At 54.9% G+C, this 89,674-nt stretch carries 82 protein-coding genes, 1 tRNA gene and 2 pseudogenes; 44 read left to right on the top strand and 41 right to left on the bottom strand.

Annotated elements, in window-relative coordinates; translation table 11 throughout:
• Positions 1–92: 92 nt before the first annotated feature.
• On the top strand, positions 93–290 hold the full coding sequence (locus tag AC2FEE_RS18285) for a HupE/UreJ family protein (RefSeq protein WP_496866771.1): 198 nt from the start codon (positions 93–95) through the stop codon (positions 288–290).
• 369 nt (positions 291–659) lie between these two features.
• On the opposite strand, the gene AC2FEE_RS18280 is transcribed toward AC2FEE_RS18285, so the two are convergent.
• Positions 660–1,355, bottom strand: a complete 696-nt coding sequence (locus AC2FEE_RS18280; protein WP_496866770.1) for a GntR family transcriptional regulator — start codon at positions 1,353–1,355, stop codon at positions 660–662.
• Between the two features lie 326 nt (positions 1,356–1,681).
• Here AC2FEE_RS18280 and AC2FEE_RS18275 point away from each other — a divergent pair, with 326 nt between their 5' ends.
• From AC2FEE_RS18275 to uxuA, 7 genes are all read left to right on the top strand, one after another.
• Positions 1,682–2,665: a TRAP transporter substrate-binding protein gene (locus tag AC2FEE_RS18275; protein ID WP_496866769.1), complete on the top strand. Its 984-nt coding sequence runs from the start codon at positions 1,682–1,684 to the stop codon at positions 2,663–2,665.
• Between the two features lie 93 nt (positions 2,666–2,758).
• Positions 2,759–3,253, top strand: a complete 495-nt coding sequence (locus tag AC2FEE_RS18270; protein ID WP_496866768.1) for a TRAP transporter small permease — start codon at positions 2,759–2,761, stop codon at positions 3,251–3,253.
• A complete protein-coding gene (locus AC2FEE_RS18265) occupies positions 3,250–4,560 on the top strand; it encodes a TRAP transporter large permease (protein ID WP_496866767.1) in 1,311 nt (436 codons plus the stop codon). The genes AC2FEE_RS18270 and AC2FEE_RS18265 overlap by 4 nt, the downstream gene beginning before the upstream one ends.
• A gap of 96 nt (positions 4,561–4,656) precedes the next feature.
• Positions 4,657–5,400 carry an SDR family oxidoreductase gene (locus tag AC2FEE_RS18260; RefSeq protein WP_496866766.1) on the top strand — a complete coding sequence of 248 codons (744 nt, stop codon included), beginning with the start codon at positions 4,657–4,659 and terminating at the stop codon, positions 5,398–5,400.
• An 18-nt stretch (positions 5,401–5,418) separates the two neighbouring features.
• A complete protein-coding gene (locus tag AC2FEE_RS18255; protein ID WP_496866765.1) occupies positions 5,419–5,730 on the top strand; it encodes a cupin domain-containing protein in 312 nt (103 codons plus the stop codon).
• A 5-nt stretch (positions 5,731–5,735) separates the two neighbouring features.
• Positions 5,736–6,659, top strand: a complete 924-nt coding sequence (locus AC2FEE_RS18250) for a sugar kinase (RefSeq protein ID WP_496866764.1) — start codon at positions 5,736–5,738, stop codon at positions 6,657–6,659.
• A gap of 28 nt (positions 6,660–6,687) precedes the next feature.
• Positions 6,688–7,884, top strand: coding sequence for a mannonate dehydratase (uxuA, locus tag AC2FEE_RS18245; RefSeq protein ID WP_496866763.1), 1,197 nt, complete (start codon positions 6,688–6,690; stop codon positions 7,882–7,884).
• A 314-nt stretch (positions 7,885–8,198) separates the two neighbouring features.
• On the opposite strand, the gene yghX is transcribed toward uxuA, so the two are convergent.
• Together yghX and AC2FEE_RS18235 are read right to left on the bottom strand one after the other, a co-directional pair.
• Positions 8,199–9,086 carry a YghX family hydrolase gene (yghX, locus tag AC2FEE_RS18240; protein WP_496866762.1) on the bottom strand — a complete coding sequence of 296 codons (888 nt, stop codon included), beginning with the start codon at positions 9,084–9,086 and terminating at the stop codon, positions 8,199–8,201.
• 95 nt (positions 9,087–9,181) lie between these two features.
• Positions 9,182–10,345: a pyridoxal-phosphate-dependent aminotransferase family protein gene (locus tag AC2FEE_RS18235; RefSeq protein ID WP_496866761.1), complete on the bottom strand. Its 1,164-nt coding sequence runs from the start codon at positions 10,343–10,345 to the stop codon at positions 9,182–9,184.
• A 135-nt stretch (positions 10,346–10,480) separates the two neighbouring features.
• On the opposite strand from AC2FEE_RS18235, the gene AC2FEE_RS18230 reads away from it, so the two are divergent.
• Both AC2FEE_RS18230 and AC2FEE_RS18225 read left to right on the top strand, forming a co-directional pair.
• A complete protein-coding gene (locus AC2FEE_RS18230) occupies positions 10,481–13,357 on the top strand; it encodes an FAD-binding and (Fe-S)-binding domain-containing protein (protein WP_496866760.1) in 2,877 nt (958 codons plus the stop codon).
• A gap of 9 nt (positions 13,358–13,366) precedes the next feature.
• Positions 13,367–14,044 (top strand): GntR family transcriptional regulator, encoded by a 678-nt coding sequence (locus AC2FEE_RS18225; protein ID WP_496866759.1) that lies wholly within the window; start codon positions 13,367–13,369, stop codon positions 14,042–14,044.
• A gap of 42 nt (positions 14,045–14,086) precedes the next feature.
• On the opposite strand, the gene AC2FEE_RS18220 is transcribed toward AC2FEE_RS18225, so the two are convergent.
• From AC2FEE_RS18220 to AC2FEE_RS18200, 5 genes are all read right to left on the bottom strand, one after another.
• Positions 14,087–15,163, bottom strand: coding sequence for an Ldh family oxidoreductase (locus tag AC2FEE_RS18220; protein ID WP_496866758.1), 1,077 nt, complete (start codon positions 15,161–15,163; stop codon positions 14,087–14,089).
• Positions 15,153–16,025, bottom strand: a complete 873-nt coding sequence (locus tag AC2FEE_RS18215; RefSeq protein WP_496866757.1) for an ABC transporter permease — start codon at positions 16,023–16,025, stop codon at positions 15,153–15,155. The genes AC2FEE_RS18220 and AC2FEE_RS18215 overlap by 11 nt, the downstream gene beginning before the upstream one ends.
• Positions 16,022–16,831: an ABC transporter ATP-binding protein gene (locus tag AC2FEE_RS18210; RefSeq protein WP_496866756.1), complete on the bottom strand. Its 810-nt coding sequence runs from the start codon at positions 16,829–16,831 to the stop codon at positions 16,022–16,024. Before AC2FEE_RS18210 ends, AC2FEE_RS18215 begins: the two co-directional genes overlap by 4 nt.
• Positions 16,828–17,769 (bottom strand): ABC transporter substrate-binding protein, encoded by a 942-nt coding sequence (locus AC2FEE_RS18205; RefSeq protein WP_496866755.1) that lies wholly within the window; start codon positions 17,767–17,769, stop codon positions 16,828–16,830. The genes AC2FEE_RS18210 and AC2FEE_RS18205 overlap by 4 nt, the downstream gene beginning before the upstream one ends.
• A 145-nt stretch (positions 17,770–17,914) precedes the next feature.
• Positions 17,915–18,706, bottom strand: a complete 792-nt coding sequence (locus AC2FEE_RS18200; RefSeq protein ID WP_496866754.1) for a fumarylacetoacetate hydrolase family protein — start codon at positions 18,704–18,706, stop codon at positions 17,915–17,917.
• Between the two features lie 204 nt (positions 18,707–18,910).
• Here AC2FEE_RS18200 and AC2FEE_RS18195 point away from each other — a divergent pair, with 204 nt between their 5' ends.
• From AC2FEE_RS18195 to AC2FEE_RS18180, 4 genes are all read left to right on the top strand, one after another.
• Complete coding sequence (locus AC2FEE_RS18195) at positions 18,911–19,651, top strand: FadR/GntR family transcriptional regulator (protein ID WP_496866753.1); 741 nt, start codon at positions 18,911–18,913, stop codon at positions 19,649–19,651.
• A 194-nt stretch (positions 19,652–19,845) separates the two neighbouring features.
• Entirely contained in the window at positions 19,846–20,529 is a 684-nt protein-coding gene (locus AC2FEE_RS18190; protein WP_496866752.1) for a fumarylacetoacetate hydrolase family protein, read from the top strand.
• 60 nt (positions 20,530–20,589) lie between these two features.
• Complete coding sequence (locus AC2FEE_RS18185) at positions 20,590–22,125, top strand: acyl--CoA ligase (protein WP_496866751.1); 1,536 nt, start codon at positions 20,590–20,592, stop codon at positions 22,123–22,125.
• Between the two features lie 4 nt (positions 22,126–22,129).
• Positions 22,130–23,107 carry a 2-dehydropantoate 2-reductase gene (locus AC2FEE_RS18180; protein ID WP_496866750.1) on the top strand — a complete coding sequence of 326 codons (978 nt, stop codon included), beginning with the start codon at positions 22,130–22,132 and terminating at the stop codon, positions 23,105–23,107.
• Between the two features lie 474 nt (positions 23,108–23,581).
• Here the strand turns inward: AC2FEE_RS18180 and AC2FEE_RS18175 are convergent, their stop codons facing one another.
• The 5 genes from AC2FEE_RS18175 to AC2FEE_RS18155 all read right to left on the bottom strand — a co-directional run bounded on the left by AC2FEE_RS18175 (position 23,582) and on the right by AC2FEE_RS18155 (position 29,359).
• Entirely contained in the window at positions 23,582–24,292 is a 711-nt protein-coding gene (locus AC2FEE_RS18175) for a M48 family metalloprotease (RefSeq protein ID WP_496866749.1), read from the bottom strand.
• A gap of 809 nt (positions 24,293–25,101) precedes the next feature.
• Positions 25,102–25,884 (bottom strand): arginine deiminase family protein, encoded by a 783-nt coding sequence (locus AC2FEE_RS18170; RefSeq protein WP_496866748.1) that lies wholly within the window; start codon positions 25,882–25,884, stop codon positions 25,102–25,104.
• Between the two features lie 3 nt (positions 25,885–25,887).
• The gene (locus AC2FEE_RS18165) at positions 25,888–27,492 is read right to left on the bottom strand and encodes a 5-guanidino-2-oxopentanoate decarboxylase (RefSeq protein ID WP_496866747.1); all 1,605 of its coding nucleotides are present in this window, start codon (positions 27,490–27,492) and stop codon (positions 25,888–25,890) included.
• Positions 27,489–28,673 (bottom strand): pyridoxal phosphate-dependent aminotransferase, encoded by a 1,185-nt coding sequence (locus AC2FEE_RS18160; RefSeq protein ID WP_496866746.1) that lies wholly within the window; start codon positions 28,671–28,673, stop codon positions 27,489–27,491. The genes AC2FEE_RS18165 and AC2FEE_RS18160 overlap by 4 nt, the downstream gene beginning before the upstream one ends.
• Positions 28,670–29,359: a TetR/AcrR family transcriptional regulator gene (locus AC2FEE_RS18155; protein WP_496866745.1), complete on the bottom strand. Its 690-nt coding sequence runs from the start codon at positions 29,357–29,359 to the stop codon at positions 28,670–28,672. Before AC2FEE_RS18155 ends, AC2FEE_RS18160 begins: the two co-directional genes overlap by 4 nt.
• A 51-nt stretch (positions 29,360–29,410) precedes the next feature.
• Here AC2FEE_RS18155 and AC2FEE_RS18150 point away from each other — a divergent pair, with 51 nt between their 5' ends.
• From AC2FEE_RS18150 to AC2FEE_RS18135, 4 genes are read left to right on the top strand one after another with little or no spacing between them, the layout of a single operon-like run.
• Positions 29,411–30,208, top strand: a complete 798-nt coding sequence (locus tag AC2FEE_RS18150) for an ABC transporter ATP-binding protein (protein WP_496866744.1) — start codon at positions 29,411–29,413, stop codon at positions 30,206–30,208.
• A gap of 39 nt (positions 30,209–30,247) precedes the next feature.
• Positions 30,248–31,012, top strand: coding sequence for a transporter substrate-binding domain-containing protein (locus AC2FEE_RS18145; RefSeq protein ID WP_496866743.1), 765 nt, complete (start codon positions 30,248–30,250; stop codon positions 31,010–31,012).
• A 9-nt stretch (positions 31,013–31,021) separates the two neighbouring features.
• Positions 31,022–31,768, top strand: a complete 747-nt coding sequence (locus AC2FEE_RS18140; protein WP_496866742.1) for an ABC transporter permease — start codon at positions 31,022–31,024, stop codon at positions 31,766–31,768.
• Positions 31,765–32,526, top strand: a complete 762-nt coding sequence (locus tag AC2FEE_RS18135; protein ID WP_496866741.1) for an ABC transporter permease — start codon at positions 31,765–31,767, stop codon at positions 32,524–32,526. The genes AC2FEE_RS18140 and AC2FEE_RS18135 overlap by 4 nt, the downstream gene beginning before the upstream one ends.
• Before the next feature lie 555 nt (positions 32,527–33,081).
• Here AC2FEE_RS18135 and AC2FEE_RS18130 read toward each other — a convergent pair.
• Both AC2FEE_RS18130 and AC2FEE_RS18125 read right to left on the bottom strand, forming a co-directional pair.
• Positions 33,082–34,449, bottom strand: coding sequence for a sensor histidine kinase (locus tag AC2FEE_RS18130; RefSeq protein WP_496866740.1), 1,368 nt, complete (start codon positions 34,447–34,449; stop codon positions 33,082–33,084).
• Positions 34,446–35,114, bottom strand: a complete 669-nt coding sequence (locus AC2FEE_RS18125; RefSeq protein ID WP_496866739.1) for a response regulator transcription factor — start codon at positions 35,112–35,114, stop codon at positions 34,446–34,448. The genes AC2FEE_RS18130 and AC2FEE_RS18125 overlap by 4 nt, the downstream gene beginning before the upstream one ends.
• Before the next feature lie 139 nt (positions 35,115–35,253).
• Between AC2FEE_RS18125 and AC2FEE_RS18120 the strand changes: the two genes are divergently transcribed.
• The 5 genes from AC2FEE_RS18120 (at position 35,254) to AC2FEE_RS18100 (ending at position 40,883) form a co-directional block, all read left to right on the top strand.
• Positions 35,254–36,342 (top strand): tricarboxylate transporter, encoded by a 1,089-nt coding sequence (locus AC2FEE_RS18120; RefSeq protein ID WP_496866738.1) that lies wholly within the window; start codon positions 35,254–35,256, stop codon positions 36,340–36,342.
• A 78-nt stretch (positions 36,343–36,420) separates the two neighbouring features.
• A complete protein-coding gene (locus tag AC2FEE_RS18115; RefSeq protein ID WP_496866737.1) occupies positions 36,421–38,451 on the top strand; it encodes a tripartite tricarboxylate transporter permease in 2,031 nt (676 codons plus the stop codon).
• 79 nt (positions 38,452–38,530) lie between these two features.
• Positions 38,531–39,619, top strand: coding sequence for a 4-oxalomesaconate tautomerase (locus tag AC2FEE_RS18110; protein WP_496866736.1), 1,089 nt, complete (start codon positions 38,531–38,533; stop codon positions 39,617–39,619).
• A 50-nt stretch (positions 39,620–39,669) separates the two neighbouring features.
• Positions 39,670–39,906 carry a hypothetical protein gene (locus AC2FEE_RS18105; protein WP_496866735.1) on the top strand — a complete coding sequence of 79 codons (237 nt, stop codon included), beginning with the start codon at positions 39,670–39,672 and terminating at the stop codon, positions 39,904–39,906.
• On the top strand, positions 39,903–40,883 hold the full coding sequence (locus tag AC2FEE_RS18100) for a D-2-hydroxyacid dehydrogenase family protein (RefSeq protein WP_496866734.1): 981 nt from the start codon (positions 39,903–39,905) through the stop codon (positions 40,881–40,883). Before AC2FEE_RS18105 ends, AC2FEE_RS18100 begins: the two co-directional genes overlap by 4 nt.
• Here the strand turns inward: AC2FEE_RS18100 and AC2FEE_RS18095 are convergent.
• On the bottom strand, positions 40,852–41,871 hold the full coding sequence (locus AC2FEE_RS18095) for an AbrB family transcriptional regulator (protein WP_496866733.1): 1,020 nt from the start codon (positions 41,869–41,871) through the stop codon (positions 40,852–40,854). The two genes, AC2FEE_RS18100 and AC2FEE_RS18095, sit on opposite strands and share 32 nt — an antisense overlap.
• Before the next feature lie 123 nt (positions 41,872–41,994).
• Here AC2FEE_RS18095 and AC2FEE_RS18090 point away from each other — a divergent pair, with 123 nt between their 5' ends.
• The 4 genes from AC2FEE_RS18090 (at position 41,995) to AC2FEE_RS18075 (ending at position 47,518) form a co-directional block, all read left to right on the top strand.
• Positions 41,995–42,675, top strand: coding sequence for a GntR family transcriptional regulator (locus tag AC2FEE_RS18090; protein ID WP_496866732.1), 681 nt, complete (start codon positions 41,995–41,997; stop codon positions 42,673–42,675).
• A gap of 11 nt (positions 42,676–42,686) precedes the next feature.
• Positions 42,687–44,081, top strand: a complete 1,395-nt coding sequence (tcuA, locus tag AC2FEE_RS18085) for an FAD-dependent tricarballylate dehydrogenase TcuA (protein WP_496866731.1) — start codon at positions 42,687–42,689, stop codon at positions 44,079–44,081.
• A complete protein-coding gene (gene tcuB / locus AC2FEE_RS18080) occupies positions 44,071–45,150 on the top strand; it encodes a tricarballylate utilization 4Fe-4S protein TcuB (protein WP_496866730.1) in 1,080 nt (359 codons plus the stop codon). The genes tcuA and tcuB overlap by 11 nt, the downstream gene beginning before the upstream one ends.
• A 700-nt stretch (positions 45,151–45,850) precedes the next feature.
• Complete coding sequence (locus AC2FEE_RS18075; protein ID WP_496866729.1) at positions 45,851–47,518, top strand: FAD-dependent oxidoreductase; 1,668 nt, start codon at positions 45,851–45,853, stop codon at positions 47,516–47,518.
• Positions 47,519–47,835: 317 nt separating this feature from the next.
• Here AC2FEE_RS18075 and AC2FEE_RS18070 read toward each other — a convergent pair whose 3' ends face one another.
• The 8 genes and pseudogenes from AC2FEE_RS18070 to AC2FEE_RS18035 all read right to left on the bottom strand — a co-directional run.
• Positions 47,836–48,606 (bottom strand): polyphosphate polymerase domain-containing protein, encoded by a 771-nt coding sequence (locus AC2FEE_RS18070; RefSeq protein ID WP_496866728.1) that lies wholly within the window; start codon positions 48,604–48,606, stop codon positions 47,836–47,838.
• A gap of 19 nt (positions 48,607–48,625) precedes the next feature.
• Positions 48,626–49,201, bottom strand: a complete 576-nt coding sequence (locus AC2FEE_RS18065) for a DUF4956 domain-containing protein (RefSeq protein ID WP_496866727.1) — start codon at positions 49,199–49,201, stop codon at positions 48,626–48,628.
• A gap of 332 nt (positions 49,202–49,533) precedes the next feature.
• Positions 49,534–50,205, bottom strand: a complete 672-nt coding sequence (locus AC2FEE_RS18060) for a response regulator transcription factor (RefSeq protein ID WP_496866726.1) — start codon at positions 50,203–50,205, stop codon at positions 49,534–49,536.
• 100 nt (positions 50,206–50,305) lie between these two features.
• Positions 50,306–51,889, bottom strand: a complete 1,584-nt coding sequence (locus tag AC2FEE_RS18055) for a sensor histidine kinase (protein ID WP_496866725.1) — start codon at positions 51,887–51,889, stop codon at positions 50,306–50,308.
• A gap of 1 nt (position 51,890) precedes the next feature.
• Complete coding sequence (locus tag AC2FEE_RS18050) at positions 51,891–53,420, bottom strand: ABC transporter transmembrane domain-containing protein (RefSeq protein WP_496866724.1); 1,530 nt, start codon at positions 53,418–53,420, stop codon at positions 51,891–51,893.
• Entirely contained in the window at positions 53,417–54,481 is a 1,065-nt protein-coding gene (locus tag AC2FEE_RS18045) for a hypothetical protein (RefSeq protein ID WP_496866723.1), read from the bottom strand. Before AC2FEE_RS18045 ends, AC2FEE_RS18050 begins: the two co-directional genes overlap by 4 nt.
• A gap of 90 nt (positions 54,482–54,571) precedes the next feature.
• Complete coding sequence (locus AC2FEE_RS18040; protein WP_496866772.1) at positions 54,572–54,865, bottom strand: hypothetical protein; 294 nt, start codon at positions 54,863–54,865, stop codon at positions 54,572–54,574.
• A gap of 118 nt (positions 54,866–54,983) precedes the next feature.
• Positions 54,984–55,172 (bottom strand): annotated as a pseudogene (locus tag AC2FEE_RS18035) (hypothetical protein); the annotation flags it as partial.
• Positions 55,173–55,629: 457 nt separating this feature from the next.
• Between AC2FEE_RS18035 and AC2FEE_RS18030 the strand changes: the two are divergent.
• The 5 genes from AC2FEE_RS18030 to AC2FEE_RS18010 all read left to right on the top strand — a co-directional run bounded on the left by AC2FEE_RS18030 (position 55,630) and on the right by AC2FEE_RS18010 (position 58,936).
• Complete coding sequence (locus AC2FEE_RS18030; protein ID WP_496866722.1) at positions 55,630–55,827, top strand: hypothetical protein; 198 nt, start codon at positions 55,630–55,632, stop codon at positions 55,825–55,827.
• Positions 55,828–56,408: 581 nt separating this feature from the next.
• The gene (locus AC2FEE_RS18025) at positions 56,409–56,660 is read left to right on the top strand and encodes a hypothetical protein (protein ID WP_496866721.1); all 252 of its coding nucleotides are present in this window, start codon (positions 56,409–56,411) and stop codon (positions 56,658–56,660) included.
• A 258-nt stretch (positions 56,661–56,918) separates the two neighbouring features.
• Positions 56,919–57,389 carry a hypothetical protein gene (locus tag AC2FEE_RS18020; protein ID WP_496866720.1) on the top strand — a complete coding sequence of 157 codons (471 nt, stop codon included), beginning with the start codon at positions 56,919–56,921 and terminating at the stop codon, positions 57,387–57,389.
• Complete coding sequence (locus tag AC2FEE_RS18015; RefSeq protein ID WP_496866719.1) at positions 57,368–57,607, top strand: VPLPA-CTERM sorting domain-containing protein; 240 nt, start codon at positions 57,368–57,370, stop codon at positions 57,605–57,607. Before AC2FEE_RS18020 ends, AC2FEE_RS18015 begins: the two co-directional genes overlap by 22 nt.
• A 360-nt stretch (positions 57,608–57,967) precedes the next feature.
• A complete protein-coding gene (locus tag AC2FEE_RS18010) occupies positions 57,968–58,936 on the top strand; it encodes a VPLPA-CTERM sorting domain-containing protein (RefSeq protein WP_496866718.1) in 969 nt (322 codons plus the stop codon).
• A gap of 187 nt (positions 58,937–59,123) precedes the next feature.
• Here the strand turns inward: AC2FEE_RS18010 and AC2FEE_RS18005 are convergent, their stop codons facing one another.
• The 4 genes from AC2FEE_RS18005 to AC2FEE_RS17990 form a co-directional block, all read right to left on the bottom strand.
• Positions 59,124–59,525 carry a hypothetical protein gene (locus AC2FEE_RS18005; RefSeq protein ID WP_496866717.1) on the bottom strand — a complete coding sequence of 134 codons (402 nt, stop codon included), beginning with the start codon at positions 59,523–59,525 and terminating at the stop codon, positions 59,124–59,126.
• A 308-nt stretch (positions 59,526–59,833) separates the two neighbouring features.
• The gene (locus tag AC2FEE_RS18000; RefSeq protein ID WP_496866716.1) at positions 59,834–60,001 is read right to left on the bottom strand and encodes a hypothetical protein; all 168 of its coding nucleotides are present in this window, start codon (positions 59,999–60,001) and stop codon (positions 59,834–59,836) included.
• Positions 60,002–60,012: 11 nt separating this feature from the next.
• Entirely contained in the window at positions 60,013–60,444 is a 432-nt protein-coding gene (locus tag AC2FEE_RS17995; RefSeq protein ID WP_496866715.1) for a c-type cytochrome, read from the bottom strand.
• A 744-nt stretch (positions 60,445–61,188) separates the two neighbouring features.
• A complete protein-coding gene (locus AC2FEE_RS17990; RefSeq protein WP_496866714.1) occupies positions 61,189–62,076 on the bottom strand; it encodes a LysR family transcriptional regulator in 888 nt (295 codons plus the stop codon).
• Positions 62,077–62,375: 299 nt separating this feature from the next.
• Between AC2FEE_RS17990 and AC2FEE_RS17985 the strand changes: the two are divergent.
• A pseudogene (locus AC2FEE_RS17985) lies at positions 62,376–62,480 on the top strand (hypothetical protein); the annotation flags it as partial.
• A 42-nt stretch (positions 62,481–62,522) separates the two neighbouring features.
• On the top strand, positions 62,523–63,368 hold the full coding sequence (locus tag AC2FEE_RS17980) for a nuclear transport factor 2 family protein (RefSeq protein WP_496866713.1): 846 nt from the start codon (positions 62,523–62,525) through the stop codon (positions 63,366–63,368).
• 460 nt (positions 63,369–63,828) lie between these two features.
• Here the strand turns inward: AC2FEE_RS17980 and AC2FEE_RS17975 are convergent, their stop codons facing one another.
• Complete coding sequence (locus AC2FEE_RS17975) at positions 63,829–66,327, bottom strand: tetratricopeptide repeat protein (RefSeq protein WP_496866712.1); 2,499 nt, start codon at positions 66,325–66,327, stop codon at positions 63,829–63,831.
• Positions 66,328–66,754: 427 nt separating this feature from the next.
• Between AC2FEE_RS17975 and AC2FEE_RS17970 the strand changes: the two genes are divergently transcribed.
• On the top strand, positions 66,755–66,928 hold the full coding sequence (locus AC2FEE_RS17970) for a hypothetical protein (protein ID WP_496866711.1): 174 nt from the start codon (positions 66,755–66,757) through the stop codon (positions 66,926–66,928).
• A gap of 503 nt (positions 66,929–67,431) precedes the next feature.
• Here the strand turns inward: AC2FEE_RS17970 and glyA are convergent.
• Entirely contained in the window at positions 67,432–68,739 is a 1,308-nt protein-coding gene (gene glyA, locus AC2FEE_RS17965) for a serine hydroxymethyltransferase (RefSeq protein WP_496866710.1), read from the bottom strand.
• 96 nt (positions 68,740–68,835) lie between these two features.
• Here glyA and AC2FEE_RS17960 point away from each other — a divergent pair, with 96 nt between their 5' ends.
• The gene (locus AC2FEE_RS17960; RefSeq protein WP_496866709.1) at positions 68,836–69,714 is read left to right on the top strand and encodes a LysR family transcriptional regulator; all 879 of its coding nucleotides are present in this window, start codon (positions 68,836–68,838) and stop codon (positions 69,712–69,714) included.
• 115 nt (positions 69,715–69,829) lie between these two features.
• On the opposite strand, the gene AC2FEE_RS17955 is transcribed toward AC2FEE_RS17960, so the two are convergent.
• The 3 genes from AC2FEE_RS17955 to AC2FEE_RS17945 form a co-directional block, all read right to left on the bottom strand.
• Positions 69,830–70,012, bottom strand: a complete 183-nt coding sequence (locus tag AC2FEE_RS17955; protein ID WP_496866708.1) for a hypothetical protein — start codon at positions 70,010–70,012, stop codon at positions 69,830–69,832.
• A 328-nt stretch (positions 70,013–70,340) separates the two neighbouring features.
• Positions 70,341–71,417, bottom strand: coding sequence for a CDGSH iron-sulfur domain-containing protein (locus AC2FEE_RS17950; RefSeq protein ID WP_496866707.1), 1,077 nt, complete (start codon positions 71,415–71,417; stop codon positions 70,341–70,343).
• A 38-nt stretch (positions 71,418–71,455) separates the two neighbouring features.
• Positions 71,456–71,824: an antibiotic biosynthesis monooxygenase family protein gene (locus AC2FEE_RS17945; protein WP_496866706.1), complete on the bottom strand. Its 369-nt coding sequence runs from the start codon at positions 71,822–71,824 to the stop codon at positions 71,456–71,458.
• A 20-nt stretch (positions 71,825–71,844) separates the two neighbouring features.
• Between AC2FEE_RS17945 and AC2FEE_RS17940 the strand changes: the two genes are divergently transcribed.
• The 3 genes from AC2FEE_RS17940 (at position 71,845) to AC2FEE_RS17930 (ending at position 74,433) form a co-directional block, all read left to right on the top strand.
• Complete coding sequence (locus AC2FEE_RS17940) at positions 71,845–72,396, top strand: MarR family winged helix-turn-helix transcriptional regulator (RefSeq protein WP_496866705.1); 552 nt, start codon at positions 71,845–71,847, stop codon at positions 72,394–72,396.
• A gap of 372 nt (positions 72,397–72,768) precedes the next feature.
• The gene (locus AC2FEE_RS17935; protein ID WP_496866704.1) at positions 72,769–73,068 is read left to right on the top strand and encodes an ArsR/SmtB family transcription factor; all 300 of its coding nucleotides are present in this window, start codon (positions 72,769–72,771) and stop codon (positions 73,066–73,068) included.
• Between the two features lie 138 nt (positions 73,069–73,206).
• Entirely contained in the window at positions 73,207–74,433 is a 1,227-nt protein-coding gene (locus tag AC2FEE_RS17930) for an NADH:flavin oxidoreductase/NADH oxidase family protein (RefSeq protein WP_496866703.1), read from the top strand.
• Between the two features lie 695 nt (positions 74,434–75,128).
• Here AC2FEE_RS17930 and pdxR read toward each other — a convergent pair.
• Positions 75,129–76,565, bottom strand: a complete 1,437-nt coding sequence (gene pdxR, locus AC2FEE_RS17925) for a MocR-like pyridoxine biosynthesis transcription factor PdxR (protein WP_496866702.1) — start codon at positions 76,563–76,565, stop codon at positions 75,129–75,131.
• Between the two features lie 60 nt (positions 76,566–76,625).
• Between pdxR and AC2FEE_RS17920 the strand changes: the two genes are divergently transcribed.
• On the top strand, positions 76,626–77,276 hold the full coding sequence (locus AC2FEE_RS17920; protein WP_496866701.1) for a pyridoxamine 5'-phosphate oxidase family protein: 651 nt from the start codon (positions 76,626–76,628) through the stop codon (positions 77,274–77,276).
• 9 nt (positions 77,277–77,285) lie between these two features.
• Entirely contained in the window at positions 77,286–78,032 is a 747-nt protein-coding gene (locus tag AC2FEE_RS17915; RefSeq protein ID WP_496866700.1) for a pyridoxine 5'-phosphate synthase, read from the top strand.
• Between the two features lie 120 nt (positions 78,033–78,152).
• Here the strand turns inward: AC2FEE_RS17915 and AC2FEE_RS17910 are convergent, their stop codons facing one another.
• From AC2FEE_RS17910 to AC2FEE_RS17890, 5 genes are all read right to left on the bottom strand, one after another.
• Positions 78,153–80,273, bottom strand: a complete 2,121-nt coding sequence (locus AC2FEE_RS17910) for a CHASE2 domain-containing protein (protein WP_496866699.1) — start codon at positions 80,271–80,273, stop codon at positions 78,153–78,155.
• 206 nt (positions 80,274–80,479) lie between these two features.
• A complete protein-coding gene (locus AC2FEE_RS17905) occupies positions 80,480–81,361 on the bottom strand; it encodes a FecR family protein (RefSeq protein WP_496866698.1) in 882 nt (293 codons plus the stop codon).
• A 504-nt stretch (positions 81,362–81,865) separates the two neighbouring features.
• Complete coding sequence (locus AC2FEE_RS17900) at positions 81,866–83,527, bottom strand: GMC family oxidoreductase (RefSeq protein ID WP_496866697.1); 1,662 nt, start codon at positions 83,525–83,527, stop codon at positions 81,866–81,868.
• 330 nt (positions 83,528–83,857) lie between these two features.
• Positions 83,858–85,480: an AMP-binding protein gene (locus tag AC2FEE_RS17895; protein ID WP_496866696.1), complete on the bottom strand. Its 1,623-nt coding sequence runs from the start codon at positions 85,478–85,480 to the stop codon at positions 83,858–83,860.
• 35 nt (positions 85,481–85,515) lie between these two features.
• Positions 85,516–86,691, bottom strand: coding sequence for an acyl-CoA dehydrogenase family protein (locus AC2FEE_RS17890; RefSeq protein ID WP_496866695.1), 1,176 nt, complete (start codon positions 86,689–86,691; stop codon positions 85,516–85,518).
• A 103-nt stretch (positions 86,692–86,794) separates the two neighbouring features.
• Between AC2FEE_RS17890 and AC2FEE_RS17885 the strand changes: the two genes are divergently transcribed.
• Together AC2FEE_RS17885 and AC2FEE_RS17880 are read left to right on the top strand one after the other, a co-directional pair.
• Entirely contained in the window at positions 86,795–87,676 is an 882-nt protein-coding gene (locus AC2FEE_RS17885; protein ID WP_496866694.1) for a LysR family transcriptional regulator, read from the top strand.
• A 258-nt stretch (positions 87,677–87,934) separates the two neighbouring features.
• Positions 87,935–88,024 (top strand) — tRNA-Ser (locus tag AC2FEE_RS17880).
• 434 nt (positions 88,025–88,458) lie between these two features.
• Here AC2FEE_RS17880 and AC2FEE_RS17875 read toward each other — a convergent pair.
• Together AC2FEE_RS17875 and AC2FEE_RS17870 are read right to left on the bottom strand one after the other, a co-directional pair.
• The gene (locus tag AC2FEE_RS17875) at positions 88,459–88,677 is read right to left on the bottom strand and encodes a GDCCVxC domain-containing (seleno)protein (RefSeq protein ID WP_496866693.1); all 219 of its coding nucleotides are present in this window, start codon (positions 88,675–88,677) and stop codon (positions 88,459–88,461) included.
• A 4-nt stretch (positions 88,678–88,681) separates the two neighbouring features.
• On the bottom strand, positions 88,682–89,005 hold the full coding sequence (locus AC2FEE_RS17870; protein WP_496866692.1) for a hypothetical protein: 324 nt from the start codon (positions 89,003–89,005) through the stop codon (positions 88,682–88,684).
• A gap of 99 nt (positions 89,006–89,104) precedes the next feature.
• On the opposite strand from AC2FEE_RS17870, the gene AC2FEE_RS17865 reads away from it, so the two are divergent.
• Positions 89,105–89,503 carry a MerR family transcriptional regulator gene (locus AC2FEE_RS17865; protein ID WP_496866691.1) on the top strand — a complete coding sequence of 133 codons (399 nt, stop codon included), beginning with the start codon at positions 89,105–89,107 and terminating at the stop codon, positions 89,501–89,503.
• Positions 89,504–89,674: the final 171 nt, after the last annotated feature.

The raw sequence follows: 89,674 nt of genomic DNA, 5'->3' as shown, positions 1-89,674 counted from the left end.
TAATCAAACCAACCAGATGCGCCAGATCCTCTCTTAGCTCAGGCAGCCATCTGTCCCAAAATCCCTGACAACGGACAATCTGGCAGAGCCTTTTGGCTTTTAATGTTGGGGTAGAAGTTGGCCAATTGGCAATCGTATTGGTGACATGGCCGCTACTGAAAGCCATTGCAAACGTTGGTCCCACACCTGAGCTAACGCTTAGAATTTCAATAGCAATCGGGTGCGGAGTTATTGCGAGTTGGTGGACATTCGAACGTGGGAAGGACTTTTTGGAAATGCTTAACATCTAGTATGAAAACTGAAATTTTTAGTGTTGTTTTCCAGTCTAAGTCGTTTCTGGTTTGCACCTACATTGGTTTTTAACCGACACGAGGGATGCTGTTGGTTATGTTTGTTTCGTGCCGGGAGCGTTCGCGTGACGGCTGCTACCTGCCGACTTCAAGGGCAGCAAGCCTCTAACTTTGCGTGGTAGGTCTGGGCTCATCTCTCACGTTGTCTGCATACAGGATCAATGGCTGCGATCGAGCATATTTAGTAATAGTGCGTTGAGTCCGCAAGTAAGCTGAATACTCAACTAGTGATCGCTTCACATAACAATTCGTTGCACGTTGAACAGCGGAATAGTAAGGCACAAAAAGAGCTGCACGAAAGAAGACTACCTATTCATCAAAGTAGGCGTTGTGAGTCGTGTAAATTGCCTGAATTGTTGGCGTTAAACGGTCAAGATGTGTGCGAAGTACTTGGTCGGCTGCCCGAGCGTCCCCATTGAAGAGGGCCTGTAAAAGAGATTGATGATCCTGATACAGAACCTCCATTGCTTCCTTGCTGGTTAGTGCCAGCATACAAAGGCGATCAACCTGCGCCTTGTTATCGGCAATAATTTCAAACGCAAACTCTTGTTTGGCCGAGGCGCAAAGTAATTTGTGAAACTGGTAGTCCAGATCATGAAAACCGCTGACATCTTTTGCTGAAATTGCTTCCGCCTGTTTGCGAAGGTTGGCTTTCAATGCCGCGTCTACCGATTTGTCCCGATCTAACGCGGCAGCGCGGATAACTTCCAATTCGACCGCAGTACGTACGAAGCGGGCGTTCGCGATAAGCTGTCGTGAGAACGGCCGAACCACTGTTGCACGCTGGGGCCGCACCAAAAGCAGATTGAGATTGGCTAACCGTGTGAAAGCCTCCCGCACAGGTTGACGTGAGAGCCCGAATGACTTCGCTACGTCCGTTTCGGATATCTTGGTCCCAGGGAGCAATTCCAACCGGGTGATTTGTCCAAACAGTTCGTCAAAGACGACATCGCTACTCGTCGTGCGCTCAAGGGTTCCCAATGCTGCCATTTTTTTGATTTCCAAACTCTGTTTGATGACATTGTGGCAGATCGAAAAGCAAAGTGATAGATCGTATTTGGATACTAGACGACAGATTTTCGATGTTTTTATATGAAAAGTATGGAGCAATTGGAAGTATTTCTAGAAAATATGTTGACTAGTATCCCAGTTTTCGAGTTGTATATGCCATGAACGAGGGCGGAGCAATCGTGCTTGCTGGGAGGAAATCAGATCATCCTGACTTGGGTAGGTGCTGATTTGGCGTAGCCACTTGCTAGGTTTCGAACGCGATCACCAGTCATAGACGACTGGGCCAAAAACAAGATTTGAACCTGATCTGGGAGGATAGAATGTTCAATTTCTCAATGAAGACGATGGCTGTAGCAGCTGTCTTGCTTAGCGGAGCTTCGGTCGCGCAGGCTGATGTCACGCTTCGTGGCGCAAGCATGTTTGATGAGGAGCATGCATTCACCAAAACACTGCGTGAATTCGAACGGCTGGTCGCTGAGAAATACGATGGCGAAGTTGATTTCGATCTGCGTCTGAACGGCGAGCTTGGCGTCGAATCCGACTACGTGACCTACCTTAACCAGGGTGTCGCGGTGGACTACACCATTCTGGCCCCTTCCAACATGGCCGTATTTTCAGAATCCATTCCTCTGATGGATATGCCTTTTCTTTTCCGTGATTTAGAGCATTGGGATGCGGTGCTTTCCTCGGATGCGCTGAAACCTCTTGAGGATGATCTGCGCGAAGCCGCTGGCATCGTGATTGTCGGGTATCATGGAGGCGGTGTGCGGAATCTGGCCTCTGCCGAGCCCATCACAAACATGGAAGAGCTTGCAGGACACCGTATGCGCGTCATGGGAGCCCCAATTCAGGCGCAAACTTTCTCTGCTGTTGGTGCGGCACCATCTGCCATCGCCTACAACGAAGTCTATAACGCAATTCAAACAGGCGTTATCGCCGGATTCGAAAATGAAGCCGCCTCAATCCAGAACCTGAAGTTCTACGAAGTCGCGCCACATGTTTCATTGACTCAGCACACGATCACCGTGCGCCCAATTGTGATGTCAGCAAAAATCTTCGATGAACTGCCTGAGAACCTGCAAGCCGCCATCATGGAAGCTGGCGCTGAGGCCGGTGCATTTGGTCGCGCGCTAGAGAGCGGTCAGGACGGTGAAAAACTTCAAGCAATGATCGACGCAGGTCAGATCGAAGTGCATGAGTTCGAGGGCCGCGAGAAAATGCTGGAATTGGTTCAGCCGGTCCAAGACGCCTATGCTGAAGAGCTGGGCGCGACAGAGCTGCTCAATAACGTTCGCGGAATGTAATCTCCCGGCTGACGGGCGGGTGAGACATCAAGCTCGCCTGTCGGCACAATTTCCGATGCGCCAGGCGCATCACATCGCGGAGTAGGGCGGAACATGCTTGGAAAATATCTGGATAAGTTCTGCACCTGGCTTCGCATTTTGCTTGGCGTGCTGATGGGGGTGCTGTCGATACCGGTCGCGATGCAGGTCATTTCTCGCTACACCGGATTAATCCCAACTTACCTTTGGACTGAAGAAGTTGCGACGTTCCTGTTCGTCTGGATCGTTATGATCGGATCTATTGTCGCCGTTTGGGATGGAACGCATTTTGACGTTCGTATCACGCGGGATGCGACTGGCCCGTTATCTCGCTTGCTTCAAGAAGGCGTAGTGCATGTTGCCATCATGATATTTGGGGTGTTCTTCCTGTTTTACGGCATCGAATACACCGAATTCGGCAGCAACCAACGGTCTGTAATGATGCGTGCCAACCTTGCAATCACGCACATATCGGTCCCGATTGCCGGAGGGTTTTGGTTTCTCTTATCGGGGTTCCGGCTATTCGAAGCTGTGACGCGATACTTTAGCCGCGAAAGCAGTCAGACATGATCCTCGATACCGCTACGGCCGCCACAATGCTCATTGTCGGTTTCCTGGTGCTGATTTTCATCCGCATCCCAGTGGCTTTCGCATTGGGTTTGGCAACTCTTCCCGTAGTATTGCTAGAACTGCGTCTGACACCATTCATTGTGCTCGACCGGATGTTTCAATCCTACAACTCGTTCATTCTGCTGGCCGTGCCGTTCTTTTTATTGGCGGCGAACTTGATGAATTCCGGCAAGGTGACTGATCGTTTGATTGAATTGGCTCGGGTGTTGACCGGCTGGATGCCGGGCGGCTTGGGTCATGTAAATGTCGCGGTTTCGATGCTTTTTGCAGGTATCTCGGGGTCTTCGACAGCGGATGCGGCCGGCATCGGAAAAATCCTGATCCCTGCCATGCAGAAAGAGGGATACGACACGCGATTTGCCGTTGCCATCACCGCCTGTTCTTCGGTGATGGGGGTCATCATTCCGCCGTCGATTTTGATGATCGTCTGGGGCGGCGTCATGCAGGTCTCTGTTGGTGCGCTGTTTCTGGGCGGTGCGATCCCGGGTATGATGATCGGCTTGACCTTGATGGCTACGGTGTATGGATTTGCAAAGGCCCGCAATTACCCAGTTACAGCGTCGCCAAATTGGGGTGAGTTCTGGGCCGCTTGGAAAGGCGCCGCACTGGCCCTTTTGACACCGGTCTTTGTGATTGGTGGTATTGTAGGCGGCCTAGTTACTCCAACTGAAAGTGCGATCATAGCCGCTGGTTACGCGCTGATCTTGGGCATGTTTGTTTACAAGACGGTTACGCCCAAAGACTTGGGTACGATACTCTATGACACTGCACGCTTCGCGGCCATTTCGTTGTTTGCGATCGGTACAGCTTCGGCATTCGGCTGGCTCCTGTCATTTTACAATGCGCCGCGCCTTATTGTCAGCGCCCTGACGGCTTGGGAGTTTGGTGCGTTTGGAACGGCGCTGTTGATTGCTCTGCTGTTTTTGCTCTTTGGCCTGTTCATTGATGCGATCCCAACAATCATCATTCTTGGAACAGTTCTGATGCCGGTTGCTCAGGCAGGTGGTGTCGATCCAATCGCATTTGCCATCATTGGTATCGTATCTCTGGCCTTCGGGCTGGTGACGCCGCCCTATGGCTTGTGCTTGCTGATTTCCGCAGCGATTGGCGGTCTAAACGTTGTGCAAGTCCTGCGCGAAGTTGTGCTGATTCTTGCACCGATGCTGGTCATCCTCATTCTGCTGGCAGCATTCCCCGAAATCATTCTGTGGCTCCCAAAGGCTGTCATGCCCGGAGCATTCCGATAGCGGCGTCTCAATTTGTGCTGGGCGCGCATTGAGAGAAAAGCCAACTCAAACCCACAACGAAAGCGAAGCTGGCGCTTTGTATTGGGAAGGATCGACATGAAACTTGCAGGTAAAACCGCCATAGTAACGGGAGGTGGCCGCGACATTGGCCGTGCGGTTGCGATCAAACTCGCCTCTGAAGGCGCAAATGTCGCGATCAATTATTTTTCCAGCTCGAATGGCGCGGAGGAAACCGTTTCTGCAATCGAAGGCAAAGGCGGTAAAGCGATTGCCCTACAGGGCGATCTGAACAAGAAGACGGATGTTGACGCGTTGGTGTTTCGCACTGTCGAAGCTTTTGGTGGTATCGATATTCTGGTCAACAACGCTGGTGGCTTGATTGCTCGCAAAACTATCGCGGAAATGTCTGTTGAGCATTGGGACGCCGTCATGACACTGAATTTGACCAGTACATTCCTGATGACCCAGGCTTGCCTGTCCCGGATGACGTCGGGGGCTATTGCCAACCTCGCAAGTCAAGCCGGGCGTGATGGCGGTGGGTCAGGTGCTGTGGCTTATGCTACGGCCAAGGGCGCGGTTATGACCATGACACGGGGCTTGGCAAAGGAAGTCGGCCCCGACATTCGAGTGAATGCGCTTTGTCCTGGTATGATCGACACCGATTTTTACAACGTTCACACTCCTGATGCAGGTCGTCGCGGCTCTGAAGCCAACGCGCCGCTTAAGCGTCAAGGTCATGTGGATGATGCAGCGAATCTCGTGCTTTTCCTGGCCTGCGAGGACAGTGCTTTCATCACGGGCGCAAATATCGATCTCAACGGTGGCATGCTGTTTTCCTAATAGAAAAGGAGAGAACCTGTGTCCCATTTCCCGATCGTCTCGACCGGTGAATATGTCACGCGGCAGGTCCTGTCTGAACATTCAGACCTCATGGTTGTTGCCTTCCGGTTCCAGGCGGCCGGGGCGATTGGTGCTCTGCACAGCCATCCGCATGTTCAGGCAACCTATGTCGAAAGCGGGCGATTTCGTTTCAAACTTGGTGAACGCGAACAAGAGTTTGGTCCCGGCGACAGCTTTGTCATCCCATCAGGCCAAACTCATGGCTGCATATGTCTGGAGCCCGGTACATTGGTCGACAGTTTCACACCCCGTCGCGACGATTTTCTGTAACTGACATGCGTTTCTTGGCAATCGGGGAGTGCATGGCAGAACTTGCTCCATCAGATCTGATGGGAGAGTTTAGACTTGGCTTTGTGGGTGATACCTTCAATACAGCGTGGTATATTGCACAGGTCGCATCAGATATCGACGTCAGCTATTTCACCGCTGTCGGAGACGATGCAATTTCGCAGGAAATGCGGGCGTTCATGAAAGACAGTCGGATTTGCGATACGCACGTCCAGGTCATTTCAGGCAAATCAGTTGGGCTATATCTCATCCATCTCAACAACGGTGAGCGCAGTTTTTCATATTGGCGCAACGACTCCGCAGCCAGACAACTCGCTGTCGACGAGATTGCACTTGGACGAGCAGTTGGAGACGCAGATTTGATCTACTTCTCTGGAATCACTCTCGCCATTCTCGATCCACAATCCCGCGTAAAGCTGCTTGATGCAGTGCGTCATGCACGTGCGTACGGAATAACTGTTGCCTTCGACACAAACCTGAGACCGCGGCTTTGGTCTAAGCCGCAGGAAATGACCGACATGACTATGATGGCTGAGGAACAATCTGATATCGTTCTGCCATCTTACGATGATGAAGCAGAGTGGTTCGGGGATCGCGATTCAATTGCAACGCTGAACCGTTATGTTGAGATTGGTGTGGATCAGATTGTCGTCAAGAACAGCGCTCAGCCAGTGGTCTTTCGGAATGGAGGTCAACGCGGTGAGGTAGACGTTGATCCAGTGACAGGCGTTGTTGATACCACCGCGGCAGGGGACAGTTTCAATGCAGGTGTATTGGCAAGCACTTTAAGGCACGATGATTTAACTTCCGGAATACGGCAAGGATGTCGCCTTGCAAGCCACGTCGTCCGTCACAAAGGCGCGCTTATTCCTGTCGATGTTGATCTCAGGAGAGATGAGGCGGGATGGTGACCCCCTGCAATCAAGGAGCAACAAGACCATGAAACAGACCTGGCGATGGTTTGGCCCTTCCGACCCCATTTCGATTGGTGAAATCAGGCAAACCGGCGCATCCGGCATCGTTTCGGCCTTGCACTATGTTCCAACAGGAGAGGCTTGGTCCGTAGAGCTGATCAAGGAACGACAGCAACAGATTGAACAGCCCGAAGGCGTTCCGTCTGGGTTGACTTGGGATGTCGTTGAAAGCGTGCCGGTGTCTGAAGCAATCAAATCTCAAAATGGCCCGATAAGGCAACACATTGAGGCCTACAAGTTCAGTCTGCGTAACTTGGCAGAATGCGGTATTCACACGGTCTGCTACAACTTCATGCCAGTGCTTGATTGGACGCGAACAGACCTGAGCTATCCGTTGCCGCATGGCGGGAATGCGATGCGGTTTGACCTTATTGATTTTGTCGTATTCGATTGTTTTATCCTATGCAGGAAGAGCGCAGAGCAAGACTATTCAGGCGAGATCATAGAAGCGGCACAGGCTCGGCTTGCAGACCTCGGCGAAGGAGATCGCCGGAACCTGTCGAACAATATTGTCGCTGGCCTGCCGGGCGCTAACGACAAATGGTCTCTTGAGGACGTAAAACGAAACTTGGGCGCATATGTTGGCATGACAACGGAAATGCTCCGGTCCAATCTGGTTGATTTCCTGTCCGAGGTCGTTCCAACGGCTGAAGAACTTGGCATCCGGTTATGCTGCCACCCCGATGATCCACCTTTTCCCTTGCTTGGGCTGCCAAGAGTCATGTCGTCGCAAAGCGATTACGCCGCCGTTCTGGATGCTGTCGACAGCCCGGCCAATGGGGCGACGCTTTGCACCGGATCATTGGGCGTTGCTATAGATTTCGACCCCGTGTCTTTCATTGCTCAGCTTGGTCATCGAATCCACTTTGTACATCTTCGCAATACAGTGCGTGAGGGTCCAAGCGACAGCAATCGCCACAGTTTTTCCGAGTCCGAACATCTGGCAGGAGACACCGATATGGTTGCAACGATCCGCGCCTTGTTAGCCGAGGAACAACGGCGCCGAAATCAGGGTCGATCTGATTATGAAATTCCCATGCGCCCGGACCACGGGCATGCCTTGCTGAGCGACCTCACACGTCCGTCACAGCCTGGCTACCCCTTAATAGGCAGGATGAGAGGTCTCGCTGAACTGCGCGGTGTTATGCATGGCTGCAATTAGATGCTTATCTGGGTTCAACGCCGTTATTCGCTGTTTACTTGTTGTCATCTTACCACGCGGACAGAAAAGACCGTTTGCCTGACTTGATGGAAAGCCTTTGAGTCGCAAATGACAAGACCTGTGCGCTTCATGAGGGATCCAATGGATCAAAATCAAATTCTGAGCTGTCGTTGAACGGCAAAACTATTCGCCGCCCGACAGTCTCTCTGATCATGAAATCCATAAAGCCCGGACTTCAAGGGACTTGTTCTCGGTGAACTGTGGGTGCCGGTAAAGCTATACCAACGCAAGGTTGGCTTCGTAGCACACCTCAATTACTCCAGATAGGTTTTGAACCAATCAATTGTGCGGTCCCAGGCCAAGTTTGCCATCTCCTCGTCAAAGCGTGGCGTGCTGTCATTATGGAAGCCGTGGTTGGCATTTTCATAGATATAGGCCTCGTAGACCTTATCGTTTGCCTGCAGGGCGGTCTCGAAATCCGGCCAGCCTGCGTTAATCCGCTCGTCCAGCTCGCCCATCTGAATCAGCAACGGCGCCTGAATTTTGGCGACATCCTCGGCTGCTGGCTGGCGTCCGTAGAACGGAACACCAGCGGCAAGTTCGGGGTAGGCCACGGCAATTGCGCTGACCACACCGCCGCCATAGCAGAAACCCACAGCGCCGACCTTTCCAGTGCAGTCATCTCGATTCAACAGGTATTCAAATCCATTGAAGAAATCATTCATCAACTCGACCCGGTCTACAGTCTTTTGCAGTTCGCGCCCATCGGCGTCGTTGCCCGGGTAACCGCCAACTGACGTCAGGCCGTCGGGGGCCAGTGCCATAAAACCTGCCTTCGCCAATCTGCGCGCCACGTCCTCGATGTAGGGGTTCAGGCCGCGGTTTTCATGGATCACCAGCACTGCGGGCAATGGCTCTTCAACGCCGGCGGGCCGAACAAGGTACCCCCTGACATCGCCTGTTCCATTTGGTGAGGGATAGGTGATGTAGTCTGCATGGATATCGGGATCGTTGAATGACACCTGCTGCGCCAGCGCGTAATTTGGGCTGAGCATGTTCAGCAATGCAACCGCTGATAAACCACCAACCGCGAACTTACCGGCGCGGTCAAGAAACTGGCGCTTGGTGATTTTGCCGTGCGCGTAAAAGTCGTACAGGTCCAGAAGTTCCTGGTCGAAGTCTTTTGCCGTCATGCGAGTCATAGTGAATCTCCTGATGAGTTGGCAGTAAAAAAGGTTCGTTATTGTCCGATCTATGAGTCTTGGTTTGGTTGCACTATTAGAAACTCTGTCCAATGTTACGCAGCCTTGAGATGCTCCAAGGCAGCCTGCGTGCCGCCACTGTTATGAGGCATGCCGCTCTTGGCTAGCCCCATTTCTACGCCAGAAAGGGTGGCCATCAACATTAGGTCGTTGAAGTCGCCCAAATGGCCTACGCGGAACACCTTGTCGGCTACTTTGGACAGGCCATTTCCTAACGAGATATTATAGTACTCCAACGCCGTTGCTCGAAACGCGTCCGCCGAATGACCTTCGGGTACCTTAACGGCTGTCAAAACGCCCGATTCCTGGCCTTGATGGGTGCACAAAACCTCAAGGCCCCAAACGCGCACGGCAGCCCGTGTCGCGGCTCCGTGTCGGGCATGGCGGGCAAAAACATTGTCCAACCCTTCCTCATGCAACATGTCGATGGCCTCATTCAGTCCATAGAGAAGATTGGTGCCCGGGGTGTAAGGAAAGAACCCTTTCTGGTTCGGTCCAACCATATCCTGCCAATCCCAGTAACTTCGCGGCATGGTCACGGACTTTGAATGTTCCAGCGCCCGATCGCTTACCGCGTTGAAACTCAGACCAGGTGGAAGCATCAGTCCTTTTTGCGAACCTGCGATACAGACATCGACCCCCCAGTCATCGAACCGAAAATCGATCGACGCAAGGCCGGAGATGGAGTCCACGATAAGAAGAGCAGGGTGTTTCGCCGCGTCTATGGCGCTGCGCACTTCCTCAATTGGCGAGACTGACCCGGTCGACGTTTCATTGTGGACAACGCAGACCGCCCTGATGTCGTGCTGACTGTCCATACGCAGACGGTCTTCAATCTGATTGGGGTCCGCACCGCCACGCCAATCCCCTTCGATGAGTTCTGGCTGCAACCCAATTTTCTTAGCAAGGTTGTTCCACATGAATGCGAAATGCCCTGTTTCAAACATGAGCACTTTGTCGTCCGGTGACAATGTGTTCACAAGTGCGGCCTCCCATGCTCCGGTCCCGGACGATGGGTAGATAATGACGTTCTGTTTTGTCTTGAAAATCGTTTTCATCCCCTTGAGAGCCTTGTTGCCCACTTCTGCAAAATCGGGCCCTCGATGATCGATGGTCTGCGCGCTTATGGCTTTCAGGATGCGCTCTGGCACAGCACTTGGCCCTGGAATCTGCAAAAAGTGTCTACCCGCCTGACGCATTTGAACTGATCCTTACGCTGGTGCCAAAAAGAGTGGCGCGATTACCTATTGCAAAAGTTAATTATGAATTCATTATTCAGTCAACGGTGAAGTGAAGCGTGGAATTGGGCTTACAGGGAAGGGAAGGCGAACCTGATGGTAGAGAATGGATCGTTGTACCGCCGACTGTTGTCTGATGTACGGGGAGAGGTGATGTCAGATCCGGCATCGCTTGCTCGATACTCGACCGATGCCTCAATCTATCAGATGAAACCGGACGCTGTGGTGAGCCCCCGATCCACAGAAGACGTCCAAGCCGTGATGTCCATTGCGCGGGACGAAGGATGCTCGGTTCTTCCTCGCGGCGGCGGCACGTCGCAATGCGGCCAAACGGTCAATCGCGGGGTGGTGTTGGACAACACTCAACACTTGAATCGTGTTCTCGATGTGGACGTCGAGAAACGTATCGCGCGCGTTCAGCCTGGTGTTGTCCTGGATCAATTGAATAGCGCGTTGAAGCAGCATGGCCTGTGGTTTCCGGTCGATCCCTCAACCGCGTCGCGCTGTACACTTGGGGGGATGGCGGCCAACAATTCCTCGGGTGGTAAGTCTTTGCGTTATGGGATCATGCGAGACAACGTCAATGCAATACGGGCAATCATGGTTGACGGCATCGAAGCGCGGTTCAGCGCGGACTCTGAAGGTTCTGGTGACTATGGGAACCTTGTCGCCGACATGCGGGCTCTTGGACGTCGCGAGGCTGGGGAAATTGACGCGCGTTTTCCTAAAGTCCAGCGCCGTGTGGGAGGCTACAATATCGACGCGCTCACCGGCAATGACGTTAACATGGCCCATTTACTCGTGGGGTCCGAAGGCACGCTGGCCTATTTTACAGAATTGGAATTGAATCTGGCGCGGTTGCCGGGCGAGAAAGTTACCGGCGTGTGCCATTTTCCGACATTTCGTGCTGCAATGGAGGCCACCCAGCACATCGTGACGCTCAACCCGCAGGCGGTAGAGTTGATCGACGACACCATGATTGCGTTGGGGCGTGAAATCCCATTGTTCCGCAAAACGATTGAGGCATTTATAGAAGGCAACCCTGAGGCCCTGCTGCTGGTGGAATTTGCCGAGGGCAGCGCCGAGGCCAATGCTGCAAAACTGGTCGAGCTTTCGCAATTGATGGGAGATCTCGGGTTTGCTTTTAGTGGCGCGGAAAACCGGTGGGGCGGCGTTGTCTCTGTTACGGACAACTCTCTGCAGAGCGCTATCGCCGAGTACCGAAAATCCGGGTTGAACGTCATGATGTCGATGAAGGAGGCAGGCAAACCGATCTCTTTTGTCGAAGACTGCGCTGTTCCGTTGTCCGATCTCGCCGATTACACCGCTGGCCTAACCGAAATATTTGCCCGGCATGGCACAAAGGGAACATGGTACGCGCATGCCTCGGTGGGATGCCTGCATGTCCGTCCTGTGTTGAACATGCGCCAGGACAAGGACGTTCGAACAATGAGGGCAATTGCCGAAGAGACCTTTGATTTGGTCAAGAGATACAAAGGCTCTCATTCCGGCGAACACGGTGATGGGATCGTGCGATCGGAGTTTCATAAAAAAATGTTCGGCCAGCGTATCGTGACCGCGTTTGAAGAGGTCAAGGCTCGATTTGATCCCGGCGGAATGATGAATCCCGGCAAGATCGTGAACGCACCGGCCTTGGATGACCGTCGACTATTCCGCTATGGCTCGGACTATTCGGTTCCAGAGTTCGAAACGACGCTGGACTGGTCCGCTTGGCCGGGTTCAGGAGGAGGGTTTCAGGGCGCCGTCGAGATGTGTAACAACAATGGTGCATGTCGCAAGCTAAAGGGCGGCGTTATGTGCCCATCTTTCCGAGCGACGCGAAACGAGCGTGATGTTACGCGTGGGCGGGCAAACACGCTGCGGTTTGCCATCAGCGGACAGATGCCGGGCGGTTTAACATCCGATGCCATGTTGGACACAATGAAGTACTGCGTGTCCTGTAAAGCTTGCGCTCGGGAGTGTCCGACCGGCGTCGACATGGCGCGAATGAAAATCGAAGTATTGTCAGCGAAACGTAAAAAAGACGGGCTGACGTTGGCAGATAAATTGATAGCGAATCTTCCCCGATACGCGCCAAAAGCTGCAAAAGTCGCTTGGCTTATGAATCTTCGGAACAAAATTGGACCCCTGCGTGAGCTATTGGAAAGACCGACGGGTATTTCGGCGCGACGTGATCTTCCAGAGTGGTCTTCTGCTCCGTTCCGTGATGCCGAGGCCCAGGACAATGATCCGCAGGTTTTGCTGTTTGCCGATGTGTTCAACCGTTATTTTGAACCAGATAATCTGCGCGCTGCAGTTCGGGTATTGCGGGCAACAGGACTTCGAGTGTCCGTGGCGCGAGACGACCAATCTGACAGGGCCTTAGATTGCGGACGTACTCTTTTAGCCATGGGTTGCGTTGAAGAAGCACGTCACGAAGCGCAGCGCGTGATTGAGGCGACGCGAGAGGCGGTCGCAAAGGGTGTGCCTGTAGTGGGTCTCGAACCGTCTTCTATCCTTACTTTCCGGGATGAATTTATGGCCCTTTGCCCGGGACCAAAAACGGAGATGTTGTCGAACGCCACGCACACCTTTGAGGAATTTCTGGCCAACCAGCCGGATTTGCCCCTGAAGCCGTTGGATCGCCCAATCTATGTGCATGGACATTGCCACCAGAAAGCACACGATGCCGTTACACCGATGCTCAACCTACTGAAGCGAATTCCGGGGGTACAGGTTCACATGATTGAAAGCAGCTGTTGTGGTATGGCCGGGGCGTTTGGATATGCGCCTGACACTACCGATGTTTCGTTAAAGATGGCACAACTCGACTTGTTCCCGGCGTTGGAAGCAGCGCCAGTAGATGCAGTTATCGTGGCAGATGGGACATCTTGCCGCCACCAAATCGCCGAAGGTACGCAGCGCCAGGCAATGCACGTCGCGCGCCTGCTGGATATGGTTCTTGATGTTTAGGAAATGGAAATGAACCTGACGGATAGCATTAATCGCCCGACCCTTCACGAAGAACTGGTCGAAAGGCTGCGTAACCTGGTTGTCGAAGATGTTTTGAAGCCAGGAGAAAAAGTGCCCGAGAAACAACTTTGCGACTCGTTGGGGGTCTCACGAACACCACTGCGAGAAGCCCTAAAGGTGCTTGCATCAGAAGGCTTTGTGGTACTTCAAGCCAACCGGGGTGCCCGCGTCGCAAGTGTCACGCGAGTGGAATTGGAGAACACGTTTCCAGTACTTGCAGCGCTTGAGCAACTGGCAGGAGAGTTGGCGTGTCAGCGCATGAACTCTGCGGAAATTAAACAGATCGAACGTCGCCACGTCGATATGCTGAAAGCTTATAAGTCACGTGATCGCCAGGCATATTTTAAGGCCAATCAGGACATTCATCAGGCACTGATACGTGGCGCGCGAAACGACATTCTTGAAAGCCACCACAAGCTGTTGGCCGCGCGGGTCCGCCGCGCACGTTTTATGGCTAACTTGTCGGACAAGCGCTGGGCGCAGGCCATTGGCGAACATGAAGCCATGATGGAGTTGCTCAGGACCCGCGATTCAGATGGGCTTGGAAAGTCCATGAAGCTTCACATGATGAACAAACTTTCGGCCCTTGTGAAAGCGCTGGAGGCTGAGGACGAGTCGTTTAGTTAACTTCTGGTCGAATGCGCCTATCAGCTTCCCTCGGATACGCCGCTAGTCAGTCTTTAGACCAAGAAACGGGGGCGTCAGCCCACAGTCCAAGGCAAGTTTGTTGAGGTCCCGACATAGGGCCGGGTTAAGCCTAACACCGTCTTTGCGGCGAGCCTCAGCAGCGGCCGTTTTGCCGTCGCCCGGCAGGCGCACGGGATCATGACCGGGCAGGGGGGGTGATGCGCGCATTTCGGAAAAGACACGGGCTGCATTCGAAGCAAAGTCTTTTTCCATCCCAAAGGCTGCCGGATCGAGCGCCATTACAAATTGCCCCGTGTTTGTAGATGATGTCGTGTCGGAGGTGAAATTAACCACATCAGAGCCGAAGGCAGCACCGTTCAAGACGCCGGCCATCAATCCGATAGCTACGGAAAGACCGAAACCTTTCGGACCACCGATTGGCAAAAGAAACCCTTCTGATTTTCGGGCAGGGTCAGTCAATGGATTACCATCACGCCCAACCATCCAACCTTCGGGCATAGGCTCGCCTTGTTGCAACAGGGTTTTGATCTTACCCATTGCGGCAACAGTCGTCGCCATATCAAACACAAACGGGTCGGGGCTATCTGCAGGGGCGGAAAAAGCAATGGGATTGGTGCCAAGAAGCAAATCGCTTCCACCGTAGGGCGGGACATGGTTCGCGCTGCCCACTGCCGCGGCCATGCCAAGCAGCCCAGCCTCGGCTTGCGGACGTACATACAGTGCCAATGGTCCTGCATGGTTGCCGCGTCGAACACCGACCCATCCGATGCCGGCCTCTCTGGCCTTTTCTATTGCAAGATCCCGCGCCGCCGACATCGCCAAATGGCCAAGGCCGTCATCGCCATCAATCAACGCTGTTGCGACTGTCTCGTGTTCTGTGGTGACGTTTGGCGTCGGATTGCATCCGCCCCCTGCCAGTCTGGCAAGATACTGGCGTAGGCGAAAGACGCCATGCGTGCCGTATCCGTATATATCTGCCTCGACCATCAGCGAGGCCACCTTGTCCGCGTCTGCTTTTGGCACGTCTCGAGTTTCAAGTGCGTTCGCCACGAATGCATGCAGGGTGTGGCAATCTATATTCACAGGCTCAGAAGTCATCTCTTCCCACCTGTTCTTTGTGCCAGAACACCAATTTACGCTGCGTCCATACCACCGATGCAAATACCACCAGACCGACAAGGCTGAGATAAAGGATCAATGAGAAGACGCGAGGCGTGTTGAGCTGCGAGGCAGCAACTCGGATAAGTTCGCCAAATCCCTTGCCGCCACCCAGGAATTCTCCTGTGATCGCACCAGCCATTACGCCGACTGCTCCGATCTTAAGACCCGTAAATATCTGCGGCAGGCCAGTCGGCAGTTTCATCTTGATCAGTGTTTGCATTCGACTTGCGCCCATCGTCTTGAACAACATACGCGCATTTTCATCAGCGGCGTGAAGCCCAGCCGCAGTACCAACCACGATTGGAAATGTCGCGATAAAGGCGGCAAGCGCGACCTTTGATTCAATACCAAAACCTAACCACGCTACAAAGAGTGGGGCAAATGCCACCTTTGGCATGGTATCTATGGCCACCAGGTAAGGCATCACTGCCTTTTCACCAAATGCCGTTTCCCCCACCAATACGCCCAGCGAAAAACCGATCGCGATTGCCAGCGCAAAACCATAGATAACTTCTTTGATTGTGATCCAAAGCGCTCCAAGCATGTAGCCGCCAGTCAATAGATTCTGTCCCACGAAGATCATATCTTTAAGGGTTTCTAACGGCGTAGGCAGAATGATTGGGGAAACCAGCCCAAGGCTCGTTACGATTTGCCAAGTACCGACGAAAACCACGAAGACAAAGGTCATTGCCAGCCAGCGTGGGACCGAGTCGATAAAGTGAACTTTTTGCTCCCATACCGTGTCTTCTGCGGTTTCAGCGTCTTTTAGGGAAGGTGAGTAGTTATGAACGTCGCTCACATTTCTTCTCCCTTATCCAGGAGGCCGCGAATGTAGTCTACAATAGCGCCAAACTTGGGCGTGGTCATCATATCCAACGTGCGTGGGCGTGGCAGGTCGACCTTCACAATTTCGGCAATCCTGCCCGGGCGTGGTTTCAACACGACGATTTCGTCGGACAAAATCACGGCTTCCTGAATAGAGTGCGTTACAAGAAAAGCAGTTGCATCCTGTTCATGGCAAATCCGCTGCAGTTCCATATTCATCATGTCGCGTGACAGCTCGTCCAGCGCGCTGAATGGTTCGTCTAACAAAAGCACGGCTGGTTCTGTGATCAGCATACGGCAGATTGAGGCGCGCTGAGCCATGCCGCCCGACAATTCGTTCGGGTATACGTTTTCGAAGCCCTTTAATCCCACGATGTCCAAAAGTTCGTGAGCCTTGCCCATCGCCTGCTTGGCGGCTGCCTTGCCGTCGCGGATTTCGATTGGCAACACGATGTTTTCCACTGCTGTTTTCCAGGGAAATAGTGTCGCCTGCTGAAACATCATACCAATGTCTCGACGAGGTCCGGTCACTGGCAGGCCCTGTAGGATAACACGCCCTTTGGTGGGAGGGATCAGACCCGCCATGATCTTGAGCAGAGTTGACTTGCCGCACCCGCTGGACCCGATGACAGAAGTGAAGCTTCCTTTCCGTAGTGTCAGGTTTATGTCCTCAAGCGCGACAACAAGATTGCGTGCATAGGTCTTGCTCAAATGGGTCAACTCATAAACCGGCGTGCCCAAGGGCGCGCCGGAAAATTCTTTTGCTTCTGCAGCATTCATTTGCTGGCGGCCTCGTTGCCAATGGCGGCAAATTCATTGGTCCAGGCGGCGCTCAAATCATCCAGCGGCCCCGAAATTTCACCCCCTGCAACAAGTGCGTCTTGCCATTCTTGCCAAACCTCGGCGGGGTACCATCCCAAACCATTGCTTGGATCTGCTGCTATGGTTTTCGATCGTACGGCATCGAACAACGCTGACTGGAACTCCTTGTCTTCGCCTTCCTGTGGATTGCCGTCCGCCAGATGCTTCAATACAGCTTCGCGGTTGGCATCATCGAGTGCGAAGGCGTGACCACGTGCGAAAGCGCGGCTCCAGGCCTCAACCAATTCGCGGTCGTTGGCGATTGTGTCAGCCATTGTAGCGATACCGTTACCGAAGAAACGCCCGAATTCCGCTGGTGTGATGTCACGCACGGCCATTCCGCGCTGGTTCAGAATTGCGGTGTCAGCCGTCGACGCGGAATACGCGTCTATTTCGCCGTTCAGGAAAGCTGCCGTCGCCGGGCCGCCATCGCCGACAGTCAGGAAGGTGTAGTCTTCGCCTTCTTTCATTCCTGCGCCGGTCATCACATTACGCGCAAAGCCCACTTCTGCGCCGTCAGCTGTACCCGTTCCGATGACTTTGCCCCGCAGCTCTTCAACGTTTTGGATGTCTGAGTCTTCCGGCACCGCGATGCCGAAGTTGCTGCGCGCCGCCACGTTGTAGATATGTACGGCATCTACATCCCTCGACCGCGCCGCAATCAGAGGACCAGGGCCTGGGCGACCGAAATGCGCTTGTCCGGCGGACAAAGCCTGAAGCACGGCTCCCGAGCCGTTGATCGCCTCTACGGTCACTTCCAAACCTTCATCTGCGAAGTACCCTTCGCCAATGGCAACAAAAACCGGAAATGAATTGATTGCCGAAGGGCTCGGCTGAACGAAAGTTATTTTACGCAAGTCCTGCGCAAAACCCTTTGTTCCTAGTGCTCCTGCTACCGGAACCGCAGAAAGCAAGGACGCTGTGAAAATCCTTCTGTTCATCATTGTAGTCTTCCTCCCTTGCATGTTTGGCAACCCGCAGATTCAGCTATGCAGGAGCCATTTATACGGCGCGCACGGTATTCCTGAGCGCGCCGATTTCTGAAATTTGACAAACAACCGTGTCCCCGTCTTTCAGAAATTGTGGTGGGTCCATTGCGTATCCGACGCCAGACGGTGTGCCGGTCGCGATTATGTCGCCCGGTTCCAGCGTCAGGCCTTCTGATAGGGATGCGATCAGCGTTGGGATGTCGAAAATCATATCCGACGTGTTTCCGTTTTGACGCTGTTCGCCGTTGACCGTTAATCCAATTGATAAAGAGTGCGGATCGTCGATTGCATCAGCGGTCACTATGCACGGTCCCAACGGGCAAGACCCATCCAATCCCTTGCCTTTGAAGTATTGACCGCCATGTCGGCGTTGGATGTCCCGGGCGGTGACATCGTTGAGAATCGTATAGCCGTATACATGGTCGTATGCGTCAGCCTTAGATATATTGCGCCCTGGTTTGCCGATAACAATTGCCAGTTCGACTTCATAGTCGATGGCCTGTGAGACTGCCGGAAATATCAAGATGTTAGCCTCTGGCGCGACAACGGCAGTCGGCGGTTTTGTAAAAAACACCGGATACTCTGTCACGCCAACTTTTTGCTTTTGCGCCCGATCGCCCTCGGCAATGTGTTCTGCGTAGTTGCGCCCAACACAAAACACGTTCTTACGCAGAGCAGGAATCGGAGCCAAAAATGGCGCATCAGCCGGGACCAGCGCTTCTTTCAATTCTTCTGCTTCTGCCGATGCAACGAGGGTATTTAAGACCTCAAGCGTAGCTTCACCGCCTGCGATCAGCTGCTGCATCGAACTGGCGTCCAGCGTCCGACCGGACAATTGCGCTGCGCGTAAAATGTCCAACCTGCTGCTATCGTTAAGTATTACCACGCAAACGGCGTTACCCTTTACAGAAACAGTTGCTAACCGCACTCGGCACTCCTCCCTCGCGCTGATGTCAAGCTCTGGTCGCGAATCTTGTCTGGCGACTCGTTTTTGACTTGCCTCTTTCCCTTGAGTTTTTTCCGACTTGGCGTTTCAATCAATCAACCAATCACCGAATTGGGTGGAGATGTGAACGAACGAATAGAACTCGCACAACGCGTACGCGACCTGATTAACAATGCTGGATACCGGCATAACGACAGGCTCCCACCTGAACGCGAACTTTGTTCAAAGCTTGGTACAACCCGCAATCAATTGCGAAGAGCGTTGGCAGAGCTTGAGGCGCAGGGGCTTATCTGGCGCCATGTGGGGCGGGGAACTTTCGTCGGTTCCAGGCCGGTTCTTAATCTCACAGACGTTACTTATTTGGGCAACCAAATCAAACCTGAACAAGTTGTATCGGTGCGATTTACCATTGAGCCGCAGCTCAGCCGCCTGGCAGCGCTCCATTCCACTCGTTCGGATCGTGAGCAAATGAGGCTGTGCGCGGACAAATGTCGAACCGCGGAGGATTGGCGCACTTACGAAGCTTGGGACAACAATTTACATTACGCTATAGCCCGTTCTACTCGTAACCAGCTCTTTTTATACTTTTTTGAGACTTTGAACTCTGTTCGAAGATCTATTGTTTGGGGGCAGCCACGCGAAACATTGAAGCCCGCAGAGGATTACTCCAGTTTTAGTGAACATGATGTGATCGTGTCTGCCATAGCAAAGGGTGACTGTGAGCTTGCGGCAAATGCCATGGTGGATCACCTGAAATCTGTTTATTCGCGTGTGCTGCCATCGAGCATCCACTCCGACGAATGAAGCAGGGCTAATACCCAACCAATTCGGGAAATGGTCGGGGCAAATCAAAGCCGTGGGTCTTGCAAAACAGCGTGAGTTTTGGCGATGACTTGGTAAGCGGCCACGTCCGTTTGAATGTGGCGTGGCATCGATCGGAAGGTGTCTGACCGTTTGGAAATCCGATCTTTGGCAATCAGACGTTCAGGAGGAAAGCGATGTCCGATCATGTCATTCCCGCGCCGCAGGTGCATGTAATACCCGTAGCGGGGGGCGGCACGTTTCCGGTCCGTCGTGTCTATTGCATCGGGCGAAACTACGCAGCGCATGCAATTGAAATGGGCCATGACCCGAACCGGGAACCTCCGTTTTTCTTTCAAAAGAACCCAAATAACCTCGATCCTTCAGGGGAATTTCCTTATCCCCCCCACAGTTCCGATGTGCATCACGAAGCTGAAATGTATGTCGCACTCAAGTCCGGTGGTACGAATATCTCGGTAGACAATGCATTGGATCATGTCTTTGGGTACGGCCTCTCACTTGATATGACCCGCCGTGACCTGCAAGGGCAGATGAAAAAAATGGGCCGCCCATGGGAAATTGGCAAGGCTTTTGAACGTTCAGCGCCATGCGGACCAATTCACAAGGCATCAGATGTTGGGTACCTCGACACGGGCTCAATTACACTGACGGTGAATGGTGAGATTCGGCAAGAAGGCGACTTGAACCAGATGATCTGGAAGGTGCCTGAGATGATCTCCTACCTGAGCGATTATTTTGAGCTTGCTGCCGGAGACATTATCCTTTCGGGAACACCTTCCGGCGTTGGCCCGGTCAACCGAGGCGATGTGATGGTTCTGGCAGTCGACAAACTTGGCAGCTTAACCGTCAACGTGACTTAGCAAGCACTAAGCGAAACCCACTTCGAGAATTAGGCCAATGCTTTTGTAAACGGATCCCGGATGCCCCACTTAATCGCTGAATTGATTGCACCTCATTCTGGCACTGCAAATGCTATCGGTGCACCTGGTCGATCCTGGCTGAACTACCTTGGGCTCCGCGAGCTTTGTGCAACAGTCAAAAAGGATCTCCATCAGATCGGAGTAGGTCGCAGCGACCGGGTGGCAATTGTGTTGCCCAACGGCCCAGAGATGGCGACGGCCTTCATATCCGTCGCCCAAGTGGCGACTACGGCACCTTTGAACCCAGCGTACACTTACGAAGAGTTTGTATTTTACCTCAAAGACCTGAAGGCCAAGGCCCTTCTTGTAAACGAAAACGAAAATGGGCCTGTCGTAAATGCCGCAAGGGACCTTGGCATTGTTATCTTGAGGGCTTGTCACGATAGTTTTCATACGGCCGGACAGTTTTCCATTTTGCCCTGTGACTCAATTGGAAAGGCTGATACATCCGCGCCGGCTGAAGATGATGTCGCCCTGATACTCCACACATCAGGAACAACATCGCGCCCCAAGATCGTTCCTTTGACACAGGCCAATATCTATTCGTCGGCACGAAACGTGGCGTCATCTTTGAAACTGACAATTGATGATCGTTGTCTGAGCATCATGCCGCTGTTTCATATCCACGGGTTGATCGCGTCTGTCGCCGCTTCTTTAGGCGCTGGATCACAAATCAGTTGCGCCTCAGGGTTCAACGCTCTTAGTTTTTTCTCACAGGTCGCTGAAGTCGATCCGACCTGGTACACGGCAGTTCCGACAATGCATCAAGCTATTCTCGCCCGAGCTGCACGAAACCAATCAATCATTGATCAATCGCGGTTGCGCTTTCTTCGGTCTTCTTCCGCTTCGTTGCCGGGCCCGGTAATGGAAGAGTTGGTGGCAACTTTTAATGCGCCCGTCATCGAAGCCTACGGCATGACTGAGGCGACACATCAAATGTGTTGCAACCCACTTCCTCCCCAAAAGCAAAAGCCCGGATCTGTTGGAATATCAGCAGGCCCCGATGTCCGAATTGCTGACGAAATTGAGAATGTTCTGATCGCTTCGCGCGACATCGGAGAAATCGTCATAAGTGGTCCGAACGTGACCCGGGGATACGAGAGCAACCCGCAGGCAAATGCAGACAATTTCTTTGAAGCGGATGGAAAATTCTGGTTTCGCACTGGGGACCAAGGTTCGTTCGACGAAGAAAACTACCTGCGACTTACAGGACGCCTTAAGGAGCTCATCAATCGAGGTGGCGAGAAAATCAGCCCGCTTGAAGTTGACGCCGTGCTTTTGAGCCACCCGAACGTTGCTCAGGCCGTTTGTTTTGCTGTACCCCACGAAAAACTGGGCGAAGATATCGCTGCGGCAGTAGTACTCTCAGAGGGTGTCTCTATCGCGGCTCAGGAAATTAGGGAATTTGTCGGTTCTCGGCTCGCTAAATTCAAAGTGCCAAGTTCAGTCGTTATCCTCGAAGAGATTCCGAAGGGTGCTACAGGCAAAATACAAAGAATAGGGCTGGCCGCAAAACTGGGGCTAGCGGAGGCATAGACATATGAAAACTTGTATCTTTGGTGCCGGAGCTATCGGAGGTTACGTTGCTGCGAAACTCGCGCAAACTGACGTGGACGTCAGCGTCGTCGCGCGCGGGCCCCATCTGACCGCAATACAAGAAAAAGGGCTGACTCTTCTTGAGGATGGGGAAAGTCCAATAAATGTCCCAATACGCGCCTCAGACAATGCTTCAGATCTCGGACCACAAGATTACGTCTTCATCACACTGAAAGCGCATTCCGTTCCAGCAGTTGTAGACTCAATGCAGTCGTTGATTGGTGACGAGACAACAATAGTAAGTGGAGTGAACGGGGTACCCTGGTGGTACTTCCACAAACTGGGCGGCCCCTATGAGGGGACGAGGCTGGCGTCAGTCGACCCGGGTAACTTGCAGTGGCACGGTTTTGGCCCGGATCGAGTCCTCGGATGTGTTGTTTATCCTGCCGCCGAGGTCATTGCTCCGGGATCAATCAAGCATGTCGAAGGCAATCGTTTTTCGTTGGGCGAGCCCGATGGTTCAAAATCAGGCCGTGCTGCCAAGCTTTCGGCTGCGCTGTCCGCCGCCGGCCTGCGTGCGCCCGTAAGACCAAGAATTCGGGACGAAATTTGGCTGAAGCTATGGGGTAATCTGTCGTTCAACCCGATTTCAGTTCTTACGCACTCAACACTTGATGTCTTGTGTACCGACCAAGGCTCACGCTCCGTGGCACGCGGGATGATGCTTGAGGCTCAGGAAATCGGCGAGAAACTTGGTGTAAAATTCCCGATAGATGTCGAAAAACGGCTCGACGGCGGAGCGGCTGTCGGTGCGCACAAGACCTCTATGTGGCAGGACTTAGAGTTGGGCCGACCGATGGAAATTGATGCTTTGGTAACTTCGGTGCAAGAACTGGGGCAACTTACAGGGATCTCAACGCCCACAATCGACACGGTGGCGTCGCTGGTCAAACTGAGGGCAAAGGTCGCAGGTCTTTACTAATGTCTTTGTGAGTCTTCTAACAAGAGCTTGGCTTGCGGCGGATAACGGAGACTGGTTCGAACGTGTCATACAGCACCTTCGAGATTTTTTCCGCAGCTTCGACGACAAACAGCCGCTCGTTTTGGGTCAAAATGCTTGACGTTTGAGTCAGAATTGAATGACGTGATTCACTCATTTGTTGAGATTTTGACTGTCGATTGGGTCAGAGATCTGTGACGTTCGACACATAGTTCTGCCACCAGCGACAGAACCTTCCCATATTCGCCTTTCTTCCTTCGTCCAGCACTCAAACCGATTTCATTGATCCTGACTTCCTTTTGGGAAAATCGGGGCTGATTTGCAGATCAGACGCCGAGCCGGTAATCGCGGTGCTGCTGCGCACTCCGTCGTGCTGGTCATTCGCTGCAACTGCGGAATCAATGCTTGCTCGAACTTTAGCTTTGCGGCTCTGCGAATACCTAGTGTTCTAGTGAATCAGCCACCGATCTGGCTCATTGTAGCTTGAACCGCATGATATCTTTGAGCGTTGGGCGGATGCGTCCCTAGAAAGCGATCACCAGGATCGGGAACTCGCGCGAAGTACAGCGCACCTTTGAGTGGATCATAACCCGCTTTATGGGCTATTACCGTGCCTAGTTGATCAGCTTCCAATTCAAAGTTCTTTGAATAGCTGCGCCCGCCAACAAACGCTCCAAGATCTTGCGCCGCGGCAATGTCATTCGGTCCAGTCCCGGCTATTGTTGCCAGACCCGCCAAAATAACCGCACCAGCGGCCGCGTTTTGAGCACGTCGCGCTAAATGACCTTGAATGTGGTGAGCGGCTTCATGCGCCATTACAAATGCAAGTTCATCGGTATTGTTCACATTTCTTGTCAACGATTGGGTCATTGTGATCACCGGGCGTCCCGACTTGCTCAAACTCTGATAGGCGTTTGAGGGTGCTTTTTTGTTTGGATCAATGCGGATCAAAAAATCGCAATTCACGCCTGCAGTGCGGCGGCGGCATTCTCGCTCTGCAACGGGTTCTATTCGTGCGGCGACCTGATGGAATCTAATTTGTGCCTGCTGTGAACTGACGGGGGCACTTGCGCGACCGGGGTTTGGGATCGGCGCCGATGGAGGAGGGTTGGTTGATACGCATCCCGCCAGCATCAAAATAGCTAATACCAATACAGTTCGCTTCATAAACATACCTTTCCAACAATTTAGAGCACCGAAATAGTGTCCGCAGTCCTCGAAAAACCAACATCCAAATTCGAGACTAGGGCCTGAATGAGTTGTTATTCAATAACAGAGGAGATTGTCCGTAGTCGCAGCCCGATTCAGCTGCCGCCAAAATGGTAAGCACCGCAAATGGCGTTGAAACGAACGGCCAGTTGGTCCGCGACCCCGTCACTAACGATCTGACCCGCGTTCAACGCGGCGTCAACATTCGCTATTGCCGCTGCTCCACGGCTTTCAACCAATCTGCTTCGCGGTGAAGGGAATGCTGCGTGTGCACGCACAATTCTGCGGGCGCTTCAGGTGTGGGCTCTTCCCGGACTTCCTCTGCACCTGAGACTAATGGCAGCTATCAGGCTGCCCTGATGCGATGGAAAACCATTAAGTCGCAAAAATAAAACTAGTGCGCCGAGGAAAATTCAGTTGACTTAAAATCAATGATTTAGCCGCACGGTAATAGCAAAACTATGTGTCGTCCCACAAAACTGTAAGACGTGAGACGCAATTGACCTTTGCGTCACAAACTGACCCAACACCCCCATTTCGTGCTCCCGTAGACCGTTTCGGTTGATCTGACTTCCCTTCCGGAAAATCAGAGCTGATTTGCAGATCAGACGGCGAAGCCGCCTGTTCCTGCTGATCTGCCACGTGGCAAACGCGGGAGCCGTCTCTAACGGAGGTCTCCAAAGGCAGCATCGAACGCCGGATAAAGGAACTGACAAGTTCGAGGTGCTTGCCGCCAAAATAAGGCTACTTGATTAATCGTTTTGCGATCAAAACCTCAGGGAAAGGCATGACATGCCACCATCCAACTTGGCGCAATCAGTGTTGTCGATTTGGACGACCTCATACCCGGCCTTGTCCAAAACTTCTGCGGTGCGCGGAAAACCGGCAGCCATGAGCACCACGTTGTTGAAGCGAATTGCATTGGCGGCCGCTTCTTCACCTTCGGCGACATGAAGAACCCGGTAGCCTTTAAAGCACCCGGATGCATCCAGGCGTTTGGTCGAAAGGATGGTCTCTGCATCCATCAGCGAGCAATCGGTCTTGAAATGCAATACGCCCTCAGGAGTGAACACCTCGCGCAAAGCATGGCCCCATTCATTGGCGATTTCGGTCAACTCCGCCACTCCGGCCGCGTCTGTTCGATCCGAGCGACCGACGAGGATTTCTTTTCCGGTCACCAGGATGTCGCCCCCTTCAACATGGCCGGGGCCTTTGATCTCGCGGACGTCATCGTAACAGGCACGGATCGTCGACGATATTTCTGCCACTTCGCCCAGACGGGAGGGCGCGCCGGGACGCATCAGGATAGCACCTTGAGGCAGGCACAGCGCGGTATCCTCGACGAACTGAGCGTCCGGGTATGCTTCAAGCGGATCAAGCTCGATTACTTCTGCTCCGGTACTGCGCAGCGCGCCGATATAGGCCGAATGCGCAGCCAGCATACCCTCAAGGCTGGGATTGCCGATATCCTCGGCCCGTAATCCGTCTGCAATAGTCGAGGCAGGCTTGCGAGTGATGGCACGGGTGAATTCATAGGTCGGATTTCGCATGTGTCACTCCTGATCCGGACGACGCCCGGCAACATCAATTTCCAAAATAGAGGGGCCGTTTAGGGCATTGGCTTCTACCAGTGCCGCAGCAACAGCAGCAGGGTGTTGCGCAACGCGTTTGTAAGGTATGCCAAACGAGGCAGCAGTGGCGGCAAAATCAGGCGGGGTCGGGTCGCAACCGATCACGTCAACACCCACGTCTTCCATGGAAGTGGCGATTTCGCCATAGCCATGATTGTTCCAAAGAACAAAGGTGATGCGCAGGTTTTGGTCCACTGCGGCCATGATCTCGGGCAGCGAGAATTGGGCGCCTCCATCACCGGCGATACAAATCACAGGCGCCTCCGGATCGGCGATAGCGGCACCAATTGCGGCCGGAATACCATAGCCAAGTGCTCCGTACCCGGTGGCGGCATTGAACCAACCACCGGGACGGTCGTGGTCATAGTAGAGGTTGCCTGCATAAATTGGCTGAGTGGAATCTCCGATCATAAGCGCATCCGGGACTGCAGCGCGCATTGCCGTCAGAATCCCGACTTGGGCGCGGTAGTCCGGGCCTATCTCTTCAAACGCAGCGGCGCGGGTTTTTTCAGCGCGGTCTATTCCATATCGTTGGTTGGATTTCCCGGGTAATGCCGCCAGCAACGAGGATATGACCTCACCGGTGCGACCCTCTATGGCAACAGCGGCGTCGTGGCGGGACAATTGATCCGGGCAAACATCAACTCGTATTAGCCCCGACATAGATGCCATATCTCCCGTTGCATACATGTCATAATCTGTTGGACCCAACTCGGTCCCCAAAGCGAGGACGCAATCGGCCTCTTCGATCAACGCCCGGACAGATTTTAGGCTGGGACTTGCGGGAACAGTCAGCGGGTGTCCATGCATCAGCCCGCGCGCATTGACGGTCTGGACTACAGGTGCATCGAGGCGCTCTGCCAGAGTTCGCAGGCTCTCTCCTGTCATCTTCGCTCCGCCACCCGCCAGGATGACGACTTGACGCGCGGCCGACAGCCGGTCTACCGCATGTTGGATCAAGTGACTGTCCGGTGTCCGGTGGGGTCGGTCGTTCGCAGTCAGAGCGCTTTCAGCGGTCAGCCCTGCTACATCCAGCGGGATCTGGATATGGGTGGGACCGGGTCGTCCTTTGGCGTACGTCGCAAACGTGCGATCCAACGCAGCTCTTAGGTCGCAGGGCTGGTCCACATGTTCGGAAACCAGCGCAACGGTCTTGGCAAGCGCATGCTGGTCGGGCAGCTCATGCAAATGGCCGAGACCATGGTTTAGCGTGTTCTTTTCATTGACGCCGGAAACCACCAGCATCGGAACGGAATCCGCTCGTGCCTGCGCCATCGGTGTCAGCGTGTTCGTCAGCCCCGGTCCTGTGATAACAAAGGCGACGCCCGGTTTGCCCGAGACACGCGCATAGCCGTCAGCCATAAAGCCTGCACCTTGCTCGTGCCTTGGGGTCACATGTTGGATACCAGACGCCGCAAGACCGCGGTAGAGCTCAACCGTATGCACGCCGGGAATGCCGAACACACAAGACACGCCTCGTTGTTTCAACTCGGCGACCAGTGCTTCGCCCACTGTTTGTTTGGTCATGCAACGCTCCGATTGCTGAGGTTTGCGTGGTCGACGATGCGGTCTAACGCGGTCGCGAAGCGGGTGTCGTCAATCGTGAGGGCCACCCGAACCCAGTCCTTGAGGCTTTCGCCAAAGGCAGAGCCGGGCATGACCGAAACACCGTGTTCCAATAGATCCCAGGCGTAGGCGTCACCATCCATTCCGATGCCCGATACGTTGACCAAGGCAAACATACCGGCATCCGGTTGGTGGACCGTCAGAAGGGTTTCACTATGAAGGCGGTGTTCCAGCAGGGAAGCGCGGGCCGCAAAACGGGAAGCCATGCCTGCGGCGACCGAAGATCCGTCTCGTACGGCTTTTTCAGTCATGTCTGCGATAAAGGGCTGATTGCCAAACAGCATCGTTTCCGAGACCGGGAGCAACGCAGTACAGAATGCGGCGGGACCAACGCACCAGCCGCTGCGGAAGCCGGGGGCCGCGTGAGATTTTGAAATCGACGAGACTGCGATGACCCTGTCGGCGAGTTCTGGTTCCGAGAGAGGCGAAACAAATTCTGCCCCTTCAAACACCAGATGCTCATACACTTCGTCCGAGATGATCCAGAGCTCGTGCTTGATCGCAAGCTCACCAATTTTCCGCACATCTTCTGTGGTCAGGATCGCGCCTGTAGGGTTGTGCGGAGTCGTAAGAAGTATGACGCGGCTGCGCGGGGTGATGCGCGCGGCGATGTCTTCGGCCTGCAACCGAAATCCGTTTTCAGGGCGGAGCGCCACCGGTACGGGCTCGGCACCGGATGCCCGGATCACGCCCTCGTAGGTGGCATACATCGGGTCACCGACCAGCACTTCGGAACCTGCTTCGGCGACGCCTTGCATCACCGTATGAAGCGCGGTCTGTGTGCCGGGAAAGCAGAGAATGTTTTCGGGCAAAAACTGTCGCCCGCGGCGTTTGCTATACGCCTCTGCCAAGGCTGCGCAAAGCCCAGCCTCTCCACGGCCGTTGGAATATCCTGTACGGCCCGATTGCAATGCCAATGCTACAGCGTCGCAAAGTTCTTGCGGTGTTGGCACGTCGGGTTCGCCGATTGTCATTTCCACCAGATCTGCGCCTGCCTCGACCATGGCGCGTGCCTTCAAGTGTACTTCCCACTTGCCGCCGCCCAATCCGGCCAGCCGTTCGGTAATTGCTGTCAGCCTCATTGGGGCTCGCTCTCCTGCGTTAGATCCAAATCGATAATGGCGGAAACGGATTGCAGCCCGATTTCAACCAGTTCACCGTGCTCAAAAGCATTGGGTAAGGCTCCGCCTTCCAGCCACAGACCATCGATGACCGCGTTGCAAGCAATAGCCAGTTGCCGCAGTTGGAGAGGGGACGCCGAGCGGTGCGCTTCTTTCAGCGAGTCAGCGATAAGCCCTTCAAGCTGGTCCCGAAAATAGGCGTATGTCCTTTCGTGCGTCACCTTCATCTGCTGGTCCTGCTGCACCTTGTTCAGAAAGCTGGCCCAAAGAGCGATAGCCCGGGGGTCGACAACCGGGGGCGTCAACGACGCCTTGACGAAAGCTGCCAACCTGGCTTGTGCACTGGCCGCAGCATCATTCGCGGGTGCGAATGTTTGATCGGTCATCGTGTTCATGTGGTGCTCATAGGCGGCGACGATCAACTCCTCCTTGGAGTTGAAATAATGACGGATCAGCCCCTGCGTAACATCTGCGCGCTCTGCGATTCCCCGCACCGTGGCGCCACGCACGCCCTGTTCGGCCACCAAATCAAGCGTAGCGAGAATCAGTGCATGCTGCCGGGATTCGGCCGACTCACGCTTAAATTTCTTGCGATCCTCGCTCACGATGGGTCCTTTTTCGCGGATGCCAAAATTATACACTTGCATAATTACTATGCTCGCGGCTTACTGCAATCAGAAAGTTGGGGTCAAAGAAAAATGGACACAGCCACCGCTGACGCAGTAGCTCAACAATCGGATGCGCGCCGAGAAGCGATCCGCGTTGAGGACTTGCATAAGTCTTTTGGAAAACTCGAGGTACTGAAAGGCGTGGATCTCACCGCGCATCAAGGTGATGTCGTCGCGATCATTGGTGGTTCGGGGTCTGGCAAGTCGACCATGCTACGGTGCATTAACTTCCTTGAAACACCGACCTCCGGCAAAATCTTAGTCGGAGGCGAGGAAGTTGCAATGCGGGCAGACGGCAGCCCAGCTAGCCAGAAGCAGATCGAGCGCATTCGGACCAAATTGGCGATGGTGTTCCAACAGTTCAACCTGTGGACCCACCGAACGCTGTTGGAGAATGTGATCGAGGTTCCCGTGCATGTATTGAAAGTGCCGAAATCAGCGGCGATCGAACGCGCGCGCGAATTGCTTGTCAGAGTAGGCTTGAGCGGCAAAGAGGACACATTCCCAGCCTATCTATCCGGTGGTCAGCAGCAGCGGGCAGCTATCGCACGGGCGCTGGCGGTTGATCCTTCTGCCATGCTCTTTGACGAACCAACGTCCGCCCTTGATCCAGAACTTGTTGGCGAAGTGCTGACGGTGATCCGTGATCTGGCCGCCGAAGGAAGAACCATGCTATTGGTCACCCATGAGATGAAGTTCGCGCGCGAAGTGGCGAACCATGTCGTCTACCTATACCAGGGGCGTATTGAAGAGCAGGGACCACCTGCCGACCTCTTTGGAAATCCGCAATCGGAACGACTGAAGCAATTCCTCAGATCAGTCGGATAGCACTCAATACACCAAATAAAACCAACCGGGAGAAACCTAATGAAATTGAAAGCACTTCTGACTGCAGCGTCTGCCGTAGCCGTTCTAACTGCAGGCGCGGCTGCAGCTGAACAAGTTAAGATCGGTATCGCCGCCGAACCCTATCCCCCGTTTGCTTCACCTGACAGCTCGGGCAATTGGGTCGGATGGGAGATTGAGGTGATCAATGCCGTCTGCGCCGCCGCCGAACTCGACTGCGTGATCACCCCTGTTGCTTGGGACGGTATCATTCCGTCGCTGACCGGCCAGCAGATCGACGCGATCATGGCCTCGATGTCAATCACCGAAGAGCGGCTAAAAACCATCGACTTCAGCGACGCGTATTACAATACGCCCGCAGTGATCGTGGCGGACAAATCGATGGATATCGAGGCGACCCCAGAGTCTCTTGCAGGCAAGATCATCGGAATCCAAGCCTCGACGATCCATCAGGCTTATGCTCAGGAATACTTTAAGGATGCAGAGCTGAAGGTCTATCAGACGCAGGATGAAGCCAACCAGGACCTTTTCGCGGGCCGTATCGACGCCACTCAGGCGGACAGCATTGCCATGGCGGATTTTGTGAATTCGGACAATGGCAGCTGCTGCGAAATCAAAGGTGCTGTCGCGGATGATCCCGCAATCTTGGGTCGTGGCGTAGGTGCCGGTGTGCGCAAGGGCGATGCCGAGCTTCTTGAAGCACTTAACAAAGGGATCGCGGCGATCCTTGCCGATGGGACCCACGAGAAAATCACCGAGGGCTATTTCACCACCAGCATCTACTAAGGCGCTGCTGTGACCGGACTGTTAGAGACACTGGGCCTTGGCACCAGCATGGAGTTGCTGTCGCTGTCAAGCTGGGGCGGCAACTTGTTACGCGGGCTTGCCAAATCCCTACAGATCGCCTTCGGCGCATTTGGAATGGGGCTGGTTATCGGGCTGTTCGGTGCCTACGGGAAACTCTACGGCGGGAAGGTCACGCGTGACCTTCTTGCTATCTACACAACAGTGATAAGGGCGGTGCCTGAGTTGGTGCTGATCCTGATCCTGTACTATGTTGGCAGCGATATCATCAACAAGATCTCTGAAGCGGTCGGAGGCGGTCGGGTTGAAATCAACGGCGTCGCCGCCGGTATTTGGGTGCTGGGCGTAGTGCAGGGGGCCTATGCGACCGAGGTGCTGCGTGGCGCTATCAAAGCTGTGCCGGTTGGGCAGATCGAAGCGGCGAAATCCTACGGAATGCCCGCTTTCATGATCATGCGCCGGGTGACCATCCCAGCGATGATGGGATTTGCGGTGCCGGGGCTGGCCAACCTGTGGCTCATCGCTACCAAAGACACGGCCTTGCTTGCAGTGGTCGGGTTCAGCGAGTTGACGCTGGAAACACGTCAAGCGGCAAGCAGTACCCGTGCCTATTTCACCTTCTTTTTGGCGGCGGGCTTCCTGTACCTGATGGTGACCCTTTTCTCGGGGGTCGTTTTTGCTCGCATCGAGAAATGGGCGCGGCGTGGTCAACCTTCGTTGAAGGGGGGCTCTGCATGATCACCGTAAAAGCCCTTATGCAACCACACCGTATCGTTATGATGCTGCTGTTTGCAGCATTGGTGATCTGGTGTGCCTTCTCGCTGCGTTGGGATTGGATCCCAAAGTATGCCCCTTTGGCGCTGCAGGGTCTCTGGACCACAATCTGGCTCTTGGTGGTCACAACCGTCTTGGGCTTTCTAATGGCTGTGCCGCTGGGATTGGCGCAAGCGGTTGGCCCTTGGTACTTGGCCACGCCCGCCCGAGTGTTCTGCACGATTATTCGCGGCACACCGCTGCTGTTGCAGATATGGTTGTTATACTACGGGCTTGGTTCGTTGTTTCCGCAGTTTCCCTGGATTCGATCGTCGGAACTATGGCCTTACCTGCGTCAGGCTTGGCCCTACGCTGTCCTTGCATTGACATTGTCCTTTGCTGGATATGAGGGCGAGGTCATGCGGGGCGCGTTTTCCAGTGTAGCAAAAGGGCAATTGGAGGCTGCAAAATCCTTCGGAATGCCGCGTTTCACAATGTTCCGTCGGATCTGGTTACCCCAAGCCGTACGTAATGTTCTGCCTACCTTGGGCGGAGAAACCATCTTGCAGCTCAAAGCGACACCGCTCGTAGCGACTATCACGGTGGTCGAGATATATGCGGTTTCGTCCCGGGTTCGGGCAGACACCTTTGTTGTCTATGAGCCCCTGCTGTTGCTGGCATTGGTTTACATGGCCATCGCCGGTTTGATTGCATTGGCCTTCCGACGATTTGAGGGAATTTGAGGCATTGGCAGCAGTGCCTACGCATGGTCGATAGGTGTATTAGGTCAGAAATGCCTGACGTTGGAGCAGATTAGAGTGACGCTCATCGCTGATTTATTGAGGTTTTGGCCGCCGATTGAGTCAAAGATAAGTGACGTTCCACACAATTAGTGAGGCGACACATAGTTCTGCCACCAGCGACAGTACCTTGCCATTTTCCCCTCACTTCCATCATCGAGCATCCAAACCGCTTCCATTGATCCTGTCTTCCTTTTGGGAAAATCAGGGATGATTTGCAGGTCAAACGCCAAGGGCGCAGCCGAGGACACGGTTTTGTCTAATAGGGTTGCTCAAGGGGGAAGGCAGCGCCATTCCCCTGACGGTCAGGGGCGTTTGGCTTGTCCAAATCCCGCTGGCCCCGGTAAAAGAGAGGCGGTGCAGGCTGCGCCGTCAATTTCTGCGAGAGCAAGATGTTGTTATTCAATGGAATGGGCGGACAGCAGACATTCGCTGCAATCGCAAAAAATGCGCTTTGGTTGTGACGGGTTTAGGAATTCGAGTGAAGTTTGAAACGATTTACAGGACTATAGGAAGCTCCAGTGTAATGCTCGCTCCTTTTTCGACTTGGTTGATTGCAACCTCTCCTCCATGGCGCTTCGCCACCGCTGAGACAATTGACAACCCCAAACCGCTGCCTTCGGAATACTCCAGCTGCGAAAACCGACTAAACGCTGCTTCGCTTTGATCGGGCGAAAGACCCGTTCCGTCATCGGCCACAGTTAGTTTGACATTCCCGCCGTCAACGCGCAGCGCAACTGAAATTCGGCTCAACTTAGCACCGCCGTGCTTAACTGCGTTGTCCAGCAGGTTCTTTATGGCTTCCGTCAAAAACACGCGATCCCCTGAGACCATGATCGGCGTGTCCGGCATGGTGACCTCGAAGTCGATACCTTTCGCGAGGATGTGCACGCCCATCTCTGCACAAGCCTCTTCCACGACCAAACGGAAATCAGTTTTTTCCATCTGATCCTGATGGGTAGGTTGCCGCAGTCGTTCCAGCGACAATAGTTGTTCTGCCACCGTCGCCGAATTCTTTGCCGCGGCCACAAGCTCGACAATGCGTTTGTCCTTGTCCTCATCCGTTTTTGCATCTCGCAGCGCCTCGGCCATGGACTGGACCGCGGCTGCCGGATTTCGCAGTTGATGCGCAGCTTCTGAGATAAACACCTGATGGGCGTTGATGCTGTGTTCGACCTGCCCAAACAACCTGTTCAAGGTCTGAACAATACCGTGGACTTCGATCGGGACCGGGCGTTTGATCTTGCTGAGGTCGTCGGGAGAGCGCAGGTCAATGGCGTCTTGCAAGTCCAGCAACGGTCGCAGGCCGCGCGCAACGCCGAACCAGACGACGAAGGCGAGGGTGGCCATCAGGATACCCATCAGGATTGCTGCGCGGATCGACAATTCATTGGCAAAGGCATCGCGGTCCGCGATGCGTTGCCATGCCGTGACCGTCGCATCCCCCACCAGATTGTCTAGTGTGACCCGTTCGGTCATCTTCAACACGCGCACCGGCTCGTCACGATAAACAGCCTCAAAAAACTGCGGCTGGTAAACATCCTGCTCTGACGCGTTTGCTGAGGCCGGAGGATACGCGTACCCAGTCACGTAGATACCGCCGGGTCCGGTCACGTGATAGAAAATCTCTCCACCCGATGCATCGCGGATTAAGCTGCGCGTGGTGGGCGACAATGCATCGCCTTCCGACACCGCCACATCGCGCGAGATTGCCAGACCGGCGGATAACAGGCTGTCGTCAAAAAGCTCTTGCGCCGTTTGCTGGGCAACTGTGAAGCGCCAATACCCAAGCAGGATTGCGAGCAACACCAAGGGCGTCAGGATCAGAATGAAGAGCCTAAGCCTGAGCGAACCATGCCTGATCACTTCTGCACCTCAAGCAGGTATCCAAGGCCACGGGCTGTTTTGATCCTTATGCCAAGGTTCTGGAGGCGCTTGCGCAACCGCGACACATGCGGTTCAACGGCGGAGTCATCGACATCTGCGCCGACGCCGTAGACGTAATCAGTCAGCTGGCTTTTGGGGACAATCCTGCCACGACGCTCCAGCAGACATTCGAGCACGGCCATTTCCCGTCTTGGCACGTCAAGCACCTGCCCCTTTGCGCTGACCTGCCGGGCCGTACGGTCAAATTCCAGGTCTCCGATGGTCTCGCGCGCGCCGTAGTCCAGTTGTTTGCGGCGGGACAGGGCGCGAATGCGGGCCTCAAGTTCGTCCATCTCGAACGGTTTGACCAGGTAGTCGTCCGCGCCCATATCCAGACCCGCAACCCGGTCACTGGTCTCGCTGCGCGCGGTCAGCAGAATGACGGGGACGCTGTCTCCCCGGTTGCGCAGCGAACGCAGGATCTCGAGCCCTGACCGGCCGGGTAGGTTAATATCCAGAACGATCAGGTCTGCGCCTTCCTGTTCAAGATAAAGGTCGGCGGCGTCGCCATCGGTCAGCACATCTGCGGCATGGCCCCGATCCCGCAGACGATAGGCAATGGCGTTGGCAAGGGTTTCATTGTCCTCGACGATGACGATCCGCATTTGGGCTCCCGCAAGTTTCGCGCAAGGTTGGCGCTCCATGATTGCCAGATGGGAGGGGGAATCAACCCCACAGTTCTATTTGCGATCACGGTGGTGCCAAGCGCGCTGACGTGGTTGTCTGGTCAACAGGGAGGAACCAATGGCCAATTCCAACTTCACCCGCCGCGCCGTCGTGGGGCTGATCGCCGCCGCCGGACTTGCCGCGCCCGCCGCTGCCGAGGTCGATTTCTCGGGTAAGACCATCGAGTGGGTCATTCCGTTCTCGGAAACGGGGGGCTCTGCAAAATGGGCCAATTTCTTCGCACCGCTTCTGTCCGAGGCGCTGCCGGGTCAGCCGACTGTTGTGGTTAAATTCATGCCCGGTGCAGGTTCGACCAAGGGCGCGAATTGGTTTCAGGAGCAAAGCCACGATGACGGTACGCTGCTGTTTGGCACATCCGGTTCAACTCAGTTTCCCTATCTGCTGAGCGATCCGCGCGTGCGCTACGAGTATAACGACTGGATCCCGGTCATGGCGTCCGGAACCGGCGGTGTTGCTTATCTGAATGTCGAGGACGGGGCCAAGTTCGACGGGTCCGCAAACGCTCTGAAGGATACCAATTTCATCTACGGCTCGCAGGGTGCGACCCGTCTGGATCTCGTGCCGTTGTTGGCGTGGCAGATGCTGGGCATGAATGTGGAGCCGGTCTTTGGCATCAAAGGCCGTGGAGATGGTCGCCTGATGTTCGAGCGCGGCGAGGCCAATATCGATTATCAAACCTCCTCGGGCTATCTGGGCGGTTCGGCGCCGCTGGTCGAGGCCGGTCAGGCCGTGCCGATGATGACATGGGGTGCGCTGGATGCCGATGGCAATATCGTGCGCGATCCGACGTTCCCCGATATCCCTACCTTCAAAGAGGTCTGTGAGGCCACAGATGGTTGCGAGACCAGCGGTGAAGCCTGGGACGCCTGGAAAGCGTTCTTCGTTGCGGGTTTCCCGGTTCAGAAATTGGCCTTCCTGCCGGGTGACACACCGCAAGAGGTGGTCGATGCTTATACTGCGGCGTTCCAGGCGGTGACCGAGCGTGGCGACTTTGCGGACATCTCCTCCAAGCGAGTGGGCAAATACCCTGTGTTCGTGGGCGACGGCTCCAAGGCGGCGCTGCAAACAGCGACGAACGTTGATGACAACGCCAAGCAATACGTCCTGAACTGGCTGAAAGAGGCCTATGGCGTCGAGCTGAACTAAGCCGACATGCCACTGCGCGTGCCCAACGCAGGGCGCGCGCTTTTCTGCACACAAGACAATTAATGAAAGGCGGCCGCTATGGAGGTTTTCGCCACCGCTCTTCCTGCGCTTGGTGATGCGTGGGCTTTGATCCTGCAACCCATCGTTCTGGGCTATCTTGTGCTCGGCGTTGTCATGGGGCTGGCCGTGGGCGTCTTTCCCGGGCTCGGCGGTATCGCCGGCCTCTCCTTGTTGCTGCCATTCATGTTTGGCATGGACCCGATCCTGGGTCTGGCGCTGATGATCGGAATGGTCGCCGTTGTTCCGACCTCGGACACATTTGCCTCGGTTCTGATGGGGATACCAGGCAGTTCGGCCTCACAGGCGACCGTGCTTGACGGCTTCCCGATGGCAAAAAAAGGCGAGGCCGCGCGGGCGTTGTCCGCTGCGTTTGCCTCATCCTTATTCGGTGGTCTGGTTGGCGCGACATTCCTGACCATGTTCATCCTCATCGCGCGTCCGATCGTTCTGGCCTTCGGTCTGCCCGAGATGCTGATGATAACCATTCTCGGCCTGTCGATGGTCGCCATTCTGGCCGGGCGTATCCCATTGAAGGGCGTCGCCGCAGCCGGGTTGGGTCTGATGGTCGGCACAATTGGTGAGGCCGATGCGGGCGGCTCGCTTCGGATGGCGACCTATGACATTCCTTACCTGACGGATGGTCTGAAGCTGGTCATCGTCGGTCTGGGCATCTTTGCCGTTCCCGAGATCGTTTCGCTGCTGCGGCAGGATCGCTCGATTGCCAAAGGCGCTTCGTTGGGCGCCGGATGGCTGGATGGCGTCAAAGACTGGTTTGCGAACATCTGGCTGTCGGTCCGCTGCTCGATCATTGGCGTGGTTGTCGGGGTCATTCCCGGTCTCGGAGGTTCTGTCGTCGATTGGATAGCCTATGGTCACTCAGTTCAAACGACCAAGGACAAAAGCAATTTCGGCAAAGGCGAAGTACGCGGGGTCATCGGCCCGGAAAGTTCGAACAACGCCAAGGAAGGCGGCGGTCTGGTGCCGACGCTATTATTTGGCATCCCCGGCTCTGGTTCGATGGCGATCTTCATCGGTGCGGTTGCTCTGTTGGGATCGGGGGATATCGAAGTCGGTCCGAGCATGCTGCAGGACAATCTCGACATCACATATTCCATCGTTTGGCTGCTGGCGCTGGCCAACGTGGTGGGCACCATCCTGTGCATCGCGGCCTCGGGCGGGATCGCCAAGCTGACCACGATCCGCTTCACCTATCTGGCACCGTTCCTGTTTATGCTGATCAGCTTCGCAGCATTTCAATCCGGTCAGAACTTCGAAGATCTTTTAGCCCTGTTTGTGATTGGCTTGATCGGTATCTTCCTGCGCCGCTTCGACTGGTCGCGCCCGGCTTTCCTGATCGGCTTTGTTCTGTCGAACCCGGTTGAGAAATTCACCAATCAAGCCTTCCAGATCGCCTCGTTCCGGTTCCGCAAAAGCTTTGGCGAAGGGATGGAGTATGTCTTCAGCCCCATCGTCATCGTTCTGATCGTGGTCACGGTTGTTTCGGTCATTCTGGGCATCCGGCAGGCCAAGATGATCATGGCTGAGGGCGACGTTCAGGCCGGAACCAAACGTGCGCCTTTGGTCTTTCTGCTGGTGATTATGGCCTATCTGATCGTGGCTTTGGTCAATGCCAACATGATCCCTGACTACAACATGACCGACAAGATCATCCCGCTGGTGATCGGCGGCATCTCTTTGTTCTGCTGCGTGATCCTGCTGATCCAGATGATGCGGCGGCCCGAGGGTGATGCGATCTTTGCCGACAAGGAAATCGCGGGTGAGGACGCCAGTGCCCCCCATGGTTTGTGGTCCACGCTGGCGTGGTTCGCAGGTCTGATCGCGGCAACATGGGTGGTGGGGTTCATCCTTGCACTGCTGGGCTTCCTGATCGCGTTTTTCCGCATCCGGGCCGGGGCCAGCTGGCAGATGGCGTTGATCCTGACCGCCTGCGGTATCGGCTTTATGTGCCTGATGGCGGGTGCTTTGAACCGGGATTTCCCGCCGGGTCTGTTGCAGGACATGGTCAGCCTGCCCTGGCCATTGAAATGAGCAGCCCAATGAAATTGCCTGACCTGAGCAAAGGGTCGGGCAGAGGAAACACCACACCGTATTGGCCGGGGGGTACCCGATGACCCAAACAGCAATCCCATATGTTTTCATGCGGGGCGGCACCTCTCGGGGCCCGTATTTCCGCCGCTCGGATCTGCCCGAAGATCTGGACACTCTCGCCAAAGTGCTGATCTCTGCCCTCGGGGCTGGGCAATCGCTGAACATCGATGGCATCGGCGGCGGTGCAGCGGTGACCACCAAGGTCGCGATGCTATCGATCAGCGAGGATGACTGGGCCGATATCGACTACTTCTTCGCGCAGGTTGCGGTCGAAGAAAAGCTGGTCGATTTCAAACCGACTTGTGGGAACATCCTGTCCGGCGTCGCCCCCGCTGCCATCGAAATGGGACTGTTCGAACCGCAGGGCGATGAGGCCGAAATTCGAATCCGGGCGGTCAACACCGGGGCCCGTGTCGTGGCCCGGGTCCAGACACCGGGAGGAAAGCTTACCTATGAGGGTCATACCGGCATTGCCGGGGTACCGGGCCAGTCTGCGCCGGTACAGCTGAGTTTCATGGGCGTAGTGGGATCGGCCACGGGCGCTTTCCTGCCCACAGGCAACCTGCGCGATACGGTTCAGGGGATCGAACTGACTTGCATGGATGTCGCCATGCCAATGGCCATTGCCCGCGCCGCTGACTTCGGGCTGACGGGCTATGAAAATGCCGACGAGCTGGACGCTGACCGCGCCTTTTTCGACCGGATGGAGGCCGTTCGGATCGAAGCCGGGGAACGGATGGGGATGGGGGATGTGTCGAAATCGGTGATCCCCAAATTCGGACTTGTCGCGCCTGCCAAAGAGGGCGGAACTCTTGCGGTGCGGTACTTCATGCCGTGGAAGACCCATCCGACCATGGCGGTTACTGGTGCCCAGTGCATGGCGTCTTGTGCTTTGACGCCCGGTACGGTCGCGGACAGTTTGCTGGATCGCCCGACGACAAGCCCGGCTGAAGTCATATTGGAACACGCTTCGGGCAAGATCGACGTATTGGTTGATTTCGCTACGGACCATGGGTTCACCGTTAATTCTGCGGGCCTTGTGCGGACCGCGCGTAAGCTGGCGGACGGGCATGTTTATGTGCCGCAATCGGTGTGGAATGGGAGTTGATCGGAAAATCCACAAATAGTATACTACGGTATACAAAAATGGAGGTCACGATGGACGACTACTCGGAATGCCTCGATATCGCGCGTCAGGAGCTCAGGTTGGCGCAAGCAGCCTTGCGGCGGGATATGGCCGAGTATCCCAAGCCAATCGCGGGATGCGACGAGCAATTCAACCATCTGCTGGACCAAAGCGAACGCGTTCGAAACGCGCTGGCAGCGCTCGATATGCAGCATTTTGTGCCGACGCCAAGAAAACTGACCACCGGGCAGGGTATTGAAAGCCGATGAAAATACACATTCTGGATGACTGGTTCGACACGCTGCGTGGCTTGCCGTGTTTTGAGAAACTCACGGGTCATGATGTGACCGTTTGGACGGATCATGTCGAGGATACAGAGGCTTTGGCCGAGCGGTTGCAAGAGGCCCAAGTCCTGGTTCTGTTCCGCGAACGCACTAAAGTCACCCGCGCCTTGCTGGAAAAGCTGCCGAACTTGCGGTTGATCAGCCAGCGCAGCGTCTATCCGCATGTTGATGTAACGGCCTGCACAGATCAGGGTGTTTTGCTATGTTCGAACATGCATAGTGGCACGCCGTCTTATGCGGCAGCGGAACTCACATGGGCGCTGATCATGGCCGGGATGCGGAATTTGCCCGCGCAGATGGCCTCGGTCAAAGCGGGTCACTGGCAGGCTGGCGTAGGTAAGACCCTGCGTGGTCGTCAGCTCGGGCTCTATGGTTACGGCCGTATCGCCCGCGCGGTTGCAGGTTACGCCGAGGCGTTCGGGATGAACGTGGTCTGGTGGTCATCCGAGGATGGTCGGTCACGTGCACAGGCGGATGGCGCTACGGTCGCGCCGAGCCGGGAGGCGTTTTTTGTCGATAGTGATGTTGTCTCGATCCATGTGCGCCTGAAGCCGGACACGCGTGGGATCATCACCGCATCGGATTTTGCGCAGATGCAGCCCGGGGCACTGTTCGTGAATACTTCACGAGCCGGGCTGATTGCTCCGGGCGCTTTGCTTGAGGCGCTTAACGCCGGTCGCCCCGGCAAAGCAGCAATTGATGTCTTCGATACCGAGCCGCTGGCCGACGCGACCGATCCGTTGCTGGCGCATCCCAACCTGATCGCGACGCCGCATATCGGCTTTGTGACCGAGGATGAGTTTGACCTGCAGTTTGCCGACATTTTCGATCAGGTGAATGCTTATGCTGACGGCGCACCGATCCACATGATCAACCCCGAGGTTTGGACCACCTCAGAATAAGATTGGCGGCGATCGGCGCACCGATGATCACCAGCACAATCCTTGTCAGATGGTGAGTGATCACAAAGCCCAGATCCGCGCCTGAAACGATGGCCAGAACCGTCATCTCGGCCTGCCCACCGGGGGCGAAGGCCAGAAACGCCTCGACCGGCTTACCAAGCCCTAACGTAGTGACAACTGCCGTGAAGGCCGCTGCCAACACAGCCAGAACAACCACGTAGGCGCAACCCGCCGCCACGACCTTGCGCAATTCCACCCAGGTGACACCGACAAACTTCACGCCGATCCCGCAGCCGATGAAGAACTGCGCAGCCAGGATGGCTTCGCGCGGGGGGCGGGTATGGATGAAGTCTCCAAGGGACAAAGCGGCCGTCAGGATCATTGGTCCCAGGATGGACGCGCCGAACAGGCCAATGCGCTCGCCGCCCTTCCAGCCGATAAAGGCGGCCAGTACCATCAGAGCCAGTTCTCGTACCGGTAGGTCGCGCGCAGGCTCTCCGATTGGGTTGGTCAGCTGGGCATCGTAGAACACGGTCAGGAACAGCGGGGCCAATGTCACGATGATCAGCACGCGCGTGCCATGGATCAGGGATAAGGTGCGCGGGTTGGCTCCAGCTTCGGTCCCAAAGATGATCATGTCCTGCAACCCGCCAGGCATGGCTGCATAGAATGCGGTTGGCGTATCGAAACCCCAGACCTTGCGGAAGAATGGCACGCCGACCAGCGCGATCAGCAGGATGAAGAACGGAACCAGCGCAATCGACGCTGCCATTTTCGGCAATTCGGCGAACAGGCCCGGTGTGATTGATGCGCCCACCGCGACACCCAGAATGGTGCGCGCCGCCACCGAGATCTGGCCGAACCCTTCCATCGGCGCATGCGCAAGAGCGGCAATCAGACAGGCGCTCATTGGGCCGAACAAAAAGGGCAAGGGCAAATTCAGAGCCCAGAATACGCCGGTACCCAGCACTGCAAGCGCGAAGGTCACGGCTCGTTTTTTTACTGCAGAGGGTGCTTCGATCTGGGTGGTCAAAGTGCCGGTTCCGGTGCGGTTGACTCAATATGTATCCAAGTGTATACAGACGGACACAATAATGCAAGTGAGCGCGTGATGACCCTTCAGGACGACCCGTTACAGCCCGGCCCACAGGGTAACTCCGCCTATCAGCGCCTGCTGGAGGAGATCCGCGAAGGCACTCTTCTGCCCGGCGAACGCCTACGCGAGATTGAGCTGTCCGAGAGGTTGGGTGTCAGCCGCACGCCAGTGCGCGAAGCGATCCGACAACTCGAAGCGGATGGGCTGGTCACGCATATCCCCCGGCAGGGCGCAACGGTCCGCAGCCTGGATTATGCCGAGGTGATGGAACTCTATGAGATGCGCGCTGTGCTTGAGGGAACCGCAGCGCGTCTTGCGGCACGGGCGGCGTCAGATGTCGAGCTGGATGAGTTGGACGTGCTGAATGACAGGTTGGCCGAGGCAGGCACTGGCGCGGATGCCGCGCGGATCAATCGGATTTTCCATGCGACGCTTCTGGATGCAGCCAAGAACCGGTTTCTGGCTAAATCCATGTTGTCCCTGCAAAAGGCGTTGTTGATCCTGGGCCCGTCACAATTGCTGGATGCGGACCGGGCCGAGGCTGCCGTGGCCGAACACCGCCGCATCATGGCCGCCCTGAAAGCCCGTGATGGCGCGACGGCCGAGTCTGAGATGCGCGCGCACATCCACGCGGCACAACGCATGCGCATTCGCGCCTTGCAGGAACGCGACCGTACAACCGATCAAACTCAATAGGTAGATATGACATGGTAACCCAACCGGAAGCCTATGATATCGCTGTGATTGGCGGAGGGAACGCCGCCCTCTGCGCTGCGATGACCGCCGCCGAAGCAGGTGCGCGCGTTCTCATCCTTGAAACGGCGCCAAAACCCTATCGCGGTGGAAACTCGCGCCACACCCGCAACTTTCGCTGCATGCATTCTGGCCCGTTGGGCCCGCTGGTCCAAGAATACAGCGAAGACGAATACCTGTCAGACCTGCTCAAGGTCACCGGAGGCAAAACCGACAGAGAACTGGCACGCCTCGCGATCCGCACGTCCGAGGAATGTCTGCCGTGGATGGAGGAGCACGGGGTCCGGTTTCAGCCCTCACTGTCGGGGACACTGTCACTGGCGCGGACCAATGCGTTCTTTATGGGGGGCGGTAAATCGCTGGTGAACGCCTACTACCGGACGGCTGCAGCGCTGGGCGTCGAGGTCCTTTACGAAGCCGCCGTCACGCATCTGGAATTGAACGGAGACCGGATTGAATGGGTGGACTATACCTTTGAAGGTCAATCCCATCGCATCAAGCCGAAAGCGGTCATCGTCGCTTCGGGTGGGTTTCAGGCTGACACCGATTGGTTGACCCGCGCATGGGGGCCTGCGGCACGAAACTTCTTGATCCGGGGCACGCCCTATAATCGGGGTGTCGTGCTGGCCGATCTTCTGGAAAATGGCGTTGAGAGCGTTGGTGACCCGACCCAATGCCACGCCGTTGCCATCGACGGGCGCGCGCCGAAGTTTGACGGCGGTATCGTCACCCGTCTGGACTGCGTTCCATTCTCAATTGTCGTCAACAAGGACGCCGAGCGGTTCTATGACGAGGGCGAGGACGTCTGGCCCAAGCGTTACGCGATCTGGGGGCGCTTAGTGGCAGCCCAGCCGGATCAGGTGGGCTATGTAATCATTGATGCCAAATCGTTGAACCTTTTTATGCCGTCAGTCTTCCCACCGATAAAGGCGGACACGTTGGAGGATCTAGCCCAAACGATGGGCCTGCCGGCTGACAAGCTGACTACGACCGTCGCTGAATTCAATGCCGCCTGTGGTGACACAAGTGGCTTTCATCCAACTGAACTGGACGGCGTTTCCACCTCCGGTCTGACCCCGCCCAAGACAAACTGGGCACGTCCAATTACTGAGCCTCCTTTCTACGGCTACTCGCTGCGCACCGGCGTGACCTTCACCTATCTGGGCCTGAAGGTAGATGAAACCGCGCAATGCTCGACGACAAACGGCAAGATACAGAACCTTTGGGCGGCAGGAGAAACCATGGCCGGGTCGATTTTGGGGCAGGGGTATCTGGCCGGGTTCGGCATGACCATCGGAACCGTATTCGGACGCATCGCAGGACGAGAGGCCGCTTCTTATGCGAATTGACCTGATCCAAGAAGCCCGCCGTCAGGCCGAGATCTGCAATGCCTGCCGGTATTGCGAAGGCTATTGCTCGGTCTTTCCGTCGCTACATGCCGAACGCGCATTCTCGGATGGCGATATCACGCAATTGGCCAATCTGTGTCACAACTGCCGAGGATGTTACTATGCCTGCCAATACACGGCCCCGCATGAGTTCGACCTGAACCTGCCCAAGGCTCTGGCCGAGGTCCGGCGCGACAGTTGGGAAAGCTACGCCTGGCCGCAACCCCTGGCGCGCCGCTTCAATACCCATGGTGGAGCGATTGCTCTGGCTCTGGTCGTCGGCTTCGCGCTTTTGTTTTGGGCTATTCGTGTGATCGGCTCGGCTGGGGGTGAAGGCTTCTATGCAGTGCTCTCTCACAACGCGATGGTAGCGATCTTTGCTCCGGCTTTCTTGCTGCCACTGTTCAGCATCGGCATCAGCCTTCGGCGCTATTGGCATGTGGTTGGAGGTAAGCCGATTCAACCCGGCGACCTGAAAGCCGCGCTAACCCGAGCAGCTAAAATGCAGGATCTGGCTGCTGGCCACGGCGAGGGTTGCAATTTCGAGGACGAAGATCGCTTCAGCCAGGCCCGACGCCACGTGCATCATGCGATCATGTACGGGTTTCTGCTGTGCTTCGCATCGACCTCGGTAGCTACGATCATGCATTACGGGTTCGGCCTGCACGCACCTTACGGGATCTGGTCATTGCCAAAGCTGTTTGGCGTGTCGGGGGGTGTTTTGCTTACCGTGGGTTGCTGCGCGATGGTCTTGCTGAAGCAGAAATCAGACCGCAACCTAGGCGACGCTTCCGCTTGGGGCGGAGACATCGGCTTCATCTTGCTGCTTGGTTTTGTGGGGTTGAGCGGGCTTATTCTCTACGCTCTCGGGTCAACGACACTGATGCCTGCGCTGCTTGCCATCCATCTTGGATCGGTCCTGGCTCTCTTCCTCCTTACGCCCTATACGAAAATGGCTCACGGCTTCTATCGGCTTGCAGCCCTCATCAGGGATGCGCAGCGGAAAAGAGAATTGTCGGTGGTCCGGTAACAACCATTCGCCCCGTCCAGAGGCGAAAGAAAGTGCAATGGAATCGCATTTGATATCGAAGGACGCTGCGTTGCGGCAATGCGGACGGCAGTCAACGTCCGGAAGGGTGCGTGTGAATACCGCTCAGCGGTACTGAAAGACACTTCCACGAAAGGTGCAGACTTGATGGAAGAGCTTTGAGTCGCAAATGGTAAAACCTGTGCGCCCATCAAAATCGAATGACTCAGGATCAATGGCTTAGGCGTCTTTGAATGGCAAAACTATGTGTCGCCCGACAAAATGTTGGACGTCAGACAAATTTGACCTTTGCGTCATAAACTGACCCAACACGCCCATTTCATGCTCCTGTAGGCAGTTTCGTTTGGCTTGCCCAATTCCCGCTGGTCCTCAAAAAAGTGGATGAGCCGACAGCCCCACCACAAATAGTAAGAACGGCCCAGTCCTGCCATTGGCCGATGTTTACCGTCGCTGCTGTGCGGTTCGTCAGGGGAGACATTCGCCGTAGGTGCAAAGTCGGCGGGTCTATGAACCAACGGATGGCGGGACAAACCGGGCTTTCGCCGCTGGAAATGAATGACCGCACCGGACGCATTTTGCGTACCGGGTACTCTGGGGTTTGCAACAGAACCGGTTGCCTGCGTTTGCTGTTGCTGGAATGTGAATCCAAGCTTCTTCAAGCTGACGGCAAGCAGTGTTATGAGTGCTTTGGGGATTGGTAGATAGCCTTGGAATTCCGGGCTCTACAGGAGTGAACCCCTTATCGGTTCATACGGAGGCTTCATTGCAGACGACTACATCGACGTCGCCTCATGGGCTGATCCAGTTGGAACGTGCTCATTTTGATGTTGCCGTAATCGGAGCCGGAATCAATGGTGCAAGCGTTGCCCAGCATCTCTGTGCCGCCGGATACAAGGTGCTTGTGGTCGATCAGGACGATTTTGCCAATGGGGCTACCAGCCGGTCCAGTCGCCTGCTTCATTGTGGATTAAGGCATTTGGCTTCAGGGTCCAATATCTGGCAGACATTGATACATCCTCGGCGCTTGGCTGTGTCCCTGAAAACTGTTCGTGATGACATGCTGGCAAGAGACGAGATCGTGCGTACGATCCCCGAAAGGGTAAAGCCGATCAACTTTAGCCTGCCGATCTACTCGGACGATCAGTATGCGCCGTGGCAAATGGATGCGGCTTTTGCAGCGATACGAATGACCAGCCCGAGCGGCGAACCGTTAAGGTATCGCCGCTATCATCCAGATCAAACCAATCAGGTTCCCCTTAGCCCCTGGCTGCGCAACCCTGAAAAACTGCGCAGCATCGCTGTCTTTCAGGAGTACCTTTTCGACTGGCCCGAGCGTATCGCGCTAGATGCACTGTTTGACGCACGTCGGATGGGGGCAACCGTTCGAAACTACGTACGCGTCGCGGACCTAAAGCGGGAGCAAGCAGATGATCTTTGGCATCTGACATTGCAAGCGACAAGCCGATCTGTCCTAGGCACGCCCGAGACAGTCGTGGTTACAGCGGATTTCGTTTTGAATCTGGCAGGGGCTTGGGTTGATGATGTGACGGCCAGGACCGGATCAAATTCAGCGCCCAAATGCAGGGGAATGAAAGGCATTCATATTGCAGTGAACCTGCCTGCGGAATTCGCTGATTGGGGGGTATTTACATACAATAGCATTGGTGAACCGCTCTATTGCCTTCCCTTTCGAGGCATCCATTACATAGGACTGACACGGACACCCATTGATGGCGAAATTGCCGGTGTTTACGCTGAGGATCAGGAAATTGAATGGATGGTTTCGGAAGCCAACCGGTGTTTTCCAAAACTGTCTTTAAAGTGCAGCGACGTATTGTTTACATGGGCTGGTGTCAATCCGTTGACGCATGACCCGCTGGAACCTCTGGGAAGCCGGGAAATCAAGCTGCATGATTTGGCGGATGACGGTTTGCAAAACATGAGGGCACTGACCGGCGGGCCGATCATGACACATAGGCGTGTTGCGAGAAAAGTCACCCGAGAGGTTCAGCAGCGGCTGAAACCATCCGTAAGCCCGCTCAAACTGCAATACGAAGGCGTTTGTGCAATCAATACTCACGGTAGCGCCGCTGAGCCGGATCAAATGGGTCTGGCCTATCGTGCCGAGATTGTCCGGTGCGCAAAAGACGAGATGCCGACCAACCTGGCAGATTTGATTATGAGACGACTGGGCTTGGGATGGGAGCCCGATCAAGGGGTTGATCGCGCCCGTGAGATTGCCGAAATAGCAGCGCCGCACCTAGGCTGGTCAGATTCAAATATCGAAGACGAACTGATCGCTTACCATGCTCATCTAGATCACATCCGGCGAAAACCGAATATCGGGTAAAGATACGAGCTTCACTACACATCTAATCCGCGCCGGGATAGTTCGAACGGCGGGTTTACACACATTTTCGCCATCTGGACGATACGTAGCATCGGTTGACTTGAGCTCTCAGTGGTCCTCGAAGGCAGCGCAGCAACGGTATCTAGTGCGCTGCTACGGGATGGCCAGGACCGGCGCTTAGCTGACATTCATGATCGCCAGTGCAGCATGCGGCTTCTTAAGACTACCCTTTCGCTGCGCGTGTGAAGTCCGCGTTTTGATCTAGCCACACTTTGCGCAATGACAACCGTATTCGTCTCGGTTCAACGTGCTCGTCGTTAGTTCCCCGTCAGGTGAAGCCTTCGCAACGCTGGCAGAAACTTGTTTTGCCGATCCACTGCACCTGTCGCAGCCATACCAATACAGTATTTCGAACAGCGCTTTGTTGGGTGTAAATGCAGTCTACGTAAAACTTTGTCAGCGATGCCGTTGCCGCGGGCTGATTTTGTTTCAATGATGAACATGTCAGGTTTTACCGCACGAGAGACTCCGCCAGCCTCAAATTGAAGGCTTGTATCGATGGTCATACGCTCGCCACCTTCTTTGGCAACTAGAGTGATACGCTCATATTGCATCGCGATCACCCGGTGCAGCAGTTTTCCAAAGCCCTCCGAATAAATGTCGCGGTAGTTTTCCTCGATAAAATCGACAGCCTGCTGGTTGAGAGAGTTGGCAAGATTATTGACCTTCAATCGTCGTTTTATCGTGACTTTACGTCTGTCTTTCAACTTGATTTCAAGGTAGCTGAAGCCAGCATCCACATACTCACGCACCCGAACCTTACAGCGCTTGCGACGCCCTTGGTGATGATCGTAATAACCTCGCAAGTCTTTGTCGTCATAGTATCTGGTTGCATACGTGAACGCACGCTTGCCTTCGATTTCCAAGACGTCGAAATGTTCGGAAAACCTCTCAAATGCCGGCCTGAAAGCATCGGCTGGCAGAATATACTTGTTGTCTAACCGTTCGAGCATGGCTGCTTTGCTGTTAAGTTCCGCAAGACTAATTTCCGCGAAGCTATTGAGTGTCCCTGCGATGTTGTTGTCCATGACGGGTTCCTTTGCACACTCAGCTTTTGCGGAAAAACACATTGATGCGCGCCATGTCGTTGATGTAGTCGAGCGCCGTGATTTGATAGGACATCACGTCTACGCCCAATCGTTCTGATAGATCCGCACGCATAGCCTTGGGGTCCGACAATGCGTGAGCGTCGATCTTGTCCAAAGTGATCTTCACACCGTCTGCGGACTTTAGAATGCGCGGATGATCAAGCACCCAGGCACCCAGCAGCACCAACGTTACGATCACACCAACAAATGTAAGCTCGGTTCCGTGAATTGAGCAGATAACCGCGATAGCGATGGAGCCAAAAAAATAGGTGATTTCGACTTTTGAGATCTGTTCCGACCGCAATGTGAATAGTGCGAGGATGGCGAATAGTCCAAATCCTGCTGCCAGGCTAAATTCAACCGATGACAAAACGGTCAACACGCCGAAGGCGAAGACATTGAACAGCGAAGCGGCGGTCACCAACTCTTTGTCGCGGTAGCGGCGATAATACAAACCAAACACTAGGGTCATCATTGCAATGATATTGATTGCAAAACGAATGGGGATTTCGGGGGCGAGAATAGACTCAAGCATGTATTTTGATCCCTGTTGTGAACCCTTGTGAGGGCACTTGATGGATCAATTCTTGCCCGGAGCGTCTGAACCCGTCCTGACTGGGAAATTGACCAAGTGTTACAGATTTATGAACGTTCAATGACGCTGGCATTTATTTGTAAGACTTGAAGTGTTTTGAGTATTTGGATCAGAACGTTACAACTAGGCTAGGAATACGACGGCGGCACTCACGTTCGGTTTCGATCCGGGCAAGGCTTGACGGAAACTCGCTTGGGTTTGCTGAGAATTCTTAGGTGTGCTTGCGCGATCTGACAGCGTGATTTTGCCGAGACAAGCCACAAAAGCAACGTTCAGGTCATACGATACCCAACATTTCTAAGGGTCACGATCCGCTGACCTTCTGCACCGATCTTGCGTCTGAGACGCCCGACATAGACATCAACAACGTTGGTCAATGGATCTTCATTCATGCCCCAAACCGAGTTCAAGATCCGCTCTCTGGACAACACGCGCCCAACATTAGTCAGAAACAGAAGAAGCAAGTCTCGTTCCTTCTTGGATAGCTGAATTTCGGCACCGTCGACGGCAACCTGAAGCGAGCGCTTGTCAAAGGTAAGCGACCCACAAACAATCACAGTGTCACTAAGATCGTTGGCATAGCTATTGGCGCGGCGGTGCAGAGCCTCTACTCGCGCGATCAGTTCGTCAAAGTCGAACGGCTTGGGAAGATAATCGTCTGCGCCAATGTTGAGGCCTTCCACTCTTTCCTCGGGGCTATCCAATGCGGTCAGCATCAGGATGGGGATTTTTGATTTCCTAGCGCGCAATTTGCGACAAACATCTTGCCCTTGAATCCCGGGTAACATCAGATCCAACAAAATGATGTCATAGTTGCTGGTGGCTACGTGCTCCAAAGCATCTTCGCCACTTGGTGCATGATCCACAGACCAGCCTTCAGCGGACAATCCGCGACGTATAAAATCAGCTACACGGGCTTCGTCCTCGACAAGCAAAATATTCATAGTACGCCTCAATTATCTCTCTGCTCACAACCGAGACGATGCGCGGCAGTGTGCGACCTAACCGGTTGCCCAACTTGCTTTTGAAGCAGACTGGTACGCATTAGCCGGTTTCTCGTAGGGCATCGGTCTGAACAACTTTCATCCGAGGTGATTTGGGCAAGGTTATGGTGATCATTAAACCGCCTTCCTGGCGATCTTGAAGGTCAACTGTCCCACCATGAGCCTCCACAATCGACTTCACAACCGGAAGCCCGAGACCGCTGCCTTCGATACCCTGGCCCGAAGCGTTCGACCCCCGAAAGAACCGGTCGAATGCCTGGGATTTTTCCGCCGCGCTCAGGCCGGGACCGTCATCTTCGATTGTGATCCTGCAAGACGCGAGCCCTTCTTCCAACATCGCGCTAATTGTTGGGCCGCCATATCTTCGCGCGTTCTGCAGTAATGCAAGCACCGACTGGCGAAGCCGAACCTCGTCGATCGACGCCATTACCTTGCAGTCCGGAATTTCGAACTGAACCGGATCGGGGAACATCGCCACGGCATCGCGCAGTATTTTTCGCAGATCCGTTTCTTTGCGATCTAGTCTGAGCTGACCCGCCTCAAACCGGGCGACGGTTAGCATGTCATCAACGATTTGGTTTGTGTGCTTTGCGGAATCTCGAATACGGGCAAGTGAATCTGAAGCGTCTTCTGACAGCGTTTCTGATGTCCGTAGAGTGACATCAGCCTCGCCGAGGATGATTGCCAAAGGCGTTCGCAACTCATGGCTAATATCGGCCATCAAACGCTTGCGGTTCTCTTCGCCTGTCTCAAGCTTATCGATTAGTTGCTGAAGCTCGAACGTTCTGGCAGCAACGGTATCTTCTAGTTGTCTCTTTTGCTCGGCACGGCTGGCTTCGCGAGCAGCCAATCCTTCAGCCATGCTATTCAGAACGGTGCCCAGCTCTCTGAACTCTTGGCTGCCACCCAGGCTTACCGGCTTGGAATAATCGGCCCCACGCAGGTGTCCAATGCCGTCTGCAAGTCGTGTAAGTGGCTTTCTGATCTGGCGGTTGAACGACACGAGCGCCACGAGCAAAACGCCAATTGCGGCCAGAACGATCAAGTAAACCAATCGTTCATTCCATTTTCTGAAAGCTGCCGCCTCGCTCAATACCTCGTCGACCTCCTCGGCTTCTTCATCAAGGGCAGCCTGGATTTTTTGATCGAGCTCATCATCAATGTCACCGTCCAGCAGGGCGGCCAAGCGTTCAATCCGGACAAATGTCTCGATACGGCTTCCATTGGCTGAAAGGTTCGCGATTGCTGCATTGACGGATTCAATATCGTCCTCGATCTCATCAAGAAGTTCGAGTTCTTCGATCTCCTCGTCGCCCACCATCTGGATTTCACGCGCGATCGTTGTCCGGATCGAATCTAGTGTCTGGTCGATTTTCGCCTGCAGCTCTTCTTCGCTTACGCCATCGTCCCGGTCTCCGATAAGAAGCGCGTCGCCGTGTTGCTTGAACAGACGGTATAGATCTGCTTCAAGCCGCAGATGCAGCCCATAGGATTCTTGGGCCAGTGATATCCGGGCGTCCCACCATCGCGTTTTTTCGAGGCTGTACAGGGTGAGTCCTGCAAGACCGCCCAAGAAAGCTACCAGAACAGCAGCGTAAATCCCAAATAGAGTAGATGAACGCATTTCAGACGACCTTTGAATTCTGTTTCACATTAGGCGAGGCGGCATCTTCAGCCAATATGATGGTGGCCGACGATAACTTCTGCAGAGTTTCAAGCAACTTGGCGTGGCCATCCCTGCAATAACCCCACCTGACAGAAGCGATTACGACGACGTCAGCTTTGCCAAGAACTGCACGCACAAAATCGATACTCAATGTTTGGAAGGGTGACAGCCCGTTGCCATTTTCCGCCACCCGCTGATCAAGGCCACCAGGTGCCCGAAGCAGGTCAGATAATCCAAAGGTCCGCATGACCTTTGCTATTTTCTGATCATTCGGTCTTTTCGAACACATCAGTGTTGCCGAACGGCGCAAACTGCCTTGGAGCCCGACATGATCGTCCCCGATAAAAGCGATTTTTGAGGCTCTATCTTGCCCACCATAGCGAACCGCGATGCCCTCATTCTTATCAAGGCCCGCGATACACCGCGCGATACAGTTTGCGTGCTTCCCCGCTAATGTTGAAGTTGAACCGCAAGGAGCCGCGAAAAAGATAAAGCTTCCATCCAACTCCCCGGTGACTTCAATTTCAGGAGGGGCGCCATGCACTGCGCTGGCCCGCATCAACACCGGTTCCGAAAGCAGCCTTGCGGCCTTTTCGCGCGCTACGCTCCAGGCGCAATAATAGTCCCACGCCCCGGCAAGGTTCTGTAACGGAAGGGCAAGTAACGCTAAAACAGAGAGGCTAGCTGCGACTGTCGCCGGTGCCATTTCGTTTTGGCTTGCCTGCCAAAGCATCAAAAGACCGGTAAGCGCCACACCCAGTTGCAATACTGCCTGAAGACTGGCGGTTCTGCCTCGACGTGCCAACGCGTCGCGGCGCAGCGATGCGCCTTGTTTGTCAAGCTTGCGCAATTCGCGGTCTGTTCGACCTATCAGGTCCAATTCGGGCGCGATTGCTATACGCTCAATCATGGAAATCGCGATATTGGCACGATTGCGTCGTAGCTTTTGATGCCGGCGGGCCAGATGCCAGGCCAGTAACCCCATGATAAGCAGCGCGCAACTGAGTGAGGCAATGCCATAGACCGCAAGGGCAGGATCAAGAAAATAGAGAACGGATACGGCACCCGGAATGACAAAGGCTGCGGACAAAACGTCCGGTAGACCACGACCGAACCAAAGGCGCGCAGCAGATAGGTCGCCGACAAAGCGCAAGGACAGCGCACCAACCCGGCGTTTTTCGTGCCGAGATTTGGGAAGTCGGGCTATCTGCTTGTACAACGCTCGGCGCAAAGAAATCGCGTAACTTTGGCCAAGCGCTTCTGCCCGGTATCTTGAAAAAAACAAGCACGCAGCTGCGATAATTCCGGATACCGCCAATTGCAGGGCCGTACTCATTGAAAGAACGTGGCCTGCATGAAGCGCGGCAAAAGCATCACGCGTCGCAAACGCTGCGAACGCCAGTGCAACCGCCTGCACAATACCGCAGATTGTAAGGAGGACCGCATCAAGGATGCGGTCCTTTGTGGCCAGTTCCGTGAGGGCGGTCATGCGGCCACATTGACAGTTTTACGTCGCATCAGCGGTGCAACATGTTGGGTGATGGTTGCTGGCGACCAAAGATCTTCTCGAGACAAAATCGGGCGACTGGTGACTTCTGCAGCTTCAGCGGCCGCCAAGGGGGAACAGCTTACCATTCCGGAGATCGCAAAGGGGCTTAGACCCACCTTTTTCAGAACGGTCACACCACCAAGAGCACTCAGTGCGTCCGGCGCGGCAAACAGGATGCCGTCCAGCCGATCTCGAATGCGCGAAGACTGCAAGATGGCCCGCGTTTCCTGCTGGAAAACACCGTCAGCGATCTCAACCACCACAACCTCGGCGCCGCGCTCTGCCGCAGTTGCAACCAGCGTATCAAAACCGGCTTCAATTGTTTCAAGCGGCATCCGATATGTCGTGGCCATACCGACGTCTGTGAAGTCGAGCGCCGGAGCGCCTCCGTCTTCGAAACTATTGAAGTCACCAAAGGCTCCTGTCCCGGTAGCCTTGACGCCGGCGACAGCATACCCTGATCGCAAAAGCCCATGGCTGAGGCTTGATGCGGCCGTTGTTTTCCCAGAATTCATCGACGCCCCGAAGACACCAATGACCGTAACGTGTTCGTTGTTCGGCAGCGAGGGCAACGCATAGTCTGATACGTTAATCACATGACCTGAGGCATTGGTAAGAAGGCCGATGGGCTTCAACCGCGTCGGGTTGTCCATACGGGTATGCGCGGCGTCTACGCGACCAGCGACGCCGCCGCCTGCTACGAGATCGATAAGATCGTCATCGATCACCGCGCTGGCAAGGAACTGGTCCGGTGCGTACCGATCCCCCAAACAAAGGACAACATAGTCGCCCGGGTAGCTGACCGAGGCGCGACGTTCCGCCAACTGAATTTTTTTGTGATGGCCGATCTCGGCAATCTCACAGAGGATCAAATCCCCTGCCTTTGCGCGGCCCATCTGCGTGGTAAGCCCGTGTACATCGGACCGATCAACTCTGCGGGTAGTAAATGCCCATTTTGCGATTTCGCAAGCGGCACGGGAGGTTTGAAGAAACTGTGTCATGCTTTGCTCCGTGACTGGCTGTTCAATGAAACCGTTTTGCCAGTGCGACGTGAGAAGAATTGCAAAAGGGGATGAAAGGCTGGCAAGCGATCAGATGAACGGCAAATGAATACACTTTGCGGGCGCAATGGTTTTGCTCCGGAACGAATACAAGAAATTCTGATATCCGTGTTTTATCCCGGAAACAGTCGGAGAAAATCCAACAGGACAGGAAGTTTTTTGGTTAGTCATCATCACCACCATCACCACCATCACCACCATCACCACCATCACCACCATCACGCCCATCGCCATTATCGTCTCCATCTCGATCGTCAGACCGGCCGTTGTCATCGTCCCGGTCTTCGCGATCGCCCCGATCCCCGCCTGGAGCGCCGCGCTCACTGTTTTCACGTTTTCCGTTACCCGCGCCCCCACGCAACTCGATGATCGTGATGCGATTGTCTCCGTTGCGGTCTATATCCTCGAGAAGCCTGCGCGCACCGGCTTCTCCAAATGCGGCGATGAGCTCGTTCAAACTCAAAACCCCGTCTGAATTCGTATCAACAGACCGAAAGCTAGCTGTTTGCGCCGAGGCTTTGCTGAATTGGCCGGTACCAACAAAAGAAATTAAGGCTAAGAATATGACGCAGGTCGTGTGGCTGAGTATTCCTAACTTGCATTGCGCAATCCTACTTCCAGTCGTTGACACAGATCACCCTTCGCCCGTCGGTTGTTTCTGGGAACCAACGCTCTTCAGTACCAGTAGGACAATATGGCTTGCTGAGATGAAATTTGCATATGTGGAAAGTGAACGTCAGATGAACACTTTTATTCATACGGCGAGGTGATTTGGCCAAAGGCATTGAAGCCTAGATTCTGAGGTTAAAACCCGGCACCGCCCGTATTTGCAGGAATTCAGCTAGAAAAAGATTCGGACGGCAATTGCTGTGAAATTGCCACCTCCGGTGTTCTGGAAACTACCACATTGGCCTCTACAGGTAGCCAAACGCGGTTTATCGGCTTTCTGTGTCAAAAACATGAGCTGGTTTCAGAGAGGTTTAGTGCGAAGGCAATTTGCTCATATTGATGAGAGGCACGATTTGCAGAAGGTGTTGAGTGGGTCTGCCGAATTGAATGACTGATACTCGCGTGATGAGTTTGGCCTGATGGTCGAAATTACTGATAAGGCCCTCTCAAAGGCTATGTTCAATCAAGGGTTCGAAGTCCAACTACAGCTTCGTCGCTTCGTGGATGTGTTTTTTGACAGGCGTGCCACTATCGATGCCCCCAATCCGTTTATCGCGGAAGACTTTGTGCGGATTGATCCACGGCAGATCTTCGAATTTGACGGAGCGGATGCATGACCGCGCCTCTAAAACCGGCTCTCCCCTTCATTTAAGTGGAAGCACTCTCTGGCTATGTCAGCCGCAACGCGTGTTATTCGAGACTACACCACGGGACTTATGTTCAGATCTCGGGATGCGCTGGCCGTTTCTGTGTAGCGGCTATGACACGCAGCTTGAGCGGCTCTGCAGGCCGACAGGTGAACCCTTGGATGTGCTACGAAACTGGTGCACCCAGAAAATAGGTATTGGCCGCTACGAATTTGGGCAAGCCGATGCCAGCACTGGCGTGTTTCGGCGCATCGCCATGCGGTTTTGTCCACAATGTGTCACAACAACATTTGTCCAAGATTGGTCCTCAGGGCGTGTTCCAGTTGCTTGAATGGTCGGTTCTTTGCATTCATCCATGCGCCCGACATGGCTGTCCATTGAGCACGTTGCCATAGGCCGCATACTCCCACGCGGCCTATGATTTTGTGGGCCGTGTCCTTGAACATGGGGAAGAGGTTCAATAAGCGAGTGAGGCTCACGAAGCGCATAGAGAGACCCACTTTGAGAACTACATTTGCAAGCGCATTTGGCACGGTCCAAAGGATGACTGGTTGAAAACAATGGACCTTGCACAAATACACCGCGCGAGCCTGACCTTGGGGGCCGCGCAGAATGGCTTCAAAGGCACGATGCTCATAAATCTGTCAACGCGTGAAGAGCGTTCTCTATGTGAAATTGGCATTCAAAGTATGGCGGGTGGCAAGGAGACTTTCAAAGCCGCCCTTATCGATCTGCACCGCGACAGTACAACGGAGCGACCCTATTATAGCGCTGATATGGGGCCCTTCTGTCACCGCGGTTAAACTCACAGCAAGTTTCCAAGTGACTTGCAATACTCAGATTAGAACCCAACCAAGTATCAAATGCGCATTCATACTATTTGAATATGAACCGTGAAGAGGTGTACCCTATTGGCCGGTTTTCTGGCTGTACGGCGACCCTGTTCGGTAGATACCTATTGACGCCACCTTCCCCCGTAATTTGAGGAATCGCGAGTTTTCTGATGTTTCACTGCAATTAAAGTCAAAATTCTTCAAGTTTGGTTTCTGGTGGGGGACGTTATGAGAAAGGTATTTGCTGTAGCCGCGTTTGTTGGCATGATGGCTTCTGGCGCAGTTGCGAAAACGGTTACTCTCGAAGCGACAATAAACAATATACTGGGTTCTGCGGAACTTCTTTATGAGTTTGGAATATCTTCAGGAGGAACACTAAAAGCTCGGTTCACTATTGATGATGACCTTTCCCAAGGCGCTTCATTTGTGACCAGTGCAAACTACGACTATAGCATTCTGAACAGTGGGTACTCGGATCTCACTTTTTCGAGCTCTACGAAGTCAGTTTCGCTATTTGACAGTAACTTGGCCAAACATTACGTGAATACAACTAACGGTATTCAAGATAATAACAGGGACATTTGGGGTTCATTCACACTAGTCAGCAACCCCTTATCTTCCAACCCTAACAATTATTACACGTTTTTGCTTGAAAGCCTCGACTACAATCATGAGAAATGGACGAGGACGGGCCCCTAACTGCTGAGGTTTTGAACTCATTTAGCAGGGATGCCTTCACGTTTCAGAAATTCGTAGAGCTAGCGGACGGGTCATCAAAACAGGTGTTATTTCAATCAAGAGACATAACGTGGAGCAGTGTTTCACCCTCACCCGTTCCACTTCCAGCATCCTTGCCGTTGTTTCTTGTTGGTCTGACTGGTCTCGGCTTGGTCGCACGCAGACGGCGGTCGCAGTAGCGAACTCTATTGACCGAGATGATTTACAGTTTCGAGTAGGGTCTCATTCGGCTCTGCACTAATAGAATCTCTGCACTAAGCATCAGTTGCGAAACCAAAAACGCAAAAACGCCCGACCACGCGGGCAGGGCGCAACTGGAACTACAAGATAAAAAGTCGACAAAGTAAGGGGAGGTGGCGAGATGGACAGTCATCTACACGGTCGGGTTTACATTTTTTCAGCCTACTTGAAACGAGTCTCAGATTGAGGCTAAAATGTGGCGCAACTTATTAGCACAGTCTTTCTTGTAACCAATTGAGATTAGGGGTGACGTTTTTCTGCTGTTCTGAGCGTCACTCATTACTATGGGGGCCAACAATATGAATTTAACTCGTCGTACACTTCCTGTCTTTGTTGCCGTGAGTTTCACTTTTTTTGCGACTTCCACGTTCGCGGCAACACTGGACGCACGAGATGCTACCGTATTGGGCAAAGGCCTCGGACAATCGGTCGTTGCGGTTATACCGAACAGCACTCTATCCAACGGACAAGTTTCAACTGTGCCTGGAGACTCTGTTTCCGAAGACCTGGGAGATCAAAAGGCGCGAGCTTCGTTTGGAAGTCTTGGTGCCTCAAGTACGCAAGAAGTCGACGCTAACGGCCTCCCGTCCGGTTTTACGATCGGATCGACTGCGGGGTATTCAGACGTCATCAGTTTTGACAACGTCGGTTCAGGCCCGCTTGATTTGACCCTCAGCTTTGCTCTGGATGGATCGATTGTCGGCGACCCTAACGCAGTTATTGGGGCCGACGTCGGCGGAATAATTTTTCGGGGCGACTTCGCAATGTCAGATGGCTCTCTGCCAACGGTAACGCCAAATTTTGAAGCCTTTCGAAATGCAAATGTCACTGGAGATCTCCTTTTCGTTGACCCTGTTTTCAATACAGTCACGGAAGCAAGCTACGGGCCATCTCCACGCGTTCTTGTCGAGCAAACTTTTCAGTCTAACGGCACAGAAATTGACGGATTTCTGGACTTCAAAATAACCGTCAACGATCCGACCGCCGACTTGTATACTTCTTTTCTGATGCAGGTGTGGACAGACGGCGGTACCGTTGACTTCTTCAATACCGCTGCTCTGACGGGTGTTTCGCTGGAAAGAAACGGTGCCTTGCTGGACGGTGCAAGCGTGTTTGGAGCAGGAGGTGGTAACTTGTTTGAACTGGCGGCGATTAACCGTGGGGGGGATGTCACGCCATCACCCGTCCCACTTCCCGCCTCGCTCCCCTTATTCCTGATCGGTCTGACAGGTCTCGGCTTGGTCGCGCGCAGGCGTCGGCCGCATTAAGCATACTATATTTCCAGAGATGACTAATAGTCTTGCGTTGGGTATCTTTTGGGTCTGCGCCCACAGTTCATCTGAGAGGTCGTAAGTGCCGAGACCTTGAAGGGATCGATAATCTTCCCGGTCGGGTCCATAGCGCTTGCCGGGATTGATTTCCCCTCTTTCAAAACAGACGCGGAGATATCCGTATTCAGTCCAACAAGCCTTGTCCGCAGCGGAACACGCTGTGCAGCATTTTCACTGAAAAGCCTTGCCAGAATGCAATGCCCAGAAGGTGCAGGAATAAATACATATGGGCAACAGTTTGCATCATTTCCGGGACATGCCGGATTTGAACAAAAGACCACAGCGAGAACGATCCACCTGCGCGTGTGGTCCACGCTCCACCGCTCGGGACAAACACCCCGACGATTATCAATCCAGCCCCGATGATCCGAAAGACCAGCGCATCACCAACTGGGGTTTGCAACAATAGATCGAGCATTTCTGGATCGGTCATGCCATCGGCACCACCCGTCAGGGTGGTGCCGCGCAATATGAAACCAAGGACAGAGGCAGCAAGTGCAAGCCTAGCCAGCAGCGCAGCTTGCACCGCATCTTATCGCTGAGAGACTACACAAGGTCCGCAAAAGCAGCCCGAATGATCAAAAGTCCAGTCGCACCACCAATGCCGGCATAGAGCATCAGCTTGGACGAAATCGCACCCATTCCCCAGATATCGGGCATGGTCAGTCCACTTTGAATGTGAATTCGCCCTGTATGGCGTGCCGTCCGCACCCAAGCCCCGCCATTCGATGCGATAGGTGCCTTCGCCCATGCTTTGAAGCGGGAGCGCGAACGCGCGGTCAAAGTCCGCCTGATCTCCAGGATCGAGTGTGAGAGTATGAACATCCTGATGGATCATTTTAACTTTGTCAGGCGAATACCATCCATGAAACTGAAGCTGATCTCGGCGGGTACTTTGGCAACTGTCGCTCCGTTCGAGGGAGTGGCGGCGTCCACACGCGAATGGGCAAAAGCGCGCGTGGCAAGCGCGGAAAACAATACAATTGTGGTGAGATTCTTCATTGGAGGGTTCCTCAGTTTATTCCATTGGCGCGCTGAATTTCGCGGATGTAGTCGACGACCATGGCCACGTCTCCACGGGTCAAGCCCTCAACTGGTGGCATGTCGCCAAATTGCCAGTGATGGCTTCTAACTCCCATCGCGACCGCGCGTTGAAAGGACTCGTCTGCGTGATGGCTGGGTTCATAGATAATATGGATCAGCGGCGGCCCTGCACCTTCAACGCCGACCGCGTTGATGCCATGACATGCGGCGCACGCGTTTTCGAATATCCGTTGCCCGATGGCTGCATTTCCCTCGATAGGGGGCATTTGAATTGCCACCATCGCATTGCCCTCAGTGGATGCAGACTGCGCGGCCTCGTCAACTGACGCGGGGCGTGAAAAAATGTAGGCAGCGACGGCTACCACGGCGCATGCGCCAATCAGGAGGTGTTGTCGATTCATGTCGTGATCCTAACTTTGCGTAACAGATTGGGGCCGCAAATGATTTGCAGCACCCTGGAACTTGTTCACAGCCGTGAACAGCGTTGGTAATCTGTTTCAAGTGTTAGGTGGTCTGTCCGGGTTGTCCGGTTCATTGAGCGTTGAGAGGCTTGTAACCTTTAATGCCAACACGACCGCTGCTTGGTTAAGCTTGGTTACGGATGCAGGTGTCGTGACCGCGAGAACGTTACACAGGAATGGATTGCATCCTTCGTGCGCGGCGCTGTTTGACTCATGCTGAGCGTTTCCGTTAGGAGCGACTGAAACGTGGTCAGCGTTGTGTACCTCAACACTCATGGCCATGTGATCAATACAATGCCCGCCAGCGCACTCATTAGATAGCGCATGCGCGACACTTCCAAGCCCCAAAATAAGGATCAGAAACACTGTCAGCACTGTTGTGGTTATTGGTCGAATGTACTTCACGCGCCGAACGTACCCCGGATTCCAACGCAACACAACGCGCCAACCAGAGGGCAGCGGGACATCCCATCCTGCTGGAACTGATCGCTTTTACGCGGAACTCGGGCAGCCGAGCGCTACGCTATATTATGTGAATTGGATTCAATGCGATCTTTCGTCGTCTTCCGCGCCAACAACAGATCGCAGCCCAAAGCAATCCTTTTAAACCAAGCTAGTCAATTTCGACATCGCGCAACAAAGTATGAATTCGCTGCAGTGCCCCTAAGGTCGGCTTGCTGTACATCAAGTTGTTTTCACAGATGTCGCAATATGGTCGACCAGGCGCCTTGTCAGGGAAACTCTGCGCGAGGTGTCCGGCCAGATCGCCTGCACGGTCCAGGTTGGCGGCGCCCATTGCGGAAGTAGCTTCACCAGCTTCCCTGCGGCAATAGCATCTTCGCACAGAGCTGGTGGCATGATGGCAAAGCCAACTCCGCTTTCAGTTGCCGACAATGCCCCGATGATGCTGCTCGTAAAGAGTTGTGATGTCCTAAAATGGACTTCAACCTCTTCTCCATCACGTTCAAGTATTACGCTGTTTCCAAAGCTGTTCATGGCGACGAACGGCATTTCTTCCAGTTGTTGAGGGGCCTCAGGTGTTCCGCATCTGACCAACAAGTCAGGAGACGCAACCAGAACATGGGAAACGACTGACAGTTTCCGAGTGATGAAGCTGGAGTCGGAGGGAGAGCCAACTCTGATGCTCAGATCGATGTGGTCGTCGAGCATATCTGCAATGCGGTCCGAATAGTTGAGAGCAATCGACACATTGGGGTGAATCTTGATGAAGTTCAGGATGGCTGCCTCGATGCGCGCATCAGGCAGAAACGTCGGCAAGGCGATAGTCAATGCACCAATAGCCTCGTTCTGGGCATCCATGATCTGTTCCAACGCATTCCCGGTATGTTCAATCCAGTTTCGGCTTGCGTCAAACAATATGCGCCCATGCTCTGATAGCGAAAGCTTGCGTGTCGTCCGATAAATCAGGGTTGCTCCCAGATAATCCTCGAGCTTCGAAACGTGGTGACTAACCACCGAGGGCTTCACGCCCAGTCGATCAGCGGCCTTGTTGAAGGCACCGGTTTCCGCCACCGCGACGAAGGCGGCAATACTTTGCAGGTGTTGATACATTGTTTGATCTTATCGAATAAACAACCTCATTCAATCCGTGTTATCAAATTGCTTGGTCAGCCTCATATTGCGGTCAAGGCCAAGGAAGTGGCCCCAAACACAAGCCAAAGGCAGATCGCATTCATGATCGCTTCATCCAAAGTATTCCTGACTCTGCAGGCAGACTCAGACCGGAAGCGAGTGTGCAAGCATTTCGCACATAAGCTGGATGTCACACAGGTGGAGGACACGTATGTAATCCGGCTCAGTTTCGGGACAGGAAAGCTACGTGCCACCAATGACCGGAATTTCGCGCGGATGCCGAAGATCGCGAGCTACTCGAAGGAGTCGAGACCGTTCTGGGATCGCATCTGGAACGTTTTGTCTTTCACGAAAATCTCAATGTCACCTGGCCCCGGCCCTGAGACGCCCATTCCATATTCAACCGATCCCAAATGGAGATATCCATGAGACAGACACTTCACGCCCTAGCAGGCGCCGCCATTTCGCTTGCAACCAGTGCAACCGCCTATGCCGATACCGCCAAAGTAGTCGCGGCTTCCGAAATGGAATCACTCTTCAAAACCTTTAATCAGGAAGCCGCTACCCGCGTGATCGCCGGAGACCTGATTCAACACAACCAGCACGTTCCCAATGGCGCGGCACCTCTGGTCGGCCTGATCCCACAGCTTAAGGAAAGCGGCATCAGCGCGACCACGCATCGCCTGATTGCCGAAGGTGATCTGGTTGTAGCTCACAACGAGTACAAAAACGCCCAGATCTTTGGCGGCGATCATTTGGCAGCTTTTGACGTGTTTCGCGTCGAAAACGGTCAGGTGGTGGAGCACTGGGACAATATCACCGCAGTGACCCCGTTGAACCCGTCGGGCCGCACCCAGTTCGATGGCACCACCGAGATCACCGATCTGGACAAGACTGCAGAAAACAAGGCGCTTGTGACGGCTTTTGTTAATGACGTGTTGCACGGTAAGGCACCCGAGAAAATCAAAGACTATATCTCGGCCGAGACCTATTTGCAGCACAACAGTGGCGTTGCAGATGGACTGGAAGGTCTGGGCGCAGCGATCCAGGCGATGGTCGAGGCCGGAACGCCGATGACCTATAGCGACACGCATATGATCGTGGCCGAGGGCAATTTTGTCTTCACCGCCTCCGAGGGTCAGTTCATGAACGAGCACTCGGCCTTCTTCGATCTGTTCCGTGTCGAGGATGGTAAGATTGTGGAGCACTGGGACGTGATCCAAGCCATCTTGCCGGTGGATCAGGGCGCAAACGACAGCGGCAAATTCTAACCGACAATTGATCTGATCGGGGTGGTATCGGCGGCGTAATCGCGCCGCCGGACTTTGTTAAGGGACGAACCATGCAGTAACGCGCTTGTACCGGCCAACACAGCTAGAAACCGGCACCCTCCGCGGCCTCACCGCGAAGGTTTCATCTTTGGCCGGAACTAAGTGAAGCAGACTTTTTTCAATTTGCAGCATTGGTTGCGTTGAGCTCGATCTGGACCTTGTGGTTCGTGATCTGGCGACGGTCGTAACGGGTATGGTCTTTCAGGTCCATCAAGGCGTCGGGGGTGTGCTGATTATCGGTAGTGTTCTGGTGGCAACCCGTTTGCATCATCGGCCAACCACTACGGACCATCCGCCTCATCGATATACATAGCCAGTGACACGGGGTCTGGTCTCGTATTGGGCAAAGCGATTTGAATTGAACGCTTTGCCGCTGTGCCCGCTCCACCAAACACGAAGTTCAATCCGGCAAACCAGCTTTCCGAAGATCTCCGATAAATCTGTCAAGATCACGTTGTTGCAGGTTTTCGAAAGCCAGACGGACGCGCGAACATGTCATGTCGGGCCGTTTCTCTTGGCTTTGACGGATTACTCGTCTCGCCTCGTCTGTGGCACTCTGCCGTATCAGTATTACCGCCAAAACAAAGCGGCCGAATGGATCAACCGATTTTCCCTCCAACGCTGTTCTCGCGCAAGTTTCGGCCTGCTCAAACCTGTCGAGAACATAAAGGCAAAAGGCTTTGGCCAACAATTTCACCTTGAAGTACGGACCGGACGGGCCAAACTGAGTTGCGGTCTCGAAATGCGGTAACGCAAGCTTCGCCTCGCCATTTGCAAGATGCGCATACCCAAGAACCAAGTGGGCGTTTGCTGCGCTTGGGTTGAGACTGACTGCAAGTTCTGCCTCAGCAATCGCGGTGTCATGTTTGTCAAACTGGGTGTAGGCACGGGCGAGGCTGGCATGGGCGAAACTACTTTGTTCATCCAGGGCCACAGCGCGCTCTGCGTGATAAAGCGCGCGTTCCTTCGCCTCTTCCCGATCATCGGATTGGACGAAGAACAGTTTCCGAAGCTCGGCATTTGCCATCACGGCATGCGCAAGTGCGTAGTCTGGCGTCATTTCGATGGTTCTGGTTAAAATATCCTTTGCTTTTTGAGTGTCTTCGTTGGTGAACTTGAATAGATGCCACAGTGCTTTTTGAACCCTGTCCCAAACGTTGACCTCACCACGTTTCAATCGGGCTTGTTCGCGCAGGTCGAACCGCAATTCCCAGTCTATATGCCCAACGACGGCGGAAGCGATTTCCTCCTGCAGGGAAAAAGCATCTTCCGTTTTGTGGTCTAAACGATCGGCCCAAAGATCATGCCCATTTGATGTGTCTACAAGATGGGCAGTCACGCGAACACGCTGATCGTCGTAACGTACACTGCCCTCTACCAAATAATGGGCGCCAAGACGTTGCGCGATCTCCTCGCCGGCTAAAGAAGCATCCTTGAGGAGCTTGGTGGAAGTAGGTGAGACCACCGACAGCCAATCCACTTTTGCAAGTTCAGTCACAAGTTCATGGTTGATGCCAGCCACAAATCCATTGTCGTCACTTTGTCCACTGAGACAGTCAAACGGCAGCACCGCTATTACCGGCTTTTGTGGCGATGGAAGCTGGGTAACCATTCGATCAAATAGACGGTCTTTTTCGGCTGGAGGCTCGGTATTTGGTGCAAGCGTTTTGGTGTCAGGTTGAGAACCGGGAATGGGTTCATGCGTTGTCGGGAATTGGAACACAGGCCCATGTCTGGGCCAGTCAACATTGTTGAGTGTCATGTAGTCTTTGAGATTGTGGGCTGCATACAAGAATGCGTGGCTGCGTGCACCGACGCCGAGTTGCTTATTTGCGAAATTAAGGCCCACTGCGACGCGGGCCAGTAAGTATTGGCTTTCCATAAAGCTGAGCCGATGACTTTCGTGACGCTCAACCCAACTCATCGCCCCGCGCCGCAGAGTTCTAACAAACTCGACGATCCCTACATCATCCTGCCAAAGCCCCAACGTGTGGTGTTTTGAATGAAAGAGGCCAAGATCATCCAGGATGGCATCCCATTGCTCAGGTATACAGTTTCCGCGCCGCGCCAGCAGGTATGCCAATTCGAAATACGCGTGATCATAAAATAAGAACTGCTTGTTCTCGTACAGCGCCAGATCGATCAGATAATAATCGGGATCACGGCTTTGGTGCGATCGCACCAGTACATTGTACCCATGGAGATCCCCATGCACTCGACCTTTTGCCGCTCTTATGCTCAATCGGCTTGGCAGTTTCTCGTCGCGGGCAAAGGCCAGCGGGTTCGGGTACCAATGCCCTTCAAACATTAGGCAACGTTCCTTCGGGTCATGACCGCAAACATCCGAAAGGAAATGGTGAAGTCGACCTGGATCAGGATCCAGTCTGTAGCCGAGCCATCCGGAAAGCAGTTCCCTGGGCGAGTGCAATCCGGGCGCCATTTCATAATCGACGTTCCAGTCATCAAGAAGGCTTCTCGACAGCCGCTGAAGAACGTTCAAAGCCAACTCGTAGCCGCAATCATTCCAAGGAAGAGAGTATTCCAGCCCTTGCGCCACAACCGTTGAAAGGATCGCGATCTTGCCGTCGTGTTCCAAAGAGTGAACGATGCGTGCCAGGTGCTTTGATCCAAATGCGGGAACAGCTTCAAACGCCTCCAGATGCCTTTCGTTTTCGGTCTTTTCTTCCCATTCCGGATCGGGAAGGGCATCAAATTTGAGAATGGCCTGACCGCTGAACGCGTCGCATGTAATGTCGACAATATAGACAAGGGCACCGGACTTACCGGCACTTAGCTGTCGGTGAAAATAAATTTCACCCTTTACTGACCATCGGTCAGTTATCATCGGCAGAAGTTCAATGTATGCTTCAGGCCAAAAGAGATCATCGATGGCGGGCATTAACAACACTCCGCAGAATTGCTGCCGAGGATTGTGTAAACCTTTGCGGCGGCACCGTTTCGCAACATGATACACAAGCAAAAGCGTGAACCAAGGTGTTTAAGTAGACCGGCCAGAGTTTTCTGCGCGACGGCTTGACCTGCCTAGCGAGAGCTCTAGGCGCTGCAAGATGCATGAAGGTCCGCTTTCTGGAAAAACACCGCTCCACATTTGAGCAGGATCAATGACTGCATTGGGCCGCAACCGCAGGTTCTATGGGTGAACTCAAGCCAATGCTGCTCCTATGTATGGCAGCCTTGGGACCAGGCAGATCACTAACATACGTAGCGACAACTGATACCGTTCCTTAGTGCAACGACGGCTGACAACAATCCTCGCTGCTGATTTGGTCGGGTTTTCGCATCTAGTGGCGGCGGATGAGGAAAGCGTGATCAAGCTGTTCAGTATGATCCGGATGGAAGTGGTTGATCCTGCTATTGCAGCTGGTAGCGGGCGCATCCTAAAAACCATGGGTGACGGATTGCTCGTTGAGTTCCCGTCGCCGGTAGAAGCTGTGCGTGCGGCAAGAAGTGCTGGTACATCAAAAACGGGAAGCAGATGACAATAGACTTCGCTTCCGTGTTGGCGTCAATCTGGGAGATGTAGTTGTTTGAGAGAGCGATCTTCTCGCGGATGCCGTGAACGTCGCAGCACGTCTTGAAAGTCTCGCACCCATCGGTGGAATTTGCATATAGCAGGCTGTCTATGATCTGGCCTTCGGGCGGGTATAGACGGACTGTTGGTGATAAAAAGCAAAACCAAGGAAACGGGTCGTGGAGAGTGCATAGCGACGACTGATGATTTCAATCAAGATCAAATGGCTTGGGCAACTGTGGTGATTAAAAACGAAGATCGCCACGACCTCTTGGCCGAGGGCGATAACTTGCTGCGGAACATCGTGAAGGAAATGCTACGGCCCAAAATGCCATTGTCGAATGGTACATGAGTTCGCAGTCATGAACGCCCGCCAGGCACTCAACCAGAGATCGCTTCACATAGCAATTCGTTCAGCGACGTTGGCGGTTTGTTGTAATGTTGCCAGTCATCCAGTGGCTGCATTGAACTCTAACTCACGAAATGAAGCCTGTCGAACTCACCGCGCCAGGCAGAGACCTCGGACAGAATAGGCTCATTGCTCAGGCCTCGCGTGATCAGGTCGGCCAAACGTTCGGCGTCACCACAAGTCATACCCCAGCGAACCAGTTCGGGTGTGCCGATCCGAAGTCCGTTCATGTCACCCTCGACCGGTTTGACAGGTAAGCCAATACCACATGAGAGGAACCCGCTTTTGCGTAACTGTTTGGATGCCGCCTGACCACCGCCGAAGGACTCCGCCAGAACCGCGAATTGGTGGGAATTGGTAAAGCCATCCATGCAAGTGAAGACGGGAACACCCTTCTCATGCAACGCTTCAGCCAGTGCTTTTGACATGGCGATCATCTCTTGCGCGTAGGTCGGGCCGAAGTCCCTCCAATCCAGCATAGTGACCGCGAGCGCGGCTGTCTTGGCCGCATCGAAATTGGCTGTCATGCCTGGGAAGGCGATGGCGTCCAGTGCCTTGGCGATGTCGGCATCGTTCGAAACGATCAGACCTCCAGCCGGACCGCCGAGGCTCTTGTAGGTGCTCATGGTCATGAAATGCGCACCCTCTTTCAAAGGGTTGGACCACGCGCGCCCTGCAATGATTCCGCACTGATGGGCGGCGTCAAACATGACCTTCGCACCGACTTCATCTGCAATGGAGCGAACCTCGGATACGGGATGTTCAAAAAGATTCAGACTACCGCCAATCGTAATCAGCTTGGGCCCTTCGGTCTTTGCCAGGCTGCGTAACTGATCCAAGTCTACGGTGTAGCCGTCAGCATTTACGGGGGCCTCGACGGTATGCAGGCCGAAAAGCCCCGCGCAACCAGCCAAATGGTGGGTCACATGCCCGCCAATCGATGCAGGCGGAGCAATTATTGTATCACCTTGATTGCAGGTCGCCATGAATCCGTAGAGATTGGCAATGGCACCCGAAGGCACCCGAACCTCAGCAAATTGAGCATCGAAAACGTCGGCACAAAGTTCTGCGGCGATAACTTCGATCTCTTCAATTGCCTCCAGCCCCATTTCATATTTGTCCCCGGGGTAACCCAGCGAGGGTCGGGACCCAATGCCAGATGACAAAAGCGCCTCGGCTTTGGGGTTCATCACATTTGTTGCCGGGTTGAGGTTAAAGCACTCCTTTTCGTGAATGCGGCTGTTTTCCTCTGCCAGATGCTCAATCCGGGCTAATAGATCACCCGACGATGTTGAAGCGGCCTTTGTCGCAATGTCCTGCACCAAGGTTTCGCACTTAGCGGGCACCCAATCTCTTTTTACAAGTGTCATCTGACAGTCTCCTGTTTTTGCCAGTGTGACGGCTGCCGCGTGACATCGCAAAGTAGAATTGCTATTTCTTGGCGTAGAAAAACTAAGGCTAACGAAATGAGCGTTGCTCCCAAGCGCCCAAAGGGGCCTCCCCTAAACGCCATGCGCGCCTTTGAAGCAGCTGCACGCCACGTCAGTTTTGCAGCGGCTGCTGAAGAGTTGAACGTCTCACCGGGCGCAATTTCTCAACACATCAAAGCGCTGGAAGGTTGGGCAGGGTCGCCACTCTTTCGTCGCAATGCTCAAGGGGTTGAACTTACACTTGAGGGGCACTCTCTTGTGGCGGATTTCACCAAGGCCTTTGACCAATTGGCTGATGCCGCCCGAGCGCTTCGCAATCTCAAGCCCAAGGCCGATTTTCATATCGCCTCTCTGCCCAGTATCGCCCAACTCTGGTTGCCCAAACGACTGCGCCGGATCAGGGCGCAGCTTCCGGATGTCAGTTTTTCCGTCACTGCGATGGAAACTCCGCCAAGCTTGGCGCGTGAGCTGTTCGATCTGTCGATTTTCTTTGGCCCGCCGGACGGTTCGCCAAACCAAATTGTAGTCAGTCAGGATGTGATCGTTCCGGTTTGTGCGCCCAGTCTTCTGGATCGCATTCAAGGAGCGAACGGGTTGGAAGGCGTTCCGTTGCTACACGACCAAATTTGGAAAGACGATTGGACCACTTGGTCCTGTAAGTCTGGTTGCCATCTGCGCGATGATCAAAGCGGCCCCCAGTTTTCACTCTACAGCCTTGCCGTCGAAGAGGCCAAAGCCGGAGCGGGAGTATTAATCGGACATTTGTGTCTGATCGAAGAGGCTTTGGCGTCGGGAACGCTAAAGCTTGCGCATACACAATCTTGCCAAACAGATCGCTGTCTCGTGATCCAGGTGCCACGGCAATCGCGACGAAGGCCCGAAACAGACCAGGTCGTTGCTATGCTATCAGGTTGAGTGAGGATCCAACGCAGACGTTCGACCAGATTGCAGCATTGGTCAGAACAGGCTCGCTGCCGAATTTCTCTGCGGCTTGCCTCGACTGGTCGAACGAGTCCTGCGCTGCCGTCGATCACACTTCGGTCTCTTGCAAGTGCTGCGCGTCGCGAACCGCGTATTCCGGACGCTTGGAATCAAGTGACAATTGCAAGGTGAGCGGACAAAGTGCCAATTCGCCGTGCTTGCGCCAAAAGTCTGTTTTCGGCCCGCCGGCCAAAACTGGCACTTTCTGACGCGGCGACAGCGACCGTCCCATATTTCGTGTGTGAGCTTTTCATTTCGGTGCTCCAGTGGGTGGGGGAAGAAGTTCGACCACACAAAATGCCGTGGGTTCGTACCCAGAGATCTAATTGCCAGTAACCGCCGCGCGGTAAGCACGGTTGACGATGTATCCCTGCAAAAACTCGTCCTCACTGATGAACGCGTCATCGTTGATGTCAATGTTTCGGAAGTCGGCGATCATCGACTTGTGGTGTCCGCACGGGACGGTGTTGAGATCAAGAGGCTAGCAGCGCAAGCAAACAATGCTTTTTCAAAGGTACAGCTCCTAAGGTCTAAAGATTAAGAGAAGTTTGGAGTTCGTTTCAGTCGGTCCAAGCGATGCCGGTATGCGACCCGTCACAGAAAGGTTTGTTCTTTGAGGCACCGCACCGACACAGGACATATTTGTCCTTGGAAGCCCCCTCAGCTTGAACATCTAAGACCAGTGGGATCTGTGTTACACGATAGGGCCCGTCTTTTTCGATTGTGATCCCGGGCGCCTCATGCGTGATGTACTGTGGTGATCCGCCCGGTTCACTCCAGGACAACGCTCCGGAGGGGCACGCCCCAACAACACCCCTGATGTCATCGGGGGTCGCATTGTCAGGCACGATCCAGGGGTCTCGCTGGGTGTCGAAAACGGCTTTCAATCTCGCTCCACATACTCCTGCGTGTGAGCAGAGCAAGCGGTTGTAGTGGATATCAAGCTGCTCACCCTTGAAGACTTTTACGCCATCGGGTGTGCGGTCCGGTGAGGGTTCCGACGAAAAGCCGATTTCAACATGTGACCCGTCACAATATGGTTTCTGCTTTGACTGCCCGCAGCGACACAAGGCAACAACAGAGCCCACGTCAAGCTCCTGACCGTCACAGTTGGTGAGCCGTGGAACGGATTTGGCCACCAATGGCCCTGCGGGACGCTCTTCTATTACGGGGTGATGCTGGTTCGTGGGCGACGCGCGCGAACCTCCAATCCGTCCTGTCATGGTAAGGCCATCGCGAATATTGAGACCCATCATGGTCAGGTTTGCGGCTCCAGCGATCAACTCGACTGTCTGAACAGTGTAGAAGATGGTATCGAATTCGCCCGCGGCAGCTTTGCCCGCCAGAAACCATGCTGATGGCAACAGGACCAGAAGCCCATTCATCGCAATAATGGGCATGCGTTTCTTCTTTGCGACAGCCTTGGCATCCGTTCGGTTCTTGCCCATCACAGTGCCCGACCCGCCCGCAATTACCATTGCCGGGATCAGGATAAACATGCCTTTGAGGATCAAACCCTTAACGGTTGCAACCGTCGCATGGCTCGCAAATAACTCACTGATGGCCGTGGACGTCCAGAAGAGGAGGATCATCAGAAAGCCAATTCCGCCTGCTATTGCGTGAATGCGTGTTTTCATCTTTGCATCCTCTGATCAGTTTTTTGATTAGGTGTCCGTCAGGCCGTGCAGCAGTTGGGCACGGCAATCTTTTCAAAGAGATGCGGTGCCGTTACTGCGCTGGATGGGTAATGACTCAGCGCATTTTGAAACTCTGGGTTCGAAAATGCCGCGCGGAAGTCATCTACAGAGTCCCAAACAGCGTAATTTAAAAACATGCTGCTTGCGCCGATGGCCTTGTGCAGCTGTGTGCTGATGTAACCCGGCTGCTTTTTCATCCAGAGCGCATCCTCTTTCCAGGCTTCAACCAAAGCATCCTGATCTGCAGCATCCACTGTGAACAGGTTGACCAATACAACAGGTCCGGCTTCGACGCTCAATTGCTGTTCAATTGGAAACTCAGGATCCAGAGATTTGAAGTTGACCATTTGTCTTGCTCCGTGAGTGAATGCTTTATTTGGTAACATGTTGTCGTTTCTATTTCATTAATCATGTTGACTATATGTTGTCAACAGGTCAGATTGCTCGCATGACAAACGAACGATGGACGGAGGCCGGAGAGGCGGTGACGGCGCTAATCCTGGACGTGTTTCGACTGAATGGCAGATTGCAGCTCGCTGGCGATCGTCTGGTGGCTGATCTTGGACTAACCAGCGCGCGCTGGCAGATCCTTGGAGCAATTGCATATGCGGAGCGCCCCGAATCTGTCGCATGGCATGCTCGGACGATGGGGGTTCATCGACAGGGTGTTCAGCGCATCGTCAATGAGATGGAAAAAGAGGGAATCGTAGAGTTTCGACCAAACCCGCATCACAAGCGCGCGCAACTCGTTACGCTAACGTCAGAAGGTCAAAAACTGTTCGATGCTGCTATCGCGCTGCAAGTCCCATGGGTGAATGAACTGTCCAAAGGTCTTTCGACCGAAGACATCGCGACCACACAAGAGGTCATCGGCGTCTTGAGGGCGCGTGTACAGGAGGCGTTGTCTTCTCAAGATTAGCGCTCCAAACAAAGCGGATACTTGTTCAGTTCGCAGCATTTGTTGTTGTGGGCTCGCCGCAGTCGTTCACTACACGCGCGATCAATTACGGGTATCAGGTGGATTGAAGTGAGGGTGCGTTTGATCCGCAGATGAGTGGACCACTCAACCAGAGATCGCTTCTCATAACAATTCGTTCAGCGATGTTTAGGCATTTTCCGCAATTGTCTTGTTTCCGAGAAACCAAAACCGGACCCTTCTGCAGAGCGCGGTGAAGGTTTCAAAGGGGCCCAATTCGACTGATGCTACGCTTTGAGCGAGCGGCTGGTCTATTGGTTCACCGTAGAATAGAACGGGCTTGACATGCTACGGGATATCGGTATATCTCGATATATGGACATTGATAAAGCCATTTCAGCGCTTAGCAACCCGGTTCGCCGCAACATACTCGCTTGGCTCAAGGACCGCTCCAATTTTCCACCACCCTTGCCGGAGCATGTAGACCTAGAGGGCGTGTGCGTCGGATACATCCAAGAGAAGGCGCGTCTCTCACAATCCACCATTTCCACCTATATGAACCACCTGAAGGACGCAGGGTTCGTAGTGTCGGAACGACATGGACAGTGGACATTTTATCGCCGCGACGAAGAAGCCATCCAACAATTCCTGACTACGTTCGGGAAGGAAATCTAGCCGCGACGATTGCCTAAGCCGGCATCAACAGCATGTCGAAGGTGTGTTCAGAAATATCTAGATATCGAGATATCCAAAATATTATGCAGGGAAGGTGATCCATCAAACTTCAGTGTTCGAAAAACAAGGAGAGTTGCCGTGACTAACATCAACAAAGAGCTCACGTTGCCGAATGGCACAACGGTCAGAAACAGGATCGTGAAGTCTGCCATGTCGGAGGCCCTTGGAGACGAAAACAACAACCCGTCCCAGGCGCACATTGATCTGTTTGCACAATGGGGTAAAGGTGGAGCTGGTATTCTTATTACGGGTAATACTCCTGTAGATCGGTTGCATCTTGAGCATGCCGGTAACTTTGTTCTCGATCCGGATTCAGACATGACCAAAGTTTCGGCTCTCGTTGAGGCCGGAAAGGCTGGCGGCGCGAAGATGCTGGCCCAACTTTCACACGCGGGGCGGCAAACGCCAGAACGCGTAAATCCTAGCCCGACTTCAATATCGGACGTCAGGCTTGATCTGCCCGGCTATGGCAAGCCTAATCCGCTTACAGAAGGGCAGATTCCCGGATTAATTCAGAAGTACATCAATTCAGCAAAAATTGCGCAGAACGTTGGATTTGACGGGGTAGAAATTCATTCTGCGCATGGCTATCTGCTTAGCTCTTCTTTGTCACCCCGGATCAATACACGCACCGACCGTTGGGGTGGGGAGCCACTCGAAAACCGTGCGCGGCTGGTGTTGGAAGTGGTGCGAGCTGTTCGGGCGGCTGTGAGCCCGAGCTTCATCGTTGCGGTGAAACTGAACACATCCGATTTTCAGAAAGGCGGTTTCGATCACGAGGAATCGGTTAGGGTCGCGGCGATGCTGGAGAAAGAAGGCGTTGATTTCATCGAAATCTCTGGCGGTAACTTCGAAGCACCCAAAGCGTATACACATGCGAAAAAGAGCGGTTCTACGGAAATTCGCGAGGCATATTTCCTAGAATTTGCGGCTGCGATCAAAGATGCGCTGAACATCCCGCTGATGGTCACCGGCGGATTTAGATCGGCGAGTGTCATGAATGATGCGATAGGGACCGGAAAGACTGACCTTATTGGCATCGGTCGGCCTTTCATCACCGAGCCGGGGTTTGCCGCCAGATTGCTTTCTGGAGAAATCGAACGGGCACCAGCTATCGAAGAAAGCTTCCCGCCCGCTGAAGACCTTCCCCGTGGCGCGGTGCTCGGCTGGTTCTGCACGCAGATCGCGCGCCTGGGCAAGGAAGGTCAAGCCGATTTGGAGCAATCCGTCGTAGAGGGGCACCAGCAATATCAGATTGAAATTGAGAACATTACTCGACGATGGGCTGCCGCGAAATGCCAGTAAATTTTAAGCACGGTTCCGACGTCGCGATTAACGGCAAGGCAACGCTATTCGACAATAGTGGAGCGGCCTGCAGGCGCAGCCGAGGACACGGTTTTGTCTAATAAGGCTGCCTGAGGGGGAAGGCAGCGCGTTAATTGCAGTGGGTTGTAGTGTGTTTTCGGCTAGCCGCCACTTTCGACCTGAAGCGGACACTCGTCGAAGCAACAAGCCTTGATCGGCAGCTAAAACCACGCGTGACAACAAAAAATCGCGAATAGAAAGGCTGTTGTGGCCGGATGCTCGGCGTTTCAGAGCGCTTTCAGATTTCGTCCATGACCAAATTGAACACTGCTACGAATGTTGTGAAATTGAAGCTCAAGCCCTTGTCTCGTTTCTCGTGCAGATAGCACCACTCAACAAATGCATTAGCGTGATGCTCAAGGACATTCTGGATGTTGAATTCCATCCACCCGCTCCAAGGATGAATTGGAGCAGATTTGTCGTTGATAGCGGCATTCAGCCTATCCTTACTTGAGACGGGTACCAACGTTAACAAACAGAAAGACTGTCGAAGCAGGTGAACCTCCCCTCACAGTCTCCGCGATTCCAAATTTCAAATATTCATTTTTTGCTTTCATGATTTCACGTTTCTCCAGCGCTGGCGTAAAACTACACCGTGTGCTGGTGCGGCTCTGGCGGCTGCTTTTCACGACAGTTCAGGCGTGTGTGCGAAGGAGGGTGATCAATCGATCTGCCGCGTTCGAGAGCGTGTCCTCGTCAAAAGCTGCATATCCAAGCAACAAGCCTTGCAGTTTTTCGGGCAAAACGCAGTGGGCGGACAAGGCGCTGACGCGCAGACCGCTTTGCTCGGCCCGTTTGCCGATCTCAAGATCCGACATCCGGTCAACCAGCAATGCCTTTGGCGGCAGGCACAAGTGCATTCCCGAGGAGTCAGGTTGAAGGTTTAGAAGGCCCGCTACCGGGGACAGCGCTTCAAGCAGGCGGCTCTGACGCCGCGCATAGACCCGGCGCATCCGTCGCAGGTGCATCGCAAACTCTCCGCTGTTCATGAACGCCGCCAAGGCGGGTTGCGGGATCAACGAGGCGCGCGGACCGACGCGACCAAGGTAGGCCAGGGTGTTGTGTAAAAAACTCTTAGGAACAACCAGGTACCCGATCCTCAGCGCGGGGCTGACCAGTTTCGAAAAGCTGCCGAGGTAAATCGTGTTCGTCAGGCCGTCCAGACCCGAGAGGGAGGGCAAAGGTTGCCCGCGATATCGGAACTCGCTGTCATAGTCATCTTCTATCACCGCCGCACCGGTTTGCCGCGCCCAATCCAGCAGGGCAACCCGGCGGGACAGGGGTAGGCTCACACCCGTAGGATAGTGCCGCGAGGGGGTAACGATCGTGGCATGTATGCCCTGCGGAATTCTGGCCACGTCCAGCCCGTCCCGATCGATACGGACGGGACGGGCGCTGTTGCCCGTGTCGGCAAGGATCGTATGCAGTTTGGGCCAGCAGGGATCCTCGATCGCGACCTGTTTGCCTGCACCAAGCAGACCATGGAAAATCACCTCGAAAGCCTCGCGTGCGCCCGAGGTGATCACCACCTGACCGGGATCACAGTTCAGATGGCGCCACGCGGAAAGGTGGTCCGAAATTGCTTCGCGCAGTGGATACCAGCCCAGAGGGTCCGGGCGCGTCAAAAGCTCGGGTGCCGGGCTGCGCCATGCGCGTTCAAGATGGCGGGCCCACTGCCGGTGCGGCAATAGGGTTTGATCGGGTAGCCCGGTTTGGAAGGGGCGCCATTTCGCGGTTACGGGACCCGCCGGGCGGGAAATTGGCTGTGGCTGCGACAGGTGGGTGATTTCGCTGGCAACAAAGGTTCCACTGCCTTGCCGGGCGACCAGATATCCTTCGCTGATCATCTGGTCATAGACCGCCTGAACCGTGGTGCGCGAGATCGAAAGCTCGGACGCCAGAGTCCGGCTGGCAGGAAGCCGCGCGCCGACCAGGTCCGGAGACTTGGAGACAACGCGCCGTAATGCATCCAGCAACTGGGCCTGCAATGACGTCTTCAGCGATGAATCCAGCGAAATCGCGAACAGGTCGCGGTGCAAATTGGCCTTAGAAAAAGATTTAAAATTGGACATTTGCCAACACCCAATATCCGGGCATTACGGTCATAGCAAGAACAAACCCGAGCGACGGATATGAACGAGACACTGGATATAACCGACAGAACGCGCTTGCGCAGATCGCACGAGCGGGGGCATTTCGACCGCGCCACGATCAACCAAATTCTGGACGCGCAGCCTATGTGCAGCGTGGGATACGTGATAGATGGCAAACCTTTTGTCACGCCGACGCTGCAGTGGCGCGAAGGCAACCATGTCTATTGGCACGGCTCTTCGGCCAGTCGCGCGTTGCGCAATGCGCGCGACGCGCAGGTGTGTCTATCGGTGGCGATCCTTGATGGCTTTGTGCTGGCCCGGTCCGGGATGCACCATTCGGTCAATACGCGCTCGGTTACGCTGTTCGGGACGGCACTCAAAGTCGAAGACCCTGAGGAAAAACTGGCCAAGCTTGGCCGGTTTGTGAATGGCCTGTTTCCCGGGCGTTATGAAGGCCTGCGGCCGGATCACGCGCAGGATCTGAAGGCGACCATGGTGCTGGGCATGAAGGTTTCCGAAGGTAGTGCCAAGATACGCACCGGCGGACCCAAGGACGAGGAAGAGGATTACGGCCTGCCGATCTGGGCCGGAGTCATTCCTGTCAGCACCACGGTTGGCGAGCCGATCCCCGACCCCCGCAATATCGACGGTGTGTCGGTGCCCGCGCATGTGCAGTCTTTTCGGTTGTAGGGCAGCGACATGACAGATCTTTCGGTAAACCTGAACGTTGCTGCCTTGCTGAGAAACCGGCGGGAACACCCGTGGCCGGATATATTGGATCTGGCCCGGATCGCCCTTGCCGCAGGTGCCGCGGGTGTGACGGTTCACCCCAGGCCAGACGAGCGCCACACCCGACCCGGCGATGTGCGGGCGCTGCGCGCATTGCTTGATGCAGAGTTTCCGGATCGGGAGCTGAATGTCGAAGGCTATCCCGACGCGCGGTTTCTAACACTTGTTCACGAGGTTCGTGCGGAACAGGTGACACTTGTGCCTGATGATCCTGCGCAGGCGACAAGCGACCATGGCTGGGATTTCGAGACACAGGGCGCGATGCTTGCAGACTTGGTTGCAGGGCTTAAGAAACACGGCCATCGCGTGTCGCTGTTCAGCGACCCGGAGGCGGCGCATATGGTCCGCGCGGCTCGAACAGGCGCGGACCGGGTCGAGCTTTACACTGGCCCATTCGGCGGCGCGTACAGTGATCCCGCTGCGGAAGCCCGGGAACTTGACTGTCTGGCAGAGGCTGCGACCGCGGCCGAGGCGCAGGGTTTGAAAGTCAACGCAGGGCACGATCTGACGGTCAGCGGCGCGCGCAAGCTGATCACCCGCGTCCCGTCGATCTCTGAGGTTTCCATCGGCCATGCACTGTTCTGCGATGCGATGACATTCGGGATGGCTGAAACTGTTCGTCGTTATTTGGGCGCCTGTGCGCCTTCCAAGGGATGAAGGATGCAGGGGGGTGGAACTGCCGAATAAGGCGAAATTGAAGGCAGACTAGCGTTTCCCGCCTCGGATAGCCGCACGCGACACGCCCGGTGCGTCTGGCTTGTCGCCTGTTCGAAGAACTCAGGCAGATGGTGTTTTTTCGCGCTCGTGATGGCTGAAAATCAGTTGGCTGGACTGGAAGTCTGATCTGAAATCTGCTGCTCGGCCGGACAGCGCGCCATAGAATTTAAGCAAGCCGGGTTCGATATGACGCGCCTGAGCTGTGCAATCCTCACATATCGCTTCGACCTGATCCGGTGGTTGACGATCTCGAATAGCCCGAATCAGTGTCTGGTGGGTTGCCGCCAGCTTTTGAAACGCGGGCGTGTTCAGCATGGATTTGTCACCGACCAGAACAAATACGGGCTCCAGATCGGTTCGTCCCTTGAGATCGACATATCCGGCCTCAAGCATAGCCATGTCGTGCCTGGTTTTCTCGTAAACCGAACAGGAAACCAGAATGTCATAGTCGACATGGCGGCAGCTTTGTTCGATCCGCGCGGCGACGTTCACCACATCCCCAATAACGGTATAGTTAAACCGACGTTTTGACCCGATATTGCCGACGCAGGCTCGACCGGTGGCGCAGCCTGTGGCTAGGGCAATCGGCGGCCGCCCCTTCATGGCTTCCGAGGCATTGAATTCGATCAGCGCCTGCCGCATCAGAAGCGCCGCCTGAGCCGCGCGGCAAGGGTGGTCTTCGACCGGCAGCGGCGCGTTCCAAAAGGCCATCACCGCATCGCCTATGAACTTGTCGATGGTGCCTCGTTCCAGCAGGATCTGATCCCCGATCTGTGAAAACAACTGGTTTAGCAGGGCGACAAGATCCGTGGCCGATATCGACTCGGACAGCGGGGTGAAGCCCCGGATATCGGAAAACATCACGGTGATATCCTGTGTTTCACCCCCCAGTTGCAGCTGATGGCCCGTCCCCTCCATCTCATCCAGAATTTCGGGTGCAACATAGTGAGAAAAGATCTGCCGGATCACCCGCTTTTCACGCTCTGTCGATATGAACAGATAGCCCGCGAGAAGGCCAAAATTGGCCATGCCGCCCATCAACGGAAAAGTGACATCGAACAGGATCATTTGGTTCTGGAACGCCAGCCAACTGATGCCGAGAACAACTGCCGCAGAGGCGCCACCCGCCACGAACGAGGCCACCGCGCCGAACCGGGCCATGACGGCTGTGACCACGATGCCAAGAGTGACGAATGACAGCAATTCAAGGGCTGCTGTCACATCCGAACGGCTCAACATTTCCCCAGTCAGGATCTGTTCGAGGATTTGTGCGTGGATCGACACACCCGGCACGGACTCACCCAGCGCCGTCTGGTGCATGTCGAACAGCCCGGCGGCTGAGGTGCCGACCAGAATGATCCGACCCTCGATCTCGGCGCGCAGAGCGGGATCGTCCGGACTCTGCATGATATCGTCTGCCGACAGGTACAAATCCTGGTTATCGCGCCGGTACCGAACCCAGACTTCGCCGTTTTCCGTGGTGGGCAGTCGGAACTCTCCGATCTCGACCGCCAGCATGATACCAGCTTCGTCCGGGGTACCCTCGGCAATGATGATGGGTTCGTCCAGTGCGACCCTGAGCGCTTCGATACCCAGCCCCGGCAGCGTCCCGTCCGGGCCGCCCCATAGTATGGGAACGCGGCGTATGATGCCCATGCCGCCCAGAGGCGAAACGTTGACCCCGCCGATGCCTGCTGCGCTGCGATCCAGCGGCGGGGCAGGGGGTGTCCAATGAGGAACTGTGACTAGCCCCGCGGTTGGCGTTTCCCCGATTTCTATGATGCCAGCGTGAGGCGTGACGGCCCTTCCGTCACCTGCTTGCCGGGCAGCCGCGCCCAGAACGACCGGCCAGTTGCCGATCTCCAGTGCGAACAGCACGTCGTTGTCCAGTTTCGAGGCATGACGGTCCACCGAAACCACGCCGGCAAGAGCAGGATCGTTCAGCAGGCGCGTTGGTGAGAATCTGTCGGGCTCGATGAAAAGCATGTCAAAGGCGATGGAGGCAGCGCCGTATTCGCCCAGGTTTTTGACCATCTGCGCAAGCAGGGTTCTGGGCCAGGGCCATTGCCCCCAGTTGGCCAGCGACTGTTCGTCAATATCCACCACCCGCACGGGAAGGTCGGGATTGTATTCTCGCGGCGAAATGCGCTGCAGGAGGTCAAAATAAATCAGCCGCGTCATCCGCACCGGGTAAGGATCGAGGACCCTCAGGAAACAACCAAACAGAATCAATCCAAGCCCCACAAGCTGAAAGGCTCGCCGTCGCCCCTTTCTTTCTCTGGGCTTTCCGGTCACGTTAGCCTCCGAATGCCGTGGTCATCCCTGGCCGTGCGGGTGCCGCCACGACATCGCCTGAAATGGTGTGATCTTGCGGGGCCATTATGTCTTCAGCCGCCGCTGTTGCCGCCGTTTCCACCAGCGCCGCCGCTGCCGGGAGCGCCCCCGAACCCTCCGGTATCACCGCCGCCGATTGTGCCGCCGCTTCCCGGACCACCGCTGCCCGAGCCGCCACCGATCGAACCACCGCGCCCATCCCCGCTGCCGCTGCTGGCACCGATATTGCCGCCATTGCCGTTGCCGCCGCCGGTATTGCTGCCGATGTTGCCACCATTCCCCTGACCGACGCTTTGCCCCGAAGGAGTTTCACTGCGCGACTCTGCAGCCGCGGCGCTTTCAACACCGCCTTGTTGGCCGCGATCGGAACTGGTTTCCCGCGCCTCGGACCGTTGCGGTGGCGGCGGCAGGGTGTCTGTTCCGCAACCCCTGAAGTCTACTTGCAAAGGGGCCAGCAGCTGTTCCTGCGACTGAACGAAGGGGAACCCGTTTTTTAGGGCCTTGTCATAGCTTTCCTGGTCGACAGGGCGACCAATTCTGCCGGCTTGCGTCGTTGCCAGAAGGCTGCACTGGCGCCCGGCTTCACGGCAATTGCCGCTCTGGCCGCACATTTCTACCCGACCCTGCAAAACTAGCATGGCACTTTGAGTGCCGGGAACGACCCAAAGGTCGAAGGTTGTGCCCCGCACCGCCATGGTCGCGGTCGGAGTGTTGATGGAATAGGCGCGCTTTTTGCTCTTGCCGGAGATAAACCGAAAACTGCCACCCAATGCCTGAACCGCGAAATTCTTGGCCTTTCGGTTGCCGCGCAGCATTGTCACATCCAGCATCATGCGTGCGTTTGGGCCGATGGCAATCTTGGTTTCGTCAACGAAAACAAGCTGAACCACACCGCTGCGGTCGGTCGAAATGGAATCGCCAGAAGCAACTCCCATTCCAGCCTGCAACGGTTGGGTTTTCCCAGCGCGCGTGATGTGTGCGCCTTGTTTGACGCCTATGACTTTCCCGATTTCAGCTAAAACCTGCGATGGCAGTAGCAAAACACAACAATAAACGAGTAACAATCTCAACCAAGCCAAAACCAACTTCCTTCCCCCACAGGTGGTCTCGGGCGCATAGCGCCCGCCGCTCGGTCCAGCCTCAAGAAATTCAATTGTATGAATTTGAACTTTTTAAATTCAGACAAATATGCCTTAAAACCTGCGCATCTTGCAAGTTTTCTGTGTGAGATGCGTCGATATCCGAATGGAATAACATTGAGCTGATCATGTTTGAGGATAGGCTTGTTGTTCAGCTTGCATTGGCCTGGCTTTTCTTTGGCGGGCCGTTGGGCATATAGGTGCCAATGACCATTGCGCTCTGATCTGCAGTGTCCCGGTCTCTGATCCGACGAAAAACCCAGATCCGCCAAAGAACCCGGGGCCAAGGTGTTGGTTGGGCTACCGACCGTCCAGAATCCAGCGCGCAGCCTTTTCCGCAATCATCAGGGTAGGGGCATTGGTGTTGCCGCTGGTGATTTCGGGCATGATGCTGGCGTCAACCACGCGCAGCCCCTTGATGCCTTTGACCTTCAGATAGGGATCGACCACAGCGGTCGGATCGTCCTCGTGCCCCATCTTTGCCGTGCCTACGGGATGGAAGATGGTGTTGGCGATGTCGCCGGCCAGCTTTGCCAGTTCTTCGTCAGTCTGGAACTGAACGCCCGGTTTACATTCCTGCGGATTGTATTTCTGCATCGCCGGTTTGGACATGATCTCGCGCACTTGGCGCAGGCTGTCGGCGGCGACCTTACGGTCATCCTCGGTGGCCAGATAGTTCGGCGCGATCATTGGCGCGTCGGTGTATTTGTTCGACCGGAGGCGGACGTGGCCGCGGCTGGTCGGGTTCAGGTTGCAGACGCTGACAGTGATGGCCGGGAAGTCGTGCAGATCTTCGCCAAAGGCTTCAAGGCTCAGTGGTTGGACGTGATATTCCAAGTTCGGATGCGCGCGGGACGGGTCGGACCGAGTGAAGGCCCCCAACTGACTGGGCGACATGCTCATCGGACCAGAGCGTTGCAGGGCATATTGCAGACCGATCCTGGCTTTGCCGACAAGGCTGTTGGCCAGCGTATTGAGGGTTTTGGTTCCGTCCACCTTAAACACTGCGCGGATCTGCAGGTGGTCCTGCAGGTTTTGTCCAACAGCGGGCGCGCCCAGCACCACGTCAATGCCGTGGGACTTCAGAAACTCGGCATTGCCGATGCCCGACAGTTGAAGGATCTGTGGCGAGTTGATGGCACCTGCCGACAGGATGACCTCGGCGGAGGCACACACAGTCACCGAATGCCCCGCGCGGCTCACGACCGCGCCGGAGCAGCGGGTTGCGCCATCGGGGGCAGTATCGAAGGTTAGGCGCTCGACCTGCGCTTCGGTCCAGATGGCTAGGTTCTGGCGCTCTTTCGCGGGGCGGAGGAAGCCTTTCGAGGTGCTCCATCGCCAACCCGATTTCTGGTTCACATCGAAATACCCAACCCCGGCATTGTCGCCCGAATTAAAGTCATCGGTCGGTTCAATCCCCGCCTCGACTGCGGCGCTGGCAAAGGAATCAAGCACATCCCAGTGCAGACGCTGCTTTTCTACGCGCCATTCGCCGCCATGCCCATGTAGGTCCGAAAACCGGCTGTTGTTGCCGGTTTTCGGATCGGCGCCATTGTCCAGCTTGTAGTGGTTTTCATGTGCCTTGAAGTCCGGGACCGAGTTTTCCCAGCTCCAGTCTTCCTCACCACTTAACTTGGCCCAGTTGTCATAGTCCCGCGCCTGGCCGCGCATGTAGATCATGCCGTTGATCGAGGAACAACCGCCCAATGTCTTGCCGCGCGGATAGAGTAGCGCGCGGCCGTTCAGGCCTTTGTCTGGCTCGGTCCGATACAGCCAATCGGTACGAGGATTGCCGATGCAGTACAGATAACCGACCGGGATGTGAATCCAGGGGTAGGTGTCCTTTTTACCGGCTTCCAGCAACAGCACCCTTTTCGACGGGTCCTTGCTGAGGCGATTGGCAAGCAGGCAACCGGCGGTGCCAGCACCTACGACGATGTAATCAAACGTTTCGGCAGACATGGTCGGGCTCCGGGTCGGTGGGTTGTGGGCAGGGCGAAATCAGACGTCTCCAGAACGTTATTCGGACAGAGCTGCAGGATGGGTCCCGGTGTGGTGCCAAACCGCACCTCCGGCAATGCCACTTTGAGTAGGCGCGGTATAAGGCGGGGCCGGATTTTTTTTCACGGTAAGTGGTCATGTTCGGGGCGACGTTAGCAAAAGGGGTGCTCCCCATCCAGAAGCCTTTCGCGGTTTCTTGATGGGTTCGCATCTTGCTGCGAAGTGTCGGCCCCAAAGGATGGTCATCAGGGCGCGGCGCAGGCTGCCCAAGGGGTGAAAAGGGCCGGTCCGTCAGGACTCAGCGGCTTTTATCTTTTCCCTGAGTTGGAACTTCTGGATTTTCCCGGTCGAAGTCTTGGGCAGGTCAGCAAACACTACTGACTTGGGTGCCTTGAACCCGGCCAAATGTTCCCGGCAAAACGCTATGATATCGCTGGCTTCCGCTTTGTGGCCCGGTCGCAATTCAACAAAGGCACAGGGCACCTCGCCCCATTTGGGGTCGGGTTTGGCCACAACTGCGGCCGCCTGGATGGCAGGGTGGCGGTACAAAACGGCCTCTACCTCAACCGAAGAGATATTTTCACCGCCCGAGATGATGACGTCCTTCAATCGGTCCCGGATCTGCATGTAGCCGTCTGGGTTGACCACGGCGGCGTCTCCGGACCAGAAATGCCCGTTATCGAATGCCTCGGTCGTGGCAGCAGCGTCCTTGTAATAGCCCTTCATGACCGTATTGCCGCGAATGGTGATCTCACCCTGCGTTTCGCCATCCCGGGGGACAGATTCCCAGCGGTCGCGGTCGATGACCTCAACGGATTCGACCATTGGGAAGGCGATGCCTTGTTGCGCTTGCAGACGCGCCTGCTCGGCCGGGCTTTCGTCAGCCCACTCCTCCTGCCACAGGCATTGAGAAATGTGGCCATAGGTTTCGGTCAGGCCGTAGACCTGCATGACGTCCAGGCCCATCGCCGTAGTTTTCTCCAAAACCGAAGGTGGGGGCGGCGCACCTGCGGTCATCACTTTGATGGCCGGGTAAAAAGGGTAGGTTCCGCTGTTGTCCAGTTCGGCCAGCATCTGCAGCACGATTGGGGCCGCGCCCAAATGGGTCACGCCATGTTCGTGGATCGACGCCATGATCTTGTCTGCGGCAGGCACGCGGGTAAACACCACGGTTCCCCCTTGCAGCGCCATCACCCACGGGTGTCCCCAGCCGTTGCAATGAAACATCGGCACAATGGACAGGTAAACCGGATAGCTGGGCATCTGCCACGCCGCCACGGTTCCAAGCGCCATCAGGTAAGCGCCGCGGTGGTGATACACCACGCCTTTCGGGCGCCCGGAGGTGCCCGAGGTATAGTTCAGCGCAATCGCGTCCCATTCATCCTCGGGTAGAGCCGGGCCAGCGTGTTCGCCGTTTTGCAGAAGTTCGCAATAGTCTAGCCCGCCAAGGCTGTCTCCGCCTGCGGCATTCGGGTCGGCGATTTCCACGACCGGGATTTCACGATCGAGCAGGGCAAGAGCAGTGGACAAAAGCGGTACGAGCTCACGGTCGACAATCACCAGCTTCGTATCGGCGTGACTGAGAATGTAGGCTATCGTCTCAGGCTCCAGCCGCGTGTTCAGCGTGTTCAAAACGGCACCGGACAAGGGCACGGCGAAATGAAGTTCGAACAGTTCGGGAATGTTGGGGCAGAGAACGGAAACCGTGTCACCTTTGGTGATGCCCATTTCAGCCAGCCCGCGCGCAACCGCGCGCGTGCGATGGACAATTTCATCCCAATCGCGCCGAGTGTCCCCGTAAACAACCGCCGTGCGTTTCCCGTGCAGCGCCGCCGCCCGGTTTAGAAAGGATAGCGGGGACAGTGGCACATGGTTGGCCGCTGTCTTTTCCATCGCTTCAAAGTGTTTTTGCATGGTCAACCCTCCCAAACAGACCAGCGTGACTTGACTTAGGTTTCTCCGAAACCTTTGGGGACCGGCAAATCTGGCAGTGTTTTTGCCCGTTTTATCAGACTGCGCCCAATAACGACCCGACTGATTTCCGTTGTGCCGTCAACGATGCGCAGCATCTGGCTGAGCCGGGACAGGCGGTCGAGGCCATAGGGTTTGAGCAACCCCATCCCTCCAAGCACTTGCGTGCATGTATTGGCCGCCTTGACGGCTGCATCCGGGACAAACCGCTTGGCATGGGCTGCCATTACCGGGCCTTCAGGCGTTCCAAGTGCGTTTGCCGCCGCCCGGTACAACAGACGCGAAGCCTCCAACTCGGTCGCAACATCGCCCAGCATCCATTGGATACCATCCAGATCCAGGTTCTTGCCGCCAAACATTTTGCGGTTCTTGGAATAGCTCAGCGCCGTGTCCAGCGCGGCCTGCATCAATCCGCAACAGCCCGAGGCGATGGACACACGGGCGATGTCGATCGCCATAAGTGACCCCTGCAGCCCTTGTCCGATTGGCAGGATGATATTGTCCTCCGAGACGACGACATCTTTCATGTACATCTCGGACAGGGGCAGGAAGTTGTAGCTGGGCGTTTCATAGCGCGGCCCAAAACTCAGGCCCGGTGTGTCGGCCGGGATGGCGATCATCGCCATATCCTGATGACCGGGCTGATCGGACGTCTTCACGACGGTGAAATAGATATCGGCCTCACCCGCCAGGCTGACCCAGGCCTTCGCGCCATTGATAGTCCAGGTGCCATCTGTGTTGATCACGGCGCGGCTGTACATGTTGGTCGCGTCAGAGCCCGATTGCGGTTCCGTCAACGCGAAGTTCGCAAGCTTCCGGCCGGATGTAAGATCACGCGCCCACTGCTCTTTGAATACCTTGGTGCCATAGCCGCATCCAGCGAAGGTGCAGATATTGTGCATCGACAACGCGAACGCATAGGCGCCGTCGGCCATTCCAAGCTCCTCGTAAACCTGGATGCCGTCGCCAAGGGAAAGCTCCTGACCACCATATTCTTTGGGGGCATAAAGACCCGTAAGACCTGCAGCCCCTGCCTTGTCCGACACTGCACGCGGCCAAACCCCCGACTGGTTCCAGGCGTCAACGTTAGGGGCAACCTCGGCGGCAGCATGTTCGCGCGCGACGTTCAAAATTTTTTCAATATCGGTGGACAAGCGGGGCCTCCCAGATTCCGGCATTAGAATGGTTTTTTCTGTTTAAACGAGTTTTTTCTTCTACAATACGTGGAAAATTCTGAGCAGGAGATTGAATTTTTCAATGGCTGACAGCCTTCCGACACTTAAGGGTCTGAGAGCCTTCGAAGAGGCCTACTGGCATGGCAGCTTCACGCTGGCAGCCAAGGCGCTGAACGTGCAACAACCAGCGATAAGCTATCAGATCAAGCAGCTTGAGCAGGATCTGGGTGCCGTTCTTTTCGAAAAAACGCATGGGCGTCTGGTCCCGACCCCGGACGCGAGTGAGCTCTATGACACTGTGTCACGGGCTTTCCGAAATATACGAACGACGGCGGCCCGGATTCGCGCGAAAGAGGGCGATGGGATTTTCACAATCGCGACCTACCCGGGAATCGGAGCGTACTGGTTGTCTTCGCGTCTGCCGGAACTGTCCGAGCGGTTGGAATTTCAGGTGAAGGTGATCACCCTGGTCAAGGACGCGGATTTGTTTTTGGAGCCGGCAGATTGCTGGATTCTCTTTGGTCAGGGGCACTGGCCGGGATTCGAGGCCCGAAAGCTGATTGACGAAGCTGTTTGTCCTGTTGCTTCCCCTAGCCTGATTGAACGCTACCGGCAGCCGGATGGCAGCATAGACATCTCCAACATTCCGCTGATCGAACAGGAGGATCCGGAAAGGCGCTGGCTGAGTTGGGAGGCATGGCTGGACCGTTCTCAGGACGATTGGCGCCTTTCGGACAACCGCGTCGTGGTCAATGATCACGGAATGGCGCTGCATCTTGCCCTGACCGGGGGCGGGGTCGCGCTTGGGTGGACGGGGATTATCCAGGACCTGATCGACGGGAAAAGCCTGGTTCCCATGTCGACGCATCACGCACGATCGGATTTTGGGTATTGGGTTCTTGGCCGCGAAGGCCTTTGGGACACGGCTCAGGGGCGGCTGGTCATTGACCTTTTGAAAAACTGACGGCGCAAGGCGGGGTATCGGGGCATGTACGACGTTCGATGCTTTGCACGGGTGCGTGCCGCATCAATGCGTATTGCGAATCTGAAACCTGTTCCGGTTGCGCCAGGCTGTAATCGGTTGACCGGATACGGCCCGAAATCGGTCAAAAGCAGTGCTATTTGGTGTGATTTCAAGAAGTTCCGGGATTTATAAGAAAACTGCCAATTCGTTCAGAATTGGCCTTGTATTTCCAGCGTTTGCAAGGATATACCCGTCGGCGGAGACGTGGCCGAGTGGTCGAAGGCGCTCCCCTGCTAAGGGAGTAGGCCCGGAAGGGTCTCGAGGGTTCGAATCCCTTCGTCTCCGCCATATGTCATTGAATTTAAATGATATTTTTCGACTCTAGTTGCGATACCCGCCAAAAAAACCCGCCTTCCCAAATGCGCTTGGTTGCCACCACATGCAACGGATGAATCAGTTATGCCCAACTGCAATCCATTGGCCGCTTCGTACATCGCATCTAAATTGCGTATTCCAATGTGACTGCCGCACCTTTCCTAATACCATTGCCGCCCAATCCCAAAAGGATAGTGTAGCCATCACTGCTCGAATGAAGCGAACCTTAGCGGCACGGTTCATCAAGGTCTGCTGGGCGCGGTTTGCGACTTGGTGCGCGAGCGAAGTAACGGAGGATGACGAAGGTCTGGTAAGGGCTCAGACCGGTCATCTGACGGTTTCAGTAGGTCATTGAGTCGGTTCAATCGGCATCAAGGTCAGCAACGTGGACAATGCGGACCTTTGCTTTAACCACAGCAGGTATCGCCCAGTTGTATGGGTGGGCACGGCACAGTGGCATACGAGCAGTAGACGCAGCAATCGCCTTCGAGCGGCTTCAATACGGCCTTACAGGACCTGCATTCATAAAACCATTGGCAGGCGTCTGTCGGCATTTCCTCAGATTCAGTGTGCCCGCATTTGGGGCACGTCAACGTGCTTTCAAGCACCACGGATTGTTCTGTCATCGTCTCACATCTGCATGATTAAGTAGTCGTTGATCCGGGCCTCATTGAACACGATAACCCATGCCATTCCGGTTATGGCAGTGCTTCCGAAAAGCCACCATTTCAGCCGCCCGATTGATCCGCGTCGGTGCGATGCCAACCAAGACAACGCGACGAGCGCAGTAGATGTTGCCAGCACGTAGAAACTTGCTGCCGCAATTTTCCCAAATATTGCGAGCCAACTGCCACCCAACCCCAGCAACATCATGGCCATGGGCAAAACGCAGCAGGTTGCCACACCAAGCGCTGAAACCGATCCTAAATAGCTGAGGCCAAGGTATTTCTGCATTCCGTTCCTCCATCAGTCTTCACCGCACGGTTTTGCAGCGATGACCCAAGTGACGTATAACTCCTTTAGCCACTACAGGATCAAGAAGGGTAATATCACATGATTGCGATTGGAGATGCCTCCCGGCAAAGCGGGGTCGGAATTGAAACCATCCGCTATTATGAACGCGAAGGAATTGTGCCTAAGCCCGCTCGGGCTTCCAACAATCGTCGCTTGTACTCAGAGCATGATGTTGGAAGGTTGCGCTTCTTAAAACGGTGCCGGGAATTAGGCTTCCCGCTTGCAGACGCAAAGACACTGCTCGATCTGTCGGAGGGCGACGGTGAAGACTGTCAATCCGTGAAGGAGATGGCCGAGCTTCATATCGCCGATGTGCGCGATAAGATTGAGGAGCTGAGACGTTTGGAGGCCGCGCTAGATGAACTGGCGGCAAATTGTGACAGCGGAAATGTTTCGTGCCCAATGCTTTCCCAATTGCGAACGAGACAAGGTAACTAAGGGCTCTCTGCGGCTCGCACCGACTGGCGGTCAAAGCCCTTACCAGACTTTCAATGGCATGCAGCGCTTCGCGCATGCAGCAATCCTAAGGCAACCCAAAGCGGATGAGGTGGATGGCTCCTGCTCCACCGGCATCGAACGTGCCAAAGTGCAGTTGTTATCGACTGCTAG

The organism is Ruegeria sp. YTSC199 (assembly GCF_059609725.1).
The sequence above is the reverse complement of the archived record's forward strand: the minus strand, read 5'-3'. Positions and strand labels throughout refer to the sequence as shown.

What these genes read in the sequence shown, in the direction of transcription:
- AC2FEE_RS18275 (WP_496866769.1), top strand. Translation starts at nt 1,682, where the DNA reads ATGTTCAATTTCTCAATGAAGACGATGGCTGTAGCAGCTGTCTTGCTT.
- AC2FEE_RS18270 (WP_496866768.1), top strand. Translation starts at nt 2,759, where the DNA reads ATGCTTGGAAAATATCTGGATAAGTTCTGCACCTGGCTTCGCATTTTG.
- AC2FEE_RS18265 (WP_496866767.1), top strand. Translation starts at nt 3,250, where the DNA reads ATGATCCTCGATACCGCTACGGCCGCCACAATGCTCATTGTCGGTTTC.
- AC2FEE_RS18260 (WP_496866766.1), top strand. Translation starts at nt 4,657, where the DNA reads ATGAAACTTGCAGGTAAAACCGCCATAGTAACGGGAGGTGGCCGCGAC.
- AC2FEE_RS18250 (WP_496866764.1), top strand. Translation starts at nt 5,736, where the DNA reads ATGCGTTTCTTGGCAATCGGGGAGTGCATGGCAGAACTTGCTCCATCA.
- uxuA (WP_496866763.1), top strand. Translation starts at nt 6,688, where the DNA reads ATGAAACAGACCTGGCGATGGTTTGGCCCTTCCGACCCCATTTCGATT.
- yghX (WP_496866762.1), bottom strand. Translation starts at nt 9,086, where the DNA reads ATGACTCGCATGACGGCAAAAGACTTCGACCAGGAACTTCTGGACCTG.
- AC2FEE_RS18235 (WP_496866761.1), bottom strand. Translation starts at nt 10,345, where the DNA reads ATGCGTCAGGCGGGTAGACACTTTTTGCAGATTCCAGGGCCAAGTGCT.
- AC2FEE_RS18230 (WP_496866760.1), top strand. Translation starts at nt 10,481, where the DNA reads ATGGTAGAGAATGGATCGTTGTACCGCCGACTGTTGTCTGATGTACGG.
- AC2FEE_RS18225 (WP_496866759.1), top strand. Translation starts at nt 13,367, where the DNA reads ATGAACCTGACGGATAGCATTAATCGCCCGACCCTTCACGAAGAACTG.
- AC2FEE_RS18220 (WP_496866758.1), bottom strand. Translation starts at nt 15,163, where the DNA reads ATGACTTCTGAGCCTGTGAATATAGATTGCCACACCCTGCATGCATTC.
- AC2FEE_RS18210 (WP_496866756.1), bottom strand. Translation starts at nt 16,831, where the DNA reads ATGAATGCTGCAGAAGCAAAAGAATTTTCCGGCGCGCCCTTGGGCACG.
- AC2FEE_RS18200 (WP_496866754.1), bottom strand. Translation starts at nt 18,706, where the DNA reads ATGCAGCAGCTGATCGCAGGCGGTGAAGCTACGCTTGAGGTCTTAAAT.
- AC2FEE_RS18190 (WP_496866752.1), top strand. Translation starts at nt 19,846, where the DNA reads ATGTCCGATCATGTCATTCCCGCGCCGCAGGTGCATGTAATACCCGTA.
- AC2FEE_RS18185 (WP_496866751.1), top strand. Translation starts at nt 20,590, where the DNA reads ATGCCCCACTTAATCGCTGAATTGATTGCACCTCATTCTGGCACTGCA.
- AC2FEE_RS18180 (WP_496866750.1), top strand. Translation starts at nt 22,130, where the DNA reads ATGAAAACTTGTATCTTTGGTGCCGGAGCTATCGGAGGTTACGTTGCT.
- AC2FEE_RS18175 (WP_496866749.1), bottom strand. Translation starts at nt 24,292, where the DNA reads ATGAAGCGAACTGTATTGGTATTAGCTATTTTGATGCTGGCGGGATGC.
- AC2FEE_RS18170 (WP_496866748.1), bottom strand. Translation starts at nt 25,884, where the DNA reads ATGCGAAATCCGACCTATGAATTCACCCGTGCCATCACTCGCAAGCCT.
- AC2FEE_RS18165 (WP_496866747.1), bottom strand. Translation starts at nt 27,492, where the DNA reads ATGACCAAACAAACAGTGGGCGAAGCACTGGTCGCCGAGTTGAAACAA.
- AC2FEE_RS18160 (WP_496866746.1), bottom strand. Translation starts at nt 28,673, where the DNA reads ATGAGGCTGACAGCAATTACCGAACGGCTGGCCGGATTGGGCGGCGGC.
- AC2FEE_RS18155 (WP_496866745.1), bottom strand. Translation starts at nt 29,359, where the DNA reads ATGCAAGTGTATAATTTTGGCATCCGCGAAAAAGGACCCATCGTGAGC.
- AC2FEE_RS18150 (WP_496866744.1), top strand. Translation starts at nt 29,411, where the DNA reads ATGGACACAGCCACCGCTGACGCAGTAGCTCAACAATCGGATGCGCGC.
- AC2FEE_RS18145 (WP_496866743.1), top strand. Translation starts at nt 30,248, where the DNA reads ATGAAATTGAAAGCACTTCTGACTGCAGCGTCTGCCGTAGCCGTTCTA.
- AC2FEE_RS18135 (WP_496866741.1), top strand. Translation starts at nt 31,765, where the DNA reads ATGATCACCGTAAAAGCCCTTATGCAACCACACCGTATCGTTATGATG.
- AC2FEE_RS18125 (WP_496866739.1), bottom strand. Translation starts at nt 35,114, where the DNA reads ATGCGGATCGTCATCGTCGAGGACAATGAAACCCTTGCCAACGCCATT.
- AC2FEE_RS18120 (WP_496866738.1), top strand. Translation starts at nt 35,254, where the DNA reads ATGGCCAATTCCAACTTCACCCGCCGCGCCGTCGTGGGGCTGATCGCC.
- AC2FEE_RS18115 (WP_496866737.1), top strand. Translation starts at nt 36,421, where the DNA reads ATGGAGGTTTTCGCCACCGCTCTTCCTGCGCTTGGTGATGCGTGGGCT.
- AC2FEE_RS18110 (WP_496866736.1), top strand. Translation starts at nt 38,531, where the DNA reads ATGACCCAAACAGCAATCCCATATGTTTTCATGCGGGGCGGCACCTCT.
- AC2FEE_RS18105 (WP_496866735.1), top strand. Translation starts at nt 39,670, where the DNA reads ATGGACGACTACTCGGAATGCCTCGATATCGCGCGTCAGGAGCTCAGG.
- AC2FEE_RS18100 (WP_496866734.1), top strand. Translation starts at nt 39,903, where the DNA reads ATGAAAATACACATTCTGGATGACTGGTTCGACACGCTGCGTGGCTTG.
- AC2FEE_RS18090 (WP_496866732.1), top strand. Translation starts at nt 41,995, where the DNA reads ATGACCCTTCAGGACGACCCGTTACAGCCCGGCCCACAGGGTAACTCC.
- tcuA (WP_496866731.1), top strand. Translation starts at nt 42,687, where the DNA reads ATGGTAACCCAACCGGAAGCCTATGATATCGCTGTGATTGGCGGAGGG.
- tcuB (WP_496866730.1), top strand. Translation starts at nt 44,071, where the DNA reads ATGCGAATTGACCTGATCCAAGAAGCCCGCCGTCAGGCCGAGATCTGC.
- AC2FEE_RS18070 (WP_496866728.1), bottom strand. Translation starts at nt 48,606, where the DNA reads ATGGACAACAACATCGCAGGGACACTCAATAGCTTCGCGGAAATTAGT.
- AC2FEE_RS18065 (WP_496866727.1), bottom strand. Translation starts at nt 49,201, where the DNA reads ATGCTTGAGTCTATTCTCGCCCCCGAAATCCCCATTCGTTTTGCAATC.
- AC2FEE_RS18060 (WP_496866726.1), bottom strand. Translation starts at nt 50,205, where the DNA reads ATGAATATTTTGCTTGTCGAGGACGAAGCCCGTGTAGCTGATTTTATA.
- AC2FEE_RS18055 (WP_496866725.1), bottom strand. Translation starts at nt 51,889, where the DNA reads ATGCGTTCATCTACTCTATTTGGGATTTACGCTGCTGTTCTGGTAGCT.
- AC2FEE_RS18050 (WP_496866724.1), bottom strand. Translation starts at nt 53,420, where the DNA reads ATGACCGCCCTCACGGAACTGGCCACAAAGGACCGCATCCTTGATGCG.
- AC2FEE_RS18045 (WP_496866723.1), bottom strand. Translation starts at nt 54,481, where the DNA reads ATGACACAGTTTCTTCAAACCTCCCGTGCCGCTTGCGAAATCGCAAAA.
- AC2FEE_RS18030 (WP_496866722.1), top strand. Translation starts at nt 55,630, where the DNA reads ATGGTCGAAATTACTGATAAGGCCCTCTCAAAGGCTATGTTCAATCAA.
- AC2FEE_RS18020 (WP_496866720.1), top strand. Translation starts at nt 56,919, where the DNA reads ATGAGAAAGGTATTTGCTGTAGCCGCGTTTGTTGGCATGATGGCTTCT.
- AC2FEE_RS18015 (WP_496866719.1), top strand. Translation starts at nt 57,368, where the DNA reads ATGGACGAGGACGGGCCCCTAACTGCTGAGGTTTTGAACTCATTTAGC.
- AC2FEE_RS18010 (WP_496866718.1), top strand. Translation starts at nt 57,968, where the DNA reads ATGAATTTAACTCGTCGTACACTTCCTGTCTTTGTTGCCGTGAGTTTC.
- AC2FEE_RS18000 (WP_496866716.1), bottom strand. Translation starts at nt 60,001, where the DNA reads ATGAAGAATCTCACCACAATTGTATTGTTTTCCGCGCTTGCCACGCGC.
- AC2FEE_RS17995 (WP_496866715.1), bottom strand. Translation starts at nt 60,444, where the DNA reads ATGAATCGACAACACCTCCTGATTGGCGCATGCGCCGTGGTAGCCGTC.
- AC2FEE_RS17990 (WP_496866714.1), bottom strand. Translation starts at nt 62,076, where the DNA reads ATGTATCAACACCTGCAAAGTATTGCCGCCTTCGTCGCGGTGGCGGAA.
- AC2FEE_RS17980 (WP_496866713.1), top strand. Translation starts at nt 62,523, where the DNA reads ATGAGACAGACACTTCACGCCCTAGCAGGCGCCGCCATTTCGCTTGCA.
- AC2FEE_RS17975 (WP_496866712.1), bottom strand. Translation starts at nt 66,327, where the DNA reads ATGCCCGCCATCGATGATCTCTTTTGGCCTGAAGCATACATTGAACTT.
- glyA (WP_496866710.1), bottom strand. Translation starts at nt 68,739, where the DNA reads ATGACACTTGTAAAAAGAGATTGGGTGCCCGCTAAGTGCGAAACCTTG.
- AC2FEE_RS17960 (WP_496866709.1), top strand. Translation starts at nt 68,836, where the DNA reads ATGAGCGTTGCTCCCAAGCGCCCAAAGGGGCCTCCCCTAAACGCCATG.
- AC2FEE_RS17955 (WP_496866708.1), bottom strand. Translation starts at nt 70,012, where the DNA reads ATGGGACGGTCGCTGTCGCCGCGTCAGAAAGTGCCAGTTTTGGCCGGC.
- AC2FEE_RS17950 (WP_496866707.1), bottom strand. Translation starts at nt 71,417, where the DNA reads ATGAAAACACGCATTCACGCAATAGCAGGCGGAATTGGCTTTCTGATG.
- AC2FEE_RS17945 (WP_496866706.1), bottom strand. Translation starts at nt 71,824, where the DNA reads ATGGTCAACTTCAAATCTCTGGATCCTGAGTTTCCAATTGAACAGCAA.
- AC2FEE_RS17940 (WP_496866705.1), top strand. Translation starts at nt 71,845, where the DNA reads ATGCTTTATTTGGTAACATGTTGTCGTTTCTATTTCATTAATCATGTT.
- AC2FEE_RS17935 (WP_496866704.1), top strand. Translation starts at nt 72,769, where the DNA reads ATGGACATTGATAAAGCCATTTCAGCGCTTAGCAACCCGGTTCGCCGC.
- pdxR (WP_496866702.1), bottom strand. Translation starts at nt 76,565, where the DNA reads ATGTCCAATTTTAAATCTTTTTCTAAGGCCAATTTGCACCGCGACCTG.
- AC2FEE_RS17920 (WP_496866701.1), top strand. Translation starts at nt 76,626, where the DNA reads ATGAACGAGACACTGGATATAACCGACAGAACGCGCTTGCGCAGATCG.
- AC2FEE_RS17915 (WP_496866700.1), top strand. Translation starts at nt 77,286, where the DNA reads ATGACAGATCTTTCGGTAAACCTGAACGTTGCTGCCTTGCTGAGAAAC.
- AC2FEE_RS17910 (WP_496866699.1), bottom strand. Translation starts at nt 80,273, where the DNA reads ATGACGCGGCTGATTTATTTTGACCTCCTGCAGCGCATTTCGCCGCGA.
- AC2FEE_RS17905 (WP_496866698.1), bottom strand. Translation starts at nt 81,361, where the DNA reads ATGGGAGTTGCTTCTGGCGATTCCATTTCGACCGACCGCAGCGGTGTG.
- AC2FEE_RS17900 (WP_496866697.1), bottom strand. Translation starts at nt 83,527, where the DNA reads ATGTCTGCCGAAACGTTTGATTACATCGTCGTAGGTGCTGGCACCGCC.
- AC2FEE_RS17895 (WP_496866696.1), bottom strand. Translation starts at nt 85,480, where the DNA reads ATGCAAAAACACTTTGAAGCGATGGAAAAGACAGCGGCCAACCATGTG.
- AC2FEE_RS17885 (WP_496866694.1), top strand. Translation starts at nt 86,795, where the DNA reads ATGGCTGACAGCCTTCCGACACTTAAGGGTCTGAGAGCCTTCGAAGAG.
- AC2FEE_RS17875 (WP_496866693.1), bottom strand. Translation starts at nt 88,677, where the DNA reads ATGACAGAACAATCCGTGGTGCTTGAAAGCACGTTGACGTGCCCCAAA.
- AC2FEE_RS17870 (WP_496866692.1), bottom strand. Translation starts at nt 89,005, where the DNA reads ATGCAGAAATACCTTGGCCTCAGCTATTTAGGATCGGTTTCAGCGCTT.
- AC2FEE_RS17865 (WP_496866691.1), top strand. Translation starts at nt 89,105, where the DNA reads ATGATTGCGATTGGAGATGCCTCCCGGCAAAGCGGGGTCGGAATTGAA.